103 protein-coding genes and 2 tRNA genes (2 of these 105 running past the window's edge) are annotated in these 114,949 nt (G+C 60.9%); 29 read left to right on the forward strand and 76 right to left on the reverse strand.

The annotated features are described in order from the left end of the window. The 11 genes from soxC to ACFQND_RS17110 form a co-directional block, all read right to left on the reverse strand. On the reverse strand, positions 1–395 hold the 5' end (the start) of the coding sequence (gene soxC, locus ACFQND_RS17060; RefSeq protein ID WP_371435303.1) for a sulfite dehydrogenase. The gene continues 934 nt to the left of window position 1, outside the view; 395 of the gene's 1,329 nt are visible here — the first part of the coding sequence; the start codon lies at positions 393–395; its stop codon lies off the left edge, out of view. 16 nt (positions 396–411) lie between these two features. After that, positions 412–792 carry an ArsR/SmtB family transcription factor gene (locus ACFQND_RS17065; RefSeq protein WP_371435302.1) on the reverse strand — a complete coding sequence of 127 codons (381 nt, stop codon included), beginning with the start codon at positions 790–792 and terminating at the stop codon, positions 412–414. Between the two features lie 283 nt (positions 793–1,075). Further along, positions 1,076–2,104, reverse strand: a complete 1,029-nt coding sequence (locus tag ACFQND_RS17070) for an XdhC family protein (protein ID WP_371435301.1) — start codon at positions 2,102–2,104, stop codon at positions 1,076–1,078. 35 nt (positions 2,105–2,139) lie between these two features. Next, positions 2,140–4,290 carry a xanthine dehydrogenase family protein molybdopterin-binding subunit gene (locus ACFQND_RS17075; RefSeq protein WP_371435300.1) on the reverse strand — a complete coding sequence of 717 codons (2,151 nt, stop codon included), beginning with the start codon at positions 4,288–4,290 and terminating at the stop codon, positions 2,140–2,142. Between the two features lie 11 nt (positions 4,291–4,301). After that, positions 4,302–4,766 (reverse strand): (2Fe-2S)-binding protein, encoded by a 465-nt coding sequence (locus ACFQND_RS17080; protein ID WP_371435299.1) that lies wholly within the window; start codon positions 4,764–4,766, stop codon positions 4,302–4,304. Between the two features lie 218 nt (positions 4,767–4,984). Beyond that, positions 4,985–5,782, reverse strand: coding sequence for an enoyl-CoA hydratase-related protein (locus tag ACFQND_RS17085; protein ID WP_371435298.1), 798 nt, complete (start codon positions 5,780–5,782; stop codon positions 4,985–4,987). After that, on the reverse strand, positions 5,779–6,582 hold the full coding sequence (locus ACFQND_RS17090; RefSeq protein WP_371435297.1) for a crotonase/enoyl-CoA hydratase family protein: 804 nt from the start codon (positions 6,580–6,582) through the stop codon (positions 5,779–5,781). Before ACFQND_RS17090 ends, ACFQND_RS17085 begins: the two co-directional genes overlap by 4 nt. Before the next feature lie 19 nt (positions 6,583–6,601). After that, a complete protein-coding gene (locus ACFQND_RS17095) occupies positions 6,602–7,444 on the reverse strand; it encodes an amidohydrolase family protein (RefSeq protein WP_371435296.1) in 843 nt (280 codons plus the stop codon). A 33-nt stretch (positions 7,445–7,477) separates the two neighbouring features. Next, positions 7,478–9,133, reverse strand: a complete 1,656-nt coding sequence (locus tag ACFQND_RS17100) for a (2,3-dihydroxybenzoyl)adenylate synthase (protein WP_371435295.1) — start codon at positions 9,131–9,133, stop codon at positions 7,478–7,480. Positions 9,134–9,164: 31 nt separating this feature from the next. Beyond that, a complete protein-coding gene (locus ACFQND_RS17105; RefSeq protein WP_371435294.1) occupies positions 9,165–9,926 on the reverse strand; it encodes an SDR family NAD(P)-dependent oxidoreductase in 762 nt (253 codons plus the stop codon). A 90-nt stretch (positions 9,927–10,016) separates the two neighbouring features. Further along, positions 10,017–11,036, reverse strand: a complete 1,020-nt coding sequence (locus ACFQND_RS17110; protein WP_371435293.1) for a Bug family tripartite tricarboxylate transporter substrate binding protein — start codon at positions 11,034–11,036, stop codon at positions 10,017–10,019. A 160-nt stretch (positions 11,037–11,196) separates the two neighbouring features. Between ACFQND_RS17110 and ACFQND_RS17115 the strand changes: the two genes are divergently transcribed. Next, positions 11,197–12,087, forward strand: coding sequence for a LysR substrate-binding domain-containing protein (locus ACFQND_RS17115; RefSeq protein WP_371435292.1), 891 nt, complete (start codon positions 11,197–11,199; stop codon positions 12,085–12,087). 93 nt (positions 12,088–12,180) lie between these two features. Here the strand turns inward: ACFQND_RS17115 and ACFQND_RS17120 are convergent, their stop codons facing one another. The 6 genes from ACFQND_RS17120 to ACFQND_RS17145 all read right to left on the reverse strand — a co-directional run bounded on the left by ACFQND_RS17120 (position 12,181) and on the right by ACFQND_RS17145 (position 17,860). Next, positions 12,181–14,136, reverse strand: a complete 1,956-nt coding sequence (locus ACFQND_RS17120) for a propionate--CoA ligase (RefSeq protein WP_371435389.1) — start codon at positions 14,134–14,136, stop codon at positions 12,181–12,183. A gap of 188 nt (positions 14,137–14,324) precedes the next feature. Then, positions 14,325–14,714 carry a hypothetical protein gene (locus ACFQND_RS17125; RefSeq protein WP_371435291.1) on the reverse strand — a complete coding sequence of 130 codons (390 nt, stop codon included), beginning with the start codon at positions 14,712–14,714 and terminating at the stop codon, positions 14,325–14,327. Beyond that, entirely contained in the window at positions 14,711–15,232 is a 522-nt protein-coding gene (locus ACFQND_RS17130) for a hypothetical protein (RefSeq protein WP_371435290.1), read from the reverse strand. Before ACFQND_RS17130 ends, ACFQND_RS17125 begins: the two co-directional genes overlap by 4 nt. Before the next feature lie 123 nt (positions 15,233–15,355). Then, complete coding sequence (locus ACFQND_RS17135; RefSeq protein ID WP_371435289.1) at positions 15,356–15,748, reverse strand: response regulator; 393 nt, start codon at positions 15,746–15,748, stop codon at positions 15,356–15,358. A gap of 199 nt (positions 15,749–15,947) precedes the next feature. After that, complete coding sequence (locus ACFQND_RS17140) at positions 15,948–16,586, reverse strand: response regulator (protein WP_371435288.1); 639 nt, start codon at positions 16,584–16,586, stop codon at positions 15,948–15,950. Further along, positions 16,583–17,860, reverse strand: a complete 1,278-nt coding sequence (locus ACFQND_RS17145; protein WP_371435287.1) for a PAS domain-containing sensor histidine kinase — start codon at positions 17,858–17,860, stop codon at positions 16,583–16,585. The genes ACFQND_RS17140 and ACFQND_RS17145 overlap by 4 nt, the downstream gene beginning before the upstream one ends. A 310-nt stretch (positions 17,861–18,170) precedes the next feature. Between ACFQND_RS17145 and ACFQND_RS17150 the strand changes: the two genes are divergently transcribed. Further along, positions 18,171–18,503, forward strand: coding sequence for a helix-turn-helix domain-containing protein (locus ACFQND_RS17150; RefSeq protein WP_371435286.1), 333 nt, complete (start codon positions 18,171–18,173; stop codon positions 18,501–18,503). Between the two features lie 27 nt (positions 18,504–18,530). Further along, positions 18,531–18,812, forward strand: coding sequence for a hypothetical protein (locus ACFQND_RS17155; protein WP_371435285.1), 282 nt, complete (start codon positions 18,531–18,533; stop codon positions 18,810–18,812). A gap of 169 nt (positions 18,813–18,981) precedes the next feature. On the opposite strand, the gene ACFQND_RS17160 is transcribed toward ACFQND_RS17155, so the two are convergent. Then, positions 18,982–20,283, reverse strand: a complete 1,302-nt coding sequence (locus ACFQND_RS17160) for a sulfatase family protein (protein WP_371435284.1) — start codon at positions 20,281–20,283, stop codon at positions 18,982–18,984. Then, positions 20,283–21,284, reverse strand: coding sequence for a Bug family tripartite tricarboxylate transporter substrate binding protein (locus ACFQND_RS17165; RefSeq protein ID WP_371435283.1), 1,002 nt, complete (start codon positions 21,282–21,284; stop codon positions 20,283–20,285). Before ACFQND_RS17165 ends, ACFQND_RS17160 begins: the two co-directional genes overlap by 1 nt. A 122-nt stretch (positions 21,285–21,406) precedes the next feature. On the opposite strand from ACFQND_RS17165, the gene pcaQ reads away from it, so the two are divergent. Continuing rightward, positions 21,407–22,342, forward strand: coding sequence for a pca operon transcription factor PcaQ (pcaQ, locus tag ACFQND_RS17170; protein ID WP_371435282.1), 936 nt, complete (start codon positions 21,407–21,409; stop codon positions 22,340–22,342). Between the two features lie 12 nt (positions 22,343–22,354). Here the strand turns inward: pcaQ and ACFQND_RS17175 are convergent, their stop codons facing one another. After that, positions 22,355–22,978, reverse strand: a complete 624-nt coding sequence (locus tag ACFQND_RS17175) for an isochorismatase family protein (protein ID WP_371435281.1) — start codon at positions 22,976–22,978, stop codon at positions 22,355–22,357. A gap of 28 nt (positions 22,979–23,006) precedes the next feature. After that, positions 23,007–23,636 (reverse strand): TetR/AcrR family transcriptional regulator, encoded by a 630-nt coding sequence (locus ACFQND_RS17180; RefSeq protein WP_371435280.1) that lies wholly within the window; start codon positions 23,634–23,636, stop codon positions 23,007–23,009. 104 nt (positions 23,637–23,740) lie between these two features. On the opposite strand from ACFQND_RS17180, the gene ACFQND_RS17185 reads away from it, so the two are divergent. Further along, entirely contained in the window at positions 23,741–25,399 is a 1,659-nt protein-coding gene (locus ACFQND_RS17185) for a 4-hydroxyphenylacetate 3-hydroxylase family protein (RefSeq protein WP_371435279.1), read from the forward strand. 77 nt (positions 25,400–25,476) lie between these two features. Here ACFQND_RS17185 and ACFQND_RS17190 read toward each other — a convergent pair whose 3' ends face one another. Genes ACFQND_RS17190 through ACFQND_RS17205 form a run of 4 tightly spaced genes read right to left on the reverse strand, consistent with a single transcriptional unit; the run spans position 25,477 to position 29,266 of the window. After that, entirely contained in the window at positions 25,477–26,745 is a 1,269-nt protein-coding gene (locus ACFQND_RS17190; RefSeq protein ID WP_371435278.1) for a YbfB/YjiJ family MFS transporter, read from the reverse strand. A 29-nt stretch (positions 26,746–26,774) separates the two neighbouring features. Further along, positions 26,775–27,452 carry a hypothetical protein gene (locus tag ACFQND_RS17195; protein WP_371435277.1) on the reverse strand — a complete coding sequence of 226 codons (678 nt, stop codon included), beginning with the start codon at positions 27,450–27,452 and terminating at the stop codon, positions 26,775–26,777. Continuing rightward, entirely contained in the window at positions 27,449–28,435 is a 987-nt protein-coding gene (locus tag ACFQND_RS17200; protein ID WP_371435276.1) for an MlaD family protein, read from the reverse strand. Before ACFQND_RS17200 ends, ACFQND_RS17195 begins: the two co-directional genes overlap by 4 nt. A gap of 30 nt (positions 28,436–28,465) precedes the next feature. After that, positions 28,466–29,266 carry an MlaE family ABC transporter permease gene (locus ACFQND_RS17205; RefSeq protein WP_371435275.1) on the reverse strand — a complete coding sequence of 267 codons (801 nt, stop codon included), beginning with the start codon at positions 29,264–29,266 and terminating at the stop codon, positions 28,466–28,468. 260 nt (positions 29,267–29,526) lie between these two features. Between ACFQND_RS17205 and ACFQND_RS17210 the strand changes: the two genes are divergently transcribed. Then, positions 29,527–30,672 carry a GGDEF domain-containing protein gene (locus tag ACFQND_RS17210; RefSeq protein WP_371435274.1) on the forward strand — a complete coding sequence of 382 codons (1,146 nt, stop codon included), beginning with the start codon at positions 29,527–29,529 and terminating at the stop codon, positions 30,670–30,672. Position 30,673: 1 nt separating this feature from the next. On the opposite strand, the gene ACFQND_RS17215 is transcribed toward ACFQND_RS17210, so the two are convergent. Further along, complete coding sequence (locus tag ACFQND_RS17215; RefSeq protein ID WP_371435273.1) at positions 30,674–32,134, reverse strand: aminotransferase-like domain-containing protein; 1,461 nt, start codon at positions 32,132–32,134, stop codon at positions 30,674–30,676. A 174-nt stretch (positions 32,135–32,308) separates the two neighbouring features. Here ACFQND_RS17215 and ACFQND_RS17220 point away from each other — a divergent pair, with 174 nt between their 5' ends. Both ACFQND_RS17220 and ACFQND_RS17225 read left to right on the forward strand, forming a co-directional pair. After that, positions 32,309–32,677, forward strand: a complete 369-nt coding sequence (locus ACFQND_RS17220) for a hypothetical protein (RefSeq protein ID WP_371435272.1) — start codon at positions 32,309–32,311, stop codon at positions 32,675–32,677. Between the two features lie 38 nt (positions 32,678–32,715). Beyond that, a complete protein-coding gene (locus ACFQND_RS17225) occupies positions 32,716–33,393 on the forward strand; it encodes a LysE family translocator (protein WP_371435271.1) in 678 nt (225 codons plus the stop codon). A 9-nt stretch (positions 33,394–33,402) separates the two neighbouring features. Here ACFQND_RS17225 and ACFQND_RS17230 read toward each other — a convergent pair whose 3' ends face one another. Next, positions 33,403–34,578: a PQQ-dependent sugar dehydrogenase gene (locus ACFQND_RS17230; protein WP_371435270.1), complete on the reverse strand. Its 1,176-nt coding sequence runs from the start codon at positions 34,576–34,578 to the stop codon at positions 33,403–33,405. A 213-nt stretch (positions 34,579–34,791) separates the two neighbouring features. On the opposite strand from ACFQND_RS17230, the gene ACFQND_RS17235 reads away from it, so the two are divergent. Next, a complete protein-coding gene (locus tag ACFQND_RS17235) occupies positions 34,792–35,430 on the forward strand; it encodes a C40 family peptidase (protein WP_371435269.1) in 639 nt (212 codons plus the stop codon). Between the two features lie 63 nt (positions 35,431–35,493). Here ACFQND_RS17235 and ACFQND_RS17240 read toward each other — a convergent pair whose 3' ends face one another. Together ACFQND_RS17240 and ACFQND_RS17245 are read right to left on the reverse strand one after the other, a co-directional pair. Next, positions 35,494–40,146, reverse strand: a complete 4,653-nt coding sequence (locus tag ACFQND_RS17240) for a beta strand repeat-containing protein (RefSeq protein WP_371435268.1) — start codon at positions 40,144–40,146, stop codon at positions 35,494–35,496. A 44-nt stretch (positions 40,147–40,190) separates the two neighbouring features. Then, positions 40,191–41,897, reverse strand: coding sequence for a ShlB/FhaC/HecB family hemolysin secretion/activation protein (locus ACFQND_RS17245; RefSeq protein ID WP_371435267.1), 1,707 nt, complete (start codon positions 41,895–41,897; stop codon positions 40,191–40,193). Between the two features lie 883 nt (positions 41,898–42,780). On the opposite strand from ACFQND_RS17245, the gene ACFQND_RS17250 reads away from it, so the two are divergent. From ACFQND_RS17250 to soxA, 6 genes are read left to right on the forward strand one after another with little or no spacing between them, the layout of a single operon-like run. Further along, on the forward strand, positions 42,781–43,284 hold the full coding sequence (locus ACFQND_RS17250) for a (2Fe-2S)-binding protein (protein ID WP_371435266.1): 504 nt from the start codon (positions 42,781–42,783) through the stop codon (positions 43,282–43,284). Then, on the forward strand, positions 43,281–45,494 hold the full coding sequence (locus tag ACFQND_RS17255) for a xanthine dehydrogenase family protein molybdopterin-binding subunit (RefSeq protein ID WP_371435265.1): 2,214 nt from the start codon (positions 43,281–43,283) through the stop codon (positions 45,492–45,494). The genes ACFQND_RS17250 and ACFQND_RS17255 overlap by 4 nt, the downstream gene beginning before the upstream one ends. Continuing rightward, on the forward strand, positions 45,491–45,955 hold the full coding sequence (gene soxX, locus ACFQND_RS17260) for a sulfur oxidation c-type cytochrome SoxX (protein ID WP_371435264.1): 465 nt from the start codon (positions 45,491–45,493) through the stop codon (positions 45,953–45,955). Before ACFQND_RS17255 ends, soxX begins: the two co-directional genes overlap by 4 nt. Before the next feature lie 3 nt (positions 45,956–45,958). Continuing rightward, complete coding sequence (locus ACFQND_RS17265) at positions 45,959–46,432, forward strand: SoxY-related AACIE arm protein (RefSeq protein WP_371435263.1); 474 nt, start codon at positions 45,959–45,961, stop codon at positions 46,430–46,432. After that, positions 46,432–46,755 (forward strand): thiosulfate oxidation carrier complex protein SoxZ, encoded by a 324-nt coding sequence (soxZ, locus tag ACFQND_RS17270; RefSeq protein ID WP_371435262.1) that lies wholly within the window; start codon positions 46,432–46,434, stop codon positions 46,753–46,755. Before ACFQND_RS17265 ends, soxZ begins: the two co-directional genes overlap by 1 nt. Continuing rightward, entirely contained in the window at positions 46,752–47,552 is an 801-nt protein-coding gene (gene soxA, locus ACFQND_RS17275; RefSeq protein ID WP_371435261.1) for a sulfur oxidation c-type cytochrome SoxA, read from the forward strand. Before soxZ ends, soxA begins: the two co-directional genes overlap by 4 nt. A 124-nt stretch (positions 47,553–47,676) precedes the next feature. Here soxA and ACFQND_RS17280 read toward each other — a convergent pair whose 3' ends face one another. The 7 genes from ACFQND_RS17280 to aceE form a co-directional block, all read right to left on the reverse strand. Continuing rightward, a complete protein-coding gene (locus ACFQND_RS17280; RefSeq protein ID WP_371435260.1) occupies positions 47,677–48,087 on the reverse strand; it encodes a DoxX family protein in 411 nt (136 codons plus the stop codon). A gap of 65 nt (positions 48,088–48,152) precedes the next feature. Continuing rightward, a complete protein-coding gene (locus ACFQND_RS17285; RefSeq protein WP_371435259.1) occupies positions 48,153–48,992 on the reverse strand; it encodes a pirin family protein in 840 nt (279 codons plus the stop codon). Positions 48,993–49,247: 255 nt separating this feature from the next. After that, entirely contained in the window at positions 49,248–50,306 is a 1,059-nt protein-coding gene (rsmH, locus tag ACFQND_RS17290; RefSeq protein WP_371435258.1) for a 16S rRNA (cytosine(1402)-N(4))-methyltransferase RsmH, read from the reverse strand. 143 nt (positions 50,307–50,449) lie between these two features. Beyond that, a complete protein-coding gene (lpdA, locus tag ACFQND_RS17295) occupies positions 50,450–52,312 on the reverse strand; it encodes a dihydrolipoyl dehydrogenase (RefSeq protein ID WP_377414220.1) in 1,863 nt (620 codons plus the stop codon). After that, positions 52,309–52,899, reverse strand: a complete 591-nt coding sequence (locus tag ACFQND_RS17300) for an MFS transporter (protein ID WP_371435256.1) — start codon at positions 52,897–52,899, stop codon at positions 52,309–52,311. The genes lpdA and ACFQND_RS17300 overlap by 4 nt, the downstream gene beginning before the upstream one ends. A 9-nt stretch (positions 52,900–52,908) precedes the next feature. Next, complete coding sequence (gene aceF / locus ACFQND_RS17305) at positions 52,909–54,588, reverse strand: dihydrolipoyllysine-residue acetyltransferase (protein ID WP_371435255.1); 1,680 nt, start codon at positions 54,586–54,588, stop codon at positions 52,909–52,911. A 21-nt stretch (positions 54,589–54,609) separates the two neighbouring features. After that, a complete protein-coding gene (aceE, locus tag ACFQND_RS17310) occupies positions 54,610–57,360 on the reverse strand; it encodes a pyruvate dehydrogenase (acetyl-transferring), homodimeric type (RefSeq protein WP_377414223.1) in 2,751 nt (916 codons plus the stop codon). 305 nt (positions 57,361–57,665) lie between these two features. Here aceE and ACFQND_RS17315 point away from each other — a divergent pair, with 305 nt between their 5' ends. The 3 genes from ACFQND_RS17315 (at position 57,666) to folD (ending at position 61,851) form a co-directional block, all read left to right on the forward strand. Then, a complete protein-coding gene (locus tag ACFQND_RS17315) occupies positions 57,666–60,218 on the forward strand; it encodes a PAS domain S-box protein (RefSeq protein ID WP_371436392.1) in 2,553 nt (850 codons plus the stop codon). A 72-nt stretch (positions 60,219–60,290) separates the two neighbouring features. Beyond that, entirely contained in the window at positions 60,291–60,917 is a 627-nt protein-coding gene (locus ACFQND_RS17320) for a response regulator transcription factor (protein ID WP_371436393.1), read from the forward strand. An 88-nt stretch (positions 60,918–61,005) separates the two neighbouring features. Further along, positions 61,006–61,851, forward strand: coding sequence for a bifunctional methylenetetrahydrofolate dehydrogenase/methenyltetrahydrofolate cyclohydrolase FolD (gene folD / locus ACFQND_RS17325; RefSeq protein ID WP_371436394.1), 846 nt, complete (start codon positions 61,006–61,008; stop codon positions 61,849–61,851). Positions 61,852–61,857: 6 nt separating this feature from the next. Here folD and ACFQND_RS17330 read toward each other — a convergent pair whose 3' ends face one another. The 20 genes from ACFQND_RS17330 to rpsB form a co-directional block, all read right to left on the reverse strand. Then, the gene (locus ACFQND_RS17330) at positions 61,858–62,313 is read right to left on the reverse strand and encodes a DUF4149 domain-containing protein (RefSeq protein WP_371436395.1); all 456 of its coding nucleotides are present in this window, start codon (positions 62,311–62,313) and stop codon (positions 61,858–61,860) included. 18 nt (positions 62,314–62,331) lie between these two features. Then, positions 62,332–62,808, reverse strand: a complete 477-nt coding sequence (gene greA / locus ACFQND_RS17335) for a transcription elongation factor GreA (RefSeq protein ID WP_371436396.1) — start codon at positions 62,806–62,808, stop codon at positions 62,332–62,334. Positions 62,809–62,909: 101 nt separating this feature from the next. After that, positions 62,910–66,140 carry a carbamoyl-phosphate synthase large subunit gene (gene carB / locus ACFQND_RS17340; protein WP_371436397.1) on the reverse strand — a complete coding sequence of 1,077 codons (3,231 nt, stop codon included), beginning with the start codon at positions 66,138–66,140 and terminating at the stop codon, positions 62,910–62,912. Next, positions 66,133–67,305, reverse strand: coding sequence for a glutamine-hydrolyzing carbamoyl-phosphate synthase small subunit (carA, locus tag ACFQND_RS17345; protein WP_371436398.1), 1,173 nt, complete (start codon positions 67,303–67,305; stop codon positions 66,133–66,135). The genes carB and carA overlap by 8 nt, the downstream gene beginning before the upstream one ends. Positions 67,306–67,652: 347 nt before the next feature. Continuing rightward, on the reverse strand, positions 67,653–68,435 hold the full coding sequence (locus ACFQND_RS17350) for a TrmH family RNA methyltransferase (RefSeq protein WP_371436399.1): 783 nt from the start codon (positions 68,433–68,435) through the stop codon (positions 67,653–67,655). Continuing rightward, positions 68,432–69,049 carry a ribonuclease HII gene (rnhB, locus tag ACFQND_RS17355; protein ID WP_371436400.1) on the reverse strand — a complete coding sequence of 206 codons (618 nt, stop codon included), beginning with the start codon at positions 69,047–69,049 and terminating at the stop codon, positions 68,432–68,434. Before rnhB ends, ACFQND_RS17350 begins: the two co-directional genes overlap by 4 nt. Next, positions 69,021–70,151 carry a lipid-A-disaccharide synthase gene (gene lpxB, locus ACFQND_RS17360; protein WP_371436470.1) on the reverse strand — a complete coding sequence of 377 codons (1,131 nt, stop codon included), beginning with the start codon at positions 70,149–70,151 and terminating at the stop codon, positions 69,021–69,023. The genes rnhB and lpxB overlap by 29 nt, the downstream gene beginning before the upstream one ends. A 72-nt stretch (positions 70,152–70,223) precedes the next feature. Continuing rightward, positions 70,224–71,036, reverse strand: coding sequence for an acyl-ACP--UDP-N-acetylglucosamine O-acyltransferase (gene lpxA, locus ACFQND_RS17365; RefSeq protein WP_371436401.1), 813 nt, complete (start codon positions 71,034–71,036; stop codon positions 70,224–70,226). A gap of 16 nt (positions 71,037–71,052) precedes the next feature. Continuing rightward, on the reverse strand, positions 71,053–71,493 hold the full coding sequence (gene fabZ / locus ACFQND_RS17370; protein ID WP_371436402.1) for a 3-hydroxyacyl-ACP dehydratase FabZ: 441 nt from the start codon (positions 71,491–71,493) through the stop codon (positions 71,053–71,055). A gap of 48 nt (positions 71,494–71,541) precedes the next feature. After that, positions 71,542–72,591 carry a UDP-3-O-(3-hydroxymyristoyl)glucosamine N-acyltransferase gene (lpxD, locus tag ACFQND_RS17375; RefSeq protein ID WP_371436403.1) on the reverse strand — a complete coding sequence of 350 codons (1,050 nt, stop codon included), beginning with the start codon at positions 72,589–72,591 and terminating at the stop codon, positions 71,542–71,544. A 39-nt stretch (positions 72,592–72,630) separates the two neighbouring features. Next, positions 72,631–73,143 (reverse strand): OmpH family outer membrane protein, encoded by a 513-nt coding sequence (locus ACFQND_RS17380; RefSeq protein ID WP_371436404.1) that lies wholly within the window; start codon positions 73,141–73,143, stop codon positions 72,631–72,633. Further along, positions 73,143–75,464: an outer membrane protein assembly factor BamA gene (gene bamA / locus ACFQND_RS17385; RefSeq protein WP_371436405.1), complete on the reverse strand. Its 2,322-nt coding sequence runs from the start codon at positions 75,462–75,464 to the stop codon at positions 73,143–73,145. The genes ACFQND_RS17380 and bamA overlap by 1 nt, the downstream gene beginning before the upstream one ends. Positions 75,465–75,500: 36 nt before the next feature. Continuing rightward, a complete protein-coding gene (gene rseP / locus ACFQND_RS17390; protein WP_371436406.1) occupies positions 75,501–76,904 on the reverse strand; it encodes an RIP metalloprotease RseP in 1,404 nt (467 codons plus the stop codon). A gap of 1 nt (position 76,905) precedes the next feature. Further along, positions 76,906–78,093: a 1-deoxy-D-xylulose-5-phosphate reductoisomerase gene (gene ispC, locus ACFQND_RS17395; RefSeq protein WP_371436407.1), complete on the reverse strand. Its 1,188-nt coding sequence runs from the start codon at positions 78,091–78,093 to the stop codon at positions 76,906–76,908. Continuing rightward, a complete protein-coding gene (locus ACFQND_RS17400) occupies positions 78,090–78,953 on the reverse strand; it encodes a phosphatidate cytidylyltransferase (protein ID WP_371436408.1) in 864 nt (287 codons plus the stop codon). The genes ispC and ACFQND_RS17400 overlap by 4 nt, the downstream gene beginning before the upstream one ends. After that, the gene (gene uppS, locus ACFQND_RS17405) at positions 78,953–79,711 is read right to left on the reverse strand and encodes a polyprenyl diphosphate synthase (protein ID WP_371436409.1); all 759 of its coding nucleotides are present in this window, start codon (positions 79,709–79,711) and stop codon (positions 78,953–78,955) included. Before uppS ends, ACFQND_RS17400 begins: the two co-directional genes overlap by 1 nt. A gap of 112 nt (positions 79,712–79,823) precedes the next feature. Continuing rightward, the gene (gene frr, locus ACFQND_RS17410; protein WP_371436410.1) at positions 79,824–80,384 is read right to left on the reverse strand and encodes a ribosome recycling factor; all 561 of its coding nucleotides are present in this window, start codon (positions 80,382–80,384) and stop codon (positions 79,824–79,826) included. A gap of 59 nt (positions 80,385–80,443) precedes the next feature. Further along, positions 80,444–81,154, reverse strand: a complete 711-nt coding sequence (gene pyrH, locus ACFQND_RS17415) for a UMP kinase (RefSeq protein WP_371436411.1) — start codon at positions 81,152–81,154, stop codon at positions 80,444–80,446. A 63-nt stretch (positions 81,155–81,217) separates the two neighbouring features. Next, positions 81,218–82,132 carry a translation elongation factor Ts gene (gene tsf, locus ACFQND_RS17420; protein ID WP_371436412.1) on the reverse strand — a complete coding sequence of 305 codons (915 nt, stop codon included), beginning with the start codon at positions 82,130–82,132 and terminating at the stop codon, positions 81,218–81,220. A gap of 158 nt (positions 82,133–82,290) precedes the next feature. Beyond that, a complete protein-coding gene (gene rpsB / locus ACFQND_RS17425) occupies positions 82,291–83,043 on the reverse strand; it encodes a 30S ribosomal protein S2 (RefSeq protein ID WP_371436413.1) in 753 nt (250 codons plus the stop codon). A gap of 164 nt (positions 83,044–83,207) precedes the next feature. Between rpsB and ACFQND_RS17430 the strand changes: the two genes are divergently transcribed. The 4 genes from ACFQND_RS17430 to ACFQND_RS17445 all read left to right on the forward strand — a co-directional run bounded on the left by ACFQND_RS17430 (position 83,208) and on the right by ACFQND_RS17445 (position 88,254). After that, positions 83,208–84,560 carry an amidase gene (locus ACFQND_RS17430; protein WP_371436414.1) on the forward strand — a complete coding sequence of 451 codons (1,353 nt, stop codon included), beginning with the start codon at positions 83,208–83,210 and terminating at the stop codon, positions 84,558–84,560. A gap of 116 nt (positions 84,561–84,676) precedes the next feature. Next, positions 84,677–85,936, forward strand: coding sequence for a D-amino acid dehydrogenase (locus ACFQND_RS17435; RefSeq protein ID WP_371436415.1), 1,260 nt, complete (start codon positions 84,677–84,679; stop codon positions 85,934–85,936). A 152-nt stretch (positions 85,937–86,088) separates the two neighbouring features. Next, positions 86,089–86,592, forward strand: coding sequence for a peptidoglycan-binding protein LysM (gene lysM / locus ACFQND_RS17440; protein WP_371436416.1), 504 nt, complete (start codon positions 86,089–86,091; stop codon positions 86,590–86,592). Positions 86,593–86,679: 87 nt separating this feature from the next. Next, positions 86,680–88,254, forward strand: coding sequence for an NAD(P)H-hydrate dehydratase (locus ACFQND_RS17445; protein ID WP_371436417.1), 1,575 nt, complete (start codon positions 86,680–86,682; stop codon positions 88,252–88,254). A 38-nt stretch (positions 88,255–88,292) separates the two neighbouring features. Here ACFQND_RS17445 and ACFQND_RS17450 read toward each other — a convergent pair whose 3' ends face one another. Beyond that, positions 88,293–88,631, reverse strand: coding sequence for a DUF4286 family protein (locus ACFQND_RS17450; RefSeq protein WP_371436418.1), 339 nt, complete (start codon positions 88,629–88,631; stop codon positions 88,293–88,295). A gap of 196 nt (positions 88,632–88,827) precedes the next feature. Between ACFQND_RS17450 and ACFQND_RS17455 the strand changes: the two genes are divergently transcribed. After that, a complete protein-coding gene (locus ACFQND_RS17455; RefSeq protein WP_371436419.1) occupies positions 88,828–90,057 on the forward strand; it encodes an MFS transporter in 1,230 nt (409 codons plus the stop codon). Positions 90,058–90,062: 5 nt separating this feature from the next. On the opposite strand, the gene ACFQND_RS17460 is transcribed toward ACFQND_RS17455, so the two are convergent. Together ACFQND_RS17460 and rnr are read right to left on the reverse strand one after the other, a co-directional pair. Then, entirely contained in the window at positions 90,063–90,638 is a 576-nt protein-coding gene (locus ACFQND_RS17460; RefSeq protein ID WP_371436420.1) for a YggT family protein, read from the reverse strand. A 35-nt stretch (positions 90,639–90,673) separates the two neighbouring features. Next, entirely contained in the window at positions 90,674–93,031 is a 2,358-nt protein-coding gene (gene rnr / locus ACFQND_RS17465) for a ribonuclease R (protein ID WP_371436471.1), read from the reverse strand. Between the two features lie 116 nt (positions 93,032–93,147). Here rnr and ACFQND_RS17470 point away from each other — a divergent pair. Continuing rightward, a tRNA-Leu gene (locus ACFQND_RS17470) sits at positions 93,148–93,232 on the forward strand. 245 nt (positions 93,233–93,477) lie between these two features. Here ACFQND_RS17470 and rimO read toward each other — a convergent pair. From rimO to ACFQND_RS17495, 5 genes are all read right to left on the reverse strand, one after another. Then, entirely contained in the window at positions 93,478–94,887 is a 1,410-nt protein-coding gene (gene rimO / locus ACFQND_RS17475) for a 30S ribosomal protein S12 methylthiotransferase RimO (protein ID WP_371436421.1), read from the reverse strand. Between the two features lie 76 nt (positions 94,888–94,963). Next, positions 94,964–95,515: a polyhydroxyalkanoate synthesis repressor PhaR gene (gene phaR, locus ACFQND_RS17480; RefSeq protein WP_371436472.1), complete on the reverse strand. Its 552-nt coding sequence runs from the start codon at positions 95,513–95,515 to the stop codon at positions 94,964–94,966. Between the two features lie 193 nt (positions 95,516–95,708). Then, a tRNA-Val gene (locus ACFQND_RS17485) sits at positions 95,709–95,785 on the reverse strand. Positions 95,786–95,906: 121 nt separating this feature from the next. Then, complete coding sequence (locus tag ACFQND_RS17490; protein WP_371436422.1) at positions 95,907–98,162, reverse strand: RelA/SpoT family protein; 2,256 nt, start codon at positions 98,160–98,162, stop codon at positions 95,907–95,909. A 45-nt stretch (positions 98,163–98,207) separates the two neighbouring features. Further along, positions 98,208–99,119 (reverse strand): alpha/beta fold hydrolase, encoded by a 912-nt coding sequence (locus tag ACFQND_RS17495; protein WP_371436423.1) that lies wholly within the window; start codon positions 99,117–99,119, stop codon positions 98,208–98,210. 132 nt (positions 99,120–99,251) lie between these two features. Here ACFQND_RS17495 and ACFQND_RS17500 point away from each other — a divergent pair, with 132 nt between their 5' ends. Further along, positions 99,252–100,034 carry a 3-hydroxybutyrate dehydrogenase gene (locus tag ACFQND_RS17500; protein WP_371436424.1) on the forward strand — a complete coding sequence of 261 codons (783 nt, stop codon included), beginning with the start codon at positions 99,252–99,254 and terminating at the stop codon, positions 100,032–100,034. A 236-nt stretch (positions 100,035–100,270) separates the two neighbouring features. Here ACFQND_RS17500 and ACFQND_RS17505 read toward each other — a convergent pair whose 3' ends face one another. The 6 genes from ACFQND_RS17505 to ACFQND_RS17530 all read right to left on the reverse strand — a co-directional run bounded on the left by ACFQND_RS17505 (position 100,271) and on the right by ACFQND_RS17530 (position 103,860). After that, entirely contained in the window at positions 100,271–100,732 is a 462-nt protein-coding gene (locus ACFQND_RS17505; protein WP_371436425.1) for a GNAT family N-acetyltransferase, read from the reverse strand. Between the two features lie 9 nt (positions 100,733–100,741). After that, positions 100,742–101,092 carry a DUF6500 family protein gene (locus ACFQND_RS17510; RefSeq protein ID WP_371436426.1) on the reverse strand — a complete coding sequence of 117 codons (351 nt, stop codon included), beginning with the start codon at positions 101,090–101,092 and terminating at the stop codon, positions 100,742–100,744. Beyond that, entirely contained in the window at positions 101,082–101,621 is a 540-nt protein-coding gene (locus ACFQND_RS17515) for a cysteine hydrolase family protein (RefSeq protein ID WP_371436427.1), read from the reverse strand. Before ACFQND_RS17515 ends, ACFQND_RS17510 begins: the two co-directional genes overlap by 11 nt. Positions 101,622–101,633: 12 nt before the next feature. Beyond that, entirely contained in the window at positions 101,634–102,020 is a 387-nt protein-coding gene (locus tag ACFQND_RS17520) for a DUF4345 family protein (protein WP_371436428.1), read from the reverse strand. 113 nt (positions 102,021–102,133) lie between these two features. Further along, complete coding sequence (locus ACFQND_RS17525; RefSeq protein WP_371436429.1) at positions 102,134–102,526, reverse strand: nuclear transport factor 2 family protein; 393 nt, start codon at positions 102,524–102,526, stop codon at positions 102,134–102,136. A gap of 104 nt (positions 102,527–102,630) precedes the next feature. After that, positions 102,631–103,860: an MFS transporter gene (locus ACFQND_RS17530; protein ID WP_371436430.1), complete on the reverse strand. Its 1,230-nt coding sequence runs from the start codon at positions 103,858–103,860 to the stop codon at positions 102,631–102,633. Between the two features lie 78 nt (positions 103,861–103,938). On the opposite strand from ACFQND_RS17530, the gene ACFQND_RS17535 reads away from it, so the two are divergent. After that, complete coding sequence (locus ACFQND_RS17535) at positions 103,939–104,643, forward strand: ArsR/SmtB family transcription factor (RefSeq protein WP_371436431.1); 705 nt, start codon at positions 103,939–103,941, stop codon at positions 104,641–104,643. On the opposite strand, the gene ACFQND_RS17540 is transcribed toward ACFQND_RS17535, so the two are convergent. The 5 genes from ACFQND_RS17540 to ACFQND_RS17560 all read right to left on the reverse strand — a co-directional run bounded on the left by ACFQND_RS17540 (position 104,632) and on the right by ACFQND_RS17560 (position 111,488). Next, positions 104,632–105,279, reverse strand: a complete 648-nt coding sequence (locus tag ACFQND_RS17540; protein ID WP_371436432.1) for an FABP family protein — start codon at positions 105,277–105,279, stop codon at positions 104,632–104,634. The two genes, ACFQND_RS17535 and ACFQND_RS17540, sit on opposite strands and share 12 nt — an antisense overlap. A gap of 828 nt (positions 105,280–106,107) precedes the next feature. Then, a complete protein-coding gene (locus tag ACFQND_RS17545) occupies positions 106,108–107,520 on the reverse strand; it encodes a coniferyl aldehyde dehydrogenase (RefSeq protein WP_371436473.1) in 1,413 nt (470 codons plus the stop codon). A gap of 147 nt (positions 107,521–107,667) precedes the next feature. Further along, complete coding sequence (gene dsdC / locus ACFQND_RS17550; RefSeq protein WP_371436433.1) at positions 107,668–108,639, reverse strand: DNA-binding transcriptional regulator DsdC; 972 nt, start codon at positions 108,637–108,639, stop codon at positions 107,668–107,670. 99 nt (positions 108,640–108,738) lie between these two features. Continuing rightward, a complete protein-coding gene (gene dsdA / locus ACFQND_RS17555) occupies positions 108,739–110,094 on the reverse strand; it encodes a D-serine ammonia-lyase (protein WP_371436434.1) in 1,356 nt (451 codons plus the stop codon). Between the two features lie 50 nt (positions 110,095–110,144). Further along, positions 110,145–111,488, reverse strand: coding sequence for a GntT/GntP/DsdX family permease (locus tag ACFQND_RS17560; protein WP_371436435.1), 1,344 nt, complete (start codon positions 111,486–111,488; stop codon positions 110,145–110,147). A 376-nt stretch (positions 111,489–111,864) separates the two neighbouring features. On the opposite strand from ACFQND_RS17560, the gene ACFQND_RS17565 reads away from it, so the two are divergent. Then, entirely contained in the window at positions 111,865–112,887 is a 1,023-nt protein-coding gene (locus tag ACFQND_RS17565; RefSeq protein ID WP_371436436.1) for a DnaJ C-terminal domain-containing protein, read from the forward strand. Beyond that, positions 112,884–113,204, forward strand: a complete 321-nt coding sequence (locus ACFQND_RS17570; protein ID WP_371436437.1) for a chaperone modulator CbpM — start codon at positions 112,884–112,886, stop codon at positions 113,202–113,204. Before ACFQND_RS17565 ends, ACFQND_RS17570 begins: the two co-directional genes overlap by 4 nt. A gap of 43 nt (positions 113,205–113,247) precedes the next feature. Here the strand turns inward: ACFQND_RS17570 and ygiD are convergent, their stop codons facing one another. After that, a complete protein-coding gene (gene ygiD, locus ACFQND_RS17575) occupies positions 113,248–114,144 on the reverse strand; it encodes a 4,5-DOPA-extradiol-dioxygenase (RefSeq protein ID WP_371436438.1) in 897 nt (298 codons plus the stop codon). A gap of 196 nt (positions 114,145–114,340) precedes the next feature. On the opposite strand from ygiD, the gene ACFQND_RS17580 reads away from it, so the two are divergent. Then, positions 114,341–114,949, forward strand: the 5' portion of a protein-coding gene (locus ACFQND_RS17580; protein WP_371436439.1) for a DNA alkylation repair protein. It continues 495 nt past the right edge of the window; only the first 609 of its 1,104 coding nucleotides appear in the window; the start codon lies at positions 114,341–114,343; its stop codon lies off the right edge, out of view.

Consider the following 114,949-nt stretch of genomic DNA (forward strand, 5'->3'; position numbering starts at 1 on the left):
GGGTCTATGTCCCACCAGCCCTGGTGGTGCCGCTCAAAATGCAGGCCGCTGGGCGTGATGATCCCGAACAGGCCCTGCAGGGGGCAAAAACTCACACTGGCCTGGCCCACGCGCGTCAGGCCCGGGCTCTCCCGGCGCTGCAGGTTTTTCTCAAATTCGCTGGGCAGGCCGTAAGGCCTGGCCGCTACCGGCTGGCCCAGGCCCTTGCTGTGGGCGGGAAGGTTCAGGATGTTCGGGTCGCCATCCGCAGCCTGCGCATGGGACTGTGTTGCGGTGGCTGCTGCGGCCGCAGCAAAAGCGCTGGCCAGGAAACCACGGCGCCCGGCACGGACATCCTGTATCTGTTCACGGCTCAAAAAGTTTTCAGGCGCGCGCTGTATAAATCGGCTAAACATGTGGTGTGCTCCGGGCTCAGGCTTCAACAGGGGATCGGGGCGCCAGCCCCTGGCCAGCGGGCGTGGCATCGGGCTCGTCCAGTTCAATGGCGATCTGGGTGCAAACGCTGCGGCAGATCGCCACGGCCTTTTCACTCTGCACCCGGTAAATCACCTGCGCGCCCTCCTTGCGTTTGGCCAGCACACCGGTGCGATACAGCACTGCCAGGTGCTGGGACAGGTTGGGCTGCGTGGTGTCGATTTCGAGCAGGAGCTCATTAACGGATTTCTCACGCACACACAGGGCGCTCAAGACGCGCAGGCGCATAGGCGTCGACAGCACGGCAAACAGCTCGGCGGCCAGCTCAAACACCCGCCCCTGCTCTATCGGCCCATCAGACGGAATCATTTTTTTCATAAACGGTTGGCACTCAACATATAAGCAATTACTTATATATTAACGGCAAGTATCGCCAAAAATGCAGCGGATTTACCCTTGGGTGCAGCACATGCGCGCACGAGTCAGGAAATGGGGGACGACCTGGGCCGTGATGCTTAAGCGTTCGCCTGCGCGGCTTTTGACGTGCAGCTGCTCAATGCACCGGCCTGATTTGAATGCTATTAATTTGGTAGCTGGCTGCGCGCATAAAACGGGGGCCAAAGGCCTGGTTCATGCCCAAACTACCATCCAGGACTGCAGGTCAGCCAGAAACGATGCAAACCTCGCCAGTTGGCGGCAAGCCAAGCTCGCGCTTGGCATCGGCAACATTTGCCGCCTGGGGCAAAGCCACGGCGTTTTTAACGGCGGTCAGCTCGGCCAGGATAGAGATGGCGATCTCCGGCGGCGTTTTGCTGCCTATATAAAGCCCGATGGGGCCGTGCAGTTTGCCTAGTTGTTCCTCGTTCAGGTCAAAATGCTCGGCAAGGCGTTCACGGCGGCGCTGGTTGTTCAGGCGCGAGCCAATGGCCCCGACATAAAAAGCTTCGGACCGCAGCGCTTCCATCAACGCAAGGTCGTCCAGCTTGGGGTCGTGTGTCAGCGCAATCACCGCGCAGCGGCTGTCCAGCTTCATGGCCTGCACCACATCGTCCGGCATGCCGGTGGCCAGTTCCACGCCGGCGACCTGCCATGAATCGCGGTACTCCTCACGCGGGTCGCACACCGTCACGGCGTAGTCCATGCCTTGCGCAATTTGCGCCACAAAACGCGACAATTGCCCCGCTCCGATGATCAGCAGCCGCCAACGTGGGCCATGCAGCGTGACCAGCGCGCTGCTGGAAACCTGCATGGACTGGGTCGGCAAAGCGGTGCTCAAGGTCACGGCCCCCGTCTGCAGGTCAACGCGGCGGGCGACCAGCTCGCCAGCTTCCAGCCGCCGCAGCAGCTCGCCCAGCTGGCTGGCCGGTGACAAGGGCTCGATGGCCAGCTCTATCGTGCCACCGCATGGCAGGCCAAAACGATGCGCCTCGTCAGCCGTGATGCCATAGGTGACGATGCCGGGCTGGACACGGTTCAGTCCTTCGCGCCGGGCGCGGTCAATCATGTCGTCTTCAATGCAGCCGCCCGACACCGAACCCACAACGCGGCCATCCTCGCAAATGGCCAGCATGGAGCCTTCCGGCCGCGGGCTGGAGCCCCAGGTTTTCAGCACAGTGACCAGTTCGCAGCGCAAGCCCGAGGCCAGCCACTGCGAACAGGTTTTCAGTACTTCAAGGTCTATGTTGTCCATAAGCCGCAGGTTACCGCAAATCAGGCGGGGCTGAATCACGCCCTGGCAAGGTTCTCATGCAGCGGCAACTGGCGCACGCGCTTTCCGGTCGCCGCAAACAGGGCGTTGGCCACCGCCGGCGCCACCAGCGCAGTCGCCGGCTCGCCTATGCCGCCCGGCTTTTCAGTGCTGGGCACCAGGGTGATGTCCATCACCGGCACCTCGTTCATGCGCAGCACCGGGTAATCGCCGAAGTTGCTTTGCTGCACACGGCCCTTGTCCAGTGTGATCTGGCTGTTCAGTGCAGCCGTCAAACCAAACACGATGCTGGACTGGATCTGTGCCTGCACCGTGTCCGGGTTGATCATGCGGCCCAGGTCAGCCACCACCGTCACCTTGTGCACCGTGATCTGTTTGTCCTTGACCGAAATCTCCGCCACCTGGGCCATGTAGGTGTCATAACCTTCCATCAGCGCAATGCCCCGGAAACGCCCCGCAGGCGCGGGCGTGGACCAGCCGGCCTTGTCGGCGGCCATCTTCAGCACATTGGCAAAACGCGGCTGTTTTTCAAGCAGGGACATGCGGTAGGCATACGGGTCCTTGCCCGCACCGGCGGCCAGCTCGTCAATGAAACTTTCATTGGCAAAGGCATTGAGCGCATGGCTGACAGAGCGCCAGTAACCCACACGCAAACCGCTGTCGTGCTTGACGATCTCGTGCCGCGTAGCGGGAATCTCATAAGGCGCCAGTGCCGCCTCGCTCATCAGCGGGTCCATCGCCTCCGGCGGCAGGCCAAAGACCCGGCCCGTGACCGACTGCGAGACCATGCGGAAAGTCATGGCGGTTGGCTTGCCATCAGGACCGACGGCTGCGGCCAATTGGTGCACGGACATGGGGCGATAGAAATCGTGCGTCATGTCGTCTTCACGCGTCCAGAGCAGCTTGACCGGCTTGTTGACGGCCTTCGATATCTGCGCTGCCTGCACGATGAAGTCCAGGTCAATGCGCCGCCCGAAACCACCACCCAGGAAAGTGGTCCTGAGCGTGATGTCTTCCGGCTTCATGTCCAGCGCCTTGGCCACCGCACCCTGCGCGCCGTCCTGCCACTGGGTCGGGCCTATCAGCGCCATCTTGCCATTGCTGTAACTGGCGGTGAAGTTCATGGGCTCCATGGTGGCGTGCGCCAGCAGCGGCGACACATACTCGGCCTTCACGACCTTGGCAGCGCCCTTGATGACCGCATCGGCATCGCCCACGGCCTTGAGCGGCAGCGGCTTGTCGGTCGCGTTGCGTATGCCTTCCAGCATGGACGCATTGTTGATGCTCGCACCCGGGCCTTCATCCCACTGCACGGCCAGCGTTTCGCGCGCTTTCCGGGCATGCCAGTAGCTGTCGGCCACCACGGCCACGCCGTCGGGAATCTGCACCACGTCAATCACGCCCGGCATGCCCTTTGCCTTGGCGCCGTCGAAGCTTTTGACCTTGCCGCCAATCACCGGGCATTGCTCCAGCGAGGCGTAGACCATGCCCGGCAGCTTGACGTCTATGCCGAACTCGGCCGTACCGTTGACCTTGGCAGGTGTGTCCAGCCGCTTCGTCGGCTTGCCCACAATTTTGAATTCGCCCGGGTCCTTGAGTTTCACCTCCTTGGGCACTGGCAGTTTGGACGCCGCCTCAGCCAGCTGGCCGTAAGTCGCTTTTTTGCCGCCGGGGCCGGTGACCATGCCGTTCTCAGCCTTGAGCTGCGAGGCGCTGACTTTCCACTTGTCGGCCGCGGCGGCTACCAGCATCTCGCGCACCTGGGCACCCGCCACACGCAGTTTCTCCCAGCCATCACGCACCGAGGTCGAACCGCCGGTGAGCTGCGGGCCGCCCAGCAGCGCATTGCCGTAGACCTTGCCGTCGGGCGGCGCGATCGCGACCTTGATGCGGCGGATATCCACGTTGAGCTCCTCGGCGATCAGCATGGGCATCGAGGTATAGACGCCCTGCCCCATCTCCGAGCGGGCAGAGATCAGTGTGATGGTGTTGTCGTCGGCGATATGCACCCAGGCATTCGGTGTGTAAAGCATGCCGGCCGCCTGGGTAGTGAGCGGCAGGCCCAGGGTCACGCCCAGCAGCAGCCCGCCTGTGACGGCAGACGAACTCTTGAGGAAATTGCGGCGATCAACAGAGGCTATCTGGCCGGCTTGAAAAGTGGTGTTCATGATGATTCCCCTCAAGCTTTACGCATGGTTGAAGCTGCATCCTTGATCGCGGCCTTGATGCGGGGATAGGTTCCACAGCGGCAGATGTTGCCGCTCATGGCCGCATCAATGTCCGAGTCGCTGGGGTTCCTGTTGGTTCGCAGCAGTGCTGCAGCGCTCATCAACTGGCCTGACTGGCAGTAGCCGCATTGCGGCACATCGTGTTTGATCCAGGCCACCTGCAAGGGGTGGGTATTGTTGCGCGAAAGGCTTTCAATCGTGGCAACCTTCTTGCCAGCCGCGGCAGACACCGGCGTCTGGCAGGAGCGCACGGGCTGGCCGTCAAGGTGCACGGTACAGGCCCCGCACAAGGCCACCCCACAACCGAACTTGGTGCCGGTCATGCCCAGCTCGTCACGTATCACCCACAAGAGAGGGGTGTCAGGTTCAGCGTTGACTGAAACGGCTCGGCCGTTTACGGTAAGTTTCGTCGTCATGGTGGGTCCCTTTGTTATGGTTCAAAACGTCCAGCAAGCCGGATTCCCACAGCATGCTCCGACTGGGCCATAACAAGCTCTAAGTAGAAACCCTGAACCGAAACAAAGTCTTAACAAGTTTTCTCAACTTGAAACAATTTCTGGCTGGACGGCGATGACGCCGTCCGCAGCAGTTGCGGCCGAAGCGCCCCGCGAGCCTATCGGGCTACCGATGAATTTCAGCTGCCGCTGAACCGCGGTTCGCGTTTTTCCAGTCTGGCACGAATGCCTTCAGTCTTGTCGGCTGTAGAAAAAAGAAGCTGGAACGACTTGCGCTCAAATTGCAGGCCCGCATCAAGGTCAAGGTTCATGCCCTGCAGTACGGCCTCCTTGATAAAACGGACGGCCGTGGGCGGCAAGGCGGCCAGCTGGTTTGCCAGTTGCAGTGCCCTTGGCTCAACCTCCGCATCGTCCACCACTTCACTCGCCAGCCCCATTGCCGCGGCGGCCTCTGCCTTGAAAGGCTCACCGGCGAGCAATATTTTCATGGCTGCAAACTTGCCCACCGCGCGCGTCAGGCGCTGCGTGGCGCCGCCGCCGGGCATGATTCCTATCCTGACTTCGGGTTGCCCGAAGCTCGCGCTTCTTCCGGCAATGATGATGTCGGCATGCATGGCCAATTCGCAACCACCGCCTAGGGCATGGCCGCGCACGGCGGCTATCACCGGCTTGCGGCAGCCTGCGATGGCGCCCCACAGCCGGTCCATGCCGCGGCCAATGATCTCCACCGGCGTTGCGTCTACATACTCGTTGAGATCGGCACCGGCGCAGAACGCCCGCTCGCTGCCGGCGAGGATGACGACGCGGACGCTGTCATCGGCATCCAGCGTCGTGAAGGCCCGGGCCAGCGCCTGGCGCAGGGCCAGGCTCAGCGCATTGAGCACTTCGGGGCGATCAAGCCGGACCATCGCCACGCCATCTGCTGGACGTGTCAGGATCAGCTCGCCGGCGCCAGCCGTACCGCTTTTTTCGCTCATGAAGAAAACACCGGCCTGCGTTTTTCAAAAAATGCGTTCACGGCCTCATGGTGATCCGCAGTCTGGTGCGCCAGGCCCTGCACCCTGCCCGCCTCCGTCAACGCCTGGTCCAGCGTTTGTGCCTGGGCCTGGCGCAGCAGCTGCTTGGTCCAGCGCAGAACCTGCGGAGGATTGGCAGCGATGCGTCCGGCCAGCTCCAGCGCTGCCGGCATCAGTTCCTCCGGCGCCACAACCCGCGAGACCAGTCCGATAAGCAGGGCTTCGTCTGCCGCAATCGTATCGCCCGTCAGCGCAAGTTCTGCGGCCCGGGACTGCCCGACCACACGCGGCAGCAGCCAGCAGCCGCCATCTCCGGGAATGATGCCCAACTTGACAAAACTCTCTGCAAAACGCGCGCTGCTTGACGCGATGCGGATGTCGCACATGCTGGCCAGGTCGCAGCCCGCGCCCATCGCGGGGCCATTCACGGCCGCAATGATGGGAACGTCAAGCGCCTGGAACGCGCGCGGGATACGCTGTATGCCCAGTCGGTATCCTTCGGTGATCTCTTCAGGTCCGCCGCCAAACATGCCGGTTTTGTCGCGCATCTCTGCTACATTGCCGCCCGAACAGAAGGCTGTGCCGCTGCCGGTAAGGATGGCTGCACGTACGCCCTGGTCCGCGTTGAGCTCCGCGAAGCGGCTTTCAAACGCGGCGAACATGTCCTCACCGGACAAGGCGTTACGGGTCCCTGGCCGGTTGATGGTTAGTACGGCCACATGCCCGTGGCGTTCCAGCAGAATCGGCAAATCGTTGGCCATGGTGCTCCTTGAAAACGTCTCACAAACCCAGCACACGCTCGGCATTGCCGTGCATGATCTTTTCCATCACTTCATCCTTGTAGCCCAGCTCTTTCCATTCGCGCAGGATGCGCTCGTACGGCAGGCTGGGGTAGTCGCTGCCGAACATGATCTTGTCCTGCAGGCGGCCGCGGATGTCCACCTTGAGGTTACCCGGAAAGTGCTTGGGCGCCCAGCCCGACATTTCCCAGTACACATTGCCTTTATGCAGCGCGACGGCGGTGGTCTCGTCCACCCAGGGCCAGCCGGGATGGGCCATGATGATTTTCAGGTTCGGAAAATCAGCGGCCAGGTCGTCGATCGCTGATGGATGCGCGTGCCGCACACGAGCACCGTTTCCGCCCGGCATGCCGGCGCCCATGCCAGTGGTGCCCACATCTATCATCACCGCCGCGCCCAGTTCGTTGATGACCTCAAACAGATCGTAATGCCGCCTGTCGTTCACGGCGAAGTGCTGCATGATGGGGTGGAAATGAAAGCCAACAAAGCCGAGCTCCTTCACGGCCTTTTTGGCCTGCTGGATGGCAATCTCGCCCTTGGCCGGTTCGACCGCGCCCCAGCACTGGATCACTCGTTTGGGGTGCCGCTTCCACATGGCGTGCACATACTCGTTCGTGCAGGGCGGTGTGGCGACCGTGGTTTCAAGGTCCAGCGCTACCAGGCAGGCTTCCACGCCGGCATCGGTGAACTCATTGATGACGCCCTCTTCGTCCTTGGCTACCCAGTCGCGTTTCCAGTAGGTTGCCAGCGCTTCGGGGTATGGGCCCTGGGCATCAATCCAGGTCTGGGTTCCGGGGTAGCAATGCAGGTCAATGATTCGCATGTTTTTCTCTGTTTATCTGTAGTTGTGTGATGTTCAGGCCGTGGCAGCTTGTTCCTGGGCCAGCCTGGCTGCCACCATTTCACCCAGGGCCTTTTTGGACACCTTGCCGAAAGTCGATACGGGGAAATCGGTCAGTACTTCCAGCCGCTCGGGCAGCTTGAATTTTGCGATTTCTTTGGTCAGCAAAAACGCCACCAGTTCCTTGAGCTGCAGGGACTGACCTGCATGCAGGATGACATAGGCACACATGCGCTCACCCAGGTTGGCATCGGGCATGGGCACGATGGCCACGTTTTGCACTGCGGGGTGCATGAGGACAAGATTTTCAATTTCTTCTGCGCTGATTTTTTCGCCACCGCGGTTGATCAGGTCTTTCTTGCGGCCTTCGACGATGTAGTTGCCCGACGGGTGCTGGCGCATCAAATCACCCGAGCGGTAAAAACCGTCCGGTGTGAACTGCCTTGCGTTGTACTCGGGCACGCCGTAGTAGCCACGCAGGGTGTAGGGGCCGCGGCAGGTCAGCTCACCGACTTCGCCAAATGCGACTTCCCTGCCGTCGTCATCAACAAGGCGCACCTCGTCGTCAGGGCAGATGGGGCGGCCGCAGGTTTCAAGCTTGACGTCGGCCGGGTCGTCAAAGCCCACAAACATCAACACGCCTTCGGACATGCCAAAGTTCTCCTGCACAAAGGCAGATGGAATCAGCTCTGTCGTTCTGGTGCGCACCTCGGGCTGCATGCGCTGGCCGCCGCTCTGGATCTGCTTGAGCGAGGTCAGGTCGTATTTACCGATGGATGGGTCATTGATCAGGCGTATCAGCAGGGCCGGCACCACTTTCAGGTGCGTCACCTTGTGCTGCTGGATCAGTGCAAACATCTCTTCAGGGCGGGTGTTGGCATGCACGACCACCTTGCCGCCGTTGAACATGAAGCCCTGGATACCGGGACAAGCCAGCGGCAGGTTGTGCGCGATCGGCAGCACCAGCAGCAACACCGAGTCGCCATCCACATGCGCCGCTTCTGACGCCACTTTGGAGTTGTAGGCGTAATCATTGTTGGTACGCGGAATGAGTTTGGGAATGCCCGTGGTACCACCCGACAGCTGGAAGATACAGGGGTCGGTCGGGTCAATCCTTATCTTCTCAAGCTCGCTGCGCTTGAGTGTTGCCGGCTTTTCAATCAGCTCAACCAGCGAGTGTTCGCCCTTTCCTGCCTTGCCCAGCACGATGCGGAACTTCAGCGACGCATGTTCGGCCTGCACGCGGTCAATCACGGGCGCAAAGGCAAAGTCGCCCTGCGTCTCCGGATAAACACAGGCCGTGGCCTGCGAGAGGTTCACAAACTGGCTGATCTCCAGGTAACGGTGCGTGACCAGCGCGGCAATCGGGATCGCACCCAGCTTCTGCAGTGCAAAGTACAGGATGACAAACTCGGCCACGTTGGGCAGGGTCGGCACCACGCGGTCCTGTGGCTTCAGGCCCAGTTCCAGCAGGTTCAGTGCGAGGTTGTCGGTGATGCGGTCCAGGTCGGCGTAGGTATAGGTGCGTTTGCCGTCTACCAGCGCGACGCGGTCCGCATAACGCTTGAACACGGCGTCAAACTCCTGCGCCAGCGACTGGTCGCGCCAGTAGCCCTTGGCACGGTAGTCAGCGGCGAACTCCGGAGGAAAAGGTACAAAGCCTTGCAACATGATGTTTGCCTTTGCGTTGTGGAGCGTCAAGTCAGGTCGAGCTGGTAAAACCGCCGTCGATAACGACGATTTCACCGGTCACAAAGCGGTTGGACTGGAGCAGGTTCATCATGGTCTCGGCCACATCGTCAGCCGTGACGCAGCGCTTCAGCGGTGTTGCCTTTGCACGCTTGCCCATCAGGTCTTCATACTTTTCGCCCAGCATGCGCTCCATCCAGTCGCCCTCCATCCAGCCCGGCGCGACGGCGTTCACGCGAATCTCCGGGCCCAGGTTCCAGGCCAGGGTCTTGGTCATGTTGACGACGGCCGCCTTGCTGGCGGCATAAGGCAAAGGCTGCGGGCCGGGGCGCAGGCCGACGATGCTGGCGGTGTTGACGATGGACGGGTTGCTGCCCTTTTTAAGCAGAGGCACGGCCGCGCGCGTCACCTGGAACAAGCCGCGCACGTTGACCGCAAAGGTACGGTCCCACTCAGCGAGGTCCAGGCTTTCAAGGTCCTTGACCTTCCATTTGGCCGTGGTGCCGGCGTTGTTGATCAGCGCATCGAGGTGGCCGAACTTCTCGTCAATGGTTTTCATCATCGCGCGCACGGCGGTTTCATCGCTCACGTCGCATTGAATGCAAAGCGTGGCAGCGCCCAGCTTTTCAGCTTCGGCTGCAGTTGTTTTTGCGGCTGCGGCGCTGGAGCCGTAATTGATGGCGATGTCGTAGCCGGCTTTCGCAAGAGCCAATACAGCACTGCGGCCTATGCCGGTAGCACCCCCGGTCACGAGGGCTTTTTTGCGTGTTGTCATTGAGGTTTCCTTTTAGGTGAATTGATATTGCTTGCGCGCCATGGCCGCTACCCTGGGTAGCCCGGGCTCGGCGGCCTTGCGATAAGCGGTTTACTGCGGCTGCAGCCCCAGGTCGATGACGGCTCTTTTCCAGGCCGAGCGCTGCTCCTGCACGAAGTCGCCCAGCGCTTTGGGCGTACCCGGTTTCGGATAAACACCGAGTTCTGCGAAACGCGCTACCAGGTCAGGGGCCTGTATGACCTTGTTGATATCGCGGTTGACCTGCTCAACCACACCGGCCGGTGTGCCGGTCGGCGCATAGACGGAGAACCAGCCAATGGACTCAAAGCCCTTCACGGTCTCGCCTGCGGCAGGCACATTTTCAAAACCGGGCAGGCGCTCTTTTGAGGTCACGGCAAGCGCCCGGAACTTGCCGGCCTTGACGTACTGCGTGAGCGCCGGCAGGCCATCCACCGTCACGGCGGCTTCGTTGGCCAGCAGAGCCGTTGTCGCTGCGGCGGACCCGCTGTAGGGCACGGTGAACATGGGCGCGCCGGTGGCACGACCCAGCATTTCACCCGTGAGGTGCGGCACTGAATTGGTTTGTGCCGCTGCAAAATTGAGCTTCCCTGGCTGGGCCCTGGACGTCCTGATCAGGTCAGCCAGCGTCCTGATGTCGGACGACTGGTTAACGACGATCATCATCGGGCTGGTGCCAATGGCGGCCACCGGCACCAGGTCCGTGTCTATATTGAACTGCGGATTTTTGTACAGCTCGGGGGTCAGCGTCACAACCGCTGCCGGCACAAACCCCAGCGTGTAGCCGTCGGCCGGCGAACGCACCAGTGCAGCCATGCCGGGGATGCCGCCTGCCCCCGGACGGTTCTCGACAAACACCGCCTGGCCCCAGGCCGCGCCCAGGCGGTCGGCCACCAGGCGCGCAATCACGTCAGGCGCTGCACCTGCAGGAAACGGCACGATGAGGCGCACCGGTTTGCCCGGCCAGGCCTGTGCCGCAGCCGGCGTACTGAAAGCGCCGGCCAATCCGAGCAAGGCGGCCAAAGCAAACGCAATGAGATGTGACCTGCGGCCGCCGCCATTGGCGGACTGCCGTGAACTGGATGTTTTCATGTTGTCTCCGTCTGTTTTATTTGATTGATAAACCGGTGTTCATGCAGCACCGATGCCCGAAATTTAGGTTGTTTGAGTGATTTCAAAAAGATGGCAAAATTTGCTTGCCGATGCCAAAAATGCATCTCCCGGATCACACACTTTTTAGACGGATGTACTCATGAAGCTGACCCAGATGCGGGACATGGTGGCGGTGGTTGAACGCGGCAGCCTGCGTGCGGCAGCGCGCCACCTCGACCTGGCGCAACCGGCATTGACGCGCAGCATAGGCGCGCTGGAGCGTGAACTGGGCGTGACTCTGTTTGAGCGCGAAGCGCGCGGCATGGTGCTCACCTCGGCGGGCAAGCTGTTCCACCGCCGCGCCAGTGCGGTGATCAATGAAGTGCGGCGGGCGCGCGAGGACTTTGAGCAGACGGACGGCAACATGGGCGGCACCATCACCGTCGGCCTGTCCATCATGCCGCACATGGGCATGCTGCCCGAGGCGCTGCCGGCCTTCCGGCGCCGCTACCCGCTGGTGCGCCTGAAAATCATCGAAGGGCTGTACCCCGCCATGGAGGCCGGACTGCAGGACGGCAGCATTGACTTTTACCTGGGCGCCTCACCCAAGGGTGAGCCGGCCGGCGGGCTGGTCGCGGAAACACTGCTGCACAACACACGAACAGTGATAGGCCGCAGGGGCCATCCGCTGGCAGGTGCAAAGTCCATCAGGGAACTGGCAAAGGCCGAATGGGCCACGACCACGCTGGATTTCCATGCCGCAACAGACCTCAACGAACTGTTCGCCAAATACAGGATGCCGCCGCCCGCCGTGATGCTTCAAACGCACTCCGCGCTCTCGGTCATCGTCGCCCTGTCGAGTTGCGACCTGCTGGCGATTTTGCCGGCGCAATGGAACGAGTTCCCGCTCACACGCGACGTGCTGCAGGTCATCAACATCAAGGAAAAACTGCCGGCCCCGGACATTGTGATGATCCGCCGGCCAGACCTGCCGCTGACCCCGGCGGCAGATTTTTTCTGTGACTTGATGAAACGCTATTTGCCGGTTTGACTTCACTACCCCTGTTCGGGCTGAGCCTGTCGAAGCCTTTTTGGGCCCCTTCGACAAGCTCAGGGCGAACGGTTACGTCGTTGGCCCAAGAGCCTACTTGGCAGCAACCCTGTCCCTGATCTGCTGCAGCGCAGCCGGATCATCCATGGTCGTCAGGTCACCCGCATCGCGGCCTTCGCACACCGCCTGAATGGCGCGGCGCAGCAGCTTGCCGCTGCGAGTCTTGGGCAGCGCGCTCACAAAACGCACACGTGATGGCCGGGCCACTGCACCCAGGTCGCCGTCAACACGTTTCATGATGTCGCCTTCGAGCTTGAGCGAGGCGGCCGCATCATCCAGCACGGCCGACTCCTTGGGCACAACAAAGGCCATGGCGACCTGCCCTTTCAGCGCATCGGCCACGCCGACCACCGCGACCTCGGCCACGCCGGCGTGGCCGGAGATGCTTTCTTCAATCTCGCGCGTGCCAAGCCGGTGCCCGGCCACATTGATCACGTCGTCGGTGCGGCCCAGGATGAAGAAGTAGCCGTCTTCATCGCGTATGCCCCAGTCAAAGGTGCTGTAGACCATCTTGCCGGGCACGCTTTTCCAGTAGGTGTTGACGAAACGCGCATCGTCTTTCCAGATGGTTTGCATGAAGCCCGGTGGTGTCGGGCCGTCGATCACCACCACGCCTTTTTCATTCGGCTGGGTCAGCTCCTCGCCGGTGGACTCGTGCAGAATCTTCACGCGGTAGCCGTACATGGGCACACCCGGGCTGCCGAACTTGCTGGCTTTTTTCTCGACACCGTTGGCAATCGTGATGATGGGCCAGCCCGACTCGGTCTGCCAGTAGTTGTCGATGATGGGCACGTTCAGCCCTTCGCTGATCCAGCGCCCCGTAGGCTCATCCAGCGGCTCACCTGCGAGGAACAGCGCCCGCAGGCTGGACAGGTCGTTTTTTTTCAGCAGCGCCGGGTCCTGCTTTCTTAAAACGCGCACAGCCGTCGGCGCGCTGAACATGGCGGTGACCTTGTATTTTTCGACCAGGCTCCACCAGATCGCGCCATTCGGTTGTCCGTCCATGCCTTGCGTGGGCAGGCCTTCGTACATGATGGTCGCCATGCCGGCGATCAGCGGGCCGTAGACGATGTAGCTGTGGCCCACGACCCAGCCGATGTCGCTGGTGGAAAAGTAAGTCTCACCGGCGCGGCCGTCAAAAATGTGTTTCATGCTGGCGGCCAGGGCTACGGCGTAACCGCCGGTGTCACGCTGCACGCCCTTGGGTTTGCCGGTGGTGCCGCTGGTGTAGATGGTGTAGCTGATGTCGGTTGAATCAAGCCACACGCAATGCACCTGGGCGGCCATGTACTTGGCGCGCAGTGTGCTCCACAAAAGATCGCGGCCGGCGACCAGATGCATGGGTGCAAGCTGGCGGTCAACCAGCAGTACGGCGTCGGGTTTGTGGGTCGACAGCTTGATCGCTTCGTCCAGCAACGGCTTGTAGGCGACAACCTTGCCGCCGCGTGAACCGGCGTCGGCGCTGATGATGACTTTGGGTGTTGCATCGTCAATGCGCGAAGCCAGCGAGCCACTCGCAAATCCGCCAAACACCACGCAGTGAATGGCGCCCAGGCGCGCGCAGGCAAGCATCGCAAAGGCGGCCTCGGCAATCATGGGCATGTAGATCAACACGCGGTCGCCTTTCACAACGCCCATGGCCAGCAGGCTGGCCGCCATGCGTTGCACTTCGACATGCAGCTCCTTGAAACTGTAGGTTTTTTCAACACCGGTTTCGCTGGACACATAGATCAGCGCGGCCTGGTCCGCACGGTCTTTCAGGTGGCGGTCAACGGCGTTATGGCAGAGGTTGGTCTGCCCTCCCTCATACCAGTGGGCAAATGGCGGCTTGTCGTAGTTGCAGACGCGGGTAAAAGGTTTATGCCAGTCGATCAGTTTGGCCTGTTCGGTCCAGAAGGCCTCGGGCTGGTCCATGGACTGGCGGTAAAAATCGGCGTAACTTGCCATGTTCTTGTCTCTGCTTTCATTTTGAGGGTTGGGATGGCACAGGCCACAGTATGCGCAAGCCGCTAGTATCGACAGGGGCCTTGCGGCAGCCTGACGGCGCGCCCCTCATGCGCGGGGTACCCGCTGGGTCCCCCGTATGCTCTCGAAAGCTGCGCCGCCCGTCCGGCCAGACGTTTGCAACGCGGCGCAGGGCCCTCCTGAGCGAAGTCCATAGGGAACGGGGTGAGGTCCTAGTGCGGCGGCGCTGCCCGCGGCCGCATGGCACGCGGCAAAGCCCCCTGAAAGACGTCGGTAATATCGCGTATCTCATGACGCGCAATGGTTTCACCATAGGCTGTTGCCAGGGCAAGCATCAACTCGCTGCGCAGATACCAGAGCCCCTGGATATCCCCAGCTTGTTTAATGCGCCAGGAAAGTGGCGTTGCCGTTGCCTGCACCCGTCCCAGGCGGGAAAGCATCATCGCCCGAACCGCCTCAAGCCGGTCGTCCAGGCGTTCAGGAGACGTCCGATGGACGGAGCTGCCAAAAAGCAGGGACAGCCTTCTGAGCATGCCGAACCGGAGTAGCCGCTTGGTGCCCCAGACCTCGGTCGCGCGAAAGCAACTCCGGGCGGGAGTCATTGGCGCACCATCGTACGGGTGTCGGCAAACTCGTACCTGGTGCGCGCCGCGTCACGCTGCTGCAGGCCAAAGTTGCGTGGCGGCCTGGTGCAGGACGCCCCTTCCCGCCAGAGCTGCCAGACCTTCGCGCGGATACTCTCAACGCTGGGGGTGCTGCCCAGGGTCGAATAGGCATCCACCAGAACATGCAGCGTGCATCCAAGCTGAGCGCACCAGTACAGCAACGCCTGCATGTGATGCGGATGCTCAATGGCCGGGATATTCATCCTGTCCGACTCGCACGGCACATAGTCGAGTTCAATCAGACCCTGCTTGATGCCGCGACATACCTTGTCGAATGCGATGGCGACGGCATGCTCAAGCCGGTCAACCTGGGATAGCCTGCTGCCTGAAAATGCATGCAACACCAGAAACTCGCGAACCAACTCGCTTTTCGAATAGTGTGCCTCGACGTTTTGCGGCGTTTCTGCGTAATTCCAGTTCCATGAGAACCGGTCGAAAATTGCCTTTTTTGTCATTCTGCGTGTCTCCTGTCTGCGGAAAGCCATGAATGTCCAGCCGGGCTCGCAAGTGTTTCGACTCCTGGTGACATCTCTATCTCTATTCCTGATATGTTGATGGAAGATGGATCTGACCGGCATCTAGCGGCCGCCGAAACCCGAGACACTCAGCACCGCGCGTGCAAGCTCCGAAGCCTCGTTGCTTTTGTCAAGAAAAAGGGCGGCCCCCGCCGCCATATAGCGTGTACGGTAGCCCGGCGTGGCATGATTGCTGAAGATAATGAAAGGGATCTCGGGCGCGACCTTGCGCACTGCATTGAGCACGCTCAGGCCGGTGCCTCGTGAAAACTGGGCGTCCAACACCACCACGTCCGGACGGATTTCCAGGATGCCGGCGATGCAGCTTTCAGGGGTATCGGCCTGCCCCACGATCTTCAGCTTGCTGGAAGCCAGCATGGCAGCGGTACGGTCACGTATCAACGCTGAGTCATCAGCGAGGAAAATTCTGACGGGTGGAATGATGGGTTGCCGCATGCCTCCAATGTGCCCCGTCACGCGGCTTCACAACATAGGCATCTGCTGAACTACGGTATCGGATTGCGCCGTTTTTTGGGCGCCAGGCTTCCGAGTTGTCCTAGGAATTTTCCCAGGAGCCTGTTTACCATTTAATTGGGCCGAGATGCCCTATCGTGAAAAATGCCTCGACCGCCCTTCGGGGATTCCCCATCAAGGCCTATACCTCATCGCCCAAACCGTGCCTGATCGCGTAGCGGATCAATTCGCTCTGGTTTTGCGTGCCCAGCTTGAACATCAGGTTGGTTTTGTGGGTACTGACTGTTTTGACCGACAGGGAAAGCTTTGCAGCGATATCGGTCAGCGATGTACCGGTCACCAGCATGCGGAAGATTTCGAACTCGCGGTTCGATAGGCTTTCATGTGCAAGGGCTTCACTCCCCGGCATGGCGCCGAGCGCCAATTGCTCGGCTACTTCCGCGCTGATGAAGGCGCCGCCCGAAGCGATCTTGCGGATGGCCTGTTCCAGCTGCGCGGGCGCGCTTTCCTTCGTCAGGTAGCCGCTGGCCCCGTTCTTGATGGCACGCACTGCATATTGCAACTCCTGGTGCATGCTTAGCACCAGGATACGCAATCCCGGCTTTTCACTGCGAACGAGCTTGATGAGCTCCATGCCGCTTCGGCCCGGCATGGAGAGATCCAGCACGAGAAGATCGCACTCGGTGTCGCGCACCCGCTGCATCACTTCGGCGCCGTCCCCCGCCTCGCCCGCCACGCTCATGTCGCCAATGGAGAAAATAATCCGCTTGAGACCCTCGCGCACGATCGCGTGATCGTCAGCAATGACTATCCGTATCATTCCGCAGACTCCAGTTCCGGCAAAGGTATTACCACCCGGATACACGTCCCCTTCCCCAGGGCGGTATCAACATCTATCGTGCCCCGCAGCAGCCTGGCCCTTTCTCGGAGCCCCATGAGCCCGAGAGAGGCCGCCTTGCGCGGCGCGTCCAGCGCGAAACCCTTGCCGTTGTCCTCCACCAGCAAGGCCACGCCCGTAGCGCTTTTTTCAATTTTCAGCTCGACCCTGGAGGCCTCCGCGTGTTTTGAAACATTGACGAGCGCTTCCTGCACGATGCGAAAAACCGCTGTCGCATAGGGTTCGCCCAGCTCGACTTCGTCATCAAGCGACAGATGGCAAACGATGCCGGAACGCTGCGTGAAATTGTTTGCAAGCCACTCAATGGCAGGAACAAGCCCCAGGTCGTCCAGCAGCAGCGGCCGGAGATCGGAAGCAATGCGCCTGGTGGCCGCAACGGTCGTGTCCAGCAGCGCGAGCATGTCCTCCAGCTTGTCGCGGGGCGCATCCGCGTCGGCGGGGAGCATCTCGCGCACCCATATGGCATCCATCTTCAGTGCCGTGAGGGACTGCGCCAGTTCATCGTGGAGCTCCCTGGCGATCCTGGTTTTTTCGCTTTCGCGCACGGCATGCACGGCCGTTGCGAAGGCGCTGAGCTCCTCGCTGGCACGCACCCGCTCCGTCACGTCGCGCAGGATCACGGTAAAGAGCTTGCCCTGCGGCGTCGCAAGGTGGGATATTGAAGCCTCCAGCGGAAACTCCTGGCCGTTTTTTCGGACTCCGTAAAGCACCATGCCGTCGCCCATGCGCCTCGAGGTTACCCCGGTAGAACCAAACCGCGTGACCTTGACGGCATGCTCCGCATGGAAGCGCCGCGGTATCAGCCGGGTAAGAGGCCGGTTAAGCACCTCGGTTGGTGTCCAGCCGAATATCTTTTCCGCCGCCTGGTTGTAGAGAAGAATATCCTGCGCCTCGTTCACCGTCACAATCGCGTCCATGGCGGAGTCGATCAGGCCAGCCATGCGTGCGTCCGCGCCATCGAGTGCCACATCGCTCGCGCGCCGCTGGACCGCTTCACGCCCTGCATGAATAAACGCAAGCACGGTGGTCAACGCGGCCATCACAACAAGCGCAGGAAGGCTGAACGCCACATACCAGTTAGAAGCAACATCTAACGCCGCAGCCGTTGTCAATACCGAAGCGAATGCAAGCAGCAGTGCCAGAGAACGACGCGTGGAGGCCGCCAGGCTGGCATGCCCGAACTTTAAAGACGGCATAAGGTAACAGTCCAGAAGTGTCGCGCCATCTTACGCCGCAAGGCCCATGCAGGCATGCCTAAATGGGGTCCGCGGCCTTCTTCGCCGCACACGACTAGCGAAAACCCTAGGACAATACGGCAATTCCGGCTTTTTTAGAGAAAAAACAAGCTCCTAGGCACCGTCGTACCTGCGCAACCAGCTATCTTATTCATAGTACCCAGCAGGCAGGTCTTGATTTCCAGATCGAATTGCCCCCAGCGCATCAAAACAACGCTGAGGATGGAGTGAATTGGCCAGCCTTTTGGTTCCTACACCGACAGGTTTGCCAATGACTCACCACCACCTCAGCCCGACAGAACATTACCAGATCCAGGCCTGGCTTGAACAGGGCCTGAACAAGTGCCAGATTGCCGGGCGACTGGGCTGCCATCGCAGCACCATCTACCGCGAACTGGCGCGTTGCGAAGGCGCCTATAACGCCGAATGCGCCCAGCGCCATCGCCAGGACTGCGCCCTGTGCTGTGCCGCCAATGCCCCGCGCTACGGCCCGGCAGTCTGGTGCCGCGTGCGCAAGGCGCTGGTGAAGACTTGCAGGTCACCCCAGCAGATTGCAGGGCGCGCGGCTCAAGGCCTTGCCCACGCCGGCCTGTCAGAGCCCTGACATGCCCTGCATGCAGGCAACTTATGCGTGGGTCGCGCACATCTGGCCCAGGCGGCGCGAGCGGCCCCTGCGGCATTCCCGCGCGGCCCGTTGGGGCGGCAACGGCCCAATCAGCGCAGCACCAATGAAACCACGATCGGACTGGTGCGTCAGTTCATCCCCAAAGGGCAGCCATTGAGTTTGCAGACACCGCGCTCGATTGCGCGCATTGAGCGTCTGCTTGACAACCGGCTTCGCGCCTGCCTGGGCTTCAACACGCCCGCTGAGGTACTCTTCGCGCAGCGCAGCCAATGTCGCAATTCGAAGTAGAAATCAAGTTTTCTCTTGAGAAAATAACGACTTTTGGCTTTTTTCCAGGGGATTTTCCGGCCCTCAAAGCCTGAATTCGGCAGTTTTCAGCATCAAAACAAGTCCAGGCCAAGGTGGAATGTGCGCCACCAGCTATCAAAAAAGTAGCACCCTGTGCGCCAAGCTGCTGTCAGCGCGCCGGCATGTCCACCAGTGTGTAGACGTTCTCACTGCGCGCTTCGGCCGGGATGGGCCCCATGGAGGCGTTCCACTCGGCGTGGCGTGCGCGCATGCGGGCCAGGCGCTCCGGCTCGCGTTTGGCCTGGTTCGCACGTTCGCGTTCGTCCTTTGACAGGTCGAACAGATACTCGTTCGGCCCGATCGCCAGGTACTTCCAGTTGCCGTCGCGCAGGGCGCGCTGGTCTTCGTGCTTCATGCGCCAGAACAGCTCGCGCGCAAAATCCGCCTCTGGCCTTGCCAGCACATCCATCATCGAAGCCCCGTCCAGCGGATAGTCCGCATGCGGCGCCACGCCTGCGGCTTCGAGCATGGTGCGCGTCCAGTCCATGGTGATGACATGCTGCTCGCTCACGCTGCCGGCCGGCACCACACGCGGCCAGCGCACTATGCAGGGCACACGGATACCGCCTTCTGTCAGGTCCATCTTGCCGCCCACCAGCGGCCAGTTGTCGGAGAAACGCTCGCCGCCGTTGTCGCTGGTAAAAACGATCAGCGTGTCTTCGCCCAGGCCGCCCGCGTCCAGTGCATCGACCACGCGGCCAATGCCCTCGTCCAGCTCACGGATCATCTGGTGGTAGGTATGTATGGAGCCGCCGTCCAGGTGACGAATGTCGGCATCGGTCTGCGGGTTGGCGCCGCCCTGCGCGCGTGTTTCCCAGGGCCAGTGCGGCGCAGTGTAGTGCAGGCTGAGCAAAAAGGGTTGCTTGTCCGCGGCACGTTGCTCGATCACCTTCACCGCTTCGTCCGACAGCAGGTCGGTCATGTAAGCGCCGTCGCGGTGGATTTCTTCACCGTTGTTCATCAGGTCGTGCTTGCCGGCGCGGTCCACGTGGCTGAAGTAGCTCACCCCGCCCGACAACGGCCCCAGGTGCGATTCATAGCCGCTCATCAGCGGGCCGAAATGCGGCGGGTAACCCAGGTGCCACTTGCCGACCAGCGCCGTGCGGTAACCGGCACCCTGCAGCAGCGAGGGCAAGGTCGGGTGCGAAGGCGGCAGGCCGACTTCGGTGCTGCCGCGAAAGCGCCCCGTCATCGGCTCCTCGGCCGCACCACGCAAGCGGTACTGGTAACGGCCGGTGATCAACGCAAAACGCGTGGGCGAACACACTGGCGAATTGGAGTACGCATTGTTAAAACGCATGCCTTCGGCGGCCAGCTTGTCGAGCCGCGGCGAGATCGGCACGCGGCCACCGTAGCAGCCCAGGTCGGCGTAACCCAGGTCGTCGGCCAGGATAAAGACGAGGTTGGTCATCAATCCACTTTCATGCCGGTGGACTGGATGACCTTGGAGAACATCGCCCGGTTAGCGTCGATTCGATCGGTAGCCGCTTTGCCCGTTTCCATCAGCAGATGCAGGTCCAGGGCGTCCAGCCGGGCTTTCATTTCAGGTTTTTCAAGTACGGTGCGCATGGCTTTTTGCAGCGTTTGCACGACGGATTCAGGGGTTGACGCCGGAACCATCACAAGCTGGAGGATTTCCAGCTGAAGCTGTTTCAAACCGACTTCCGCAACGGTCGGAACCTGTGGCAGCAACGCCGAACGCTGCCGGCTGGTGACGGCCAGCGCCTGCACCTTGCCGCCCTGCACCTGGGGTGCAAGGCCGGCCGTTGCGATGATCCCGGCCTGCACTTCCCCCGCCACAATGGCTTGCACTGCAGGCGCATTGCCTTTGTACGGGATATGCTCAATTTTGACGCCAGTGGACTCTTTGAGGAGGGACATCGCAATGTGGCCCGGGCTGCCATTGCCTGCCGAAGCAAAATTCTGGGATGTCGTTTTTCCCACCGCGACAAAGTCCCCCAGGGACTTGAAGCCCAGGTTCGGATTGACGCCAAACAACATGCCCAGTGAAGCGACGACCATGACCGGCTTCATGTCAGAAGGCTTGAACGGCATGCTGGGGTACAGCGACGGATTGGTGGTGAAGGTGGTGTCTATGCTGACCAAAAGGGTGTACCCGTCACCAGGGCTCTTGGCCACGGCATCTGCGCCCAGGTTTCCCGCAGCGCCGGGTTTGGCCTCGACAAAAAAGGGTTGCTTCAGCTCTTTTTGAAGGCCATCTGCAAGCAGCCTTGCAAAGATGTCATTTGGGCCACCAGCCACAAAGTTGCCTATTATTTTGACCGGCTTGTTTGGGTAAGCCTGCTGGCCCCATGAAGGGTTGAGCGCAAGGCTTGCCCCCGCAAGCGCCAGAAAAATCCATCGTCGCTTCAAGCCTGCCTGCAGGCCGGTGGCAAATGTCGTCACGCGCATTTAGTCGTCTCCTGATCATTGATGTTGGTGAATACCGTTGTCCTGAAGCAGTCTAATTTCCAAAAAAGATAAGAAAATGGAAATATCAAATCAATTAAATGAATTTTTAGAAATCAAGACCCATGACGAGCTTGTACGACCCACGCATCAAAATGCGCCACCTCCAGGCGTTTGCCTCCGTTGCGCGGCAACAGACCGTGCAAGGCGCGGCTGACACCTTGTCGCTCACGGCATCGGCTATCTCCAAAGCCCTGAGTGAGCTGGAAACCATCATTGGCAAGCCCATGTTCAAACGCACGCGCAAGGGCCTGATGACCACCGCCGAGGGCGAGCAATTGCTCAGGCACGTGTTGCCCGCACTGGGCCTGCTGCGGGACGGCCTCAACCTGGCCGCCGGCAGGCAACAGAAGGCGGGCGTGTACCAGGTGCGCATTGGCGTACTGCCCACAACCGCTGCAGCGGTCGCGCCCCTGGCGGTGCAAAAGCTCCAGTCGGGCTACGAACGTGTCGAGATCAAGGTCATTGCCGGCACGAACATGGAGCTGCTGTACTTGCTGCGCGAAGGCGAACTCGACATGGTGGTCGGCCGCTTGCCGGACCCGACCCTCATGTTCGGCCTGTCATTTGAAAGCCTCTATTCAGAGCCCATCATCGTGCTTGCCGCACCTTCACATCCACTGGCGACCAGGCAGGACCTCACGGCAAACGATTTGCTGGCCTATCCCATGGTCATACCACTGCCCCACACTGCCGTGCGTGAAGCGGTCGACACCTTTTGCCTGGCGTCCGGCCTGACATCCCTGCCCAGGGTGATAGAAACCCTGTCAGACTCGTTTGCGCGATCACTGGTGCTGAGCAGCGATGCCGTGTGGTTCAGCCCGTGGGGCACGGTCAAACGCGACCTGGGCGCCAAGGTATTGATGCGCCTTGACATCAACACACAATCGACCACGGGCTCAATTGGCCTATCGCTAAGGGCTGGTGTGGAGATCAGCCAGTCTGCGCAGTTGATGATTGACGCCATCCGCACGCAGGCGCGGCTTTGGCGAGAGAGTTAAGGCCTGCCGTTGCTACTTGATCAGGCCCTGAATTTCCTTAAACGCCGGATGCTCAGCGCTACCCAGCCACTCAAACGCCACCATCTCGGTCGTCACCAGCTCAGCGCCATTGCCGGCAAGGCGGTCAAATGCCGCATCGCGGTTGCGTTCGCTGCGTGAACTGCAGGCGTCAGTCACAACCCAGACTTCAAACTCTTCTTCGAGCAGATCAAGCGCGGTCTGCATCAGGCACACATGCGCTTCGCAGCCCGCGATAACGATGGTGCTTCTGCCCTCTTCCGGCTCTGCCGCAGCCTTTTGCAAATGCTTGGGCAGGCTGCGCGCGTTGCCGCCTTGTGTGGGTTTGCGCACCGGCGGGCGCAGCCAGTCGCCCAGGCCTTCAGCCATGGCGCTGAAATGCATCTTGGACAGCGTCCGGCCGCCCGCAGCTTCAATCGCCGCCTGCACGCCAGGCACATTGGCGCCAAGCTTTTCGGGATTCTGCTCGGTCCCCCATACAGGCACCTGCAGCACCTGGGCCATGCGTGCCAGGCGCACGGCGTTGGCTATGACCAGTTCATTTTCAAAAATGACGGGCATCAGGCGAACCTGGTAGTCCACCAGCACGAGTTGGGAGTCATCGGCGTCAAGCAACATGGTTATTCCTGAAATATTTAAAGAAGGTTCAAGCCCGGGGCGCGGCACGTTGAAGGCGCTCCACCAGGCCAATCACATAGGCATCAAACAGCATGGTGGCGTCCTGCCCGAACATACGGATACGGCCAGTGTGCTGCATCAGCAGCAAACCCACGCCATGGGCGAACAAGGAGGTATTTTCGCGCAAGGCGTCTTCGGCATTCAAACCCATGGCCTGCAGGGCCATTTCGCAGGGGCGCAAGGCATCGTGCAGGCGGTCGTTAAGCTGGTAGTTGAGCTCTGCCGTCAGGCCGCGCGGCTGCATGCCCTGTACAAGGTAAAAGCCCAGGTCCAGGTCGCGCGGGTTGGCTGCGTAAAACCCAAACCAGGCACCGGCCTTGGCCTCCAGCAGATCGGCCGGGCTGGCGGCGTCCAGGCCTGCCGCATCGACCACAGCATTCAGGCGCTCCAGCGACTCGGCCAGCAGCGCACCGTAAATCGCCTCCTTGTTTTCAAAGTAGGAGTAAATCGCACCCGGTGTGTAGCCGGCCTGCTTGGCAATTTCACGGATGCTGGCGCCTTCGATGCCCAGCCTTTCAAACACCGAGCGGGCAGCGTCGAGCATCAGCGCCCGGCGCGAATCATTCATGGCCTGTTGGCGGGCTAGTCTGGCTTGCATCACCTGAATATAAGCGCAAATACCCTGAGGCAGGATAAATTGAACTGTTGATTAATAAATTAAACAGTGTTTAAATATTGAAAAATTTAATCAGGAGACAGCCCATGAATGCACCCGCGCCCGCCTCAACACTGATGTCCGGCAATGACTTTCGCGAGTCGCTGCGCCGCTACAAACCGCGCGTCTTCCTCGACGGTCAATTGGTGGAAAACGTTGTGGACGAGCGCGGTTTTGGCCCCGGCATCAATGCGATTGCACTGACCTACGACTACGCGCTAAAAGCGCAGTACGCGCCCATCATGACGGCGCTGCAACACACCAGCGGCAAACTGGTGAACCGTCTCACCCACATCAACACCAGCAGCGGCGACCTGCTCAACAAGCTTGAAGCCGTGCGCCTGGTCTGCCAGGAAACCGGTTGCGCCCAGCGCTACCTGACGCACGATGCGCTCAACGCGATTGGCCAGGTCTCGGCCCGCATTGACGACGCACGCGGCACGAGCGAGAACACCGAGCGCTTTTTGAACTACCTGCACCGCGTGCAGGACCAGGACCTGACCCTGGGCATCGCCATGACGGACGCCAAGGGCGACCGCAGCCGCCGGCCGCATGAGCAGGCCAATGTTGACAGCTACGTGCATGTGGTCGAGCGCAACGCTCTTCATAACGGCAAGCGGGGCATCGTCATCAGCGGCACCAAGGCCATCGTGACCGGCGCGCCCTATATGCACGAGCTGCTGGTCATGCCCTGCCGCAACATGGGCAAGGAAGACGCCGACTTTGCGGTTTGCTGCGCCGTGCCTGTGGATGCGTCCGGCATCACCATCATTGCGCGGCCCGCGGGCCGGCCCGGTGAAAAGGTCGAACACGGCGCCGCGCTGTTCAGCCGCAAATACGGCCAGAGCACGGGCGTGGTGATGTTCGACAAGGTGTTTGTGCCCTGGGACAGCGTGTTTTACGCCGGCGAATGGGAGCACACCGGCCACCTGACCTACAGCTACGCCACACACCACCGCCACACCTGCATTGGTGCGCGGGCCGGTTTTGGCGACCTGCTGATTGGCGCCGGTGCGCTGATGTGCGAAGCCAACGGCTTTGACCCGGCCAGGGAAACGCATTTGCGCGAGCAGATGGTGGAACTCATCACCATCACCGAGAGTTTTTACGCCTGCGGCGTGGCGGCCAGCGTGTATGGCAAGCCTGACGAGCACAGCAAGACCTTCATGCCCAACCCGGTGTTTTCCAACATCGGCAAGCTGCTGCTGGCAACCAAGATTTACGACATGCACCGCATCGCCCACTATGTCAGCGGCGGCCTGATCGTCACCCTGCCCGGCCCTGACGAAGACCACAACCCGGAAACCGGCGCAAAACTTTCGGAAGTACTGCGTGCCAACCCCGATGTGCCCTACGAGCAGCGCATTGAAACGGCACGCTTCATCGAAGACCTGACCGCCGGTTACCAGGGCGGCTGGTACAGCGTGATCAGCATGCACGGCGGTGGCTCGCCCGCAGCGATGAAGCAGGAGATTTACCGCAACTACCCGGTGGGCAGCAAGGTCGAGCTGGTGGAGCGCATCCTGGAGCGCGGAATTGCAGCGGACGGCTCTCCCGCCGCCGCGGCGCACGACCCGGACCGTGCCATCACCAAAAACCGCCAGCCCGGCAAATGCTGCGACACCGGCTGCACCACACCCGGCCAGCCGGTGATGGTGGATTTGCCGGCTGTAGAGGCTACATTGCCCTCCCGGCGCGGCATTTAAACGCTTTTATGAATGAAAAGTGCCTGTGGCCACCGTGGAATGCTCGCAGGCAGCTACATTTTTAATAGCAAATCACCTCAAGATGTGGACGCACGCACCGGGTAGGCCCGCGCCATCCACAGGTAGATCAGCGCGCCCAGCACCAGCGCGCCAGCCGCGATCTCCAGCGACAGGGTGAAGCCAGCCTCGACCGTTGACGTGCGCCGCAGCATCACCGCCACCATGGGCGGGCCGGCGATCTGGCCCACGCCGTAGACCGCCGTCAGCAGGCCCATGTAGCTGGTGGCGCTGTGGGGCCGCAGGCGGCGCACCTCCTGCATCGCAAAAAATGTCAGCGCCGTGAACGGGATGCCCAGCACAAAGCTGCCGACGATAAACCCCGTCAGCGTTGGCGACCACAGGCTGATGGCGATCGACAGCGCCTGGATGAAGTAGCAGCCTGCCAGCAGATAGCGCAGGTCGCCCGTCAGCGGTACGCGCGTCGACAACAGCGCACCCACCATCACGCCGAAGCCTAGCAGCGGCCAGAACATGTCAAGGAAAGGCGAGCCCGGCAGCGCCTGCCGCGCAATCACCGGCAAAAAGGTGGCCGTCACGATATAGCCCAACCCCGCCAGCCCGTAGGCCCCCGCCAGCACCAGCATCTGCTTGCGGCTGGCCGTGGCGACGGTGGGTACAGCGCCAGCTGCAGGCATGGCCGCCGCTATCGGGTCATGCTGCTTTTCATTGCTGGCATGAAAGGTGCGCCAGACAATGCCTGTGAGGATGGCCGCCATCACGCCCAGGATGACCCAGGCCACCTGCGCTTGCCACTGCAGCGCCACCATGCCGCTGCACATCAGCCCACTGAGCATGATGCCCGCGCCAGGCCCGGCATACATCACACCGCCGAGCCGGCTGGCACTATGCCGCGCCAGTTGCGCCAGGCACCAGCCCGAGGTAAACAAAAACACAAACGCACTTGCCACACCTGCCAGAAAGCGCAGCAGCGGCCAGATGCCCGGCAGGTTCAATGACATACCCAAAGTAAGCAAGGCCGTGGCGACCAGTCCGGCACGCACCCAGCTCGATGCACCCACTTGAGGCAGTGCCGGAAAGCGCCGCCAGATCCAGGGCTGAAAGGTACAGATCAATGCACCGACAAGGTAGCCGATGTAATTGGCCGTCGCCAGCCAGCTCGCACCCAGCAGGTCAATAACGCCGTCGTGCAGCATCATGGGGAGCACGGGCGTAAAGGCAAAGCGGCCAATGCCCATGGCCGTGGCCAGCGCCAACATGCCCGCCACCGCGATGGCCCACGGCCCCACTGCAGGACGCGCGGCTTTGCCGGCGGAAGAAGAACTCATCTCAAAAGCCATGGAGAAAAATCATCCGGTTAAGGTGCAGCCTTGGCATCGCCCTGCGTCAGTTCAATGCGGCGGCGCAGGCGCGCGGCCTGCTCGCTGTCACCGCCCTTTTCGGCCAGACTGGCCTGCACGCCCAGCCAGGCCAGCAAGGGCCTGCGCCAGCCCTGTGCAGAAGCCGTGTCCACGGCCAGTTGCACCAGCGCCGGACTGGCGCGGCCGGCCTGCAATGCCACGCCGGCAGCCACCAGTTGCGACAAGGGGTCGGTCATGCCTTTAACGGCTGCATCACTGCTGCCCATACCGGCCGCTGCGGCGCCGCGTTGTTGCTCAGGCAGCAACGCCACATCCTGCAGCTGCAGCCTGGCCGCCAGGTAATCGGCATAAGCCCGCTCGGCCGGGGCAGCATCCTGCCGCAGTTTCTCAAACCCGGTGCAGGGCTCAAACACCAGGCTGGCCACATGGCTGGCGCAGTGCAGCAACTCGGCCCGGGCCATCAGGTCAATGCGCCCTGTGCTGGAGATTTCAGTCCTGGCGCGCGCAAACTCCACGCCCTCCACACGCGAATTGCCTTGGAGGTAGGCAGCCACTGAACGCTCCATGGAGCCCTTGGCCTCGAGTTGCCAGTCCGGAGGTTTGGGGCCTGAGGAACACCCGGCCAGAACCAGTGACAGCAGGCCAGCAAAAAACGGGATGCGGGAAATGCTCATGGCAGCTTGACCTCGGTATCGCGTGCAAACGGCCATTTGCGGTTGATTTCATTGACCAGGCTGTCAACCTTGCGCAGGCTGGCCTCGACCTCTCCGCGCAAGGTGCCAAGGTCGGTGGTGGCTTCACGCGCATTCGCGCCTACCGCCTGGGCTTCGACCAGCACCGCGTCCACTTTTTTCAGGCTGTTGCGCGCCTCGCCCAGCAAGGCATTGAGCTGCACCACGGTGGCACGGGTCTCCGGCATCACGCCTTTGTCGCCAAACACCTGGGTGTCGGCCTTGGCCGCCATGCCGTCGAGTTTGGCCAGCAATGCGTTGCTGCGGTCCAGCGTGAGCAGAAGTTTTTTGGCCTCGGCCTCGCCACCCAGTAATACGGTGAGGGCTCCGCCGCTGCCGTTAAGCCTGGTGGTCAGGACCTGCAGGTTACCCAGGGAGGTGCCCAGCGCACCACTGCTTCCGGCCAGGCCGTTGAGGGTTTCTATCAGGTCCTTGGCAGCCGCAATCAGTTTGGGGACCTCTCCGGCCGCATCGCCCTGCAGCACGGTACGCACTGCACCATCGGGCAACGGCGGGTCCGTCAGGAGGCCGCTGTAAGCGCGGATATTGGTACTGCCAACCAGGCCGCGTACCAGCGTGAACACGCTTGACTCGCGCAGCCAGTGCGCGTCCTTGCTGGCAACATCCACCACGATGCGCGCCTTGCCGTCTTCCGCCAGCTCGATGCGCCGCACACGTCCAATCGGGAAGCCGGAAAAGGTCAGGTCCATGCCGACCACCACGCCCTCGGAGTCTTCAGAGATCAGCACCAGCTTCTGGGTACTGTCAAAAACGCCCCGCGCATACATCACATAAAGCGCGGAACCGACCACCAGCACCAGCATGAATGCCAGCAGCAGGATGGCCTTGAACTCAAGGTGCTCCCTGGCCAGTGCTTCGGCCTGGCCTGAGGGCGGTTTCAACAAAGGGTCTGGGGTGTCGCTCATGGAGGTGAAGCTTCTTTCAAAATTGAGTTCTTAGTAATAGTTGCCAACCAGTGACAGGACTTCAACCAGCAAGATAACCGCAAACATGCGAACCAGCCCGCGCAATTCGGCGCTGGTGCGCGTTTCACTGGCAACACCGTAGAGTGCCGAAGCCACAGGTATCAGTGAAACAGCCAGGCTGAAGAACAGCGTCTTCAGGACAAAGATCAGGGTCACGGCAGGGTTGAACACCTGGCCGAACAGCCGCGTGTAACCAGCCAGCCCCGCCAGGCTGAAACCATATACGGTCAGATACGCCACCACCAATGCGACCACACAACTGAGCACCGCCAGCATGACGGTCGAGAAGATGCCCGAAACAACGCGCGGCAACACCTCCCGGTGAAGCGGGTTGATGCCTTGCCGGCGCAGAGCATCCAGCTCACCCCTGGCGCGCAGGCCGGCCAGTTCTGCGCCATCGGGAATGGTGCAGCGCACGGCAACAAACAACGCAGCCGTCAGGGGAATCAGCTCAAGTACCAGCACCCGGATGACCACCTGCAAGGCATAGTGTGAAAGGCCGTAGCTCAGGGCCGTGGTGGCCACAATGCGCGTCAGCACCAGGCTGATCAGCGCGCACAACACGGTAAATCCTGTCAGTATGGGCGCAGTGTTGTCGTAAAGGTGGCGCGCCAGGACCAGACGGTTGTTGCGTTTGTAGCTGGACGGCGACAGGGCCAGCAACAACAGGACGGCCCCCAGGTGCAACAGCTGCCACCATTCCGCGAGCCAATCTTTTGCAGTGCGGTTGGTGCGGGCCAGCAAGCCTCGCCATGAAGACATGGAGGTCATGCAGGCATGATAACTGTGCGTTTCCTTGCTGATGACTGAATTGTTACTTGCAACTGCCGTTATATCGGGCTCAAAATGAAAAGTATCTGCCTGCCAAGCATTTTTCAGAATGTCACCAAAACCGAAACAACCAGAGATCATCAGCCCTTGCATCCCCACATTACCCAGGCCGGCCGGCGCACCCGCCGAAAAATGAAAGCGCGCCTGGTTGCCACCATACCAGCTGTTGCAACACGCACAGCCTCAAGGGGCTTTGTCTGATGCCGGATATTTCGCATCTTTCCATTTACCTCAGTGGTGCTTTTGGGGGCATCTGCGTTCTGGTGCTGCTGCTCAGCCTGCTCATAGGCTATGCCTACACAGAGCGCATGCTGTGGTGGCACGCAGGCGCGCTGGCTGCGGCGCTGCCGGCACAGGGCCTGAGTGAGAGCAGCCCTCAACTGTCTGCAATGCTCTGGGTCGCCCAACTGGCGTTCGCAGCCCGGGCGCTGTGCGTGGCCGCAGGATCTTCCGGGGCCTTGCGGCTGCCGGCCATCGTGCTGCAGGCGCTGTCTTTCTCACTCATCCCCCTCGTTGGCATTGCACTGGTCTTTTTGCCGTTCTCGGCGGGCCTGCTCGGCCTGTTGCTGCCGCCCTGGGCGGCCGTCACCGGCTGGTATATTTTCCGCGCCTGGAACCAGAGCAGGCCCTGGATTGCCTGGATGGCTTTCGGGCAACTGGCACTGCTGGCCCAGCACCTGTTGTGGCGGTCTGCGGTGCCGGGGCTCGGGCAAATTAATCCCCACGTCGGCAGCCTGGCAGCGCTGGCGGTATTCGCCATCTCGATCTATCTTGGCATGGTCTGGTTCAGCCGCTTGCGGGCAGAAAATGCCCTGCGCGTCGAGGCCCGCGAACGCGTGGACCCGCTCACCGGCCTGGCCATGCCAAGGGTGTTCTTTGACCGCGTCGACGGCGCCATCGTGCGCTCACACAACCTGGGTTATGCCTGCGCACTGATGCTGATCCGTGTTGACAATATTGAAGAGGTCGTTGCCGAACAGGGGCTGGACAACAGCGAGCGCGTGGTCCTCGCCGCATCGCGCGCGATCGCAGGCACGCTGCGCTCACATGATTCCGCGGCGCGCCTGACGGGCAATTGTTTTGGCGTCATGGTGGAAGGCATTGCCGAAGGGACGGCCAATGACCTCGCTACCAGGGTACTGGCCAACGGCCTGCGCGCAGGTGAATGGGGACTGACAGGCTCGGAGTTGCAGCTCCAGATTGCCCTTGTCGAGATTGACAGGGCGGATATCCAGTCGCCCGCCGTCCTGCGCAAGCTCGAAGAGGCCCTGCAAGAGATGGCCGACCACCACGACTCCAGCCGCATCCGCATGCTGCCGCGCATCCGGGGCAAACAGGGCGTGTGAATCAGGCCGCCGGCCGAGGGGCGTTTTGCGCGACGATGGCGGCCAGTTTGCGAAGCGCCTCATCCACAGCGCCGGAAAACGGAAACCCGCAACTGATGCGCAGAAAGTGGTCAAACCGGCTGGAATTGGAAAACATCGACCCCGGCGCGACCCGTATGCCCTGCTGTATCGCAGCATCAAACACGGCCTGCGCAGAAGTGCCGGGCGGCAACTCGACCCACAGCAGCATGCTGCCGCCGGGCACCGACAGCCGGGTGCCCGCCGGAAAGTGCGCAGCGATCGCTTCGGCCATCTGCTCGCGCTGGCCGGTAAGCTGGCGGCGCAAGCGGGCCATGTGGCGGTCATAGGCGCTGGACGCCATGAATTCGGCCACGGTGAACTGGGCCAGCGCCTCGTTGGCGCGGCTCTGTGTGTACTTGAGCATCTGGATGCGGGCCTGCCAGCGACCGCCGGCCACCCAGCCCAGGCGCAGCCCGGGCGCCAGCGTTTTGCGCAGCGATGCGCAATAAATAACGTTGCCGTCATTGCCGGGTTTGTCCCAGGCCTTGGCCGCTTTCAGGGGAATGTCGTCACGGCCCAATGCGCCGTAGGTGTCGTCCTCAATCAGCGCCACCTGCTGGCGCTCGCACAGCGCGACAAGCTTTTCTTTTTCAGGATCGGGCATCACGCTGCCCAGCGGGTTGTGGAAATTGGGCATGACCACCACGGCCCGTATCCTGTCGTGCGTACGGAAGGCCAGCTCCAGAGCTTCCACGGAAAGACCAGTCTGGGGGCTGGTGGGAATCTCCAGCGCGCGCAGGCCCAGGCTTTCCAGTATCTGCAGCAGCCCGTGGTAGGTCGGCGACTCGACGGCGACGGTGTCGCCCGGTTGGGCCACCGCGCGCAGCGCGACATTCAGCGCCTCTATACAGCCGTGCGTCACCAGGATGTCTTCTGCCGACAGCCGCATGCCGGCGTCCAGCGCCCGCCTGGCCAGCACGGCATTCAGGGGCGAATCGCTCCGCATGTCAGGTGCACTGACCAGCAACTGGGAATGTTTGCGCAAGGCACGGGTAGCTGCGTTCTTCAGGGCTTCAGCGGGGTACATTTCCGGCGAGCCGTAGGTGCCGGCAAGGTTGGTGAGCAGCGGGTAGAACTCGCATTTGGCGACGAAGTCCGAAACCCGGTCATGGATGCCGACATACTGCGCCGGGTCGAGCTTGCGGCCGGCGTCGGGCTCGCTGGGCGGCTGGATATCCACCCGGCGGCGCCTGAGTACAAAGTAGCCTGAACGGGGTCTGGCCTCCAGCAGGCCCTCGTCCTCCAGGGTGTGACAGGCCTCCACGGCCGTCGACAGACTGACCCGGTGCAGCCGGGTCAGTGCCCGGACCGAGGGCATGCGCTGGCCGGGCAGCAACACGCCCGACTGTATGGCCTGACGGTAATGGCCCGAAAGCCTGAGGTAAAGCGGTTGCGTGTCCATAGCTCAATGATCCCTGACTGAAGAGTCGCGACACAGCCACAGATGAGCTGGAATCGAACCATAACAGATGCATTTAATGCCATCTGTACCGATACAGAAAGGTGTTGACTGCCTCTGTCGGGAAACCGGCGGCCTGCGTAACCTAAAGGCATCCCTTACGGAATGGAGCCTCCCATGCAAAACCACCCTGATCCTCAGACCACCATCCAGCTTGGTGCCGGCAAATCCCGGCTCTTGCAGGTCACAGCAGGTAGCACGCTAATCCACAGCTCGGGTGCCCTGACCGTGACAGGCACGCCGCTCTGGCTTGGCGAGCTGGTCTTTAGCCCCTGCACCAGGCTGGAGCCCGGACAAGCGCACGTGATCGCTCAGGACGGCTGGATCACCCTGAAAGCAGGCCCGCGCACGGAAGCCGTTTGCCTGATATACCCCAAACAGGCTTTATCGCAGGTGTGGCGCGAGGCGGCTAGGACGCTTCTCAAGCGCTATCTCCAAATCGCGGGTATCCGGCTGCGCCGTGCAAAAACGGCCTCACTGGGGTAAATTCCATTGCTGCCGTTTGCGATTTCCAATCCACATCCATGACCATCTCCGCCTGGCTTTTGTTCATCACCATTTCGCTGGTCACCGCATTCAGCCCCGGCCCGGGCATTTTGCTGGCCGTCTCCAACGCCGTCGCCTGGGGCCCGCGCAAAACGCTGTGCAGCTCGGCGGGCAATGTGCTGGGCGTGTTTGCGGTGTCCGGCGCGGCAATGGCGGGCCTGGGCACCTTGCTGCATACCTCGGCCTGGCTGTTTGCGCTGCTCAAGACCCTGGGTGCGGTGTACCTCGTCTACCTCGGGTACCGGCAGTGGACCAGCAAAACGTCGATGTTTGACAAGCCCCTGCCGACCGGGGAACAGCCCGAAAAAACCAACAGCGTCCTGTTCCGGCAAGGCCTGCTGGTGGCACTGACAAACCCCAAAAGCATCCTGTTTTTTACCGCCCTGTTTCCCCAGTTCATTCACCCGCAAGCGCCCATGCTGCTGCAATTCCTGGCACTGACCAGTGTCTTCGCCGCCTGCGTGCTGGCAGCCCACATCGCCTACGTGCTGCTGACAAGGCATACCCACCGCTGGTTCGGTACGGCCCAGCGGGTCCGCCTGTTCAACCGCATATGCGGCGGCGCATTTGGCCTGCTGGGGCTGAGCCTGCTGCGCCTGAAAATCCGGCCTGAACCAGCTCACACGATGCCCTGCCGGCTGCCATGGCTTCAGTAGTAAATTCAATCAATTGCCTGGCAGCAGCCGTATCAGTTTGCCGTTGCTGCTGTCGGTCAACACATAAAGCAAGCCATCAGGGCCCTGCCTGACATCGCGAACGCGCTCACCCACCTCGGCCAGCAGCTTGCTTTCGCGAACCACCTTGCCGCCAAAGGGTTCGGACAGCTCAATACGATCCAGGTACGCAAACTTGAGTGAGCCCACAAACAGGTTTCCCCGCCACGCCCGGCCGTAACGCTCGCTGGTCAGGAAGGCCATGCCCGAGGGCGCAATCGACGGGACCCAGTAATGCAGGGGTTGCTCCATGCCGGCTTTCGCAGTGAGGCCCTCGCCAATCTTGCCGCCGCCGTAGTTCTCTCCATAGGTAATCACCGGCCAGCCATAGTTGGCACCGGCCCTGGGAAGGTTGATTTCGTCCCCGCCCTGCGGTCCATGCTCGTGCATCCACAAGGTTCCATCTGGCGCCAGGGTTGCGCCCTGCGGGTTGCGGTGGCCGTAGCTCCAGATTTCCGGCAAGACCCCGGCCCAGTGGACGAAAGGGTTGTCGCCGGGCACAGAACCGTCCTTGTTGATGCGGACAATCTTGCCGTGGTGGTTGTCAAGGTTTTGCGCGTCCTCCTTGCGCGAGAAACGCTCGCCCAGCGCCAGGAACAGCTTGCCATCGGGCCGCCCATTGGCGCCCGGGCCACGGCTTTCAACAATGCGGCAGCCGAAATGCGCCGAACTGGCCACCTTGGGTTTCTGGCTGAAAATGATTTTTACGTCTTCCAGCCTGGTTTGGTCAGCGCTGAGCCTGGCACGCGCCAGCGCCGTGCTGTTGGCTCCGTTGCCAGCGGCTCCAGCCGGTGCGGGTTCGGAAAAACAGAAATACAGGCTGCGGTTATGGACAAAATCAGCATCCAGCAGCACATCCAGCAAGCCGCCCTGTCCACCGGCGGCGATTTCGGGCAAACCCGTCACAGGCGGCCCCAGCCTGCCGTCCGCTGCCACCACCCGGAGGCGACCGGGCCGCTCTGTTACCAAAAAGTGTCCATCCGGCAAAAAAGCCAGGCTCCAGGGGTTTTGCAGGCCCGTCGCGACGGTTTCCGGGCGCACAGGCTGCGCCCGGGCGAGCTGGTCAAACAGTGCAATTGCTATAAAAAGAATAGCTTGCTGCGCTCTCACCCATAGGGCTGCAGGCATTTTTCTCACTCTAAATGAAGGTATCAACAGCATCAGGATGGCCTCATCAGGAAAAGACAGCTCAAGACCAACTATCCCACGGCACGGCATGCCCCGCCATCAGGCAAAAAATGGCTTTTGGCATTAAATCGTTACAAATCAATGGTTTATATCAATCATCAAGAAACAACATAAGGTTGACGTAGGACCACACCTTCAAGTATCCTGCGGGCCATGCGTTTAAATGCTCAGATGTCGGCCCCGCTGCTTGCCTTGGCTTCTGCCATGTTGTTTGCAGCCAGCGTACACGCAGCCCCGGCCAACTCGGGCGACGACCTGGACAAACTGCTGGCCGACAAGGGCCTGCTGACCCAAATTGACCAGGTTCGCCAATCCGTCGGCAGCAAGGCCTCCGAACTGGTCGTCAATGCCATGGGCTTTCTGGGCGTGCCCTACAAACGGGGTGGCAACAATGTGGAAACCGGCTTTGACTGCAGCGGTTTTGTGCGCGCCATCTATGAACAAAGCGTAGGCCTGCTGCTGCCGCGAAAGGCCGAACAACAGGCCGCTGCAACCCAGAACATCGATAAAACCGAGCTGCAACCCGGCGACCTGGTGTTCTTCAACACCATGCGGCGGGCCTTCAGCCATGTGGGTATTTATATAGGCGACGGCAAATTCATCCACTCGCCCAAACCCGGCGCAGAAGTGCGGGTTGAAAGCATGTCCGTTTCCTACTGGAACCGCCGCTTTGACGGTGCCCGCCGCGTTACTCCCCAGGAGGGCCGTGCAGCCCCACAAGCGGCATCGGCAAATGCGCAGGCCGTACAGGGCGCCACGCCGCAGCTGACGACGGCCCAGCAGCAGTACTGAACGCTGAACGGCAGCCGCCTCGCGGCTGGCAACATCCGCCGTTAATCCCGTAGTTTCCTGTCCTCACTCCCCGTCCGCTTTGTCCTGCGCGTTGCGCGGCGACAGGTCAAGTTCCACCGCCTGCCCATTGTCCAGCGCGTCGCCCGCAGCGCCGGGTGAACTGCGATGGATGACCACATCGCCCTGACCCGGCAAACCGCCAGCTTGTGCCAGCTGGACCCCCTCGGCCCCTGCGTTGTCGACAAGGGTATTGCCTGCGGGAATCACGCGGTTGTTCTCGGAATTGGCCGATAACTGCTGGCTGCCCTGGGGCTTGCCATTCACATTGACCAGCCCGCCACCCGTGTTGCTGACTTGCCCAAAATTGCCGCTGACGCTGCCGCTGGCTGCATTGACCGTGATTTGTGGTGACGAGCCGGAGATTTGCGCATCGCCCACGGCCGCCACAGCAACGACCGGCGCAGCAACATTCGCCACCACGGCGTTACCGGCAAGCGATGCCGAGTTGCTGGCCGTCACAACCACATTCACATTGCCCTGGGCCTGCACGACGACGTTGCTGCCGCTGATGTTGGCCAGTATGTCTCCACCACTGGTAATGGCCACATTGCCCAGGCTTATGGTCGAGCCCGTCACATTGCCGCCTGCATTCAGAGAATTGGCCGCCCCGGCATCCTGGCCGCGCAGGGTATGGTTGCTCAGCGCCACATCGCCGAGCGCGTTGATGCCATAACCCTTGACCCACAGGGTGCGGAGCAGGCTGAATTTGTTGGACGACACGTCGAACTGGCCGAGTGCGTTGCCTTCCGTGCCGCCGGACACCATATGGACATTGCCCCGGGTGCCGCCCGTGCCGGCGATCAGACCAAGCCCATAAGCTGTGGCGCCGGCGTTCTGGATATCCCCGTTGAGCGTGATGTCTGCACCGGTGGTTGCCAGCGTCGTGTCAGCGAGCAGATTGACCGCAGCATTGAACAGGAAACCACCCGCCCCGTTTGCAGTGACCTTGCCGCCAAGGCCGGATCCGGCCGCGCCTGCGTCAAGTGTCAGGCTGCGCAGCGTCGTATCGTTGAACAGGAGCCTGTAACGATTGCCCAGCGTGACATCCTCGGCATAGGTCCCGGCTGCCACGTTGACCGTGCCCCCGGCAGACAACGCGTCGGCGCCGCGCTGGATGCTGCCGCTGGATTGGGTGACGTAGACGTTTCCAGGCGTCCAGGTCACCAGACCGCGGCCTGCGCTGTCCAGCGCATGGGTCACGCGGTCCTCGATCGCAAAACCATCGGCCGCACCAACAAACACGGCGCCACTCGCATCCACGTCGGTCTGGTCGACCGCGATATCGGTGGCGTTGTTCCTGAATTGCGTGCCACCGCCAATCGTCACGGCAGGCTGACCGCCATGACCATTGCTCAGGGTTTCAATGCGCAAGCCAGTGCCGGTGGAATCTTCAATGCTGCCGCCTATGATATTCACGGACTGCAGGCTGGCTGGTGAGCGGGTGTAGTCCGTGCCGTCACCGGGAATGCCACGCGTCTTGACGACCATCGCGACCCCGTTGCCCGTGCCGGAACTGTAGCCCGAGTTCCTGACCACGACATTGTCGAAAGTCAGGCTGCTGAAGGCGTCGTACTTGAGATTGACATCGATGCCTGCGCCGAATGCGTGCGACGTGGGATCGCCCACGTTGCCGGCATTGGCGACAGTGACATTTCTCATCGTGAGGTTGTCCGCCGTTTCAAAGTAGAAACCCTTGAAGCTCGTCCCGTCGACAGTGACGTTTTCGAACAGCGCATTTTTGAAGGAGCCATTTGCCAGGCCGGTACCTGCGTTGTAGCTGTTGTAGGTCTGGAAACCCACCAATCCCCCCGTGATGGTGCTGTTGAGCATGCGGAAGTTGTCAGCCTTGACCTGCGTTCCATTACGAACGCCGTACTGGTTGTTGTTGAAGGCAACGCGGTCAATCGTCACATTGTTGGAGGTACCCTGCATCTGCACCCCATACAGTGAGTCATTGATAGACAGGTCAGACAGCGTGACGTCAGACGCATTGATGCTGACCGCGTTGCCGGTGGTTGACGATGGTGCCCTCAAAATGGTCTGGCCGACGCCTGCTCCGTCCAGGGTCAAGGCCTTGGCGATGGTGACGTTTTCAGAATAGTCGCCAGCGGCGACGCTGACAAAGCCGCCCGCAACAACCGCATTGACCCCGCCCTGAATTGTGTTGATGGGCGTCAACGCGCTGCCCTGGGCGCTCGATGAACCGCCTGCGGCAACATTCACATGGGTGCGATTGGACGAGGTGTAGCCCAGGTCCTGCACCGACCAGCCGCCGTTGGCCTCGCTCAGGTCCAGCAGGCCCTGCTGCGCCGACAGGGTCGGAGCGGCGGCGATGGGCGTACTGTTGGAGACAGGGTTGGGGTTGGCCCCAACCATGTGTCCGTTCAGGTGCAGGTTCAACCCCCACTCGTTGCCGATGGGACCCTGGCTGTTCCCGGATATGGCGATGCCCGTGCCATCCGTGTACTGCACTGAAATGCCGCTCTTGGTGTTTTCAATGCGGTTGCCCGTCACGCTGCCGGTATTGCGGCCATCAATCAGGATGCCGGTGCGTAGATCGTGGATATTGTTGTTGCCGAGGGTAAAGTTGGTGACGCCGTTTCTCACCACAATACCGCGGCTGATGTTGTTGCCCCATGGGTAGCTGAGGTAAGACTGGGTGACCGGCCCGGCGATCTCCATGCCGGTCACCTTCACGTCGTTGGCGGTGACCGTAATCCCGTTGACATCTGCCGCATCCGGCACCACCAGCTTCGCCCCGTCATGCCCGGTCAGCGTGAGTCCGGTCTTGTTGAGCACCAGTTGCTCCGCGTATGTGCCCGCATAGACATCCACCGCCGCGCCCGTCCCCGCCGCGCCGACGGCGGAACCTATCGACATGGCCTGGGAGCCGCCAGCCAGCAGGTTGCCGGTGCCGACCTGGAAGTTCTGCGTCGTGACCGCGCCGTTCCAGCCCTGCACATAACTCGAAGCAGCGGCTCCGAGGTTGACCGCAAAGTCAAACGCATTTTGTTGGGACGCCTGCAGCCAGGTGTACTGAAGGTTGCCGTTGGCCGAAGAACTGTTGCGCACCGCATAGTCAAACCCTGCAATGCTCAGCGCGCCGAAATCGCGGCTGGCCGACTCGTCCTGCATGTAGACCGGGTTGCGCTCGGTGAAGCTGTTGTTGGCTGCAACCGTGATGTTGCTGACCTGCTGGTCATGGAAACGGTTGGACTGGTACAGCGCCAGACCACCCCACTCGTTGTTGCGGGTGGTCGAATTGCTAACGGTAACGTTGGCGCTGTCGGTCACCTGTATGCCCGCGCCAGCGGTGCTGCCAGCAGGATTGCCCACCGGCGCGCCGTCGGCAGTCACATGGTCTATCACCGCGCCGACCACACCATTGAGGTCCAGCTCGGCCCGGCCCGAGCCGCGAATCGTCACGTTGCTGATCGAAAAATCGCGCAGGCGTGCCGAAGTGCCACCCGACGGCGCAACCTTGATGCCGTAGGAGGCAGAGACGTTGGCGCTGGGGCCATACAGCGTGAAGTCCTTCAGCGTCACGTTGTCGCCTGTGACCTGCATGCCGTAGTTGGTGACACCCTGGGCGTCAATGATTGTTGCGCCCTCCCCTGCACCGCTCAAGGTCAGGCTTTTGTTGATCTTCAACGTGCCTGGCTGGACATAAGTGCCTGCGGCGACATTGACCGCTCCGCCTGATTTTGCAATGTTCACGCCATCCTGGATGCGCGCTGCGCCGGACACGTTTACCGTATTGGAGCTGCCATTGACGCTGGACGCCTGCAACGCAGACCTGAGCACAACGGTGTCGCCGTTGACAACAATCGCATTGCTGGCCTGCTGCACGCCTTCCAGGTTGATCACGCCGGAAAGCAAATTGGCAGCATCACCCACGCCCAGCAGCAGGTTCGCGGCGTCAAGGCTGGCACCCGCTGCATTGGACACGGCCGTGCCCACCGCGCCAGCAGGTATGGCGAACTCATAGAGCCCGCCATTGAGCGAAACCGTTGCAGCCGTCGAGCCTGCGAGGGCAATTTTTCCGCCAATGGCTGCAATACTGCCCTGGTTGGTGACCGATGGCGCTACCAGCGCCACCAGGCCGGCATTTTGTGCGGTGATGGCGCCCTGGTTGCCGATACTGCCGACAGCGCCGGTAATCACTGCGCCGCCGGTATTGATGAAGTTGTTCACGTCGATATTGCCCGTCGTGGCAATCAGCGAACCCACATTCACCACGGCTCCCTGCCCGAACATCACCCCGTTGGGGTTCATCAGCATCACCGTGCCGTTGGCCGACAGGCTGCCGAGTATTTGCGACGGATTGGCATCCCCCGTCACGCGGTTGAGCATTGCCGACGCCGCATTGGGCTGCACGAACAGCACCGCCTTGCCGGCATCGATATTGAATGAAGCCCAATCCACCACCGCCCGTGCCGTGGCCTGGTTGATGGTCAACTGGTTGCCGGACACCGAGCCCGTTGCCGCCCCCGAGAACACCACGCCGTTTTGCGGAAGGCCTGCCGCGCCGTCAATGGCCCAACCGGGCGTAGAGAACACCAGCACCATGGCGGCCGGAAGCGCCTTGAGCATGAACACGGCAGGCCCCCCGCCGATACGGGAGGTGCCTGGGACAGGTTGGCTTGCTTGAATCATGGGTCACCCCTTCGTTTGGCGCGCATGCACCTGAAACAGATATTTCAGAACCGGAATGCCACCGAGCCCAGCAGGCGGGCATCCTTGCCATTGCCCGGGTAGCTGGCGACCGCTTTTGTCAGCGGCCAGGCCGCTTCAACCACCACAAACACGTTTTTGTCGAGAAACAGGCGCATGCCAAAACCGGCTGAGGCCAGGCTCTGGCTGTCAGGTATGCCGGGTGTCGGGCTGCCGACTCTCCAGACCTTGCCGATGTCGTAAAAACCGAAAAGCTGGTACGAGCGGAATCCCGGCATGCTCAATGCGCCCAGATAGCGCGGCTCCACGCGGAATGCCAGCGCGCGTTCGCCCACAAACTCGGCAGGCTCATAGGCACGCCCGAAGCGACGCCCCCCCAGCGCGTATTGCTCTGAAGACAGCAGCGGCGTATTCGCCCATTGCCCTCCCACGCCCATGGTGAGCCCAACATTGGCCCCAAGCGGCTGCGAACGTTCATAGTCAAACGTGAGTTTGTTGAAAATCCCTTTGGCCCCTGCCCGGCTCTTGAGCAGGTCCGACGCCTGTGTGCCGCCCAGCCCCTGGCTGAAATCCACATCCAGTGCGTTCTGCCCGTCGAAGCGGTCCAGCACGCGCCAGCTCAAGCCCAGGCGCAGGGCCCGTATCCGGTCTTCAATGACGCGGGTGCCCAGCACGTCGGTGTGCACATCGGAATGGTCATACACGGCGCGTGCGCTCAGGCTCTGGTTGCGCGTTCGCAGTAGCGGGTAACTCACACCCAGCGAGACCGTGTCGGCATTGCCTCGGACATCAAACAGCCTGAGCACATCGCCCGGTTGTGTGCGCGCACTGGACACGGCCGCAGACAGCTTGAGGCCTTCCGCATTGAGCACCTGGCTATAGGAGAGCTGCCCAAAGGCCATTTTGGAATTGCCGGTACCCACCCCGATAAAACGCCATTGGTCGTTGACCCCCAGCAACTGGTTGCCGATCACACCGGCACTGATCTGGTTGGGCCCGAGGTACCTGGAGCCATAGTTGTCAAGGGACGCAAAGCCCTCCACTTTTTTGATCGAGGCGACCAGCGTGAGATCGGCCGCGCCGGGCGCTTGCGACGGTGCCAGCACACTGCGCAGTCCAATGCCGGGAAAATCATTGGCGATCAGCAAATAGCGTTCAAGCACGGCCGCTTCAACAGGCCGCGACGCCCGGATTTTCTCGCCGACCTCAGCCAGCCTGGCCCTGACATGGGCGCTGACGCCCTCTTCGGCCTGAACAGTCACACGGTCGATATAGCCTTCAACAACATGCAGCGTAAGCGTGCCGTCCTCCAGTGACTGCGGGGGAACGACCACCAGAGAAAGAATGTAGCCCGCATTGCGGTACATCGCCGTAAGCGACGATGCCAGCTCCTGGATGTCGCTGCCCGAAATCTCACGCCCGGTGTAGCTGTCTGCCCTGGCCTGCAAAACCCCGGCTGGCAGCACAGTGGCGCTTTCGATGCGGATGGCCTTCAGCGTCACCCGAATCGACCTCATCGAATCAGGCAGCACTTCACGCGGAGCTTTCTTCGTCTCCGGCTGTTCCAGCGTGCGACCGGGCTCGGGCTGGAAATCGAACCTCTCACGCAGGCGCCCTGGATCTATCGTGGACGGCACAGGCTGCGCAAAGGAGGGCGGTGTGCCGAACGCCGCCAATACAACAAGCAGCGTACAGCCAGGAAGCCGGAACCCCACACCATTAGCACGCTTCATTGCCTTATCCTGATAAACCATCACGGTTGATGAAATGCTTGCCGGGAAATTGAACAACAAACCACCAATTCAATTCAGCAAACAAATGACTTTTGTCAATTCAACTTCAGTAATAAATTATGAAACTTGTTGCAAAAATGGAAAGTGGCGGTATTCCAATTTACATTTAAAGACAATTGGAAATTCAGCCTTGGCACGCGCCTTACCGGTCAATTTGGTGATTAATAATTAAAAATAGAACAGCTTTTAGAAAAGTGGCCTATCTTTTTTCTTAAAAAAATACCAGCCAAACATTCACGGCAGCTTGTTTTAAGTTTCTTTTTGTTTCAAAAAAATCTGGTAGGGGGAAATTTTGGCTTAACCCGTTCATGCGATCCCCTGAAACGCGGAGAAAGCAGCTGCCGATTTGAGTATCCACATCCATCTCGATACCCTGTCTGACTGTGCGGCCCGCGAACATGGGCCGTTCTGCTCGGAAGAGATGCACAAGGCCCCACGAGGCGGAGCCCAACGACATGCCCGCCATGTTTGCAGAACTGCTGGCAAATACAGCTCGCCGCCCATGGTGCAGGCCTCACGGGTGCAGCTGCGCGAACGTTTTTCGGCAGCGGCATGGCACAGCAAAATGCTCGCCATGGCAGACAGCCCTGCCTGAGCATGGACGGCCCACGCAGACAACTGTCAACAGCCGCGTGAAGACTTTCACAACAAGGGTTTACCCGAAATTTTTCCACCCCCAGGGGCTGCCTTTTCGCTCTTGACCACACCCCGGTCACAACATTGGCCGGAAACAAAAATTTCGGGTGCATTTGCGCAACCGGAGCGCTACCATGCCTTCTGATCTTTCAGGTCAAGCGTCATTCAAAAACACAAGGAGACAGGCATGGCAAAACTGAACGTCAATGGCAAAGTACGGGATTTCGAGGCGGAGGAAGACACCCCTCTGCTCTGGGTGATTCGGGAGCAACTGGGCCTTACAGGCACCAAATACGGTTGTGGTGTTGCCCAGTGCGGTGCCTGCACGGTGCACATTGACGGCGTCCCCACGCGCAGTTGTGTGCGGCCTGCATCGACCGTCAGCCCGACAGAAAAAATCGTCACCATTGAAGGCCTGTCGCCCAACGGCTCGCACCCTGTTCAAAAAGCCTGGGTTGCACTCGACGTGCCGCAATGCGGCTATTGCCAGTGCGGCATGATCATGGCCGCCGCAGCACTGCTCAAGAGCACACCAAATCCGACCGACGCGCAGATCAACGAAAGCATGACCAACATCTGCCGCTGCGGCACCTACAACCGGATACGCGCAGCCATCAAGTCTGTGGCTCAGGGCGGCAACACCAAAAGCGCCGGCCTCGCCATCACGCACGCTGACGGGAGCCTGTCATGAACGCCGTTACTTCAACCCCCAGCGCCCCACGCGCCGCAAAAATTTCGCGCAGGAGTTTCCTCGGCAGTTCAGCAACGGCCGGCCTGGTGGTGGCGTTTCACGTTCCATTTGCCACATCGGCGCTCGCGCAGGACGCCGCTGCGCCGCTGCCCGAGGAGATCAATGCATGGGTTGTCGTCAAGCCCGACGAGACCGTCATCATCCGCATCGGCCGGGTTGAAATGGGCCAGGGCACCTTGACGGGCCTGGCGCAGCTGGTCGCCGAGGAGCTCGATTGCAACTGGGCAAAAGTCAAAACCGAATACCCCACCCCCGGCCAGAGCCTGGCACGCAAACGCGTGTGGGGTGACTTCGGCACCGTGGGCAGCCGCGGTGTGCGCCAGTCGGAAGACTACATGCGCAAAGGCGGCGCCACCGCCCGCATGATGCTGGTCCAGGCCGCCGCCGATGGCTGGAAGGTTCCTGCAGACCAGTGCAGTGTTTCCAACGGCATCATCACGCATGGCGCCAGCGGCCGCAAGACGAGCTACGGCAAGGTGGCGGTTGCAGCTGGCAAATTGCCTCTGCCGGACGCGGCAACCGTCAAGCTCAAGGACCCGAAGACCTGGAAGATCGCCGGCAAGCGCCTGGCCCGCCTGGACACCGTCGACAAGGTGACCGGCAAACAGGTTTACGGCGCCGACATCATGATGCCCGGCATGCTCAATGCAGCCATCAAGGAATGCCCGGTGTTCGGCGGCAAGCTCAAGAGCTTCGACGCTGCAGCGATTGAAAAGCGCCCCGGCATAAAAAAGGTCATGCGTGTGGGCGACAGCGCGGTTGCCGTGGTTGCAGACACCTGGTGGCGCGCCAAAAGCGCACTTGCAGCGATGCCCGTCGTCTGGGACAAGGGCCCCGGCGAAAAGGTCTCCAGCGAAAGCATTGCAGCCATCCTGAAAGCCGGACTGGATGCGTCCGGCGCCGCCGTCGGCACAAGCAACGGGGATGCACCGGCCGCCATCGCAGCCAGCGCACGCAAGATTGAGGCGGTTTACTCCTACCCTTTCCAGAACCATGCGACGATGGAGCCGATGAACGCCACCGCCAGGTGGACGCCAACGCGCTGTGAAGTCTGGGCGCCGACGCAGAACGCCGAAGCCGCACTGGCCGCCTGTTCCGAAGCCGCCGAGCTCAAGCAAAACCAGTGCGACGTCTACCGCATGCACCTGGGCGGCGGTTTTGGCCGCCGCAGCATGACCGACTACATCACACAGGCCGTGCGCATCGCCAAGCAAATGCCGGGCACGCCGATCAAGTTGCTCTGGACACGAGAAGAAGACATGACCCAGGGCCGCTACCACCCGGTCACCCAATGCAAGCTGACAGCCGGACTGGATGCGCAGGGCAACGTCACCGGCCTGCACATGCGGATTTCAGGCCAGTCCATCCTTGCCAGCGTCATTCCACAAGCGGTGGTGAACGGCAAGGACCCGGCCGTGTTCATGGGGCTCAATGCGGGCGGTGCGGAAGGTGCCATCGGCTACAGCTTTCCCAACCTGCTGATTGACCACTCCATGCGCAACACGCATGTGCCGCCTGGCTTCTGGCGCGGCGTCAACCTGAACCAGAACGCGATCTACCTTGAATCATTCATGGACGAGATCGCGCTCGCGACCAAACAGGACCCGCTGGAGTTCCGCCGCAAGATGATGAGCAAGAACCCCAAGCACCTCGCCGTGCTGAACGCCGCCGCAGAGCGGGCCGGCTGGGGCAAGCCGCTGGAGAAGGGGCACTTCCAGGGCATTGCGCAGATCATGGGCTTTGGCAGCTATGTGGCCGCGGTGGCCGAGGTGTCGGTGAGCGACGAAGGCAAGCTGACAGTGCACCGCATCGTGGCGGCGACTGATTGCGGTCATGCAGTCAATCCGCAGCAGATCGAGGCGCAGGTTGAGGGTTCCTTTGTTTATGGCCTTTCAGGCGCGCTCTACGGCGAATGCACCGTGAAGGACGGCCAGATCGAGCAGGAAAACTTCAACACCTACCAGATGCTGAAGATGGACGAAATGCCCAAGGTGGAGACCGTCATCGCGGCATCGGGCGGCTTCTGGGGCGGTGTCGGTGAACCGACGATTGCCGTGGCAGCACCGGCCGTGCTCAACGCCATCTATGCGGCAACCGGCAAACGCATCCGCGACATGCCGCTCAAAGACCAAAGTCTCAAAAAGGCATGACAGCAAGGCTGTGCCTGGCCATCACTGCGGGTGTTTGTCTGAGCATGACCCCGTTGATTGCCCCGGCACAGCCAGCCACCGCGCTGCAGCCCTTCCAGGTTGTCGGCGATGCCATACCCGAGTCGTTGACCCGCATGCCCGGCGATGCAGTACGCGGCCGGGCGCTGGTTGCCAACCGCCAGGCTGGCCTGTGCCTGCTGTGCCATACAGGGCCTTTCCCAGAGGAGCGCTTTCAGGGCAACCTGGCGCCCGACCTTGCAGGTGCGGGATCACGCTGGTCGGCCGGCCAGTTGCGGCTGCGCCTTGCCGACGCAAAACGTTTTAATCCGCAAACCATCATGCCGGCCTATTACCGCATTGATGGGCTTGCGCGGGTTGCGCCCGCATGGCAAGGCAAACCGGTCATGTCTGCACAAGAGCTTGAAGATGTTGTTGCCTTCCTGCAAACCTTAAAGAACTGAGCCATGCACCCCACGCCCCACACCGCTTCACCAACACGGCGCCAATTGCTCGGCGGTGCTGCCGGTATCGCTGCATTTGTCGTGCTGCGACCAGCTGGTGCCGCGGTCGGCGACCTGGAGGTTGCCATTGCAAACTACACGGGCCACACACAGGTACGCGCAGGCAGGGTCAAGCTGGACATTGCCGAACTGGTCGACAACGGCAACGTGGTGCCCGTCACCGTGACGGCAGAAAGCCCCATGACCGCCGCAGACCATGTCAAAAGCATCGCCATCTTCAACGAAAAAAATCCGCAGCGCGATGTGGCGCGCTTTGCACTCGGCCCGCGCTCCGGCAAGGCCAGCGTGTCAACCCGCATACGCCTGGCTGCGACGCAAAAGCTCGTGGCCATTGCACAAATGAGCGATGGCAGCTACTGGTCGCACACGGTCGATGTGATCGTTACCGTAGTTGCATGCATTGAAGGTGAAGCCTGATGGCACGCACACTGATACACATACCTGCTACCGCCAAACGCGGTGAAGTCATGGAGATCCGCGCCACCATCGGCCATCCGATGGAAACCGGTTTTCGCCCGGGCGATGACGGCAAGACCCTGCCGCGCAACATCATCCAGACCTTTACCTGCAAATACAACGGTGAACAGGTTTTTGGTGCCGAGCTGTTTTCGGCCGTATCTGCCAACCCTTACCTGGCTTTTTACACTGTCGCAACGGAAAGCGGCACGCTGGTGCTGAACTGGGAAGGTGACAACGGTTTTTCGCAAACCGAAACAGTCAGCATCACCGTCACGGCATGAAAGCTCTACGGGGACGCGTTTTTCTGCTGGCGCTTGCCATCATCGCAAGCAGTCAGCAAGCAGCCGGGGCCGACGCGCAAAGCTCGCCGGCCAGGGACCCGCGCCGCTCGGGTTTCGAGTTCATGGGTCCATCCACGCAGGCGATGCAAAAGGACGACGCACTCAATCCCGGCATGCTGTGGGTCAAGGACGGAGAAGCGCTGTGGCAAAAACCCGCAGGACTGAGCGGCAAGGCCTGCGTCAGCTGCCATGCAACGGCGGCCAGCAGCATGAAGGGCGTGGCTGCGCGCTACCCGGCTTTTGATGATGCGCTCAAACGGCCTGTCTCCCTGAGCCAGCGCATCAACATCTGTCGGCAGCAACACCAGCAGGCAGAACCGCTGCGCGCAGAAAGCCAGGAGTTGCTGAGCCTCGAAAGTTATGTGGCGCTGCAGTCGCGCGGCATGCCCCTGGCGCCGCCCGCAGACGGCAGGCTGGAGCCGTTTCGCCAGCGAGGCCAGCAGCTCTTTACACAACGCATGGGGCAACTCAACCTGTCCTGCGCACAATGCCATGATGACCATGCCGGCCAGCGTTTGGGCAGCAGCTTGATTCCACAAGCCCACTCCACCGGCTACCCTATTTACCGGCTCGAATGGCAGGCGCTGGGATCGCTGCAGCGCCGCCTGCGCGGCTGCATGAACGGCGTACGCGCCGAACCTTTTGCCTATGGTGCTCAGGAGCTGGTCGAACTGGAACTCTACCTGGCCGCACGAGCCAGCGGCATGCCGATGGAGACACCGGGCGTCAGGCCCTGAACTCCCCGCCACGTTCACGGCTCATCAACGCTATAAATTCAATAGCCGCTTGCGCCTATTTCTATAGGGCCAAGCGGCTTTTTTCCTGATAATCCGCGCGCAACTTGGCCTGCAGTCCTGTTTTTCAAGGCCATAGCGCGTACTTGCCCGGACCGGTGACCGCGAGCAGGATCAACCCGCCCATGATGCTGAGGTTCTTGAGGAAATTGACCTTGTTCGCCTCACGCTCCGCGCCCGACATGGTCCAGAAGTGATGGCCCATCAACGCCGTCGCAAGGGTAAAGGCGGCATACAGCAAGGCCAATGGCCGGGTCCACACGCCAAGAATCAGCGCGATGCCGGCAAAAAACTCCATAGCAATCGCAACGACTGTAGACAGCCTGGGCATAGGCGCACCGGTGGAGGCCATGTACACCGTCGTGCCGGAAAAATTCGTCAGTTTTTTCCAGCCACTCACCAGGAAAAGCGCCATCAGCAGCACGCGTGCCAGCAGAATCAGTACGTCGTTGTATTGCAGCATCAGGTTGTTCAACATGGCGTCTCCTTCTTATTGCTTTTAACTACAGGCATACACGTACATCACATCGCCCGCTCGCAGTATTAAAACGGAACGCCTTCCAGCCGCCCCATCGCGCCGCTGGCGTAATCACGTTTGGCTTGTGCGAGGCGTTCACGGGTATCCATGACAAAAGGCCCGGCAAACAAAATCTCGCCCTCTACCGGGGCCCCGCCCAGCAAGGCCACGTCGGCACCCTGATCCAGCATGGCCGTCAAGGTGAGCGATGAGCCGGACGACAACACCGCCAGAGCGCCCGGGCCCAATAACGCACCGGATTTTCCAGCCAGGCGACCGTCCAGTACATACAGGCCGAGTTCAAACACCGCATCGACCGGCAAGGAGACAGTGGCACCAGGCTCCAGGCGGATATGGGCAAAGACGGTGGGGCTGGTGGTTTGCATGGGGCCGGTGACATCGCCCAGGCGTCCCGCAATGACCCGAACCCGCGCACCGGCAGACCGGATCTCGGGAATATCGGCTGCGCGAAACGAGGCATAGGCCGGGTCGGCCAGTTTTTGTGCCGGCGGCAGGCTGGTCCAGAGCTGCAGGCCGTGGCGTCCTCCACCACTGGGTTGCTCCGCATGCAACATGCCGCGCCCGGCGCGTATCCATTGCGCATCGCCTGGCCCCAGCGTGTCCTTGAAACCCAGGCTGTCGCGGTGCGCCACCCCACCTTCCAGCAGGTAGCTGATGACTTCGATACCGGCATGGGGATGCGGCGAGTCGCCTATGCCGCGCCGGCTCTGGTGCCGGTAGTGGTCAATGAAAACAAAGGGGCCGAGCGAGATGCGCCCGTCCAGGGGCAAGGCGCGCCACAACAGCATGTCACCGTCGTCAATGATGCGCTCCGAGGGGAAAATGATTTCAATGGTGCGTTGCATGGCAGACCCCTCGGTTCGAGACAGGAAATTCAACGGGACTGATGCCAGTATCTATCCTCTTGCCCCGATATTCAACTGCCACCGCACCGCTCTCTGACACGGGTTCTGACAGTGCCCCGGCCCAGGATCTTGCCGTGGCCATGCGCGACGGACGTTGAGGACGGCGGCAAGCTCCCGGTTGCCCTGCCGTTCACCGGCGATCAGATCAAGGGCAGCACCAGATCACCAGGAACACTGTTGCCTTCAGATAGAGGCTCAGTGCAGCGCCCGCACCGCCCAGCGCAATTTGGCGGACGACGAACGCGGATTGCTGCGCTGCTCGTCGTACGAGGCGCGAATCGGGTCGGCGGCCACGCTGCTGAAAATACCGTTGCGCTCGCCCGTTTGAAAGCACTTTTTCACGCGCCTGTCTTCCCCGGAGTGAAAGCTCAGAATAGCGACGCGCCCACCGGGCTTCAGGCAGACTGGCAGGTTCAGCAACATAGTGTCCAGCACGCCAAACTCGTCATTCACCTCAATACGCAGCGCCTGAAACGTGCGCTGCAGCACTTTTTTGGTCTCGGCCAGGCGCTCTTCAGCAGGCATGCTGCGCTTGTAGGCCAGTTCCATCGTGGCCCGCACCAGGTCGGCAAGCTGCACCGTGGTTTCCAGGTACTGGCCTTGCAGGGCCGCGGCCAATGGCAGGGCAAAGGGCTCGTCCGAGTTGTCGGTCAGCAGGTCGCGCAGCCGGTGGCGCGTCACGCACAACAGCAGCTCGCTGGCAGACTGGCCGCTGCTGGGGTCCAGGCGCAAATCCAGCGGCCCATCGGCCCTGAAACTAAAGCCCCGTGCCGGGTTGTCAATTTGCATGGACGACACGCCCAGGTCAGCCAGCACAAAGTCGAAGCCACCACCCGCCTGCGGCAGCAAAGTGGCCAGTTCACTGAAGTTGGCGCGGTGCACGCTGAGCGCCTCTTCGCCAAAACCCAAGGCACGCAGCCGCGCCGTGGTACGGGGCATCTCAATCGGGTCAACATCCATGCCAAACATGCGCCCTCCTGGCTGCACCAGCGGCAGCATGGCCAGCGTGTGGCCGCCAAAGCCCAGGGTGAGGTCCAGGCCGGTTTCGCCAGGCAAGGGTTTCAATATGGCCAGGATTTCGTCAACGCAAATGGAGCGGTGCATGCCCGCAGGCGTTTGCCCACGCTGCATGACCTTGTCGACCTCGGCCGCATGGCGCGTGGGGTCCAGCTCTTTGTACTTTTCTTCAAACTGGCGGGGATGGGTGCCAGCGTAACGCACGCGGCGCTTGTGGGGAAGGGCAGCGTCGGTCATCGGCCATTATGCGCCCGGCTCCGAAGGCGATCTGTTCGTTCTGTGAGTGTGGCCAAACCGCCAGGCATTCAGTCCAAACAAAAAAGCCGCGTAGCCCTTACGAAGTCTGCGCGGCCAGCTACTGATTCAGTAGCAATTCATCCTTACTTGCGTGCCGGTGGCAAGTCAGTGCAGCTACCATGCGCCACTTCCGCCGCCATGCCTATGCTTTCACCCAAGGTCGGGTGCGGGTGGATGGTCTTGCCGATGTCCACCGCGTCGGCGCCCATTTCGATGGCCAGCGCGATTTCACCAATCATGTCGCCGGCATGGGTGCCGACAATGCCGCCGCCCAGGATCTTGCCGTGGCCATGCGCGTCCTCGCTGTCGTCAAACAGCAGCTTGGTGAAACCTTCGTCGCGGCCGTTGGCGATGGCGCGGCCCGAAGCCGTCCAGGGGAACAGGCCTTTTTTGACCTTGATGCCCTGGGCCTTGGCCTGGTCTTCCGTCAGGCCCACCCATGCCACTTCGGGGTCGGTATAGGCCACGCTTGGGATCACGCGGGCGTTGAAAGCTGCGCTCGCCAGTTCCTTGTTGCCCTGCAGTTCGCCTGCAATGACTTCGGCCGCCACATGGGCCTCGTGCACCGCCTTGTGCGCCAGCATGGGCTGGCCGACGATGTCGCCAATCGCGAAGATGTGCGGCACGTTGGTGCGCATCTGGATGTCCACGGGGATGAAGCCGCGGTCGGTCACGGCGACGCCGGCCTTCTCGGCCGCGAGCTTTTTGCCGTTGGGTGTGCGGCCCACGGCCTGCAACACCAGGTCGTAGACCTGCGGCGCGGGGGCCGTACCGCCCTCTTCCGCCGAAGCAAACGTGACTTCAATGCCTTCTGGCAAAGCGCGAGCAGAGACGGTTTTGGTCTTGAGCATGATGTTGTCAAAACGCGGGGCGTTCATCTTCTGCCAGACCTTGACCAGGTCACGGTCGGCGCCCTGCATCAAGCCGTCGAGCATTTCAACCACGTCCAGGCGTGCGCCCAGCGTGCTGTAGACCGTGCCCATCTCCAGGCCAATGATACCGCCGCCCAGGATCAGCATGCGTTTGGGGACTTCCTTCAGCGCCAACGCGCCTGTGCTGTCCACCACGCGCGGATCGTTGGGCATGAAAGGCAAACGAACGGCTTGCGAGCCGGCCGCGATGATGCAGTTCTTGAACGCTATCGTCTGCGTCTTGCCGGTTTTTTCCTGGCCTTCGGCGCCAGCGGTTTCTTCCACCTGCAGATGGTTCGCGCCCACAAAGCTGCCTATGCCGCGCACGGTGGTGACCTTGCGCATCCTGGCCATGGCGGTCAGCCCGCCGGTGAGTTTGCCTACGACTTTTTCCTTGTGCGTGCGCAGCTTGTTGATGTCGACCGTTGGCTCGGCAAAACTCACGCCCAGCGCTTCAAAATGTTTGACCTCGTCCATCACCGCCGCCACATGCAGCAGGGCTTTGGACGGGATGCAACCCACGTTCAGGCAGACGCCGCCCAGGGTTGCGTAACGCTCGACCAGCACGACTTTCAGGCCCAGGTCGGCAGCGCGGAAGGCGGCTGAGTAACCGCCTGGGCCTGCGCCCAGCACCAGTACATCGCAGTCCAGGTCGGCGGTGCCGGCAAAGCTGGCAGCAGCCGGCGCTGGAGATGCTACGTTTTTAATAGCTGGTTGCGCAGGTACTGCGGCGGCTGCAGGCACTTTTTTATCAGTTTCGGGGGCTGCAGCAACCGCAGCGGCGCCGGAAGCTTCCAGCGTCAAAACGACGGATCCCTGCTTGACCTTATCGCCCAGCTTGACCTTGATTTCCTTGACCAGGCCGGCCTGCGATGCCGGGATTTCCATGGAGGCCTTGTCGCTCTCCACCGTGATCAGGCTCTGGTCGGCCTTGATGCTGTCGCCGGGTTTGACCAGCAGTTCAATCACGGTCACTTCGTCAAAGTCACCGATGTCCGGTACCTTGATGTCAATCAGATTCGAAGATGCACTCATTTGGAGGCTTTCAATTTGAGGGTAAATACTTCAACCGGTCCGGCAGAGTTTTTGTCAAACTCGCACCCGGCGTTCATGCCCGCAACGGCTACTTCACGGGCGGTTTTGGCCTTGTCCCAGGCTGCGTGCATGGCGCCCAGTGCAAAACTGCGGCCTGAACCAATGCCCCAGAATTCCTTGAACTCAAAGACTTCGCGGTAGCTGTACAGGCCAAAGATGCCGCTCGCGTTGGCAATCACCACCGTGAACTGGCTGGACTCGTAGGGGTCGTTGTCGTCTTCCTTGGTCTGCAGGAAGAACGTTTCCTTCAGCACGGGATGCAGTTTGAGGAAGGTGTCGTACACCTCGTCACGGCTGCCCAGCTTGAGTTGCTCCCTGGGCAGCGCCGCCATGGCCTTGCGCAGGGCCGGGAAGTGCGCCACCGTGCCGGCCATGCCAACGTAGCTGATACCGGAAGGCGTATCGACCTTGAATATCTTGCTGTTGGCCTCAAAGCGATGCGGCAGGCTGGTGTCGCCAAACGTCACCAGCGTGTCAGCGGCAATCGCGACCTGCCCTGCTTTTTTGACGACTACAAGCGTTGTCATGCAAGCTCCTTAAAGAAGCACGCGGCGGAAGTCAGCGAGGATTTGACCCAGGTAAGCGTTAAAACGGGCTGCAGAGGCGCCGTCAATCACGCGATGATCCCAGCTCAGCGACAGCGGCAAAATCAGGCGCGGCTGGAAGGCCTTGCCGTCCCAGACAGGTTCGATCTGGCTCTTGCACACGCCGAGGATGGCAACTTCAGGCGCATTGATGATGGGCGTGAAATAACGCCCGCCTATGCCGCCCAGCGACGAGATGGTGAAGCAGGCGCCCGACATGTCTGCCGGGCTGAGTTTGCCGTCACGCGCCTTCTTGGCCAGCTCGCCCATCTCCTGCGAGATCTGCACAATGCCTTTTTTGTCCGCGTCCTTGATGACGGGCACCACCAGGCCATTTGGTGTGTCGGCAGCAAAAGCCACGTTGTAATACTGCTTGAGCACCAGTTGGTCGCCGTCCAGCGAGGCATTGAACTCGGGGAATTTTTTCAGCGCCGCGACAGAGGCCTTGATCAGGAAGGCCAGCATGGTGATCTTGATGCCGGCTTTTTCGTTTTCCTTGTTCATCTGGACACGGAAGGCTTCCAGCTCGGTGATGTCTGCATCGTCATGGTTAAAAACGTGCGGGATCATCACCCAGTTGCGATGCAGGTTGGCGCCGCTGATCTTCTTGATGCGCGACATGTCCTTGCGCTCGACCGGGCCGAATTTGGTGAAGTCGACCTTGGGCCATGGCAGCAGGTCAAGGCCCACACCGGAACCGCCAGAAGATGCCGGGGCTTTTGCCGCCTGCGCCTGGGTACGGGTGCTGCCGTCCATCACCGATTTGGTGAAGGCCTGCACGTCGCTCTCGGTGATGCGGCCCTTGGGTCCGCTGCCCTTGACTTCGGCCAGCGGCACACCAAGCTCGCGCGCAAACTTGCGCACCGATGGCGATGCATGCGGCAGGCTGCCGGTGGGCACTGCGGTGGGTTCATGTGCCGGCAGCAACGCTACCAGTGCCGGCGCTGGTGAAGAAGCAGTGGCAACCGGTACCGCCGCAGCTTGTGCGGGCGCAGGAGCGGGCGCCGAAGCAGGGGCAGGCGCTGCGGCAAGCGCAGAGCCTTCCAGCACGGCCAGCAAATCGCCGATGTTGAGCTTGTCGCCCAGCTTGACCTTGAAGTCCTTGAGCACACCCGCGGCGGACGATGGAATCTCCATGGACGCCTTGTCCGACTCCACAGTGACCAGAGATTGCTCGGCCTTGATGGCATCACCCACCTTGACCAGCACCTCTATCACCGTGACGTCCTTGAAGTCGCCGATATCGGGCACACGGATTTCCACGGAGCCTGTTGCGGCTGCGGCTGCGGCAGCAGGAGCTGATGACGCTACCGAATTGATAGCTGGCTGCGCAGGTACAGCGGCAGCCACAGCCGCTTTTGACTCAGAAACAGCAGCTGCAGGCGCCGCAGCACCCTCAGACTCAAGCACCAGCACAACGCTGCCTTGCTTGACCTTGTCACCGAGCTTGACCCTGAGTTCCTTGACCACGCCCGCAGCGGAAGATGGAATCTCCATGGACGCCTTGTCCGACTCCACCGTCAGCAGCGACTGGTCTGCCTTGATGCTGTCGCCGGGCTTGACCAGCAGTTCGATCACCGTGACTTCGTCGAAATCACCGATATCGGGAACCTGTATATCTACCAATGCCATGTTGTTGTCTCCGGCTCTGCTTCAAGCGTAAAGGGGATTGATCTTGTCGGCCTGGATGCCGTATTTCTTGATGGCCTCGGCCACCCTGGCCACCGGCACCGTGCCTTCTTCGCTCAGGGCCTTCAGTGCCGCCACCACAATGTAATGGCGGTTGATCTCGAAGTGCTCGCGCAGCTTGCTGCGGAAATCGCTGCGGCCAAAGCCGTCGGTGCCCAGCACCTTGTAGGTACGGCCCCTGGGGATGAAGGAGCGGATCTGCTCGGCGTAGGCCTTCATGTAATCGGTCGAGGCGACCACCGGGCCGGCGTGCTTTTCAAGCTGCTGGCCGACAAAAGGCACACGCGGCGTGTCCGTCGGGTGCAGCAGGTTCCAGCGCTCTGCGTCCTGGCCGTCACGCGCCAGTTCGTTAAAGCTCGGGCAGCTCCAGACGTTGGCGGCAACGCCCCACTCTTTTTCAAGCAGTTCCTGCGCGGCAATGGATTCGCGCAGGATGGTGCCGGAGCCCAGCAGTTGGACGCGCGGCGCGGGCCCGGAGGTGCCCTTCGGTGGCACGTTGGCGCCTTCCTTGCAGAGGTACATGCCCTTGATGATCTGCTCTTCGGTGCCGGGCGTGAGGCCTGGCATCGCGTAGTTTTCATTGAGCAGGGTGAGGTAGAAATAAACGTTGTCCTGCTTTTCCACCATGCGTTTGAGGCCGTGGTGCAGGATCACGCCGACTTCATGCGCAAAGGTCGGGTCGTAGCTGATGCAGTTCGGGATGGTATTGGCCAGGATGTGGCTGTGGCCGTCTTCGTGCTGCAGGCCTTCACCGTTGAGCGTGGTGCGGCCCGACGTGCCGCCCAGCAAAAAGCCGCGTGCCTGCATGTCGCCGGCCGCCCAGGCCAGGTCGCCGATGCGCTGGAAACCGAACATCGAGTAGTACACGTAGAACGGGATCATGATCCGGTTGTTGGTGCTGTACGAGGTGGCGGCGGCAATCCAGCTGCTCATGCCGCCGGCTTCGTTGATGCCTTCCTGCAGGATCTGGCCTTTGACGTCTTCCTTGTAATACATCACCTGGTCCTTATCGACCGGGGTGTATTTCTGGCCCGCAGGGTTGTAGATGCCGATCTGGCGGAACAGGCCTTCCATGCCGAAGGTACGCGCCTCGTCGACCAGGATAGGCACCACGCGCGGGCCCAGGGCCTGGTCGCGCAGCAGTTGCGTGAGGAAACGCACATAGGCCTGCGTGGTCGAAATCTCGCGCCCTTCGGGCGTGGCTTCCATCACCGATTTGAAAGTGTCCAGCGCAGGCACCGTGAAACTCTCGTCCGCCCTGGTGCGGCGATGCGGGAGATAACCACCGAGAGCCTTGCGGCGCTCGTGCAGGTACTTCATCTCCGGTGTGTCGTCTGCAGGCTTGTAGAACGGGATGTCGGCCAACTGGCTGTCGGGAATCGGGATATTGAAACGGTCGCGGAAGGCCTTGATGTCTTCGTCGGCGAGTTTTTTGGTCTGGTGGACGTTGTTCTTGCCCTCGCCTATCTTGCCCATGCCAAAACCCTTGACGGTCTTGATCAGCAGCACGGTTGGCTGGTCCTTGTGTTTGACTGCGGAAGCAAACGCCGCGTAGACCTTTTTGGAATCATGTCCACCGCGCCGGAGGTCAAAAACTTCCTCGTCACTCATATGTGCCACCATCTCCAGCGCCTTGGGGTGCTGGCCGAAGAAGTGCTTGCGGACGTAGGCGCCGTCATTGGCCTTCATGGCCTGGTAGTCGCCGTCCAGCGTGTCCATCATGATCTTCTTCAGGATGCCGTCCTTGTCACGTGCCAGCAAGGCGTCCCAGCCGGAGCCCCAGATCAGCTTGATGACGTTCCATCCTGCGCCGCGGAATTCGCTTTCAAGTTCCTGGATGATCTTGCCGTTGCCGCGCACCGGGCCGTCCAGGCGCTGCAGGTTGCAGTTGATGACAAACACCAGGTTGTCGAGCTTTTCACGCGCAGCAAGGCCGATGGCGCCCATCGATTCGACCTCGTCCATTTCACCGTCGCCGCAGAACACCCAGACCTTGCGGTTTTCGGTATTGGCAATGCCGCGGGCGTGCAGGTACTTGAGGAAACGCGCCTGGTAAATCGCCATCAACGGGCCCAGGCCCATGGACACGGTTGGGAACTGCCAGAACTCGGGCATCAGCTTGGGATGCGGGTAGCTCGACAGGCCCTTGCCGTCGACTTCCTGACGGAAGCTGAGCAGTTGTTCTTCGGTCAGCCGGCCTTCAAGGTAGGCACGGGCATAGACACCCGGGGACACGTGGCCCTGGATATACAGGCAGTCGCCGCCGTGGTTTTCACTTTCGGCATGCCAGAAATGGTTGAACCCGGCGCCGAACAGGCTGGCCAGCGAGGCAAACGAACCAATGTGGCCACCCAGGTCACCACCATCGACCGGGTGCAGGCGGTTCGCCTTGACCACCATGGCCATGGCGTTCCAGCGCATGTAGGCGCGCAGGCGTTGCTCGATGATCAGGTTGCCCGGTGACGGCTCTTCCTGGTCGGGCTCTATGGTGTTGACGTAGCCAGTATTGGCAGAGAACGGCATGTCTATGCTGTTCTGGCGGGCATGCTCCAGCAGTTGCTCCAGCAGGAAGTGGGCACGCTCGGGGCCCTCGCTCTCGATCACGGCGGACAGCGCATCCATCCATTCACGGGTTTCCTGCGTGTCTTTGTCCGGTGTGTCGTTGACGGCAGCGCTCAAACTGTCGGCACCGGCATTATTAGGGTTGGCAGCCATGTCTTGTCTCCTGCTAGGGGTCTCTCGGGTTTAACCCAGCCTCGCTTGTGTCGGGCCGGGCGCAAAGCTTGCATCCAAATGAGTTGTAAACGCAATTTAGATTCAAGTCTCTAGTTTCTCATAATATTTATGCAATTTCAAATAGTGCTTATTGATTTCACATTAAGAAATTTAAGAAAATACATACAAAACAATTCATTCACGGAGCCGGGCAATATCCACGCAGCCTTACCCTCCTGCCGTCCTGAAATATCGGGAACAAGGCGGCCCGCCAAAGGGCATCTCCCTTAAACTGGGCTCTGCTCATGTCCACGCCCGCCCCACTCTCCACCCCTTCCCCCGCCAGCCCGGCTCCTCTGGTCTGGTGGCGCCGCTGGTGGCGCAAACAGTCGCCGTCCAGGCAGGACCGTTTCATCACGCTAGGGCCGCTGCTGGCCGTGATACTGTTCCTGGCCGCCGTGATCGCTGCCTTCGGCTACCTGCGTATTGAAGAGATTGACCGCGAGCAGCAGGCTGTCAAGCGCGACGTCGAATACGCACAGCAACGCCTGCGCCTGCGCCTGCTGGAGCGGCAGGAGCAGCTCATGCGCATAGGCCGGGACATCTCCAACAAGGACGTGGACATTGAGGAGTTCATGTCGCAGGCAGAGTCGCTGGTCAACCAGTACCCCGAACTGCTGGCCGTGACCTGGGTGGACTCCAAACGCCGCGTCAAGGTGGCTTATGTGTCGGCCAGCGCCAACGCCGCCCAGCTGCGCGGTGCCGGCGAGCAGCTCAAGGCCGGCGAAACCGATGGCACTTACGGCCTGGCCCGCGATTTGCGCCAGCCGGTTTATTCGCGCCCGCTGAACCCGACGGACAGCAGCGACTACAACGCACCGACCCTGCAGATACTGATCCCGCTGGATGACCAGGGAAGGTTTGGCGGCGTGATCATGGGTGAGTACGCGATTGACGGGTTGCTGCGCTTCGGCGTGCCGACGGAAGTCACGGCCAAATATGCTGTGACCCTGGTGGACGATAAAAACCGGGTGCTGGCCGGCAACGTGCCACCGCCGCGCAACCCCGCAGCGCGCCTGCTGCCCTGGACGGACGATGCCGCCGAATACGAGATCCCGGTCTCTCCGGTGGGCAATGGCCTGCTCATCCGGGCCCAGGGCTACCGCGCCTCGCTGGGCGTGGTGGGCAGCGGCTTTTTCTGGCTGGTCACCGCACTGAGTGCAATCACGGTGTGGATGCTGCTGGGCACCTGGCGCCACACGCGCCGCAGGGTGCAGGCCCAGCAGGCCCTGATATCGGAAACCAACTTCCGGCGCGCCATGGAGAACTCCATGCTGACCGGCATGCGCGCGCTTGATTTGCAGGGCCGCATCACCTATGTCAACCCGGCCTTCTGCCAGATGACGGGCCTGGCCGAAAGCGAACTGGTAGGCCGCACACCGCCCTTCCCGCATTGGCCTGAGGCAGAAATCGATACCCTGATGGCCAGGCTGGACGACGAACTGCACGGACGCACGCCGCCCGCCGGTTTTGAGGTCAAGGTCAAACGCAAGAACGGCGAGTTGTTTGACGCCCGCATGTACGTCTCGCCGCTGATAGATCCGCGCGGCCAGCAAACCGGCTGGATGACGTCCATGACCGACATCACCGAGCCACGGCGTATCCGGGAAGAACTGACAGCCTCTTACGAGCGCTTCACCACCGTTCTGGAAGGCCTGGACGCGGCCATTTCAGTCGCGCCCCTGGGCAGCGAGGAGCTGCTGTTTGCAAACAAGCTGTACCGCGCCTGGTTCGGCGGCGAGGTGTCCGGGCACATGAACCTGATCGCCCAGGCCGGCGTGCCGGCAGCCGCGCCCACGGACGACGCGCTTGATGCGGTGGACGGCCTGGCCGGTTTTCCCACCGACACGCTGACCACGGCACAGACCGAGAACGCCGAAATCTTCGTGCCCAACCTCGGCAAGTGGCTGGAGGTTCGTTCACGCTACCTGACCTGGGTGGACGGCCGGCTGGCGCAGATGGTGATTGCCACCGACATCACACCGCGCCGCCACGCAGAAGAACAGGCCGCCCAGCAAAATGAACGCGCCCAGACGGCGAGCCGGCTGATCACCATGGGCGAGATGGCATCCAGCGTCGCGCACGAGCTGAACCAGCCGCTGACTGCCATCAACAATTATTGCAACGGCATGGTCTCGCGCATCAAGAGCCAGCAGATCAGCAACGAAGACCTGCTGGTCGCACTGGAAAAAACCGCCAAACAGGCGCACCGTGCCGGCCAGATCATCCAGCGCATACGCTCATTCGTTAAACGCAGCGAGCCCAACCGCACCGCGGCCGATGTGGCCACCCTGGTCAGCAACGCGATGGAACTGGCCGACATCGAACTGCGCCGCCACAACGTGCGGCTCAGCCACTACATTGCGGCGCGCCTGCCGCAGGTGATGGTGGACCCCATCCTGATCGAGCAGGTGCTGATCAACCTGATGAAGAACGGTGCCGAGTCGATCGAGCAGGCGCACATGCCCACAGCGCGCCGCAGCGTCGAGTTGCGGGTGGTGCCGAAAACCATTGAAGACCAGAGCGTGGTGGAGTTTTCTGTACTCGATTCGGGCAAGGGCCTGTCGCCGGAAGTGATGGGGCGGCTCTACGAAGCCTTCTACTCCACCAAGGCCGAAGGCATGGGCATAGGCCTCAAACTGTGCCGCAGCATTGTCGAGTCCCACCAGGGCCGGATGGAGGCCGAGAACCTCTACAATGGCGACGAAGTGGTGGGTTGCCGGTTTACCTTCTGGATTCCTGTGACGCCCTTGCTATCATCGGCGTCGTCAGCTACCGATAACGTAGCAATCACCTGACCCGGGAACGGGGGGTGCCGAGCAAAAGTTCTTCAAAAGAGTTCTCAAGAAGTTCACGAAAGAAAGTTTGGCATGAGCTTGATTCCCAAAAAAGGCACCGTCTACGTCGTCGATGATGACGAGGGCGTACGTGACTCCCTGCAGTGGCTGCTCGAAGGCAAGGACTACCGCGTCCGCTGCTACGACTCGGCCGAAACTTTCCTCTCCCGCTACGACGCGCGTGAAGTGGCCTGCCTGATCGTTGACATCCGCATGGGCGGCATGACCGGGCTGGAGCTGCAGGACCGCCTGGTCGAGCGCAAGTCGCCGCTGCCCATCGTCTTCATCACCGGCCACGGCGACGTGCCCATGGCCGTGAACACCATGAAAAAAGGCGCCATGGACTTTATCCAGAAGCCCTTCCAGGAAGACGCCCTCGTCAACCTGGTCGAGCGCATGCTGGAACAGGCCAAGGACGCCTTCGCAGGCCACCAGCAATCCGCCAGCCGCGACGCCCTGCTGGCCAAGCTGACCTCCCGCGAAACCCAGGTGCTGGAACGCATCGTGGCCGGCCGGCTGAACAAGCAGATCGCCGACGACCTGGGCATCAGCATCAAGACGGTGGAGGCGCACCGCGCCAACATCATGGAAAAGCTCAACGCCAACACCGTGGCCGACCTGCTCAAGATAGCCCTTGGGTCCAGCGCACCCAAAGCCTGAGGCCGGCAAACCAGCTGCTATATCTTTTATAGCTGCACGCGCCCGTAGTTTCCGGACTAGCGGGCGTTTTTAATTGAGGAAACGAGAAATGACAGCACAACTCATTGACGGCAACGCCCTTTCAAAAAAACTGCGCATGGAAGTTGCCCAACGCGCGGCCGTCCTGCGCGAGCGCGGCATCACCCCCGGTCTGGCCGTGGTGCTGGTCGGCGAAAACCCGGCCAGCCAGGTGTATGTGCGCAACAAGGTCAAGGCCTGCCAGGACAACGGCCTGCATTCGGTGCTGGAGCACTACCCGGCCACGCTCGGTGAAGCCGAGCTGCTGGCGCGTGTCGACGCGCTGAACAGGGACCCGGCCATCCACGGCATCCTGGTGCAGCTCCCCCTACCGGCACACATCGATGCACAAAAAGTGATTGAAGCCATCTCGCCCGAAAAAGACGTGGACGGTTTTCACGTCGGCAGCGCGGGCGCGCTGATGGTCGGCCAGCCGGGCTTCTGGCCCTGCACGCCCTACGGTTGCATGAAGATGCTGGAAAGCATTGGCTACGAGCTCAAGGGCAAACATGCCGTGGTCATAGGCCGCAGCAATATCGTCGGCAAACCCATGGCGCTGATGCTGCTGCAGAAAAATGCCACCGTCACCATCTGCCACAGCGCCACTAGGGACCTCAAGGCCATGACCCTGCAGGCCGACGTGGTGGTGGCCGCCGTCGGCAAGCGCAATGTGCTGACGGCCGACATGGTCAAACCCGGCGCGGTGGTGATCGATGTCGGCATGAACCGCAACGACGAGGGCAAGCTTTGCGGCGACGTTGACTTTGACGGTGTGAAGGAAGTTGCGGGCTACATCACGCCGGTACCCGGCGGCGTCGGCCCCATGACCATCACCATGCTGCTGGTCAATACGCTGGAAGCCGCTGAACGCGGCTGAAGAAAACTAATCCCGAGTGATGTCCGGCGAGGCTGCTGCTGCAGCTGGCCGGCTCAGGAACCAGAGGCTGGCTCCGGCGGAGAGCCATTGCCCCACATACATCGCCGTGCCCAGCGCATGCCAGAGCTTGAGGTTACCGCCCTCGGCCCGGGCATTGACGATGCGCGGCGACACGCCAAACTCCACCAGCAAGGCCAGCAAGAACCCAGATACTATGAATTTCATAGCTAGCTGCGCGGACGGAACGGGGGCCTCAGCATCTTTTTTATTAAAAACCAGCAACATCAGCATGGCGCAGGCGATGCTGAGCCAGGTTTGTGCGGTAAACAGCTTGGCAGCCACGGCGCCTGCGGCCGCAGGGCTGCCCAGGTTTGCAAACAGCATGGGCACGACCACAAAACCCAGAGCGGTGAGACTGCCCCACCAGAGGGCTGCGACCATGATGCCGAAGCTGTAGCGCATTTAGATTTAGATCTGGATTTAGATGTACATCACCGCGATAATTTCGTAGCGCTTGATGCCACCAGGCGCCTGCACTTCAGCCGTATCGCCCTCGTCCTTGCCGATCAGGGCGCGCGCAATCGGTGAACTGATATTGACCCTGCCGAACTTGATATCGGCTTCGTCTTCGCCGACGATCTGGTAGGTCACCTTGTCGCCAGTATCTTCGTCTTCCAGCTCGATGGTCGAGCCAAACACAACCTTGCCGCCGGCATCGAGTTCGGACGGATCGATGATCTGGGCGGCGGACAGCTTGCCTTCAATTTCCTGGATGCGGCCCTCAACAAAGCCCTGCTTGTCCTTGGCGGCATCGTATTCGGCGTTTTCGCTCAGGTCGCCCTGGGCACGCGCCTCGGAAATCAGGTTGATGACATGCGGGCGCTCGACCGTCTTGAGCTGGTGCAGCTCGGCCTTGAGTTTTTCGGCGCCAAGTTTGGTAATCGGAAGGGTTGCCATGTTTTTGCTCCTGCAAAAGCGAAACCGCCACCAGTCACCTGGCGGCGGCGTGTTTAATCTGTTTTAAGTTTAATGCAAATAGGGGGCTGTCGACCCGGTACTTAACCTAATTGGGCATGCAGTTCCTGGACCGAATAAACAGTCAGGTTGTCCAGGTATTTCATGCCTTCCACCGCAGCTTCTGCACCCGCAATCGTCGTGAAGGTCGTGACGCGGGCCAGCAAGGCCGAAGTGCGGATCTGCCGCGAATCGGCAATCGCATTGCGGCGCTCTTCCACGGTGTTGATGACCAGCACAATCTCGTTGTTCTTGATCATGTCCACCACGTGCGGCCGGCCTTCGGTGACCTTGTTGACCACGCCGCAAGGAATGCCGGCAGCCGTGATGGCCGCCGCCGTACCCTTGGTCGCGACCAGTTCAAACTTCAATGCCACCAGCGCACGCGCCACTTCGACGGCACGCGGCTTGTCGTTGTTCTTCACCGTGAGGAATACACGCCCTGCCGTCGGCAGCTTGGTGCCGGCGCCGAGTTGCGATTTGACGAAGGCTTCGCCAAAGGTCTTGCCAACGCCCATCACCTCGCCGGTGGACTTCATCTCGGGGCCGAGAATGGTGTCCACGCCGGGGAATTTGACGAAGGGGAAAACCGCTTCCTTCACGCTGAAATACGGCGGCGTGACTTCCCTGGTGATGCCCTGCGAAGCCAGCGACTGGCCGACCATGCAGCGCGCAGCCACCTTGGCCAGCTGTATGCCGGTGGCCTTGCTGACAAAAGGCACGGTACGGGAAGCACGCGGGTTCACTTCCAGCACGTAGATCACGTCCTTGCCATCCACATGCTGGATCGCAAACTGCACGTTCATCAAACCAACCACGTTCAGGGCCTGGGCCATGGCGGCGGTCTGGCGTTTGATCTCGGCGACAGTCTCGGCACTCAGCGAATACGGCGGCAGGGAGCAAGCCGAGTCGCCGCTGTGCACGCCAGCCTGCTCGATATGCTCCATCACGCCACCGATAAAGGTTTTGCCTTCGGAGTCGCGGATGCAATCCACATCGCACTCGATCGCATCATTGAGGAAGCGGTCCAGCAACACCGGCGAGTCATGGCTGACCTTGACGGCTTCGCGCATGTAGCGCTCCAGGTCGCGCTGCTCGTGCACGATTTCCATGGCACGGCCGCCCAGCACATAGCTGGGGCGCACCACCAGTGGGTAGCCCAGGGCGGCAGCTTTTTCCAGCGCTTCCGGCTCGGTACGGGCCGTGGCATTGGGCGGCTGGCGCAGCTTGAGTTCATGCAGCAGTTTCTGGAAACGCTCGCGGTCTTCGGCTGCATCAATCATGTCGGGCGAGGTACCTATGATGGGCACGCCGTTGGCCTCCAGGTCCAACGCGAGTTTCAAAGGCGTCTGGCCACCGTACTGGACAATCACGCCGAACGGCTTTTCCTTGTCGACGATTTCCAGCACGTCTTCCAGCGTCAATGGCTCGAAGTACAGGCGATCGCTGGTGTCGTAGTCGGTGGACACGGTCTCGGGGTTGCAGTTGACCATGATGGTTTCGTAACCGTCTTCGCGCATGGCCAGGGCCGCATGCACGCAGCAGTAGTCAAACTCGATACCCTGGCCTATGCGGTTGGGTCCGCCGCCCAGCACCATGATCTTCTTCTTGTCCGTGGGCGCGGCTTCACATTCGCTGCCCTCGGCCTCGTAGGTCGAGTACATGTAGGCGGTGTTGGTCGCAAACTCGGCAGCACAGGTGTCCACGCGCTTGTAGACCGGCCGCACACCCAGCGCACGGCGCTTGTCGCGAATCGCGGTGTCTGTGGTTTTGAACTGTTTGGCCAGGCGGCGATCAGAGAAACCCTTTTGCTTCAAGGTACGCAGGGTGGCCGCATCGATCTTGTCCAGCGAAGTGGTTTCAAGTTCCAGCTCGATCTTGACGATCTGCTCGATCTGCACCAGGAACCAGGGGTCTATCCTGGTCAGCGCAAACACTTCGTCCACGCTCATGCCCAGGGCAAACGCATCGCCCACGTACCAGATGCGATCGGGGCCGGGCGCGCCCAGTTCCTTTTCAAGCACCTCACGGTCCTGGGTTTTTTCGTTCATGCCGTCCACGCCGACTTCCAGGCCGCGCAAGGCCTTCTGGAAGGACTCCTGGAAGGTACGGCCCATGGCCATAACCTCACCAACGGATTTCATCTGTGTGGTCAGGCGGCTGTCGGCCTGTGGGAACTTCTCAAACGCAAAACGCGGAATCTTGGTGACGACGTAATCAATCGTCGGCTCAAAGCTCGCCGGCGTGGCACCGCCGGTGATTTCGTTACGCAACTCGTCCAGCGTGTAGCCGACCGCCAGCTTGGCCGCGACCTTGGCAATAGGGAAACCCGTGGCCTTTGAGGCCAATGCGGATGAACGCGAGACACGCGGGTTCATCTCGATCACGACCATGCGGCCGTCCACCGGATTGATGGAGAACTGCACGTTGGAGCCGCCGGTATCGACGCCGATTTCACGCAACACGGCCAGCGACGCATTGCGCAGGATCTGGTATTCCTTGTCAGTCAGCGTCTGTGCTGGTGCCACCGTGATGGAGTCGCCGGTGTGCACGCCCATGGGGTCCAGGTTTTCAATCGAACAGACGATGATGCAGTTGTCGGCGGTGTCGCGCACGACTTCCATCTCGTACTCTTTCCAGCCGAGCAGAGACTCTTCAATCAGCAGTTCGTTGGTCGGCGAGGCTTCCAGGCCGCGCTTGCAAATCACTTCAAACTCTTCCGAGTTGTAGGCAATGCCGCCGCCGGTGCCGCCCAGCGTGAAGCTGGGGCGGATCACGGTCGGGAAGCCCAGCGTCTTTTGCACGGCCCAGGCTTCATCCATGCTGTGCGCAATGCCGGAGCGCGCAGAACCGAGACCGATCTTGGTCATCGCGTCCTTGAACTTCAGGCGGTCTTCCGCCTTGTCGATGGCTTCGGGTTTTGCACCAATCAGCTCGACCTTGTACTTTTCCAACACACCGTTGTGCCAGAGGTCCAGCGCGCAGTTGAGCGCAGTCTGCCCGCCCATGGTCGGCAGGATGGCGTCGGGGCGCTCCCTGGCGATGATTTTCTCAACCGTCTGCCAGGTGATGGGCTCGATGTAGGTGACGTCGGCCGTGGCCGGGTCGGTCATGATGGTCGCCGGATTGCTGTTGATCAGGATGACCTTGTAGCCCTCCTCGCGTAGCGCCTTGCAGGCCTGCACGCCGGAGTAATCGAACTCGCAGGCCTGGCCGATGATGATGGGGCCGGCGCCGATGATAAGAACGGATTTGATGTCGGTACGCTTAGGCATTTTTGTGTTGCTCCATCAGTGCCGTGAAGCGATCAAACAAGTAGGAAATATCGTGTGGGCCAGGTGAAGCTTCCGGGTGGCCCTGGAAGCAGAAAGCCGGCTTGTCGGTACGGGCTAGGCCCTGCAAGGTGCCGTCAAACAGGCTGACGTGCGTGGCGCGCAGATTGGCTGGCAGGTTTTTGTTGTCCACCGCAAAACCGTGGTTCTGGCTGGTGATGCTGACACGGCCGTTGTCCAGGTCTTTCACCGGATGGTTGGCACCGTGGTGGCTGGACTGCATCTTGAACGTGGTCGCACCGCTGGCCAGGGCCATGATCTGGTGGCCCAGGCAAATACCGAAAACCGGGATGCCGGTTTCAATCAATTCGCGCGTGGCGGTTATGGCGTAATCGCAGGGCTCAGGATCACCAGGGCCGTTGGACAGGAAAATGCCGTCGGGTTTGAGCTTGAGCACATCGGCAGCAGGCGTTTGCGCCGGCACGACCGTGATACGTGCGCCGCGTTCGGCCAGCATGCGCAGTATGTTTTTCTTGACGCCGAAATCATACGCAACCACATGGAATTTCGGCGTGATCTGCACGCCGTAACCCGCACCCAACTTCCACTCGGTCTGGGTCCACTCGTAGGTCTGCTTGACCGAAACGACCTTGGCCAGGTCCAGCCCGGCCATATTGGGCGCGCCCTTGGCCGCAGCGATGGCCTTGTCAATCGCCGCCTGGCTGACAGCCTCACCCTGGGCCAGTGCCAGGATGCAGCCGTTTTGTGCACCCTTGGTACGCAAAAGGCGGGTCAACTGGCGGGTATCGATGCCGGCGATGGCAACCGTGTTCTCCTTGACCAGGTATTCCGTCAGGGTCATGGACATGCGGAAGTTGGACGCCAGCAAAGGCAGGTCCTTGATGATCAGGCCGGCCGCGTGGATTTTTTCCGCCTCGACGTCTTCGGCGTTGACACCATAGTTGCCGATATGCGGGTACGTGAGGGTGACGATCTGCTGGCAATAACTGGGATCAGTCAGGATTTCCTGGTAGCCGGTCATGGCGGTGTTGAACACCACCTCGCCGACCGTGGAGCCTGCTGCTCCAATGGAATTGCCAATATAGACCGTGCCGTCTGCGAGCGCCAGGATGGCGTGAGGGGTATTACCCTTTAGAGACAAAAGCACTGGGTTCTCCGGGTTGGTTACGGGTACGCCCAAGCGTGCTCAAGAGCGGACTCTTGGTTGCTGCTTTTGTAAGGGAGTTGGCTTGAATGCGCTAGGCGTACAGGGGTTTGCGGGAAAGCCACTGATTATAGCTGAGTAGAGTGCTGTTTGCCCCCACGGTCGCTCACTGCGTGTAGCTCCCGGCCCCCCGCCTGCGGCCCGGCAAAGCCGGTTCCGCGACTCATGCCGGCATGAAGAGTTCAATTGGCGCAACCAGCGGGGGCCGCGGGACTGGCTTTGCCAGACCGCAGGCGCCGCCCCCTTGAGGGGGAACAGGCTACACGCAGTGAGCCTGGACGGGGGTGTTTCTATATCCGCAGAGAGCTTGCGTACAGGCAAATAGCGGCAGCGGCAGCCACGTTCAGCGACTCCTCGCCGCCGGGCTGGTCTATGCGCACCTTCAGCGCCGCCCTGGCCATCAACCCGACACCGACGCCCTGCCCTTCATGGCCCATGGCCCAGGCACAGGGCATGGGCAGTTTTTGTTGATGCAGAAAATCACCATGGTGCGAACTTGTAACAACAATGGGTACGGTCAGCGCGGCCAGCGCATCAGCCTCAACGCCCTCCACCAGCCGTAGTGCAAAATGGGCGCCCATGCCGGCCCGCAATACTTTGGGAGACCAGAGTGCGGCCGTCCCCTTGAGGGCGATAACCTGGTCAAAACCAAAGGCCGCCGCACTGCGCAGGATGGAGCCGACATTGCCGGCATCCTGCACACGGTCCAGGATCACCGAAGCGGCATCACCCTGAAGGCCGGCCGCAACAGGCAGGTCCATCACAAAGCCCATGCGCGCGGGTGATTCCAGGCCGCTGATTTCCGGCAGCAGCGCGTCGGGAATCACTATGTTTTTGATAGCCGCCTGCGCCCATTCCGTGGGGGCAAGGGGCCAAAAAGACTCTGAAAACACGGCCACGGCCGGTTTCAGGCCGCGCAAAAGCGCGGCCCGGCACAGGTGGTCGCCCTCCAGCCAGACCCGTCCCTGTTTGCGGTAAGCAGTGCTGTCCTGCGATAGTTTGCGCAAATCCTTGATGAGCGGGTTATCGCGCGAGCTTACATGGGTGACGGGCACCGAAAAACCGTCCGTCATCGCAACACCTCGGCCACGGGCGCAAACGACCTGCGGTGCTGGGGACAGGCACCATGCTCGCGCAGCGCCGCCAGGTGCATTGCCGTGCCATAACCCTTGTGCCCGGCAAAACCATACTGCGGGTATTCAAGATGAAACTCGGCGCACCAGCGGTCCCGGTAGACCTTGGCCAGGATGGAGGCGGCGGAAATGGCCGGCACCAGGGCGTCGCCCTTGACAATCGCCTCGGCAAGAATGTCCAGCGTTGGCAAGCGGTTGCCGTCTACCAGCACCTTGTTGGGCTTGAGCCGCAAGCCCTCCACGGCGCGCCTCATGGCCAGCATGGTGGCCTGCAGGATGTTCAGGGAGTCGATCTCTTCAACGGTTGCCAGCGCAATCGAGCAGCACAGTGCCTTCGCGCGGATCTCGTCGTAGAGCTTTTCGCGCCGCAGGGCCGTGAGTTTTTTGGAGTCTGCGAGTCCCTTGATGGGGTTGAGGTCGTCAAGAATGACAGCTGCGGCCACCACTGGGCCGGCCAGCGGCCCGCGCCCGGCCTCGTCAACGCCGGCCATCAGCCCGGGCGTATCCCAGGACAGCGCGGTCTGTTCAGCCTTCAAGAATTTTCTGGATCGCATCGGTCGCCAATTGGGCAGTGTCACGCTGCAATTGCGCATGCAGCAGGGTAAATCGTTGTTCAACAGCGGCTATTTTGTCAGGTGCCGCGGACTTGGCGTCCACCCACTGCAACACGCCGGCTGCCAGTGCCGCGGGCGTGGCCGCATCCTGCAGCAGCTCTGGCACCACAAAGTCTTCGCAAAGAATGTTCGGCAAACCAACCCAGGGCTGCAGCTTTTTACGCCGCATGATCTGCCAGGAGAGCCAGTTCATGTTGTAGGCAATCACCATGGGACGCTTGAACAGCGCCGCTTCCAGCGTGGCGGTACCGCTGGCAATCAGCGTGACGTCGCAGGCGGCCAGCACGGTGTGCGACTGGCCCTCAACAATCTGCAGGTCAGCCTGCACACCCGCTTCGCCGGCCAGGCGCTCAATCATGTGCTTCAGCAAGGGAACTGCAGGCACTATGAATTTAATAGCTGGTTGCACACGTTTTACAAGGGCTGCAGCCTCAAAAAAGCGCTTTGCAAGGTATTGGACCTCGGATTTCCGGCTGCCCGGCAGGATGGCGACCACGGTGTCGGCATCCCGCAGGCCCAGTTTGCGCCTGGCGGCGGCCCGGTCCGGCTGCATGGGGATCACATTCGCCAACGGGTGTCCCACATAAGTTGCGGCAATGCCATGGGAAGCAAGCAAGGCCGGCTCAAACGGGAAAATGCACAACACGTGGTCCACGCTGCGCCGGATTTTTTCCACACGGTCAGCCCGCCAGGCCCAGACGGAAGGACTGACGAAATGAACGGTCCTGATGCCTTGTGCCTTGAGCGCGGCTTCAAGATCCAGGTTGAAATCGGGTGCATCCACGCCGATAAAAATATCGGGGCGCTGCTCCAGCAGGCGGACCTTCAGCTGATCGCGTATGCCGACAATTTCCCGGTAGTGGCGCAGTACCTCTACATAACCACGCACCGCCAGTTTGTCGCTGGGCCACCAGGCGTCAAAGCCACGTTTGGCCATATGCGGCCCGCCAATACCGGCCGAGGCAAGTGCCGGCCAGCGCGCCTTGAAGCCATCGAGCAGCAAACCCGCAAGCAAGTCACCGGACGTTTCTCCGGCCACCATGGCAATACGGGGAGTGGGCTGGCCGGCCTCTGTACGGACAGGCACAGGGGTGGGCGCAACCGACATGGGCGCCTAGCGGACAATGCCGCGCTGCGGCGATGTTTGCTCCAGGAAAGAGAGCATCATCCGCACGTCAGGCTCTGCTTCCGGGTGTTTTTCAGTGAGGCTTGCGATCTGCCCCCTGGCCTGCTCAAGCGTCAGGTCTTCGCGGTACAAGGCCTTGTGCATGGCTTTCACGGCGGAAATCCGCTCGGGAGAAAAACCACGACGGCGCAAACCCTCAAAATTCATGGAGCGCGCCTGGGCAGGCTGACCCTGGCACATCACAAAGGGCGGCAAATCGGCAAACAGCAAGGAGCACATGGCGGTGAAACTATGGGCGCCTATCCTGACGAACTGGTGCGCCACCGTAAAGCCACCAAGGATGACCCAGTCATCCACATGCACATGTCCGCCCAGCTGCGTGTTGTTGGCAAACACAGTGTTGTTGCCGACCATGCAGTCATGCGCAAGGTGCACATAGGCCATGATCCAGTTGTCATTTCCGACACGCGTCACGCCGTTGTCGCCCGGGGAGCCAATGTTAAAAGTGCAAAACTCGCGAATGGTATTGCGGTCGCCAATGACCAGCTCACACGGCTCGCCTGCGTATTTTTTATCCTGGGGAATCGCACCCAATGAATTGAACTGGAAGATGCGGTTGTCGCGGCCTATCGTGGTGTGGCCCTCGATCACGCAGTGCGCGCCTATCGTGGTACCCGCCCCCACCTTCACGTTCGGGCCGATGATGCTGTACGGCCCGACGCTGACCGAGCTGTCCAGCTCGGCTTTGGCATCTACAAGCGCTGTCGGGTGAACACCCGTCGCGGAAACTGTCTGCGTCATGTTCTGTGCGCCAGCTTCAGGCAATGGTCCGCATGGTACACATCAGCTCCGCCTCGCAGGCAACGTTGTCGCCGACGCGGGTGATGCCCTTGAACTTGAAAATACCAGCCTTCATGCGGTCCAGCGTCACGTCCATGATGAGCTGGTCGCCGGGTTCCACGGGCCGCTTGAAACGGGCGCCGTCAATGCCTGCAAAGTAATAAACGGTTTTGTCGTCAGGCGTCACACCCAGCGTGTCAAATGCCAGCAAGGCAGCCACCTGCGCCATGGCTTCCAGCATCAGCACGCCCGGCATCACCGGGCGGTGCGGGAAATGCCCGACAAAAAACGGCTCGTTGATCGTGACGTTTTTCAGCGCCTTGATGCTCTTGCCTTTTTCAATTTCAAGCACCCGGTCTACCAGCAAAAAAGGGTAGCGATGCGGCAATTGCTTGAGAATCTGGTGAATGTCCATCATGATTTTTCTTCGGAATATTGTGAGAGGCTATCGGAGCTGTCGGGGCGGTCAGGCAGCGCTGCCCTTGAGGCTTTTTTCAAGTTGCTTGATCTTTTCACGCAAGGCGTGAAGCTGCTTGAGTGTTGCAGCGTTTTTTTCCCAGCCTGCATTGTCGTCTATGGGAAAGAAGCCGGTGTAGTTTCCTGGCTTCAGGATGGAGCGCGTCACCACGGATGCAGCGGAAATATGCACATGGTCGGCAAGCGCCAAATGCCCCAGCACAACCGCGCCACCGCCTATCGTGCAGTGGGCGCCAATGCGGGCACTGCCCGCAACCCCGACACAGCCGGCCAGAGCGGTGTGGGCTCCGATATGCACGTTGTGGCCGATCTGGATCAGGTTATCCAGCTTGACGCCATCTTCAATCACCGTGTCCTGCAGGGCGCCACGGTCAATACATGTATTGGCCCCGATCTCGACATCGTTGCCAATACGGACGCCACCGAGTTGCTCGATCTTTTCCCAGCGCCCATCATGCGGCGCAAAGCCAAAGCCGTCAGCACCAATCACTGCGCCTGGGTGCACGATACAGCGCTCACCCACGCTGCAGCCTTCTGCCAGCGTCACCCGCGCGGACAATCGGCTGCCCTTTCCTACGGCGGCATTCCGGCCAATGACACAATGCTCGGCGATACGCACACCGGCAGCAACTACCGCACCCGGCCCTATGCAGGCAAATGCACCAATCGATGCATCCGGAGCAACCGCTGCAAGCGGGTCAATAAAGGCACTGGGGTGAACCGCAACGGCAGGCTCGGCGCTGTGGTGGCGTTTCCAGAGCTGCGTGATGCGCGCAAAGTAGCGGTAAGGGTCATCAACGATGATACAGGCGCCGCGTTGAATGGCTGGAGCCTCAACGGACGGTGACACCACAACACAGGCGGCAGCTGATTGCGCCAGTTTCCCGGCGTATTTGGGATGACTCAGGAAAGTCAGGTCATGAGCTGTTGCCTGTTCCAGCGTGGACAGGCGCTCAATCAACAGCTCCGGATCGCCTGCCAGCCGGGCATCAAACTCGCTGGACAGTGACTCAACGATGGCAGCGAGCTTTAGCGTCACGCTGCACCTGCCCGGGCTGGCCCGTAAATGCTTCGCCCGTTATTTGCCGTTCGAGGCATTCAGAGATTTGAGCACTTTGTCGGTAATGTCGTGCTTGGGATTCACGTATACCGCTTCCTGAACAATCAGGTCGTATTTTTCGGATTCCGCAAGCGCTTTAACCACTTTGTTGGCGCGCTCGATGACCTGCTGCAACTCTTCATTCTTGCGGGCATTCAGGTCTTCCTGGAATTCACGGCGCTTGCGCTGGAAATCACGGTCCTGGTCCACCAACTGCTTTTGGCGCACGTTGCGCTGGCTTTCAGACAGGGTGGGTGCTTCCCGCTCAAACTTGTCCGACAGCGTCTTGAGCTGCGTTGCGGTATCGTTCAGGTCTTTTTCGCGCTTGCCGAATTCCGCTTCCAGCTTGGTCTGCGCTGCCTTGGCCGAATTGGCCTCGCGGAAAATCCGGTCCAGGTTGACAATTCCGACCTTGAACTCCTGGGCACTGGCGGCAAACCCGGCCAGTGCAATCACGGAGCCCAGGAATAATTTGCGTGAAAGGTTCTTCATTAGAAAGATGTACCGATTTGGAATTGGAAGCGCTCTATTCTATCGCCTACTTTTTTACGTATGGGGTTGGCGATACCAATGCGCAAAGGCCCCACAGGGGAAATCCAGCTGACACCGAGACCGACCGAAGCCCGCAGGTCACTCAACTTGTAGGGATCATTTTCGCCGAACACATTGCCGGCATCAAAAAATGCGAACATGCGCAAAGTCCTGTCATTTCCGGTTCCGGGGAACGGCGCAATCAACTCGGCATTGAGTGTGATCTTTTTAGGCCCGCCCAAGGCAAGGTCGGCAGCGTCACGCGGGCCCAGCGAGCCCTGCTGGAATCCGCGAACAGAACCGAGACCACCCGAGGAAAAGTTCTTGAATACCGGGAAAGGCCGTTGGTCCAGGCCGCGTCCCCAGCCAATTTCACCATTCAACGCCACCGTGTACTGCTTGTTCAGCGGAATATATTGCTGGATCTGGTAATTCCCACGCACATACCGGGCATCACCCGCAGGGCTCCAGTCACCAAAAACGCGCTGATAGCGGCCTTTTGTAGGCACCAGGGCACTGTCGCGGTTGTCACGCGTCCAACCCACTGTCAGGGGAATGGCATCGCTGGTGTAACCAAACTGATTGGCATAAGCCTGGTAGGTACTGGGCAATGGATTGATGCCGGGCTCGATGGTTAGCCTTTCGTAGCCACCACCGAAATAAACCGTATCGGTTTCAGTGAAAGGAATGCCGAAACGAAGGCTTGCACCAGTTGTTTTCAATGCATAGTCCAGACTCTGCGTAGTCGTCAGGGACTCTTGCCCTGTATACGGCCGGCTGGTACGCATGTACACGTCCAGGGCGCGCGAAATACCGTCCGCAGTGAAATAAGGGTCAACCGTGCTTAGAACGAGCTGGCGATTCAGCTTGCTCGTATTGACCTCAACCCCCAGGTAATTACCCGAGCCAAAGACATTCTCCTGCTTGATACCAAAACTCAGGGAAAGCTTTTCAGCGCTGGAAAAACCCGCACCCAACTGTAAATTACCGGTAGGTTTCTCAACAACGTTGACCGTGAGGTCCACCTGGTCTGGCGTACCGGTCACATCCTGTGTGTCAACACCCACGTCGGTAAAGAAACCCAGGCGGTCAACCCGGTCCCTGGAAAGGCGGATCTTGTCGCCGTCATACCATGATGATTCAAACTGCCTGAACTCGCGCCGCACCACCTCATCCCGGGTCCTGTTATTGCCCGCGATGTTGATGCGCCGGACATAAGCGCGCCTGGAAGGCTCAGCTTGCAAAACAAAGGCAACCCGGTTGTTAACCCGGTCGATTTCCGGCACGGCCTCCACCCTTGCAAAGGCAAAACCGAAGGTGCCAAAGTAATCGGAAAAGGCCTTGGTGGTCGCTGCCACGGTATCGGCGTTGTAAGCTTCACCGGGCTTGATGGTGACAAGCGTTTTGAACTCTTCTTCCTTGCCGATGTAGTTGCCTTCCAGCTTGACGCCGGAGACCACAAAGCGCTCGCCTTCTGTCACATTGAGCGTGATGCTGACATCCTGCTTGTCGGGCGATATGGCGACCTGCGTGGAATCAACCTTGAACTCCAGGTAGCCACGCGACAAGTAGTAGGAGCGCAGGGTTTCAATGTCGGCATTGAGTTTTGCGCGTGAATAACGGTCGGACTTGGTGTACCAGCTCATCCAGCCGCCTGTATCCAGGTCAAACAGGTTGCGCAAGGTCGACTCACTGAACGCCTTGTTGCCGACGATACGTATTTCCTTGATCTTGGCAATATCGCCTTCAACCACGTTAAAAGTCAGGTTGACGCGGTTGCGCTCGATTGGCGTGACCGTCGTGATGACCTCCGCGCCGTACATGCTTTTGTTGATGTACTGGCGTTTTAGCTCCTGCTCGGCCTTGTCGGCCAGGGCCTTGTCAAAAGGTTGGCCATCCGCAAGCCCGATTTCACGAAGCGCCTTTTTAAGGACATCCTTGTCAAACTCCTTTGCCCCAACGAAGCTCACGTCCGCCACCGTCGGACGTTCTTCAACGATGACAACGAGGACATCGCCGCTGACTTCAAGGCGTACATCCTTGAACAGGCCCAGGCCAAACAATGCCCGAATGGCGGTTGAACCCTTGTCGTCGTTATAAGTTTCACCAACCCGAAAGGGCAATGACGCAAAGATGGTTCCGGGCTCCACGCGCTGCAGGCCTTCAACCCTGATGTCCCGTACCGTAAAAGGGTCCACGGCCCAGGCTGAATGCGCCATCAACAGGCCAGCGGCAATGGCAGACACGGTTCGAAGTTTGAATCGATTGAATTGTTTTTGCATGAACGTTAGGTGTTAGCCTGGGGTGTAGGTTTGGGGTCAGCCAAAGAGCCGGGTGACATCATTAAACAGGGCTACAGACATCATGCACAGTAGCACTGCAACACCACCGCGCTGCAATCTGCCCATCCAGGCGTCAGACACGCTTCGCCCAGTGATCGCTTCCCAAAGATAATACATCAGGTGCCCGCCATCCAGAACCGGCAGAGGCAGTAAATTAAGCACGCCAAGACTGACGCTGATCAAGGCGAGAAACAGCAAATAAGCGCTCCAGCCAAGGCTGGCGGACTTGCCCGCATAGTCGGCAATGGTCAGTGGGCCGCTGAGGTTTTTCAGCGAGGCCTGCCCGATCACCATCTTTCCCATCATTTTCAGAGTCAGCACCGACACATCCCAGGTTCGTACCACACCCTGCCACAGGCCCTCAAGGGGGCCATAACGCACCATTACAAATTCCGGTGGTACGCCCACATAAGCCCCGATGCGGCCAACAAAGGTTTTACCTTCCTGTCGAACCTCCGGGGTCACGGGCAAGGAAAGCAACTGGCCGGACCTCACGACTTGCCAGGTCTGCGCAAGGCCAATTGCAGGCGGTTTGGCACCTGACTGCACGGATGCGCGTATGGTTTCGCGCAATTGCTGGCCATCCACAATCGGGGTATCACCCACCCGCCGAACAAGATCGCCGGCGCGCAGGCCGGACTTTTCAGCAGCGCTGCCGGCCATGACATCGCCAATCACAGGCTTGGTCCATGGGCCAAGAATGCCGATTTTGCGAAACAATTGCGCATCAGCATCGCTGGCATTGAGCTGGCCCAGCTTCAGCAGCACTTCCGTTGTCGGCTGATCGGGTGCATCGGCCAATGGCTGCGCAGCACGGTCCTTGCTGACCACCAGCCGGACATCACGGCCATTCAGGGCGCCTTGCGTCAGGCGCCAGCGCAAATCCTCAAATGAGCGCACCTGCTCAAGCGACTCACCGTCAAACCCGGCTTGCTGCACAAGCTCTTCACCACGCAAGCCGGCGCGCTCGGCAATAGAGCCCGCCACGGGGCTGGCCAACACCGCTTTGGGCTCCTGCAGGCCGCTCCAGTTCACAATGCTGTAAAGCAGTATAGCCAGCAACAGGTTCGCAATGGGGCCCGCTGCAACCACAGCCGCCCTTGCCTTCAACGGTTGGGTGTTAAAGGCCAGGTGGCGCTCCCCGGCATCAACCGGGGCCTCGCGCTCGTCCAGCATCTTCACATAACCGCCCAAGGGCAGCATGCCGATGGAGAACTCGGTCGGCTTGCCTTTCAGGCGCCATGTATAGACAGGTTTTCCGAAGCCGATCGAAAACTTCAGCACCTTGATGCCGCACGCAACAGCTACCCGGTAATGCCCGTATTCATGCACTGCAATCAGCACGCCCAGAGCCACTACAAAGGCAAGCAATGTCAGCATGTCAAACCTCCAGGTGTCCGGCGATTTCGCGGGCGGTCGCCCGCGCCTCGGCATCCAGCGCCAGCAAATCGCCGATACCGCTTATTTCAGATGCGGGAAGCCCGTCCAAAGTTGCACGGTTTACAGCATGGATCTGGTCAAAGCGTATCCGCCTGTCCAGGAAAGCGGCAACCGCGATTTCATTGGCAGCATTCAATACCGCAGTGGTTCCTGTCGGGCCCGCCAGTACTTCCCATGCCAATTGCAGGCCAGGGAAACGCTCATGATCTGCCACCTCAAACGTCATGCTTGACATGGCCCTGAAATCCAGCGCCTGGGCACCCGAGGCAATCCTGCCAGGCCAGGCCAGGCCATAGGCAATCGGCACGCGCATATCGGGCGTGCCCAACTGGGCGACCACAGAGGTGTCGAAGTACTGAACCATCGAATGGATGATGCTTTGCGGGTGAATCACCACCTCGATTTGCGCGGGCTTGAGGCCAAACAGGTATTTGGCCTCGATGACCTCCAGCGCCTTGTTCATCATCGTGGCCGAATCCACGGAAATTTTTCGCCCCATCACCCAGTTCGGGTGTGCACAGGCCTGGTCCGGCGTGACGTCACGCAGCGTTGCCGGATCACGTGTTCGAAACGGGCCGCCAGAAGCTGTCAGGATAATCTTTTCAACACGCCCGGCCCAGGTTGCGGGATCTTCCGGCAGGGACTGGAAAATGGCCGAATGTTCGCTGTCTATGGGCAGCAGCTGCGCACCGCCCGCATGCACAGCCTGCATGAACACATCACCGCCAACCACCAGGGCTTCCTTGTTGGCCAGCAGCAAGCGTTTACCGGCCCGCGCTGCAGCCATGCATGGAGCCAGCCCGGCAGCGCCCACAATGGCGGCCATCACGGCATCCACATCCTCATGGGATGCTATGGTTTCGAGAGCATCCGGCGAGCGCAGGACCTCGGTCACAAGCCCATTTTTTTTTATTTTTTCCGCCAGAAGCCTAGCCTGCGCCTCATTGACCATCACCGCGTAGCGCGGCTTGAAACGCACGCATTGCGCCAGCATCAACTCGGTCTGTGTTGCGGCGCTAAGCGCAAACACCTCGAACCGGTCGGGATGCGCCGCAATCACGTCCAGGGTATTGACCCCGACTGATCCAGTAGAGCCCAGGACGGTAACGCGCTGTTTAACGGAAGTCATAAAACCTGGAGGTTCGCCAGCATCATCGCCAGCGGCAAGGTTGGCAACAAGGCGTCAACACGGTCCAGCACACCGCCATGGCCAGGCAACAAACCGCTGGAATCCTTGACACCCGCGCTGCGCTTGATTAAGGACTCAACAAGGTCGCCCACCACGCTCATGGCGGCCAGGAAAACCACAGCCACCAGCATGACCATTGCACCGTGCAGGGTCCACAAGCGGGCATACAGGCTGCCGCTGAAAATACCGGTATTACCCGAACGATCCAATAAGACCCACAGGACCGACAAGGCCACCACACCGGCCATGCCACCCCAAACGCCCTCCCAGCTTTTGCCCGGGCTGATGGACGGCGCAAGTTTGCTTTTGCTAAACCGCCCGCCCAGGGCGCGGCCCGCAAAATAGGCAAAGATGTCGGCCACCCAGACCAGCAGCAGCACAGAAAGCAGGAAATTAATGCCAATCACGCGTGCCTGCGCGACGGCCAGCCAGGCCAGCCACAAGGCGATCAAACCGCCAAACAGGCGCACCGCTCTTGGAATACGAGACCAGCCAGCCACGCCCTGGCGCAAGAGCCAGGCACCAACCAGCACCCATGAAGCGCCCGCCAGCGTCCATAGCACCGGTAACGGTTTCTCCAGAAGGCCGAAATACCAGGAAAACCCGCACAGAAAAACACTACCCAACCCAAGCAGTACCGAAGGCACCTGGCCGCATCCATTTAGGCGGCCCCACTCCCAGGCACCAGCGGCAATGAGCACCAGTGCAACCGCGCAAAAAGGAAGTGGTGTGCGGTAAAAAAGTGCAGGCAGCAGGATCGCCAGCAAAACGACTGCAGTGATCACACGCTGCTTGAGCATCAGGCGGCTTTCATGTTTTGGGCATCCGCTTCCTGCTGCGTATTGCCCTGGCTGTTCAGCTGTGCAGACGTCTTGCCAAAGCGCCTCTCCCGGCTGCGGAACACGGCAATCGCCTCGTCCAGCGCAGCGGCATCAAAATCCGGCCAGAGCTTGTCGGAAAAATGCAGCTCCGAATACGCTGCCTGCCACAGCAAAAAATTGCTGATGCGCAACTCACCACCGGTGCGGATCAACAGGTCGGGATCGGGTACATGCGCCAGCGCCATGGCACGATCCATCGACATTTCAGTAATGGCCTGTCCGCTGTCCACCAGTTTTTGTGCCGCCTGGGCAATGTCCCAGCGGCCGCCGTAATTGAAGCAGACGTTGAAAACAAGCCGCTGGTTGGCAGAGGTGCCGAGTTCCGCCTGCGCCAAACCCGCCTGGACTTTTTCAGACAGCCGCTGGCGGTCGCCAACAAAATGCAGGCGAACACCGTTGGCCTTCAGGCTGGGGACTTCCCGGGACAAGGACAGCGCCAGAAGCTCCATCAGCCCGGAAACCTCTTCAGATGGCCGATTCCAGTTTTCTGAAGAAAAGGCAAACACCGTCAATACGGCAATGCCGCGGTCTATGCAGGCCTGAACACAACGGCTCAGCGAATCAACGCCCTGCTTGTGGCCCGCCACACGCGGGAGAAAACGTTTGGTCGCCCAGCGGCCGTTGCCATCCATGACGATGGCCACATGGTGCGGAACGATGGGTTGGGTGGTGGCCATAGATGAACATCAACTCGCGTGGAGAAAAGGTTTTCCACCGGGCCGCCCCAAGGAAAACACGGCCCCCTCGGGGGGCAGAGAGCTACACGCAGTGAGCGAACGTGGGGGCAATTTAAACGGCCATGATGTCTTGTTCCTTGCCCGAGACCAGCCTGTCTACTTCGGCAATGAAACGATCGGTGAATTTCTGCACGTCATCCTGTGAACGGCGCTCATCATCTTCCGATGCCAGCTTGTCCTTGACCAGTTTTTTAACATGGTCGTTGGCGTCACGGCGCAGATTGCGGATCGCCACCTTGGCGTGCTCACCCTCACCGCGAACAACCTTGGTCAGTTCCTTGCGGCGCTCTTCGGTCATGGCTGGCATGGGCACACGAATCAGGTCCCCCTGCGATGCAGGGTTGAGCCCCAGGTCCGAGTCCCGGATAGCCTTTTCAATTTTGGCGCCCATGCCTTTTTCCCACGGTGCCACACTAATGGTGCGTGCATCGAGCAAGGAAACATTGGCGACCTGGCTGATGGGAACCATGGAACCGTAATAGTCGACCTGCACCGTGTCGAGCAGCCCCGGGTTGGCACGGCCGGTACGGATCTTGGTCAGGCTGTTCTTGAACGAATCCACAGACTGCTGCATCTTCTGCTCTGCGGTCTGCTTGATCTCAGCAATGCTCATGATTGAAACTCCGGATTTTTATGCAATGGAAAGTCTGATGAAGCCAGATTAGAGCAAGCTTAAACGTGAACCAGCGTTCCTTCGTCTTCGCCCTGAACCACGCGCTTGAGCGCGCCGTGCTTGAAAATGCTGAAAACCTTGAGCGGCAGCTTCTGGTCGCGGCACAACGCGAAAGCCGTGGCGTCCATCACTTCCAGGTTTTTGCCCATGGCTTCATCAAAAGTGATATTCGTGTAACGCGTGGCGTTCGGGTCTTTTTTCGGATCGGCCGAATAGACCCCATCAACCTTCGTCGCCTTCAGCACAATTTCAGCGCCGATCTCGGCGCCGCGCAATGCCGCAGCGGTATCGGTGGTGAAAAATGGATTGCCGGTGCCCGCAGCGAAGATGACAACCTTGCCTTCTTCGAGATACTGCAGGGCTTTGGGACGGACATAGGGCTCAACCACACGCTCGATTGCGATGGCCGACATGACGCGGGCAATCAGGCCCGCCTTGTCCATGGTGTCACCCAGTGCCAGCGCATTCATCACGGTGGCCAGCATGCCCATGTAATCAGCCGTTGCCCGGTCCATCCCGACCGAGCCGCCCGCCACACCGCGAAAGATGTTGCCGCCGCCGATGACCACCGCAACCTGCACACCCATGCGGGTGACTTCGGCGATCTCCTCCACCATGCGCACGATGGTCGCGCGGTTGATGCCAAAGGCATCGTCCCCCATCAGGGCCTCACCTGACAGTTTTAACAAGATTCGCTTGTAGGCTGGCATGTGGGCGCTTTCTGGGGTTTGGTTGGATTGAAGTTTAGCGGCCTTCCGGCTGGACTGGAATGCTTAGGCTGCCTTGGCAGCTGCGACCTGGGCGGCGACTTCAGCGGCGAAGTCGTCAACCTTCTTCTCAATGCCCTCGCCCACCACGTAAAGGGTGAACGATTTCACCGTTGTGCCCTTTTCCTTCAGCATCTGCTCAACCGTCTGCTTGTCATTTTTGACAAAAGTCTGGTTGTGCAGGCTGACTTCCTTGAGGTATTTCTGCACGCCGCCTTCGATGCGCTTGGCAACGATTTCGGCGGACTGCACCGGCTTGCCGGCGGCAGTGGCCACAGCCGCATCTTCGGCGGCCTTGGCCGCGGCGACGGAGCGCTCGCGGGCCACCAGCTCGGCAGGCACCTGGTCGCTGGACAGCGACACGGGCTTCATCGCAGCCACGTGCATGGCAACGTCCTTGGCAGCCGTTTCGTCACCGTCGAACTCAACCACGACACCAATGCGCGTACCGTGCAGGTAGGAAGCCAGCTTGCCGCTTGCAAAGCGCTGGAAGCGGCGCACGGACATGTTCTCGCCGATCTTGCCGATCAGGCCCTTGCGCACGTCTTCCACCGTCGGGCCGAAACCGTCCAGCGTGAGGGGCATGGCGCCGATGGCATCCACGTCGGCCGGGTTATTCTTGACGATACCCTTGGCCACGGCATCCGTGAAAGCCAGGAAGCTGTCGTTCTTGGTGACAAAGTCGGTTTCGCAGTTGATTTCGACCAGTGCACCAATGCCGTCTTCGCTATGGTAGGCGATCACGCCTTCAGCCGTGACACGCGATGCAGCCTTGCCGGCCTTGTTGCCCAGCTTGACGCGCAGGATTTCTTCGGCTTTTTCGAAGTTGCCTTCAGCCTCGGTCAGCGCTTTTTTGCACTCCATCATGGGAGCGTCGGTCTTGGCGCGCAGTTCGGCGACCATGCTTGCGGTAATAGCCATATTCAATTCTCCGTTTGTCGTTGCGGCCGGGGTGAGTGGCTTGTAGCGCCTGCCCGTGCCGTCAATTGTTCAATTATCTGGTTATCAACTTGTGAAAAAGGGGCTACGCGAGCCCCTTTTTCGCGTCTGGCGCAATTCACCAGTTATGCCTGAACTTATCAGGCAGCCGCGTTTTGCACTTCCACGAATTCATCAGAGCTCTCGGGCTGCACCATCTTGACGACGTCGTTCACGGCGTTGGCGCGGCCTTCGATGATGGCGTCTGCAATGCCGCGTGCGTACAAGGCAACAGCCTTGGACGAGTCATCGTTGCCAGGGATCACGTAATCGATGCCGATAGGGGAATGGTTGGAGTCAACCACACCGATCAGGGGGATGCCGAGTTTTTTGGCTTCCAGGATCGCGATCTTGTGGAAACCCACGTCGATCACAAAAATGGCGTCCGGCAAGGCGTTCATGTCCTGAATGCCGCCGATGTCTTTTTCAAGCTTTTCGATTTCGCGCTTGAAATTGAGCTGTTCTTTTTTGCTGATGGAGTCAAGGCCGGCTTCCTGCTGGGCCTTCATCTCTTTCAGGCGCTTGATCGAGGTCTTGACCGTCTTGAAGTTGGTCAGCATGCCGCCCAGCCAGCGCTGGTCAACATAGGGCACACCGGCGCGCTTGGCTTCGGTGGCGACGATTTCGCGGGCCTGACGCTTGGTGCCGACCATCAGGATGGTGCCGCGGTTGGCGGACAGCTGTTTCGCGAACTTCATCGCGTCCTGGTACATCGGCAGCGATTTTTCCAGGTTGATGATGTGGATGCGGTTGCGATGGCCGAAAATGTACGGGGCCATCTTCGGGTTCCAGAAACGGGTTTGGTGTCCGAAATGGACGCCAGCTTCCAGCATTTCGCGCATGGTGGTTGACATATGAATACTCCAAAAGGTTGTGTCTAAAATCAGCGCTGATCGCCCGGAAACCATTTTTTACAAAAGTTCACGGACAACACCTTGAGCGGCTGATTTGCGATTTGCCTTGCAAACAACAAAATCGTCATCTGCAAAGCCATTCGAGTATAACATCCTCCCGCCCAATGAGCCAGACTCGCCCCCCCGACAGCCCCCTTGCCGACATTCACAGCACCCGCGAGGCCCTGAAAAGCGGAGAAACCCGGGCCGATGAGGTTCTGGCCCGCGCCGCGGCCGTTTCCCGGAGTGCTGCATGCCGCCACGTTTACATGCCTGCCTCCCTGGATTCCATGGAACAGCTCAAGGCAGCCCCCGCAGGCCTGGCACGCCCCCTGGAAAGCATCCCCGTCTCCGTCAAGGACCTGTTTGACGTGGCAGGCCAGACCACGGCAGCCGGCTCGACCGTGCTGGCCCATGCCCCGGCAGCCACAGCTGACTGCCTTGCCGTCGCGCGGCTGCGTGCAGCAGGTGCCGTGCTTGCCGGGCGCACCAACATGGTGGAGTTCGCTTTTTCAGGCGTTGGCACCAACCCACACTACGGCACGCCGGTCAATCCGGCAGACACCGGCGTGGAGCGCATTCCCGGCGGCTCATCGTCGGGCGCGGCGGTATCGGTCGCCACGGGCGCCGCCATGGTGGGGCTGGGCTCGGACACCGGCGGATCCATCCGCATTCCCGCAGCACTGTGCGGCATCGTCGGCTTTAAGAGCACGGCGCGCCTCGTTCCCACGACCGGCGCCCTGCCCCTGTCCACCAGCCTCGACACGGTGTGCGCCCTGACCCACTCGGTGCGGGATGCAGTCACCGTGCATGAAGTCCTGGCTGCGCGCACCGTGCAGCTTGCGGGCAAGCCGCTGTCTTCGTGCCGCCTGGCCGTTGCCCGCACCCTGATGCAGGACGGCATGGACAGCACAGTCACCCAGGCTTTCGAACGCGCCCTGCAGGTGCTGCGGCAGGCCGGTGCGCAGATTGAATACATCGCGCTCGATGAAATCGGCGACCTGGCCGCCATCAATTCGACCGGCGGTTTGTCTGCCGCCGAAAGCTACGCCTGGCACCGCCAGCTGATTGCGGAACACGAAGCAGACTACGACCCCCGCGTGGCGCGGCGCATCCTGCGCGGCGCCAGCATGGGTGCCGCCGACTACATTGACCTGCTGGCAGCCCGGAGGCAATGGACAGACCGCATGCAAACCCGCCTGGATGGCGTTGACGCGGTGTTGTCACCCACCGTGCCCATCGTCGCCCCAAGCATTGCCAGTGTGCTGCACGATGACGACGAGTTTTTCAGGGTCAACGGGCTGCTGCTGCGCAACACATCTGTTGTTAATATGCTCGACGGATGTGCAATTTCACTGCCTTGCCACACGCCCGGCCAGCTACCAGTGGGCCTGATGCTCTGGCATGCAGCACTTCGCGACGATACTTTGCTCGACTTGGCGCTCCAGGTTGAATCGGCACTAACCCAATCACTATAAAAAAGATAGCTGGCTGCGCTAGCCCATATTGGGCCGGCGGCCTGTTTTATGCATGAAATGACTACCCTTACGTTCCGTACCCTAACCCGCGTTACCAGCCACAAAAGTACTGCTGCATGAGGGTTGCCGTCATCGGTGCCGGCATTATCGGCATCACCACCGCCTACGAGCTGGCCGCCGACGGCCACGAAGTCACCGTCTTTGAGCGCAGGGGCACCGCCGCCGAGGAAACCAGTTTTGCCAACGCCGGTGTGGTCGCGCCCGGCTACGTCACACCGTGGGCTGCGCCTGGCATGCCCGGCAAGGTGTTCAGCCACCTTTTCAGCCGCCATGCGCCCGTCAAGATAGGCCTGCCCCTGTCGGGCAGCGACCTGGCGTGGATGTGGAAGTGGTACCAGTCCTGCAAGCTCGATACCTACCTGGCCAACCGTGCAAGGCTGCAGCGCCTGGCGTTTTACAGCCGCGAACGGCTGCACCAGTTGACTGCCGAGCTACAACTGGAATACGACCGCAGCCCAGGTTACATGGTGCTGCTGCGCAGCGAAAAGGACAGCCGCCTCGTCCAGCCCGGCCTGCAGGTGCTGCGTGACGCGGGCACGGCCTTTCGCGAGCTCAATGCGGATGAAGTCAGGAAGATAGAACCCGCCATCAATTCCGACACCGAGTTTTTGGGCGGCATACACCTGCCCAATGATGAAGTCGCCAATTGCCGCCAGTTTGCCCTGCTGCTGAAGAACGAAGCCCAGCGCCTGGGTGTCAATTTTGAGTTCAACAAGGCCGTGGCCCAGCTGGAACATGCGCAACCAGCTAGCATTTTGATAGCAGGTGAAAGCTCGCCGCGCAGCTTCGACCGGGTAGTGATGTGCGCTGGCCTGGCTGCGGCCCAGTTGCTCAAACCGCTGGGCCTGAAAATCCCCATGGCCGCGGTGTACGGCTACTCCATCAGCGCCCCCATCCGCAACCATCTCAACGCGCCGCGCAGCGCGCTCATGGACGAGCGCTACAAGGTGGCCATCTCCCGCCTGGGCAACCGCGTGCGTGTGGCAGGCAGCGCCGAAATGGGCGGCTCACTGGCCACCAAACGCGCGTCGTCCCTCCAGACGCTCTACAAGGTGCTGCACGACTGGTTTCCCGGCGCCACGCAGCACTCCAACCTTGGCGCGCATGTGCAGGAGTGGAAAGGCGCCCGACCCATGCTGCCCGATGGGCCGCCCATCATAGGCAACAGCGGCATTCCCGGCCTGTGGCTCAACCTCGGCCATGGCTCCAGCGGCTGGGCGCTCAGTTGCGGCAGCGCACGCGCCCTGGCGGACCTGATGGCGGGCAAAACAGCTGCTATCGACATGGAAGGCCTGGGCATCAGCCGCCTTGGTTAAAACCTGCCCGCCAGCCGCCGTGTAGGCCAATGCCACAAGATACGGAACTTCCGCACGGAATGGCCCGGCTGTAAGCATGTTTGTCACGGACAGGCGCTACAGTGAACACGGCCCGGCATATGGCCCGGGTAACTATTTTGATTGGAGTCATCATGGGTGTGTTCAGTTTTATCAAGGAAGCCGGCGAGAAGCTTTTTGGCATAGGTGAGGCCAAGGCAGCCCAGGATGCGGTCGCGGCCGCGCCCACACCGGAAAACGTGGAGGCCTTGAGCAAGGCCGCCGGCGATGCGATCGTTGTCTATATCGAAAAAATGAACCTGTCTGTCGATGGTCTGGCTGTAGCCTTCGACGCCCCCAGCGGCGCGGTGACCGTGAGCGGCGTAGCTCCCGACCAGGCCACCAAGGAAAAAATCCTGCTGTGCTGCGGCAACGTGGCCAGCGTTTCAGCCGTCAACGACATGATGACCGTTGCCGACAGCGCGCCGGAATCCCAGTTGTACATCGTGGTCAGCGGCGACAACCTCTCCAAAATCAGCAAGCAGTTTTACGGCACGCCCAACAAGTACCCGCAGATTTTTGAGGCCAACAAGCCCATGCTGACCCACCCCGACAAGATTTACCCAGGCCAGGTTTTGCGCATTCCGCCTGACGCATAAGGTTTCGGCCTCTTCAGACCTTCAAACAGCCCGGCCAGCCGGGCTTTTTAACGCCCATAAGACGCCCTGCAAGGCCACAATCGGGGCATGCAGAAAATCTCCAGCGCCACCCTCGCCTCCAGCCAGCCGCTGTACAGCGTGGCCGCGACCCGACAGATAGAACAGCATGCCGCGGCCGGGCTGCCGCCACACACGCTGATGCAGCGCGCCGGCCTTCGCATTGCCCGGCTGAGCCTGGCGCTGGCACCACACGCCCAGCGCATCTGGATCACCTGCGGGCCGGGCAACAACGGTGGTGACGGTTTCGAGGCAGCCATGCATTTGCAGCAATGGGGCAAGACGGTTGTTGTGACCTGGACCGGCCTGTCGGCGGGCAAAACCACATTGCCGCCTGATGCCCTGGCCTCCCGCGAACGGGCGCTGGCGGCAGGCGTTGCCATGGCCGAACAGCCCCCGCAGGACTTCGATTTCTGCATAGACGCCCTGCTGGGAATCGGCGCCACGCTGAACACAGGCCGCGCCGGTAGCGCACGCATGACGCAGTGGCTGGAACTGATGCAGGTCAGCGGCATGCCAAGGCTGGCCGTCGATGTACCCACCGGGCTCAATGCCGACACGGGTCAATCAACGTTTTCAGGCGCTACAAAATCAATAGCTGGTGGCGCACGTTCCTCGGCGGCTGCGGGCACATTTACCTTAAGTTTGCTGACGCTGAAGCCTGGACTGTTCACGGCGCAGGGGCGCGATTGTGCCGGTGAAGTCTGGTTTGATGACCTGGGCATTGACTCATCTGCCCTCCCGACCGTAATGCCTGCGGCCTGGCTGACGGGCCATGACCGCATCACGTTGCCGCTGCGCGCCACAGCCGCTCACGCCAGCCACAAAGGCAGCTTTGGCGATGTCGCCGTCCTGGGCGGCGAATCCACGCCCGCCAGCCACATGGCCGGTGCGGCCCTGCTGGCGGCCCGCGCGGCCCTGCACGCGGGCGCTGGCCGGGTGTATGTGGCCCTGCTGGGTAAACCGGGTGCCAACAACAGCCTCACGGTCGATCCAACACAACCGGAGCTGATGTTCCGCAGCCCCGAGGCGCTGGATTTGAAGAGCCAGGTCGTGGTCTGCGGCTGCGGTGGTGGAGAGGCCGTCAAAACCGTTCTGGCCAAAGTGCTGTCTGTTGCACCCAGGCTGGTGCTCGACGCCGACGCACTCAATGCCATCGCCATCGACACGCAGTTGCAAACCCTGCTGAAAGCGCGCCATGCCCGCGGCGATGCCACGGTACTCACGCCGCACCCGCTGGAAGCCGCGCGCCTCGCTGGCCTGGGCGCAGCAGAAGTGCAGGCCAACCGACTGAAGGCAGCCGAAGCACTTGCGGCCCAGTACCAGGCCGTTGTCATCCTCAAGGGATCAGGCACGGTCATCGCTGCGCCCGGGGAAACAAGTTACATCAACGCCAGCGGCAATGCCCTGCTGGCGACGGCCGGCACCGGCGATGTACTCGCAGGCATGGTGGGCGCATCCCTTGCCAGCGGAATGGGCGCCTTTGAGGCCGCTTGCAGCGCAGTCTTTGCGCATGGGCGTCTTGCCGATGACTGGCTTGCCAAACGGCCGGGGCAGGCGCTTGTTGCATCTGACCTGGCCAGGGGCGCTATTGGCCGCCCTTGATTTTTAACGGCGCGCCCTGTTGCTTACCCTGCCGTCAGTCAGGCCGGCCGGTCATAGGCGGCAACGACAGGTGCATCCCAACGCTCGATGCGCATGAACTGCACAAAGGACTTGCGTTGCTCTACAAACTTTGCCGCCAGTGCAGTGTCTGCCGAGTAGCGCTCAAAAGCCGCCCGTGACTCAATGCCGTAAATCATCGAATGCGCTTCCCAGCCCTTGTCATCCTTTTGCCGCAGGTCCAGTTGCCGGCACCACAAAAATCCGGGCTGGCTGACGACTTCAGCCACATGGCCGTCAGCCAGCCATTTCATCAGCGCCGTTTTGCCTTCGGGCGCAACCCAGAACTTCACAACGTAGAAATAACCGGCATCTTTCATGGTCCTGCCTTCAATGATGGGGGATTGAGTATCGCTCAGGCACTGTTTCCAGGCCATGCGGGGCGATGCCGCGTCCGGGCAAACATGTTTCGCGCGCAGGCCATAAACTCTAGGCTCTTCACAGATTTTTTCCCGGAACAAGTCTGCAGAAAAACAAGCTTCCCGCGCATTTCACGCCCCCAATCCAGAGACTTCCATGACCCAATCTTCAGAGCGATCCACCAGCGGATGGCCTGAGCTTTTGATTACCCTCGCGATCCAGGCCATGGCCTCCATGGCGGTCCTGACCCTGCCGGTTGTCGCCCCCGTGATCGGCTCTGCACTGCACATATCGCCAACATACGCGGGCCTGTACATCGGCGTGGTCTATGTCGGGGCCATGGCCGGCAGCCTGGCCGCCGGCGCGGTCGTGGAGCGCTGGGGACCGGTACGCGTCAGCCAGGGCAGCCTGATGCTGTGCGCTATCGGCCTGGCACTGTGCTGCACCGGCATCCTCAGCCTGATGGCGCTGGGCGCGCTGCTGATGGGCATGGGTTACGGGCCAATCACGCCCGCCAGCTCCTACCTGCTGGCGCGCAGCACCCCGCCGCACCGCATGTCGCTGATGTTCTCGCTCAAGCAAACAGGCGTGCCGCTGGGCGGGATCATGGCCGGGGCACTGGTGCCCGGCCTGATGCTGGTGGTCGGCTGGCGCTGGGGCCTGGGCAGCGTTGCCTTGATCTGCGTGGCCTGCGCGGTGCTGGCGCAAGGCTTGCGCGCCCGCCTTGACGAGCAGCGCAATCCGTCTTCTGCCGTTGGTCCTGGCAAGCTTGCAGAGCCCGTGCGCCTGGTCGCCGGGCATGTCCGGCTCCGGTCGCTGGCGCTGTGCTCATTTTTCCTGTCGGCGGTGCAGCTGTGCCTGACGACCTATACGGTGATTTACCTGAACTCGGAACTCGGCTTCGGGCTGGTGGCTGCGGGCTTTGCACTCTCGGTCTGCCAGCTGGCCGGCGTCATCGGGCGGGTGGTCTGGGGCCACATTGCCGACAAGGGCCTGGGCGCCACGCGCACGCTGACGCTGCTGGCCCTGATCATCGTATTTTGTTGCGTCGGCATTGCACTGCTCCAGGCGAGCACCCCGCTGGTCGTGGTGCTCGCCCTGCTGGCCGTCTTTGGCGCCACTGCGATTGGCTGGAACGGCGTCTTTCTCGCCGAAGTAGCCCGCCAGGCGCCTTCTGGCTTCACAAGCCTGGCAACCGGCGGCGTGTCCGCGTTCACCTTCCTGGGCGTGGTGATAGGCCCGCCCCTGTTTGCCCTGCTGGCGTCGACCACAGGCAGCTACCGCATAGGCTATGCGGCGCTGGCCATTCCCATGGCCTGGTGCGGCCTGCGCCTGTGGCGCCTGCACAAGGACAACATGCAGGCGGCAAGCGAACTGAAGCCTTGAGCTGGCTAAGCCTGGCCCAGAACCATCAAGCCGATCTGCAGGATCAGGATCAGCGCCAGCGCTGACAGGTCAACCCCGCCTATTGCCGGGATGAAACGGCGCAAGGGTGTCAGCAAGGGTTCGGTCAGGCGACCCAGCAGGTTATAGACCGGGGAGCCCGGCTGGACCCAGGACAGGATGGCGAAACCGATGACCAGAATCATCATGGTTTGCAGCGCCACGCGAACCAGCATCTTCAAGGCAAACACAAACAGGCCGGACAGGGCTGTCAGGGCCAGATCAGGCATCCAGTGGGTCACCCCCAGCAGAACGCCGAACAACAGGCCCCACAACATGGCATAGACCAGCGCCAGCACGACTGCCGCGATCACACTGGCCCAATCGACGCGCGATTTGCCCAGGGATTGCGGCAAGGTACGCCGCAGAGGCTTGACGATCCAGTCGGTCAGCGCCATCACAAAGCTGCCCGGTTGTGCGCTCATGTTGACACGGGTCCAGTTCATCCAGGCACGCAGCAATGCCGCGCTTATCAGCAGGAAAAAAAGCGTCTCAAGCAGAAAAGCAAGAATCCGGATCAGCATGGGTTTTCAGGCGTAAAAATAATCGGCATGGACAATCAGCGGCGCGGCTTTTTGCCCTGCTTGCTGCGGGCTTTGCCGGCGGACTTTTTGACCGCAGCCTTCAACGCCTGAATCGGCGATGGATGCGCCCTGCCGGCCCCCGCGCCCTTGTCGGTACGGCTGGAAGAACCGGACGCGCCGCCGCTGCGCCCGCCAGTACGCGGTTCAGCGCGTTTGGCACCGCCCTTGTCCTGCTTGCCGTCCGCACCTCTCGACGCAGCGCGCTCCCGCGCCGGCAGCTCAGCCGCATGACCGCCGGTCTTGTCCTTCATGGCGCGGCCCAGCAGCTCTTCGCCTTCATGCACCAGGCGGAAGTCAATCTTGCGTCCATCAAGGTCCACACGGCTGACCTGCACCCTTACCCTGGTACCGATGGCGTAACGGATGCCGGTGCGTTCGCCGCGCAACTCCTGGCGTGCTTCGTCAAAACGGAAGTATTCGCCGCCGAGTTCGGTGATGTGCACCAGGCCCTCGACATACATGGCATCCAGCGTCACAAAGATACCGAAGCTGGTAGCCGCAGTTACCACGCCGCCGAACTCCTCGCCCAGGTGCTCGCGCATGTATTTGCACTTGAGCCAGGCTTCCACATCGCGGCTGGCTTCGTCGGCGCGACGCTCGTTGGCGCTGCAATGCAGGCCGGCAGCCTGCCAGGCAAGTTCGTCGGCGCTGGCCTTTTTGGGCTTCTGGGTCGGCTCCTTGACACGTGAGGCCAGGCGTTTGGACAGCTTGGCTTCTGCCTCGCCCGGCGTGGGCAAGGTCGGCAGCTGGTATTTTGTCTTGTTCAGCACCGCCTTGATGACACGGTGCACCAACAAGTCCGGATAGCGCCGTATCGGGCTGGTGAAGTGCGTGTAGGCCTCGTATGCCAGGCCGAAGTGGCCGCTGTTCATTGGCGTGTAGATGGCCTGCTGCATGGAGCGCAGCAGCATGGAGTGGATTTGCTGCGCATCGGGCCTGTCCTTGGTGGCCAATGCAATCTGCTGGAACTCGCCCGGGGTCGGGTCGTCGCTGATCGTCATGCCCACGCCCGTCGCCTTCAGGTAATTGCGCAGCATGTCCTTTTTCTCGGGCGTCGGGCCTTCATGCACCCGGAACAGGCCGATGTGCTTGCTCTGGGCAATGAAGTCGGCCGAGCATACGTTGGCGGCCAGCATGGCTTCTTCAATCAGCCGGTGCGCCGCGTTGCGGGTGCGGGGCACGATTTTTTCAATGCGTCCGGCTTCATCGCAAACGATCTGGGTTTCGGTGGTTTCAAAATCCACCGCACCGCGCGTCCCACGCTCCTTTAACAGGGCCTGGTACACGTCGTGCAGATCCAGCAGGTGCGGCACCAGCGCCTTGCGCTGCGCGGCTTCCGGGCCGCGCGTGTTGGCCAGGATGGCCGCCACTTCGGTATAGGTAAAGCGTGCCTGGCTGAACATCACGGCCGGGTAAAACTGGTAGGCGTGAACCTCGCCCTTCGCATTGACCAGCATGTCGCAAACCATGCACAGGCGCTCGACATTCGGGTTGAGCGAACACAGGCCGTTGGAAAGCTTTTCCGGCAGCATCGGGATCACGCGGCGCGGGAAATACACGCTGGTCGCGCGATCGTAGGCATCGATGTCGATGGCGCTGCCGGTTTCCACATAGTGGCTCACGTCGGCAATCGCAACCAGCAGGCGCCAGCCCTTGCCGCGGCCCACCTTGGCGGGCTCGCAATACACGGCATCGTCGAAATCGCGGGCGTCTTCGCCGTCTATGGTGACCAGGGGAATATCGGTCAGGTCGACCCGGCCTTTTTTATCCGCAGGACGCACCACGTCCGGCAAGGCACGGGCTTGGGCCATGGCAGCGTCGCTGAATTCATGCGGCACACCGTATTTGCGCACGGCGATTTCAATTTCCATGCCGGGGTCGTCGATCTCACCCAGCACTTCCTTGACGCGCCCTACCGGCTGGCCAAACAGCGCAGGCGGCTCGGTCAGCTGGACCACGACGACCTGCCCCGCCTTGGCGGAGCCGGTGGCCCCCTTGGGGATCAGCACATCCTGGCCATAACGCTTGTCTTCGGGCGCAACCAGCCAGACACCGCTTTCCTGCAGCAGGCGGCCGATGATGGGATTGGAGGAGCGTTCCAGGATTTCCGTGACGCGGCCTTCGGGCCGGTTTTTACGGTCGTGCCGCACAATGCGCGCCTTGACGCGGTCCTTGTGCAGCACGGCGCGCATTTCGTTGGGCGGCAGGTAAATATCGGCCTCGCCGTCGTCGCGCTGGACAAAACCATGGCCATCACGGTGGCCAAAAACGGTGCCCTCGAATTCTGCGAGGAGTCCGGACGATGCGCCGGTATTTTGGTTAGTTGTTTTGATAAAAGTCTCTTCTTGTTTGAGGTTTTTTTGGGCTGCTGCTTATTTTGAGTATGCAACCGAAATATTTCAGGCTCATGGCCGGAAAAACGTTGATGTAATGGTACACTGCTTGCTGTGCCCGGGTGGCGGAATTGGTAGACGCGCACGGTTCAGGTCCGTGTATCGCAAGATGTGGAGATTCGAGTTCTCTCCCGGGCACCAAAATTAGCCAGACTTCCTGATTACCAATAAGGAAGTCAACATTAAAAGCCACTGTTTTCACAGTGGCTTTTTTGTTGCCTGAAACCTTTTGACCGATCACTCCGCTTCCACATCATTCACATCATTCACATCATTCACATCATTCACATCATTCACATCATTTGTGAACAAAAAGGCAAAACGCAGGCAGTACAAACGTGCGGCCGGCGAAGCCGGCAAAACGCACGAATGACCTGGAAATGGAATCAGAACGGCACTGCAATCAGGTCGTGGCCCTGGGCCCCGACAATGCGGGCCCTGGTAAATTCGCCGACCTTCAGGGTTTTGCTGATTTTCTCTGGCGGCAGCAGCTTCACCACACCATCAATCTCGGGCGCATCGGCATAAGACCGGCCGGTGCCGCCCTTGCGGCCCAGTGCCGGCGCCGAATCCACCAGCACCTGCATGGTCGCGCCTATGCGCTGCTGCAGCTTCTGGCTTGATACGGCCTCTGCAACCGCCATAAAACGCGCACGCCGCTCTTCACGCAGCTCGATGGGCAGCATGCCCGGGATGTCGTTGGCAGTGGCGCCCTCCACGGCGCTGTAGGCAAAACAGCCGGCACGGTCAATTTTGGCTTCCTGCATGAAATCCAGCAGGTGCTCGAATTCAGCTTCGGTTTCACCGGGAAAGCCCGCGATAAACGTGCTGCGAATCACGATCTCCGGGCAGATCTCGCGCCAGCGTGCAATGCGCTCCAGGTTTTTCTCGCCGCTGGCGGGGCGCTTCATGCGCTTGAGCACATCCGGATGGCTGTGCTGCAAGGGCACGTCCAGGTAAGGCAGCACCTTGCCGGTAGCCATCAGCGGCAGCACTTCATCCACACTTGGGTACGGATAGACGTAATGCAAGCGCACCCAGGCGCCGTAGGGCTCGGCAATCTCTCCCAGCGCCTGCACCAGTTCGAGCATGCGCGTCTTGACGGGTTTGCCGTCCCAGAAACCGGTGCGGTATTTGACGTCCACGCCATAGGCCGAGGTGTCCTGGCTGATGACCAGCAGTTCTTTTACGCCGCCCTCAAACAGCGCCCGCGCCTCGTTCAGCACATCGCCGATGGGCCGCGACACAAGGTCACCGCGCATCGACGGGATGATGCAGAAAGTGCAGCGGTGATTGCAGCCTTCGCTGATCTTCAAATACGCGTAATGCCTTGGCGTGAGCTTGATACCGGCAATGCCAAAGGCATTGGGCACCAGGTCCACAAAAGGGTCATGCGGTTTCGGCAGATTCAGGTGCACGGCATCCATGACTTCCTGCGTCGCATGCGGGCCTGTAACAGCCAGCACGCTGGGATGCATTTGCCGCACCATGTTGCCGCCGCCCTCACCCGCCTTGGCGCCCAGACAACCCGTGACAATGACCCGGCCGTTGGCGGCCAGCGCTTCGCCAATGGTGTCCAGGCTTTCTCGGACGGCGTCGTCGATAAAGCCGCAGGTGTTGACGATCACCAGGTCCGCGCCCTCAAAGGTCTTGGAGGTCTGGTAACCCTCGGCGCTCAATTGCGTAAGGATCAATTCGGAATCGGTCAGGGCCTTGGGGCAACCCAGGCTGACAAAACCGACGCGTGGGGCGGCTTTGGTATCGATCGGTGATGGTGGGGAGATAACTTCGCTCATGGGCCCTATTGTCTCAGAGCGGGTAAATCAGCGGCATCGGGCCCGCGAATGGCCCGAATTGCCAAGGGCAACAAACTCAGCGTTTGAGGCCCAGGGCCGCCAGCATCTGCTCGCTCTGCTTTTGCATTTGCTCCTGCATCTGCGTAAAAACACCTTTGGACTGCTCCACATAGGTGCCCATCATGCCCTGCATCATGGGCGACTGCGCATTCATGAACTGCGCCCACATTTCAGGGCTCAGCCCCTTGGACTGCTCGGCCATCTTGACCTGCAGGTCCATGAAGCTCTGAACGTTTTTCTCAAGGTAGGCGCCCATGAAACCCTGCATGGCATTGCCGTAAAAACGGATGATGTTGGCCAGCACGGCTTCGGTGAACATCGGCGCGCCGCCCGACTCCTCTTCCAGGATGATCTGCAGCAGGATGCTGCGCGTCAGGTCTTCATTGGTCTTGGCATCACGCACCACAAAATGGGCACTATCCATCACCAGTTCCCTGACCTCGGTCAGCGTGATGTAGGTGGAGGTTTCGGTGTCATAGAGCCGCCGGTTCGGGTATTTCTTGATGACCCTGTCAGGCTCACCCTTGCCCGCCACATCCTCCGTGGAGTTGTCTTGAGATGGCGGCACGCCGGATTTTGGGCCGGTGGATTTCGTTTTTGGCACTGGATTGATCCTCTGAATGAACGGCAACTGCGAGAAGCCGTGGATCATTACATTCTAGGAAGTCTGGATGTACACAATCCCCTTGGTTTACCCTGTACAAATCGTACTGCACATCCAGTGGTGCAGTGTTGCAATTCAGGAACCGTTTTAAGGGAATTGGTAGGCGCAATTGGACTCGAACCAACGACCCCCACCATGTCAAGGTGGTGCTCTAACCAGCTGAGCTATGCGCCTAAAGTCGAGCCCAGAGTATAGCAGAGAAGATTTGGCCTTCTTCGCTTCTCGCTGCGAATTTGCGTCTCACGGCGAACAAATTCAGCCCATCGGGGTGCAGGGAGCAAACATGGGGCGCGGTCTACCGCCGCCGTGCGGATCGCACACCTGCCACCTCTGCCACGATGCCCAGCACCTGCCCGAGGCGGCCGGACTGCGCCACCTCCACAGTGAAAGTCATCCAGGCCGTGCCGCCGCGGTTGTCCTTGACCGACTGCGTCTGCACGCCAATCACGTTCATTTTTTCCTTGGCAAACACCTCGGAAATATCGCGCAGCAAACCCTGCCGGTCAGAAGCCTCAATGGAAACATCGACCGGGTAGACAGAGCTGCCTTCACCCGCTTTCGGCGAACTCCACTCGACCTCGATCACACGGTCCGGGCTGCCCGAAGCCATGTTGCGAAAATTGCTGCAATCGCTGCGGTGGATGCTCACGCCTTTGCCCTTGGTGACAAAACCAAGAATGTCGTCCGGCGGCGCGGGTTTGCAGCATTTGGCCAGTTGCGTCAGCAGCGATCCCATGCCGACCACCAGCACGCCGCCGCCCTTGGCGTTTGGTTTCGTTACGCGCGCTTTTTTGGCCAGCACATAGTCGTCCTGGGTCAGCACCGGTTCGGGCGGCCTGAGCATGGTTTCAATCGTGCGCAGGGACAGCTCGTCCTTGCCCACCACCTCAAACAAGTCGTCTGCCGCCTTGAAGCCCAGTTGCACCGCCAGGTCGTCCAGCTTCATGGCGGTTTTGCCTTCGCGCTGCAGCAGCTTTTCAACCGCTTCACGGCCCCTGGCCACGGTTTGCGCCATCTCCAGTGCATTGAACCAGGCGCGTACCTTTGATTTGGCGCGGTGGCTGGACAAAAAGCCCAGCTCGGGATTGAGCCAGTCGCGTGACGGCCCGCCGTCCTTGACGGTGATGATCTCCACCGTCTGCCCGTTTTGCAGCGGCGTGTTCAGCGGCACCATGGCCCCGTCAATACGCGCACCGCGGCAGCGGTGGCCCACGTTGGTGTGCACGCTGTAGGCAAAGTCCACCGCCGTGGCACCCTGCGGCAGCTCGACGATGGCGGCATCCGGCGTCAGCACATAGATGCGGTCTTCAAACAGGCCTTTGTTCGCCTCGCGGGCGCGGGCTGCGGCCGGGCCGGAAAGATCGCGCTCCCAGGCCAGCAACTGCCGCAGCACGGCAATCTTGGCGTCGTATTCACTGCTGGCCGACACGCCGCCGTAACCCTTGGTGCCGGCTTCCTTGTAGGCCCAGTGCGCGGCCACGCCGTGCTCTGCGTGGTCATGCATGGCCTGCGTGCGGATCTGGATTTCAACCGCCCTGCCCGCCTCGTCGCGCACCACAGTGTGCAGGGACTGGTAGCCGTTGGATTTGGGCTTGGCGATGTAGTCGTCAAACTCGCCCTCGATCGGCGTAAAACGCGAATGCACAAAACCCAGCGCCGCGTAACAGCCCTTCACATCGGCGGCAATCACGCGCAACGCACGAATGTCAAACACCTGATCAAAGTCCAGCGACTTGCCGCGCATTTTTTTGACGATGCTGTAGATGTGCTTGGGCCTGCCCTGCACCAGCGCGGCAATGCCGCCCTTGTTGAGCTCGCGCTCCAGCTGCACACGCAGCGCCTCCATGAACTGCTCGCGCTCCAGACGTTTTTCATCGAGCAGGCGGGCGGTTTCCTTGTAGGTGTCCGGTTCAAGAAAACGGAAAGCCAGGTCTTCCATTTCCCATTTGACCTGCCAGATGCCCAGCCGGTTGGCCAGCGGCGCAAACACATGCAGCGACTCGTAAGCCAGCGATTGCGGCGCCGCCTGCTTGGTCGCGGCGTAATGCCGCAACGTCTGCAGGCGCGAGGCCAGCCGCAGCATCACCACGCGCAGGTCGCGCGAGAACGCCAGCAGCATCTTGCGCACGTTTTCGGTCTGCGCGGCGGGGTCTTCAAGCAGCTGCTTGGCATCTACCGTGCGGGCCTGGCGCTGTACATTGACCAGCTTGGTGGTCTCCATGGCCAGCGCGGCATAGTTCGCGCCAAAGGCCTTGGTGATGACTTCCAGCGGCTTGGTCAGGTGCTGGCAGGAGTGCACCAGGTAGGTGGCCGCCTGCATGGCCTCCGAGCCACCTATGGACTTGAGGATGGCGGCCACCGCATCGGCATGCGCCAGGATGTTTTCGCCAGTGTCAAAGGTTTCGCTGGCGATCAGCGGCTCGGCGAAGGCACGCGCGCGCGCCAGCGCATGCGGCTGGTCCGGCACGCTGTCTGCCGTGGCGGTCACGATGGACGCATTGCTATTCGGGGAAGCTGTCGGGCCATCCGGCCCCAGCACATTGCTTTTCATGAAAACCTGAACCATCCAAAATTTTCGGACAAACCACACAAAAAATCAGGCCAGGAGAAAACGCGCCACCACATCGACCTGGTCACCAGCAATCAGCGTGGGCGCATGCCCGACGCCGGCAAACTCCACCAGCCGGGCATGGGGGCCACGCTGGACCATGGCCTGCGCCGTCTCCGGGCTCAGCAAATCAGAATTCTTGCCACGTATTAGCAAAGTCTGCGCCTTGATGTTGTCATACAGTTGCCACAGCATGGCCTCGCCCTGCCGGGTTGCGGCCTCCGTCGACTGTTTAAAGGGCACGGCCATCGCCGGGTCGTAATGCAGGCGGAACCTGCTGCCCGGCTCGCCGGAAACCGGCTTGACCATATGCCGCGACAGCGCCATCCACTGCTCGGGCGTATGCGGGCCAAAGCCGGTGGAAATCGCCCACATGGCATCCGCGGCCGCCTGCACCGAATCGAACTCGCCCGCCAGCCCCAAATAGGTGCCAATCCGCACAATCGCCTCCCACTGGATGGCCGGCCCCACGTCATTAAGTACCAACCGGCGCACCTGTACAGGCAAGGGCAGGCCCGGCTGGCCGCACAGAATGATGCCTATCAGCCCGCCCATGCTGGTGCCCACCCAGTCCAGCGTGGTGATGGGCGCCTGGGCCTGCAGTTGCGCCAGCATGGCCAGCATGTCGGCCGCGTATACCGGCACCTGGTAGCCCATCGGGTCCTTGAGCCAGTCGCTTTCGCCGCGGCCCACCACATCGGGGCAAACCACCCGCAGATCGCCGCCGGCCTTGTCGCACAGCGCCTGGGCCAGCACATCAAAATCACGCCCCTGGCGCGACAGGCCATGCGCGCACACCACGACGTGCCTGCTCGCCGGATTGCCCCATTGCCAGTACGCCATGCGGTGACCGCCATTGGTGTCGGGGCAGCTTACGTAGTTCAGCGTAGGTTCAGTCATGTACGTTCGGTTTCATTCAAAGGCCAGATAATTACTTGAGGAAAATTCCTGCTGCGCCGGCTACTCCAATATATGGCCGGTGCGCAGTTCAAATCCAAGAACAACCATCGTAAATCATCCGGAGAAAACTTCATGCTCAAAGGTAAAACAGCGCTTGTCACGGGTTCCACCAGCGGTATCGGCCTGGGCATCGCCAAGGCGCTGGCCGCGCAGGGTGCCAATATCGTCATGAACGGCTTTGGCGATGTCGAAGGCCCCAAGGCCGAAATCGCAGCGCTGGGTGTCAAGGTCGCCTACCACGGCGCCGACATGAGCAAACCTGCCGAGATTGAGGACATGATGAAATACGCCGCCGCCCAGTTTGGCCAGGTCGACATCCTGGTCAACAACGCCGGCATACAGCACGTCGCCCGCGTCGAGAACTTCCCGGTTGAAAAGTGGGACGCCATCATCGCCATCAACCTGAGCAGCGCCTTCCATGCCAGCCGCCTGGCTTTGCCCGCCATGCAGGCCGCCAACGGCGGCAAGGGCTGGGGCCGCATCATCAACGTGGCATCGGTGCACGGCCTGGTCGGCTCGGCTGAAAAATCGGCCTACGTTGCAGCCAAACACGCCATTGTCGGCCTGACCAAAGTCACCGCCCTGGAAAACGCCACCAGCGGCGTAACCTGTAACGCGATTTGCCCGGGCTGGGTGCTGACACCCCTGGTGCAAAAACAGGTGGATGCCAAGGCCGCTGCAGGCGGCATCAGCAACGAAGCCGCGACGGCGCAGTTGCTGGGTGAAAAAGAACCATCGCTGCAGTTCACCACGCCGGAAGAACTGGGTGCACTGGCGGTGTTTTTCTGCTCACCGGCCGGCAACAATGTGCGCGGCGTGGCCTGGAATATGGACGGGGGCTGGGCTGCGCAGTAAGCAGGTCGCTATCAAATATATAGCTGGCCGCGCGCCATCCACGGCGGCCAGCGGCCTGTTTGATGCATAAAAGGGCCCGTCAGGACTGGCGCCGGGGTGCAAAAAAACAGGCCGCTTTCAAGGCCTTTTGTGCCCGTAGCCACCGTCCTGTGCGCGCCACCAGCTATCAATATCGTAGCAACTTCTTTAGTTGAAACGCTTTCAGACTGACGGCGCACAGGTGCCGGACACAGCCTTCAGAGGTCATGGCCATAAACAATAAAGCCTGCATGCCTGGCCACCTTGTCGTAAAGCGCACGGCCGGCGGCGTTTGACACCTGCGTTTGCCAGTAGACCCGCTTCACGCCCGCCGCCTCCGCCTGCTCGTACACGCCCAGGATCAAGGCCCTTCCAACACCCCGGCCGCGCGCCGGCCCGGCAGTGAAAAGATCCTGCAGGTAGCAGGTGGGTTCAATCCGCGTGGTGCTGCGGTGGAACAGGTAGTGTGTCAGCCCCAGGATCTCCCCGCCGGCTTCTGCCACCAGTGCAAACACCGGTTCATGCGGATCCAGAAAGCGCTCCCATGTGACCCGGGTGATCTCAGGCGCAAGCGCGGTCTCGCCCTCGCGGCCATAAAAAGCGTTGTAGCCGTCCCAAAGCGGCTTCCAGGCCGGGAAGTCTTCGGCGCGGATGGGGCGGATTTGCAGGGCTTCGGTCATGTCGGGTTTTCAATCCTCGGGGTCCATGCACGCGTGCGTCAGATCGGCTTCCTGCTCGACAAGGCGCTTGATCTTGACGGCTTTTTCAAAGTGGTCCAACTGGTGCGTTTGAATCCACCATGCCGCAGCTTCCATCAGGAGTTCTGGATTGTCATTCCTGTTGGAAAAGAACGCATAAAAAGACAGGCCGACATTGGCGCCCTTCTCCCCGATCTTTTTTTCGCAAACTGCAACTATCTTTTGTCTCAGGCTTGTACGCATGTTCATTGGCGCTGCTGGCGGTAACTGGTTTTCGGATGCGGCTGGAGCAGATTTTTTGAGTTGAGCAGGGATCCACACAGGAAGGAAGTCAGGCAGCAATCTGCAGCGCTTCGGCAGCCACGGCTGTGACCCTGGGGCCAAAACTCGAGATGTTGGTCAGCGTTGCATTGTGATGCTGAATGACCTGGACAGGCGTCAGATACCTGTTCCCTTCTGTGGTGTGCGCATCCTCGACCAGCGTCACCGGATAGCCGAGTGCAAGCGCCCTGCGTGTCGTTGTGTCCACACAAAACTCCGTATGCATTCCGCAAATTATCAGATCGCTGATGCCATGCGCCTTCAGCGTCGCCTCCAGGTCGGTACGCAGAAACGAGTCCGGTGTCGTTTTGCGGATGCGCATATCAGTGGCTTCACTGTGCAGCCCCTCGGCAAGCTGCCACTCCCGCGTCCCGAACTCCAGGTACCCCGGCTGCGATTCATGCTGGATAAAAATAACCGGAATGCCCGCAGCACGTGCCCTGGCCGAAACCTGGTTGATGCGCTTGATGACCTCCGCAGATTCAAAAGCCTGGTGCACGCCCTCACACAAGCCTTGCTGAACATCAATGATGAGTAGTGCGGTTTTCATGGTGCCGGCAATTCAGGCCGCGCCATGATGCGCGATCACGATGATGACGGGCAGCAACAGCTCGGGAACCAGATAACCCAGCCATACGGCCGCGGGCTTTGGCAGGCCTACCTTGCTGATGGACACCAGCCTGCCTATGCCGGCCAGAAAAACACCCATGGCCAGCAGGTAGACCAGCGTTCCCTGCTGCCGAATGGTGATGGCCGCCCAGAAGCTGATGACGCCGGTGGAGAAATACACACCGGCCATGAACCGGTGCACATTGTCCAGTCGCGGTGAGGTGTCGGGCTGGCCGAGGTACATCTGCAGCGCACCACCGAACAGCGCGATGGCCGCAACCAGGAACAGGCAGACCTGTACGACGACCTGGCTTGCAAGGAGCGGGGCTTCTGGTGTCATCTTCGATTCCTTCTAAGTGAACAAACGGATGAAAGCAAGGCCCCTGTTCCAGGCGACGCGCAAGCCGCCGGGACTGCGGTTAACCGCACCCCTCAAAAACAACGGCAAGGCAATTAGAACATCGTGTTTGCATGCGCCGACTCGCCGGGCACGACCTGCAAGACATCCCAGTGCTCGACGATCTTGCCTTTGTCGTCAAAGCGGAAGATGTCCATGCCGGCCCAGTCCCTGTTCGCGTCGGTGGGCCAGACCTGGTGGCAGTGCAGGACCACAAGATTGCCCTCAGCGATGACGCGCTTGAAAATCACGCGTTTGCCGGGGTAGTCCCTGGCCATGCGTTCAAAGTAGTCGATGAAGGCCTGCTTGCCGTCCGCGACATGCGGGTTGTGCTGGGTGTAAGACCCGCCCGCAAAGCGCGTTATGGCTTCCGCGGGTTTGCATTCGTTGAACATGAGTTCGTAGAACGCCATGGCGTTCTGCTTGTTGCGTTCGAGGGCGGTATCCATTTGCAAACCCCGCATTCAAAAGAAGGTGGCGTCAGATCACGCCGCTTGCACTCAGGCTTTTCAGTTCATCCGCGCCCAGCCCGGCGGCGGCCTGGGTCACCAGCTCATTGCGCAGGGACGGCCGCCTTTGACACACCTGTCATGATAAGGGCGGCAATGACATTCGCAAAGATGCTGGCCAGTATCGGCAGCATGTAGCTGTGGCTGAAGTCAAAGGCAAACCCGGCAGCGCTGGGGCCAACCAGCGTGCCAACCGCCACGCTGGTGTAGAGGATGCCGATGATGGCGCTGATATTGCGCCCGCCAAAATAGTCCATGACCAGCGCCGGCAGCAGCGCCACAAAACCGCCGTAGAACACGCCATAGGCAAATGCAAAAACAGCCAGCGCCCAGAAGCCGGTCGAGACGGCCCAGACGACCAGCGCAAGCGCCATGCCCACAAACATCAGCAACAGCGCAGACTGCCGGCCCATGCGGTCGGCAATGCCGCCCAGGAAAAATCGCCCTGCCGTGCTGCCCACACCAATCACGCCCAGCAGCAGCACAGCCGATGTTTGCGGCACGCCGTGATCCAGCGCATAAGGCACCAGATGCACAAAAGGCACAAACAGCCCGAACGAGCACACCAGGCAGGCGGCATACAGACCGATAAAGCGCCGCGACCTGATCGCATCAGGCACTGAAAAGCCCTGCGGCTTTGCCAGGTGCGCGCCGGCCTGCATGGGGTCTCCGTCTGGCCCCAGCCCGCGATCACGCGGATCGTTTGCAATCAAAAGCGACATGCCCACGCCCACGATAGCGGCAAGGCAGCCCAGCGCAAGGTAGGCATTGCGCCAGCCCAAAGCGTCGATCAGGAATGCAGCAAGCGGCGGCATGACCAGCGTGCCAACGCCAATCCCGCTCACGGCCAGGCCGGACGCAAACCCGCGGCGTTTGACGAACCAGCGCTGCACCACACCCAGCACAGGCACATAGGACAGGCCCACGCCAACGCCCACACCCAGCCCGTAGGCCACATAAACCTGCGTCAGGTTGCGCGACAGGCTGGCGACGGCCAGGCCCAGCCCCACCAGCACCATGCCCACAACAGCCAGGCGGCGCGAGCCCCAGCGGTCAGCCAGCGGGCCGCTCACAACACCGAGGCCGAAATAAAGAAAACCGGCCAGCGAGAACACCAGCGAAACCGAACCGCGCGAGGCGCCAAAATCCCTCTGCAGGGATTCGACAAAAGCGCTGAAGGTGTAGGCGCTGCCAAAGCCCACAAAGGTCACGGCGAATGCGGCCGCAACCACCCACCAGCCGTAGAACATGCGGGGTTTGATTGGTGTGTTCATTTTTTACTTGGTTTGTCGTGGACAGCAGCTTTCATTATTGGCAATATAGGCCTTCTACATTTCAGCATGGAATGAACTATGGACGACGCACTGAACATTCCCCGCATCGCCAACCTGCTGGCGGACCCGGCCCGCGCAACCATGCTCTGGACGCTGATAGACGGCACCACCCGCCCTGCCGGCGAATTGGCGTTTGCAGCCAATGTTTCGCCGCAGTCGGCCAGCGCCCACCTCGCAAAACTGGTGGAAGGCGGCTTGCTGCTGTCCGAGGCGCAAGGCCGCCACCGCTACTTCCGCATTGCAGGCGCCGAAGCCGCCAGCCTGATCGAAAGCCTGGCATCGTTCGGTGCATCCATACGCCCGAGAAAACCACCGCACCCGCCCATAGTACGGGCCATGCCCAGCCAGTTCCTGCATGCCAGAACCTGCTACGATCACCTCGCCGGAGAGATGGCCGTACAGGTGATGGAGGCCATGCTGAAACAGCGCTGGCTGGTGGGCAGCGGCCAGGAGTTCAAGGCCACGCGGCTTGGCAAGGAAAAGCTGGCCGCGCTGGGCATAGACGTGACCGAAGGGCACAAGGGCCGGCGCGCCTTTGCCCGCAGTTGCGTAGACCTGACGCAGCGCCGCCCGCACCTGGCCGGCGTTCTGGGCGCTGCGCTGCTGGACCTTTATGTACGCGAGGGCTGGATATTGCGCACGCCGCGCTCGCGCATTGTCAGCATCACGCCGAAAGGCGATGTCGCGATACGGAAAGTACTGGGTGTGCCGTCACGCACCTGATTTTGCAGCGGCTTGTGCCGTTGGGTTGGGCGTAGGTTCGCCGATCTTGCGCAGCGTGTTGCGATCCGTATGGTGGAACGGTTCCGCCTGCCCCGGGATGATCAACACCGTGTCCTGCTCGTAGGACCAGCTTCCATCGGCGTTGATAGTGACCGTGATGGTGTAGCTCTCCGTCCTGAAGGCGTGCTCCAGAAAAGGATTGGACACGATCCCGTTCGTCAGGGATCCCCTCACCGCCTGGAGGCGAAACGTTTTCGCATCAGCCGCCGCGTGACCGACAGCCATCGCCGTTTGTCCGCGCGGTATCGACAGCGTCTGGAGCAGATTGCCTGTCGCCGGCTCCCATAGCCAGTAGCCGACCTGGTCGTGAAATGTCTCGACATCATCAGGCTTGACGATTCGCGTGTGGTAACGCAAGCCATAAAACAGTTGCGGCCCATTGGTCTGCGCATCGATAGGCTGCAGCTCGATATGTTCGATAAAAGCCTGCTTCTCAGGGCCATCCGGCTTGGGGTTGACGTCAAGGCCGCGCGTGCCGGTCCAGATGCCTGCCATTCCGGTGAGTGGTCCCAGATTAGCGAGCGTATCGACGTCCGGCTCGGGTTCTGTGTAGATGTCTTTAGGGAAGTTTTCCATGGTTAATCTATAGGTCAATTTCTTGCGCTTGAGAGGGAGTCCATATAGGAAGGGTTGGAACTCACTTGAGCAGGGTACCCAGCACGGAACCAACTAAGCCGCCGACGGCTCCTGCGAGAGCAACCCACCATCGCTTGTCTTTCTGATGTTCCAGCGCACGGGAATGTAGATTGACAGCTGTATCCACTAGAGCCTTGATATCCGATGACGAAAGAGGAACGCGAGAAACCCGAATTTTCTGTTCGTTCGTAAGGGTTTCGTACTCTGCACTCGTTAAAGCCTTCTCTGCGTCAACGTCGTATCGCTTTGGAAACTGACGTCTCCAAACGAGAGAGGCCTTCTCTCTGGTTGAGTCCAATCGAAAGAACTCCGGATGCTCCAAGAATACTAGCTTCCACCTATCAGCGAGCGCCTCATCGGCAGACATGCGGTCTGCCCATCCCGCGAACGAAAGTTTGTAGAACTTATATGTAGCCATAGCTTGGATTGCCGCGATCACGTCTCCCAGTCGACCCGGATCTCGCAAATATGGTGATAGGGCAGTTTTCTCGCGCTTCCAAAAATAGTGCATGTGAGTTCTAACGAAATGTATGCAGCAAAACCCGCGGTATAAAACGGCGGTTGCAATCTAATTTGGACAATAAATACTCATGAAGATGGCTTGCAGGTTGGGTTTCGGGATCATATTCTGTAACTTCATCCAGTCATGAAACTCCCCCTACGCAACCCACTCTTGCAATCCATTCGCTTTCTAGACCAGGTCAGCCAGCAGACTCATTACTTGCGCTCTAGCCGCACGAGCCATCAATAGCGTAGCGTGCCCCTAGCCTACAACCAGCGCTTGAGCAATCCCATCACTTGGTCAAAGCGTTTGCCATATGGCGGGTAAAACAGATCGCCGCGCGCCCACTTCGACGACACCAGCACCGGCTTTTGCTGCGTCAGGCGCAGGAAACCAGCCTCACCGTGGTAGCTGCCCCAGCCGCTCTCGCCTACGCCCCCAAAGGGCAGGTTTTCGTGGGCGATGTGCATCAGGGTGTCATTGACAGTGACTCCGCCGCTCACGGTGCGCGCCAGCACGGCGTCGCGCGCTGTGGTGTCGGTGCCAAACCAGTACAGCGCGAGCGGCCGCGGCCTGGCGTTGATGTACTCGATGGCGCCGTCCAGCGAGTCGTAAGGCAGCACGGGCAGGATGGGTCCAAAGATTTCTTCGTTGAGCAGCTTGGAGTCCGCCGCAGCGCCAAACACCAGCACCGGCGCCATCTGCCTTGACTCAGGCCTTCCAGCTGCAGCGCCCGGGTCCAGCACCTGCACGCGCGCGCCCTCGCCTTCAGCTTGCACCAACAGCGCCTTCAGGCGTTCATGGTGGCCCGGACTGATGATGGCGGCGTAATCCGGGTTGCCAGCAATGGTGGGGAAAAGTTTCGCGACCGCTTTTGCAAAGGCCTCGCCAAATGCAGCCTCGCTGCCTCTGGGCAGCAACACATAGTCGGGCGCAATGCAGGTCTGGCCGGCATTGAGGAGCTTGCCGTGCGCAATCTTGATGGCGGCCTGGTCCATGTCGCAGGACGCGTCAATGATGCAGGGTGACTTGCCGCCGAGCTCCAGCGTGGTCGGCGTGAGGTTGGCCGCAGCCGCCCTGGCCACGATGCGGCCCACCGCAGTGGAGCCGGTAAAAAACAGGTGGTCAAACGGCAGGCTGGAGAACCCGGTGGCAAGCTGGCCGTCACCCAGCACCACACAAACCTCGTCCGCAGCAAAGGCCTTGCCTATCAGCTCGGCCAGCAAGGCAGAGGTTTTTGGCGTCAGCTCACTCGGCTTGAGCATCACGCGGTTGCCCGCCGCCAGCGCGGTGATCACCGGCCCCAGCGACAGCTGCACCGGGTAGTTCCACGGCGACACCACACCCACCACACCCAGCGGCTGGCGTTGCAGGTAGGCATGCGAGGGTTGCAGATACAGCGGTGTGCGGACCTTGACCGGCTTCATCCATTTGGGCAGGGCCTTGAGCGTGTGCGACAGCAGGGTGCGCAACACAAACAGGTCGGCGATCTCTGTCAGCTGCGGCGAGCGCACGCCGAAATCTGCCTGCACCGCCTGGGCCAGCGCCGCGCCGTTTTCATCCAGCAGGGTGCGCATGCGCAACAGCCGGTCACGGCGCAGGGCCAGCGGCACTTCGACCTGGGTGCGGCTGCCACGGTATTGGGCATCAAAAAGGGCCGCAAGTCCGCTGCCGGCCATACTGTTGTTTGTGCTTGAAGTCATCCGGCGATGATAGGGCCAGCGAGCGCCACGCATTAGATGCGCAACTCCAGTCCGGGCCGCGCACCGGTTCAATATGGTCTGCGGCGCCTGTGACCACCACCATCGGCTCTGGAGGCAACCAGCTCAAACCAATAACGGCTCGACGTTGCCCGTCGACGCTGAGGGGCCGGCGCATTCGTGCAGCCAGTCCATGAGGACCTGCAGCCGCCTGGGCATGGGGTCGTATGGCGGGTGAACCAGGTAGTAATCGTAGTGGCCGGACTGGGTGAAGCCGCCAAAAGGCAGGATCAGCTCGCCGCGGTCTATGCGCTTTTGCACCAGTTGCTGACGGCCTATCGCGATACCGGCGTGGTTCATCGCGGCCACCACGCACAGGTCGGACCGGTCAAAGCTGATGCCGCGTCCGGGCAACTGCGCCAACATGCCGTGCTGCCTGGCCCAGAGCATCCATTCGGCGTCGCTGGCGGCGTTGTCCCAGGCCAGCGCATCGTGCAGCAGGGTGCAATTGCGAAGATGCTCCGGATGCGCCAGCAGGCCGTGGCGGCGGGCGTATTCGGGGCTGCAGACCGGCGCCATTTTCTCGTCCATCAGCTTGTGGCTGACCAGGCCGGGAAAGTCTCCATTGGCGTAATACAGGGCCAGGTCGATATTGCGGGTGCGGAAGTCGGCGTTGTCATTGCCCACCCGGATATCCAGCGCGACCAGCGGGTAGCGTTCGGTGAAATCCGCCAGCCTGGGCACCAGCCAGCATTGCGCGACCGATGGCCGGGCATACAGCGCAATGGTGCCGGCAACTTCGGCTTCCGAGCTGGGCTGCAACGCCTCGGACAACTCGCCCACCGCGTGCTGCAAGATGCCGAAAATGCGCTCGCCCTCCTCGGTCAGGCAGACCTGGCGCGTCAGGCGCTGGAACAGGCGAATGGACAGGGCGCGCTCCAGCCGGCCAATGCGGTGGCTGACCGCACTCGGGGTCAGGCACAACTCGTCGGCGGCGCCCGCAAAGCTGAGATGGCGGGCGGCCACCAGAAAGGTGTAGAGATTGGAAAACTGGCTGCTGTTGAGCCGCGAAGCAATGCGGGGAGGAAGATTCAGCATGGCAGTAGGTTCCCTCGAACGGCAAAGCGCCCGTTCCGCTTTGTACCAAATTTTTAGAAATTGGCAGCGGAACGGGCGCTTGATTCACGCCTCAAGGGCTCAGTCTTGCAGCAACTGGCGGCCCTTGGCCAGATAGGCCTCCATCTCGGCCGGCGGCACCATGCCGCCGCCTGTGCCCCAGACCAGATGAGTGGCCCGGGCAAGACGCTCAGCACTCAGGCCGGCACGGGCGCGATAGCCCTGCTGCTCGCCCAACACCCGGGCCATGCCCGGCACGCCGGCCAGCGCCGACGGCTCCAGACGCAGGCCTTCGCTGCGCTCCATCAGCGCCAGCAGCCGGTACAACTCCTCGTCGCTGACGGTGTAGTAACCGTCCAGCAGGCGCTGCATGGCGCGGCCTACAAAACCTGAAGCACGGCCCACCGCCAGACCGTCGGCGGCAGTGACGTTGTCGATGCCGAAGTCCTGCACCGACACGGCGTCGTGCTCGCCGGTATAGACACCCAGCAACATGCACGGCGAGTGGGTCGGCTCGGCAAAAATGCAGTGCACGGCATCACCAAAGGCCAGCTTGAGCCCGAAAGCCACGCCGCCAGGGCCGCCGCCCACGCCGCAAGGCAGGTAAACGAACAGCGGATGCTCGGCGTCCACCACGATCTTGGCGGCGGCCAGCTGGCCTTGGAGGCGTTCAGCCGCCACTGCGTAGCCGAGGAACAGGCTGGTGGAGTTCTCGTCGTCGACGAAGTGGCAGCTGGGGTCGGACTCGGCCTGTTTGCGGCCCTCGGCCACGGCCACGCTGTAGTCGGAGGCGTACTCGACCACGGTGACACCATGTGAACGTAACTTGTCTTTCTTCCATTGGCGCGCGTCGGCCGACATGTGCACCGTGGCCTGGAAACCCAGGCGCGCACTCATGATGCCTATCGACAGGCCCAGGTTGCCGGTGGAGCCGACGGCAATCTTGTACTGGCCAAAGAAGGCGCGCGCCTTGTCGCTGTCCAGTTGGGCGTAGTCGTCGCCGGTTTGCAGCAAGCCGCCGGCCAGCGCCAGGTCTTCCGCGTGTTTGAGCACTTCGTAAATGCCACCGCGGGCCTTGATGGAGCCGGAAATTGGCAGGTGGCTGTCGGTCTTGAGCCACAAGGCGCCGCCGCCAGTCGCCAGACCGTAACGTTCATTCAGAAGCGCCTGCAGGGCCGGCAAGGGCTGGATGCCGGATTCGATGATGCCGCTACTGGCCACCGTCTCGGGAAACGCCCACATGATATAGGGCGCAAAACGCACCAGGCGGGCGCTGGCGTCGGCCACGTCAGCGGCAGTGAGACCAACGTCGCCCAGCGCCTCTGCCGTGGGGGCGATGGCCGGGTTGAACCAGCTGGTTTCTTGCAGACCCACCAGCTCGCGGATCAAGGGGTGGCTGGTGGTCCAGTCTTCCAGGGTTTTGCCCAAAATCGTCATGTTCAGTTCCTTGATGGGTTTAGCTTGATATCGTTGTTATCGGTCAGGGCTCAGACAAACTGCGCCAGCAGCAAGGTCAGCCCCAGGGCGACCAGCGAGGCCAGCACCGTGCCGGCGGTGAATTTTTTCAGCGCATCGGCCAGCGATGCCCCCAGGTATTCCTTCACCACCCAGAAGGCGGAGTCGGTCACATGGGTCCAGCCGATGGCGCCCGCGCCAATGGCAATGACCATGATTTCCCGGCTCTGCTCCGGGTGGGTATTCAGCACCGGCAGCACCATGCCGGCGGCGCTGATCATGGCCACGGTGGCGGAACCCACGGCGAAGTGCATCAGGCCGGCGACCAGCCAGGCCAGCACGATGGGGTTCATGTTCAGCTGTGCCAGCGAGTCGGCCAGCACCTTGCCGATGCCGCTGTCGATCAGGATGCCGTTGAAGGCGCCGCCCGCACCGATGATCAGCAAAATGCTGGCCAGCGGCGGGAAGGATTTATCGGTCAGCTTGAGCAGATCGGCCATGCGCAGGCCACGGCGCAAGCCCAGCGACCAGTAGGCAAATACCACGGCAATGACCAGCGCCGTCAGCGGGTTGCCCAGAAAGCTCACCAGCTCGAAGGCCGCCGAGCCCTTGCTCAGGCCCATCACGCCCAGGGTCTTGCCGACCATCAGCAACAGTGGCAGCAAAATGGTGAACAGGGTCAGGCCGAAGCCGGGCAAATCCTTGCTGGCGCGGGTCTCGCAACGCTCTTCCAGGAAGGCGTCTTGTGTGGCCGGCGCTTCGCTCTTGCAGGCCAGCTTGATCCACAGCGGCCCGGCAATCACGGCCGTTGGCAGCCCGACAATCAAGCCGTACAGAATCACCTTGCCCACGTCGGCGCCCAGCATGCCGGTGATCGCCATCGCGGCGGGGTGTGGCGGCAACATGCAATGCACCGTCATCAGCGAAATCGCCAGCGGCACGCCCAGGTACAGCATGTTGAGGCGGGTGTCCTTGGCAACCACGTAGATCAGCGGTATTAACAGGACGAAGCCGACCTCGAAAAACACCGGAATCCCGGCGATAAATCCAACCAGCATCATGACCCAGGAGGCGCGCTGCTTGCCCAGCGTGTGCAGCAGGGTCTGGGCAATGCGCTCGGCGCCGCCGGACTCTTCCAGCATTTTGCCGAGGATGCTGCCCAGGCCGATGATGGCCGCCAGAAAACCCAGCGTGCCGCCCACGCCTTTCTCCAGGGACCCGACGATGTCGGCAAGCGGCATGCCCGAGCCAATGCCAACCACAAAACAGGCCGCCATCAAGGCCAGAAAGGCATGAACCCGGACCTTGACGATCAGCACGACGATCAGCACGATCGCGGCCAATAAAACCAGTAATAAACCCGTACCACCCTGCATGACGTCTCCTTCTGAAAGATTAGTTCCAAGCAACGGCCGGAATCACCGTCTTCCCGGGAATTAAACGGCAGCGCCCAAAGGCTGACAAAGGATGAAAATTCAAGGGACAGCTGACGCAGGATCATCCATGCCCGGCAAGCGCGCCCACTGGGAGCCTTGGCAAGGCTGAAGCCGGGCAGGGAAAAACGGTTTTTCCGACCGAACGCCAGGCGGCACGCCGCAGCCTGGAGTACGGCGGCAAGGTTGGCAGCACAAACAGCCTGGCGATCCCGTTCAGTTGCGGCGAGCCCACGCATAAATCGGCATTGATGGATTTTGCTTACAAACGACGCGCAAAATATCCGGTACGGTGAGGCATTCCTCCTGAAAGGTTTTCATGGAATTCAAGGACTACTACCAGGTCATGGGACTGGAGCGCAGCGCAACACCTGAGGACATCAAGCGGACGCACCGCAAGCTGGCGCGCAAGTACCATCCCGACGTCAGCAAGGAAAAAGACGCCGAGGCACGCTTCAAAGAGCTTGCCGAGGCGTACGAGGTACTGAAAGACCCTGAAAAACGCGCAGCCTACGACCAGTTAGGCGCCGACTACAAGGCCGGGCAGGACTTTCGCCCACCACCCGAATGGGCCAGCAGCAGGCGCAGCAGCAACGCAAGCCATTCATCCAGCAGTTGGAGCCGCAGCGGGACTTTTCCCGAAGGCCAGTTCGGCGAGCATGGCGCGGATCACAGCGAGTTTTTTGAATCGCTGTTTCGCGGCATGGGCGGCGGCAGCCACGGCGGGCCACGCCAGCACGGCCAGGACATGTTCGACATGCACGGCCAGGACCAGCACGCGAAGATACAGATCAGCATAGAGGACTCCTACAACGGTGCCACCCGCACGCTGCAGCTGCGCATGCCCCAGGAAAGCAGCGACGGGCGCGTGCAGATACAGGACCGCAGCATAGAGTTCGTGATCCCCAAGGGCATACGCGCCGGCCAGCATATACGGCTGGCCGCACAGGGCGCACCCGGCATGGGCAAGGGCAGCCCCGGCGACCTCTACCTTGACGTTGAATTTTTGCCGCATCCCCGCTACCGGGCAGAAGGCCTTGACGTGTACATGGACCTGCCGGTGTCGCCCTGGGAGATGGCCCTGGGCGCCGAGGTTGAAGCGCCCACACCAACCGGCAGGGTTGAAGTGAAAATCCCCTCCGGCTCGGCCGCAGGACGCAAACTGCGGGTCAGGGGCCGCGGCCTGCCGGGCAAAACAGCGGGCGATTTCTACTTTGTACTGAAGCTGGTCTTGCCTGCAGCCGATACGGCAAGCAGCAAAAAAGCCTATGAAGACATGGCCGCCGCGTTCAAATCATTTGATCCGCGCGCCGCACTGCAAGACACTGGAGGCCAGGCATGACAACCCAGAACACCCCACCAAGACTCACCGGCTTCATCCTTGAAGACCAGACCGAGCTGACGCTGCAGGACGTTTGCCGTGCCTGTGCTGCGCAGGTCGATCTGGTCATTGAACTGGTCCAAGAAGGCGTACTGACGCCCAGCGGCAGCGCACCAGCGCAGTGGCGTTTTACCGGCGTCCACATGCACCGGGCCACGGTTGCGCTGCGCCTGCAACGCGACCTGGGTGTCAACCTGGCAGGTGCCGCGCTGGCGCTTGAGCTGATGGACGAAATGGATGAGCTAAGGGCGCAATTGCACCGAATGACGGGCACCTGACGCAAGCGAAGCCGACAAGTGCACGGCTGATTTGGAAGTGGAATCAGCCCCACTGCACGCAGCGCATGCTGATGGTTCCGCCCTGAAAACCCTCAAAGGTGGCCACGGATTTTTCTGACTTGCCTGCCGCACCCAGTGCATAAAGAAACGGCCAGTAATGGTCAGGCGTGGGCACCGCCATGCGGGCCGAACTGTCAAGGTCTGAATAGTTGATGAGCGCCTTGTCATCGCGCGCCGCCAGAGCTGCATTGACGGCATTGTCAAACGACTGGGCCCATGGCTTGCTGGCCATGATGCCCTGCGGCACACCGCGCTCGGTCGCCCGCAGGTTGTGCACGACGTTGCCGCTGCCCAGGATGAGCACGCCCTTTTCACGCAGGGCGGCCAGTTCCTGGCCGAGAGCGTAGTGGTATTTTCCCGGCTGGGCGTAATCAATCGACAACTGGAAAACGGGGATATCAGCCTTGGGGTACATGTGGTGCAGCACAGTCCAGGTGCCGTGGTCCAGCCCCCAGTCTTCCGTCGCCTGGGCCGTCACGCTCTTCAGCGAAGCTGCAGCCTGGCGCGCAAAGGCAGGCGCGCCGCGCGCGGGGTATTCCATCTTGTGCAGCTCTGCCGGGAAGCCGCCAAAGTCATGGACTGTTTTTGGTTTTTCATCCACACCTACCGCAGTCACACCCGGCGTCAGCCAGTGTGCAGACACCGACAGGATGGCCGCCGGCTGGCCCAGCGAGGTGCCCCATTTCGCAAGGTGCCGGGTGAAAGCGTTGTCTTGTATGGCATTCATCGGGCTGCCGTGCCCAATGAAGATGGACGGCATGCGTTTGACGGGCTGGCGCTGCTGCGCGCTCGCAAGGCCAGCAAGAGAAGACAACGCAAGCAGCATGCCGGCGCGCGTTCCGCCCATCAACAGGCTGCGTCGGTCGGGGTTTGAGGCCATGGGGTATTTTTAATTCGGAAAGTCAGTCATTGGTACGGCACACCATGCTGCATTTTGACGTGCGGGGAAAGGGCCGTTGCTCTGCCTCTGAACCTGAATAACATTTTTAGTTCAAGAAAATTTTGCGCAGGGCGCTACGACGCGTGCGGCCTGAATGATGTTTCAGGGCCCTGGTATTTCTGCCATCATTCTGGACATGACATCCGCATCAACCGCCGCGCCCACCCTCAAGAACATCTTCAACGCCGACCGCTTCCGCCATGTGGCGGAAGAAACCGCCGCGGTCTACCCGCGTTTTGACGCCGCGCGTTTTCTGGAACTGGCCCTGCCCGGCCTTGACCCGCTCACGCTGATGCAGCGCCTGCGCTGCATGACGGAAAGCCTGCATGCCACCTTGCCCGCCGACTATAAAAAAGCCGTCACCGTCCTGCGCAAACTGGCGCCGCGCATCAACAGCAGTTTTGTGACGCTGGTGCTGCCCGATTACGTCGGCTTGTATGGCCACGACGATTTCGATACGTCGATGGAGGCGCTGAAATTTTTCACGGCCTTCGGCACATCCGAGTTCGCCATCCGCGAATTCCTAAAACGCGATCCAGCGCGTACCCTGGCCGTCATGCAGGCCTGGTCGCTGGATAAAAGCGAACACGTCCGGCGCCTTGCCAGTGAAGGCAGCCGCCCTCGCCTGCCCTGGTCGTTTCGCCTCGATGCGCTGATGGCTGATCCCGGCCTGGCTGCGCCCATTCTTGAAAACCTCAAGGCTGATGACAGCCTGTACGTGCGCAAGTCGGTGGCCAACCACCTG

The sequence above is a fragment of the Polaromonas aquatica genome (genome assembly GCF_042659145.1).
Taxonomy (GTDB): domain Bacteria; phylum Pseudomonadota; class Gammaproteobacteria; order Burkholderiales; family Burkholderiaceae_C; genus Polaromonas; species Polaromonas aquatica.

Bases quoted from the DNA above. Each gene is read 5' to 3' on its own strand.
- ACFQND_RS17065 (WP_371435302.1), bottom strand. From the start codon at position 792: ATGAAAAAAATGATTCCGTCTGATGGGCCGATAGAGCAGGGGCGGGTG.
- ACFQND_RS17070 (WP_371435301.1), bottom strand. From the start codon at position 2,104: ATGGACAACATAGACCTTGAAGTACTGAAAACCTGTTCGCAGTGGCTG.
- ACFQND_RS17075 (WP_371435300.1), bottom strand. From the start codon at position 4,290: ATGAACACCACTTTTCAAGCCGGCCAGATAGCCTCTGTTGATCGCCGC.
- ACFQND_RS17080 (WP_371435299.1), bottom strand. From the start codon at position 4,766: ATGACGACGAAACTTACCGTAAACGGCCGAGCCGTTTCAGTCAACGCT.
- ACFQND_RS17085 (WP_371435298.1), bottom strand. From the start codon at position 5,782: ATGAGCGAAAAAAGCGGTACGGCTGGCGCCGGCGAGCTGATCCTGACA.
- ACFQND_RS17090 (WP_371435297.1), bottom strand. From the start codon at position 6,582: ATGGCCAACGATTTGCCGATTCTGCTGGAACGCCACGGGCATGTGGCC.
- ACFQND_RS17095 (WP_371435296.1), bottom strand. From the start codon at position 7,444: ATGCGAATCATTGACCTGCATTGCTACCCCGGAACCCAGACCTGGATT.
- ACFQND_RS17100 (WP_371435295.1), bottom strand. From the start codon at position 9,133: ATGTTGCAAGGCTTTGTACCTTTTCCTCCGGAGTTCGCCGCTGACTAC.
- ACFQND_RS17105 (WP_371435294.1), bottom strand. From the start codon at position 9,926: ATGACAACACGCAAAAAAGCCCTCGTGACCGGGGGTGCTACCGGCATA.
- ACFQND_RS17110 (WP_371435293.1), bottom strand. From the start codon at position 11,036: ATGAAAACATCCAGTTCACGGCAGTCCGCCAATGGCGGCGGCCGCAGG.
- ACFQND_RS17115 (WP_371435292.1), top strand. From the start codon at position 11,197: ATGAAGCTGACCCAGATGCGGGACATGGTGGCGGTGGTTGAACGCGGC.
- ACFQND_RS17125 (WP_371435291.1), bottom strand. From the start codon at position 14,714: ATGACTCCCGCCCGGAGTTGCTTTCGCGCGACCGAGGTCTGGGGCACC.
- ACFQND_RS17130 (WP_371435290.1), bottom strand. From the start codon at position 15,232: ATGACAAAAAAGGCAATTTTCGACCGGTTCTCATGGAACTGGAATTAC.
- ACFQND_RS17135 (WP_371435289.1), bottom strand. From the start codon at position 15,748: ATGCGGCAACCCATCATTCCACCCGTCAGAATTTTCCTCGCTGATGAC.
- ACFQND_RS17140 (WP_371435288.1), bottom strand. From the start codon at position 16,586: ATGATACGGATAGTCATTGCTGACGATCACGCGATCGTGCGCGAGGGT.
- ACFQND_RS17145 (WP_371435287.1), bottom strand. From the start codon at position 17,860: ATGCCGTCTTTAAAGTTCGGGCATGCCAGCCTGGCGGCCTCCACGCGT.
- ACFQND_RS17150 (WP_371435286.1), top strand. From the start codon at position 18,171: ATGACTCACCACCACCTCAGCCCGACAGAACATTACCAGATCCAGGCC.
- ACFQND_RS17160 (WP_371435284.1), bottom strand. From the start codon at position 20,283: ATGACCAACCTCGTCTTTATCCTGGCCGACGACCTGGGTTACGCCGAC.
- ACFQND_RS17165 (WP_371435283.1), bottom strand. From the start codon at position 21,284: ATGCGCGTGACGACATTTGCCACCGGCCTGCAGGCAGGCTTGAAGCGA.
- pcaQ (WP_371435282.1), top strand. From the start codon at position 21,407: ATGACGAGCTTGTACGACCCACGCATCAAAATGCGCCACCTCCAGGCG.
- ACFQND_RS17175 (WP_371435281.1), bottom strand. From the start codon at position 22,978: ATGTTGCTTGACGCCGATGACTCCCAACTCGTGCTGGTGGACTACCAG.
- ACFQND_RS17180 (WP_371435280.1), bottom strand. From the start codon at position 23,636: ATGCAAGCCAGACTAGCCCGCCAACAGGCCATGAATGATTCGCGCCGG.
- ACFQND_RS17185 (WP_371435279.1), top strand. From the start codon at position 23,741: ATGAATGCACCCGCGCCCGCCTCAACACTGATGTCCGGCAATGACTTT.
- ACFQND_RS17190 (WP_371435278.1), bottom strand. From the start codon at position 26,745: ATGAGTTCTTCTTCCGCCGGCAAAGCCGCGCGTCCTGCAGTGGGGCCG.
- ACFQND_RS17195 (WP_371435277.1), bottom strand. From the start codon at position 27,452: ATGAGCATTTCCCGCATCCCGTTTTTTGCTGGCCTGCTGTCACTGGTT.
- ACFQND_RS17200 (WP_371435276.1), bottom strand. From the start codon at position 28,435: ATGAGCGACACCCCAGACCCTTTGTTGAAACCGCCCTCAGGCCAGGCC.
- ACFQND_RS17205 (WP_371435275.1), bottom strand. From the start codon at position 29,266: ATGACCTCCATGTCTTCATGGCGAGGCTTGCTGGCCCGCACCAACCGC.
- ACFQND_RS17210 (WP_371435274.1), top strand. From the start codon at position 29,527: ATGCCGGATATTTCGCATCTTTCCATTTACCTCAGTGGTGCTTTTGGG.
- ACFQND_RS17215 (WP_371435273.1), bottom strand. From the start codon at position 32,134: ATGGACACGCAACCGCTTTACCTCAGGCTTTCGGGCCATTACCGTCAG.
- ACFQND_RS17220 (WP_371435272.1), top strand. From the start codon at position 32,309: ATGCAAAACCACCCTGATCCTCAGACCACCATCCAGCTTGGTGCCGGC.
- ACFQND_RS17225 (WP_371435271.1), top strand. From the start codon at position 32,716: ATGACCATCTCCGCCTGGCTTTTGTTCATCACCATTTCGCTGGTCACC.
- ACFQND_RS17230 (WP_371435270.1), bottom strand. From the start codon at position 34,578: ATGCCTGCAGCCCTATGGGTGAGAGCGCAGCAAGCTATTCTTTTTATA.
- ACFQND_RS17235 (WP_371435269.1), top strand. From the start codon at position 34,792: ATGCGTTTAAATGCTCAGATGTCGGCCCCGCTGCTTGCCTTGGCTTCT.
- ACFQND_RS17240 (WP_371435268.1), bottom strand. From the start codon at position 40,146: ATGATTCAAGCAAGCCAACCTGTCCCAGGCACCTCCCGTATCGGCGGG.
- ACFQND_RS17245 (WP_371435267.1), bottom strand. From the start codon at position 41,897: ATGAAGCGTGCTAATGGTGTGGGGTTCCGGCTTCCTGGCTGTACGCTG.
- ACFQND_RS17250 (WP_371435266.1), top strand. From the start codon at position 42,781: ATGGCAAAACTGAACGTCAATGGCAAAGTACGGGATTTCGAGGCGGAG.
- ACFQND_RS17255 (WP_371435265.1), top strand. From the start codon at position 43,281: ATGAACGCCGTTACTTCAACCCCCAGCGCCCCACGCGCCGCAAAAATT.
- soxX (WP_371435264.1), top strand. From the start codon at position 45,491: ATGACAGCAAGGCTGTGCCTGGCCATCACTGCGGGTGTTTGTCTGAGC.
- ACFQND_RS17265 (WP_371435263.1), top strand. From the start codon at position 45,959: ATGCACCCCACGCCCCACACCGCTTCACCAACACGGCGCCAATTGCTC.
- soxZ (WP_371435262.1), top strand. From the start codon at position 46,432: ATGGCACGCACACTGATACACATACCTGCTACCGCCAAACGCGGTGAA.
- soxA (WP_371435261.1), top strand. From the start codon at position 46,752: ATGAAAGCTCTACGGGGACGCGTTTTTCTGCTGGCGCTTGCCATCATC.
- ACFQND_RS17280 (WP_371435260.1), bottom strand. From the start codon at position 48,087: ATGTTGAACAACCTGATGCTGCAATACAACGACGTACTGATTCTGCTG.
- ACFQND_RS17285 (WP_371435259.1), bottom strand. From the start codon at position 48,992: ATGCAACGCACCATTGAAATCATTTTCCCCTCGGAGCGCATCATTGAC.
- rsmH (WP_371435258.1), bottom strand. From the start codon at position 50,306: ATGACCGACGCTGCCCTTCCCCACAAGCGCCGCGTGCGTTACGCTGGC.
- lpdA (WP_377414220.1), bottom strand. From the start codon at position 52,312: ATGAGTGCATCTTCGAATCTGATTGACATCAAGGTACCGGACATCGGT.
- ACFQND_RS17300 (WP_371435256.1), bottom strand. From the start codon at position 52,899: ATGACAACGCTTGTAGTCGTCAAAAAAGCAGGGCAGGTCGCGATTGCC.
- aceF (WP_371435255.1), bottom strand. From the start codon at position 54,588: ATGGCATTGGTAGATATACAGGTTCCCGATATCGGTGATTTCGACGAA.
- aceE (WP_377414223.1), bottom strand. From the start codon at position 57,360: ATGGCTGCCAACCCTAATAATGCCGGTGCCGACAGTTTGAGCGCTGCC.
- ACFQND_RS17315 (WP_371436392.1), top strand. From the start codon at position 57,666: ATGTCCACGCCCGCCCCACTCTCCACCCCTTCCCCCGCCAGCCCGGCT.
- ACFQND_RS17320 (WP_371436393.1), top strand. From the start codon at position 60,291: ATGAGCTTGATTCCCAAAAAAGGCACCGTCTACGTCGTCGATGATGAC.
- folD (WP_371436394.1), top strand. From the start codon at position 61,006: ATGACAGCACAACTCATTGACGGCAACGCCCTTTCAAAAAAACTGCGC.
- ACFQND_RS17330 (WP_371436395.1), bottom strand. From the start codon at position 62,313: ATGCGCTACAGCTTCGGCATCATGGTCGCAGCCCTCTGGTGGGGCAGT.
- greA (WP_371436396.1), bottom strand. From the start codon at position 62,808: ATGGCAACCCTTCCGATTACCAAACTTGGCGCCGAAAAACTCAAGGCC.
- carB (WP_371436397.1), bottom strand. From the start codon at position 66,140: ATGCCTAAGCGTACCGACATCAAATCCGTTCTTATCATCGGCGCCGGC.
- ACFQND_RS17350 (WP_371436399.1), bottom strand. From the start codon at position 68,435: ATGACGGACGGTTTTTCGGTGCCCGTCACCCATGTAAGCTCGCGCGAT.
- rnhB (WP_371436400.1), bottom strand. From the start codon at position 69,049: ATGCGATCCAGAAAATTCTTGAAGGCTGAACAGACCGCGCTGTCCTGG.
- lpxB (WP_371436470.1), bottom strand. From the start codon at position 70,151: ATGGTGGCCGGAGAAACGTCCGGTGACTTGCTTGCGGGTTTGCTGCTC.
- lpxA (WP_371436401.1), bottom strand. From the start codon at position 71,036: ATGACGCAGACAGTTTCCGCGACGGGTGTTCACCCGACAGCGCTTGTA.
- fabZ (WP_371436402.1), bottom strand. From the start codon at position 71,493: ATGATGGACATTCACCAGATTCTCAAGCAATTGCCGCATCGCTACCCT.
- ACFQND_RS17380 (WP_371436404.1), bottom strand. From the start codon at position 73,143: ATGAAGAACCTTTCACGCAAATTATTCCTGGGCTCCGTGATTGCACTG.
- bamA (WP_371436405.1), bottom strand. From the start codon at position 75,464: ATGCAAAAACAATTCAATCGATTCAAACTTCGAACCGTGTCTGCCATT.
- rseP (WP_371436406.1), bottom strand. From the start codon at position 76,904: ATGCTGACATTGCTTGCCTTTGTAGTGGCTCTGGGCGTGCTGATTGCA.
- ispC (WP_371436407.1), bottom strand. From the start codon at position 78,093: ATGACTTCCGTTAAACAGCGCGTTACCGTCCTGGGCTCTACTGGATCA.
- ACFQND_RS17400 (WP_371436408.1), bottom strand. From the start codon at position 78,953: ATGCTCAAGCAGCGTGTGATCACTGCAGTCGTTTTGCTGGCGATCCTG.
- uppS (WP_371436409.1), bottom strand. From the start codon at position 79,711: ATGGCCACCACCCAACCCATCGTTCCGCACCATGTGGCCATCGTCATG.
- frr (WP_371436410.1), bottom strand. From the start codon at position 80,384: ATGAGCATTGCTGAGATCAAGCAGACCGCAGAGCAGAAGATGCAGCAG.
- pyrH (WP_371436411.1), bottom strand. From the start codon at position 81,154: ATGCCAGCCTACAAGCGAATCTTGTTAAAACTGTCAGGTGAGGCCCTG.
- tsf (WP_371436412.1), bottom strand. From the start codon at position 82,132: ATGGCTATTACCGCAAGCATGGTCGCCGAACTGCGCGCCAAGACCGAC.
- rpsB (WP_371436413.1), bottom strand. From the start codon at position 83,043: ATGTCAACCACCATGCGCGAAATGCTGGAAGCTGGCGTCCATTTCGGA.
- ACFQND_RS17430 (WP_371436414.1), top strand. From the start codon at position 83,208: ATGAGCCAGACTCGCCCCCCCGACAGCCCCCTTGCCGACATTCACAGC.
- ACFQND_RS17435 (WP_371436415.1), top strand. From the start codon at position 84,677: ATGAGGGTTGCCGTCATCGGTGCCGGCATTATCGGCATCACCACCGCC.
- lysM (WP_371436416.1), top strand. From the start codon at position 86,089: ATGGGTGTGTTCAGTTTTATCAAGGAAGCCGGCGAGAAGCTTTTTGGC.
- ACFQND_RS17445 (WP_371436417.1), top strand. From the start codon at position 86,680: ATGCAGAAAATCTCCAGCGCCACCCTCGCCTCCAGCCAGCCGCTGTAC.
- ACFQND_RS17450 (WP_371436418.1), bottom strand. From the start codon at position 88,631: ATGAAAGATGCCGGTTATTTCTACGTTGTGAAGTTCTGGGTTGCGCCC.
- ACFQND_RS17455 (WP_371436419.1), top strand. From the start codon at position 88,828: ATGACCCAATCTTCAGAGCGATCCACCAGCGGATGGCCTGAGCTTTTG.
- ACFQND_RS17460 (WP_371436420.1), bottom strand. From the start codon at position 90,638: ATGCTGATCCGGATTCTTGCTTTTCTGCTTGAGACGCTTTTTTTCCTG.
- rimO (WP_371436421.1), bottom strand. From the start codon at position 94,887: ATGAGCGAAGTTATCTCCCCACCATCACCGATCGATACCAAAGCCGCC.
- ACFQND_RS17490 (WP_371436422.1), bottom strand. From the start codon at position 98,162: ATGAAAAGCAATGTGCTGGGGCCGGATGGCCCGACAGCTTCCCCGAAT.
- ACFQND_RS17495 (WP_371436423.1), bottom strand. From the start codon at position 99,119: ATGACTGAACCTACGCTGAACTACGTAAGCTGCCCCGACACCAATGGC.
- ACFQND_RS17500 (WP_371436424.1), top strand. From the start codon at position 99,252: ATGCTCAAAGGTAAAACAGCGCTTGTCACGGGTTCCACCAGCGGTATC.
- ACFQND_RS17505 (WP_371436425.1), bottom strand. From the start codon at position 100,732: ATGACCGAAGCCCTGCAAATCCGCCCCATCCGCGCCGAAGACTTCCCG.
- ACFQND_RS17515 (WP_371436427.1), bottom strand. From the start codon at position 101,621: ATGAAAACCGCACTACTCATCATTGATGTTCAGCAAGGCTTGTGTGAG.
- ACFQND_RS17520 (WP_371436428.1), bottom strand. From the start codon at position 102,020: ATGACACCAGAAGCCCCGCTCCTTGCAAGCCAGGTCGTCGTACAGGTC.
- ACFQND_RS17525 (WP_371436429.1), bottom strand. From the start codon at position 102,526: ATGGATACCGCCCTCGAACGCAACAAGCAGAACGCCATGGCGTTCTAC.
- ACFQND_RS17530 (WP_371436430.1), bottom strand. From the start codon at position 103,860: ATGAACACACCAATCAAACCCCGCATGTTCTACGGCTGGTGGGTGGTT.
- ACFQND_RS17535 (WP_371436431.1), top strand. From the start codon at position 103,939: ATGGACGACGCACTGAACATTCCCCGCATCGCCAACCTGCTGGCGGAC.
- ACFQND_RS17540 (WP_371436432.1), bottom strand. From the start codon at position 105,279: ATGGAAAACTTCCCTAAAGACATCTACACAGAACCCGAGCCGGACGTC.
- ACFQND_RS17545 (WP_371436473.1), bottom strand. From the start codon at position 107,520: ATGGCCGGCAGCGGACTTGCGGCCCTTTTTGATGCCCAATACCGTGGC.
- dsdC (WP_371436433.1), bottom strand. From the start codon at position 108,639: ATGCTGAATCTTCCTCCCCGCATTGCTTCGCGGCTCAACAGCAGCCAG.
- dsdA (WP_371436434.1), bottom strand. From the start codon at position 110,094: ATGACGATTTTGGGCAAAACCCTGGAAGACTGGACCACCAGCCACCCC.
- ACFQND_RS17560 (WP_371436435.1), bottom strand. From the start codon at position 111,488: ATGCAGGGTGGTACGGGTTTATTACTGGTTTTATTGGCCGCGATCGTG.
- ACFQND_RS17565 (WP_371436436.1), top strand. From the start codon at position 111,865: ATGGAATTCAAGGACTACTACCAGGTCATGGGACTGGAGCGCAGCGCA.
- ACFQND_RS17570 (WP_371436437.1), top strand. From the start codon at position 112,884: ATGACAACCCAGAACACCCCACCAAGACTCACCGGCTTCATCCTTGAA.
- ygiD (WP_371436438.1), bottom strand. From the start codon at position 114,144: ATGGCCTCAAACCCCGACCGACGCAGCCTGTTGATGGGCGGAACGCGC.